Genomic DNA, 115,343 nt, shown 5'->3' on the forward strand with positions numbered 1-115,343 from the left:
ACCTTTACCACGGATATCGCTATACAGATCCAGTTTTGCATCGATGGCTTTTAACGCCGCAACAAACTGCTGACGACGGGTTTCCACGCCACTCAGCACTTCATCGCTATTAATAATATCCAGCGCGGTTTCGGCAATCGCACAAGCTAACGGATTACCGCCATAGGTGGTGCCATGCACGCCGGGCGCCATCACCGAAGCAATCTCATTGGTGGTCAGCATCGCACTGACCGGGAAGCCACCACCCAGCGCTTTGGCGGTAGTGAGAATATCTGGCGCCACGCCATAGTGTTCATAGGCGAACAGCTTGCCGCTGCGCCCCATCCCGCTCTGCACTTCATCAAATACCAGCAGAGCTTTATGCTCGTCACAAAGCGCACGCAGTCCCTGAATAAATTCAGCGGTGGCTGGCATTACGCCGCCTTCACCCTGAATGGGCTCCACGACAATAGCGCAGGTGTGATCATCAATCACCGCTTTCACCGCCGCCAGATCGTTATACGGCACATGCACGATATCTGCCGGTTTCGGGCCAAAGCCGTCAGAATATTTGGGCTGTCCACCGACAGAAACGGTAAACAAAGTACGGCCATGGAAAGCATTATGGAAAGCGATAATCTTGCTTTTATACGGGCTGTGACGGTTGGCGGCATAGTAACGCGCCAGCTTAAATGCGGCTTCATTAGCTTCGGCGCCGGAGTTACCAAAGAACACGCGATCGGCAAAGGTGGCGGCAATCAGCTTACTGGCCAGTCGCAGTGCCGGCTCGTTAGTAAAGACGTTGCTGGTGTGCCACAGCGTTTCACCCTGGGTTTTCAGCGTTTCGACCAGCGCCGGATGGCAGTGACCTAACGCGGTTACCGCGATGCCACCGGAGAAATCGATATACTCTTTACCCTGCTGATCCCATACGCGGCTACCCTTGCCTTTCACCGGCACAAACTGTGCTGGTGCATAAACAGGCAAAATCACCTCATCAAATGTTGCGCGCGTAACCGTCATCTTTTCCGCTGCCATTCACTACCTCGTCTGATTATGCGTTATGGATACGTGAAATAATAATCACAAAATATGCATAAAAAATCACGCAAAGGCAAATCTAAACTGTCTGTTTGAGGAAATTATCCAGTAGCTGATGCCCCTGCTCACTGAGTATGCTTTCCGGGTGGAACTGCACACCTTCCAGCGGCAGGGTCTTATGGCGCAAGCCCATAATCTCATCAGGCTGCTGGTCAAGCTGGCTCCAGGCGGTCACTTCAAAGCAATCCGGCAGTGATGGCTGTTCGACAATCAGTGAATGATAACGCGTCACCGTCAGCGGATGATTTAAGCCGCTAAAGACACCGCGATCATGGTGTTCAATAGCCGACGTTTTGCCATGCATGACCTGACGCGCACGAATTACGCGCGCGCCAAACGCCTGCGCAATAGCCTGATGGCCAAGACAGACGCCGAGAATCGGTAATTTTCCGGCAAAATGGCGGATGGCGGCTAACGAGATGCCAGCTTCATCGGGGGTACAGGGACCCGGGGAGATCACCAGATGCGCGGGCTGCAATGTCGCAATCTCGTTCAGTGTGATCTCGTCATTACGACGAACACAGACTTCACTGCCCAGTTCGCAGAAGTATTGGTAGAGATTCCAGGTGAAGGAATCGTAGTTATCGATCAGCAGCAGCATGGTGATTCCGGGCTAAAAAGCAAAATTAACACGCGGCTATTCTAGCATCTTACGCCGGTGTGCTGACCACTTTGCCGAAGATATCGATTAATCCCCGCAGATCGCCACTTACGCCGTCACGATTGGCTTTCAGCCAGCTATCACGGTCGACATACTGCCACTGAATCAGATAACCCGCATGCAGCGCCAGCTGCTCAAAGAACAGCCGCTGCGCGCGTCCGTTACCATCACGGAATGGATGCAGCATATTGATTTCACAATAGTAGTGCGCCATACGGGCAATAAATTGATCCGGCGGTAAATCCGCCAGCCCCTTTTCCGCCTCCAGCGCTGCCATCAGGGCGTTGCCCTCTTTCTCGATATATTCGAAATGACAGAACGGCGTGTCATCCATATAGATATCGATCTGCCGCAGTTCACCGGCCCAGTCGTAGAGATCCTGAAACAGTGTGCGGTGCAGCGCGCGCAGATGGGGGAAACCGAGACCCGGCACGCCCAGTTCAATCGTCGCCGCACGCAGCGCGCTAAGCTCCAGTTCGGCCTGTTGCAGCCGATGCGCTTCGCGGATCTGCAGGCGATTTTTCAGCACCCGGATATCCTGCCAGAAGTAGGGGTCGCGTTCGGACATGGCATTAGCGCTCATAGTGCCTCCTCAGCGTTTGCAGGCGTTCTGCCGCCACTGCCGGAGAGAGATCGATCGCTTCAGTCTCGTGGCCTTCCAGGCGATTGCTGGCCTGAAAATTGGCATTGTGATACTGCGACCACAATGCCGCTTTCTGTTTATCGGTCAGTTTCTGGTTCATAGAGCCTCCGTTACCGCCAGGGTATCCCCTTAGTATAGAAGGCAGAAAGCAAACCGCCGCGAAGCTGCGGCGGTGAAGTGATTAAGGCATAACTTTGGCGGAGAGGATCACCACCGGTGTCGTCGGCACATTCTGGTATGGACCCACGTTGTCGGTTTTCACCTGAGAAATCTTGTCGGCAACATCCATCCCTTTAACAACTTTACCGAATACCGCGTAACCAAAATCACGCTGACCGTGATCGAGGAAGGCATTATCCGCGATATTAATAAAGAACTGGCTGGTTGCGCTGTCTTTCTCTGCGGTACGCGCCATGGCAATCGAGCCACGCACATTACGTAAGCCATTATCGGCTTCATTTTTAATCGGCGGATTGACCGACTTCTGCTGTAGATCAGCGGTAAAGCCGCCACCCTGCAGCATAAAACCAGGGATTACGCGATGGAAAGTGGTGTTGTTATAGAAACCATTATTGACGTAATCAACAAAGTTTTTCACCGAAATCGGGGCTTTTTGGTTATCAAGTTCGAGTTCAATATTGCCAGCCGAAGTGGTTAACAGCACATGTGTATCGCCTTTTGCGGCAAATGCCGGGACCGAAATAGTGGACAGCGCGAGAACTGTCGCAACCGCTGTCAGAGTACGTTTCAACATGAAAGATTCCTTACTGGGGGCCACAAGCTCAAAAATCGAGATTGATTGTAAAGAGGCTGTTATATAAGAGCCAGCGTTTTACCTATATTTACTTAGCTCACAGAGTCAATAAGACAAGTTGTAACCACAACAATTAGTGACGTGTATCACGTTTTTAGTGCAATCGATTGCGCATATTTCAATATATGTTTAAACGGATCACATATAACTTTACAATTCCGCTGTCTCCCTGGGCTAACGGGCTACAGGATCCATCGACTCACAGGTCTCCATAATGACAAATCGTAATCGACTCTTGCTTACCTGGATCAGCTTTTTCTCCTATGCACTGACCGGTGCACTGGTGATTGTCACCGGGATGGTGATGGGCAATATCGCAGAGTATTTCCAGCTGCCGGTATCGCAAATGAGCAATACCTTTACCTTCCTTAATGCCGGTATTTTGATCGCTATTTTCCTAAATGCCTGGCTGATGGAGATCGTGCCGCTGAAGCGCCAGCTGATCTTCGGTTTTGTGCTGATGATCCTCGCCGTTGCTGGCCTGATGACCAGCCATAGCCTGAGCATCTTCTCGCTGTGCATGTTTGTACTCGGCGTGGTCAGCGGTATCACCATGTCGATCGGCACCTTCCTGATCACCCATCTGTATGAAGGACGCCAGCGTGGCTCACGCCTGCTGTTTACCGACTCCTTCTTCAGCATGGCGGGCACCATCTTCCCGATTATTGCCGGAGTATTGCTGGCGCGTCATTTGCCATGGTACTGGGTATATGCCTGCATCGGTCTGATCTATGTGGCGATTTTTGCCCTGACGCTGATCACTGATTTCCCGGCATTGGGCAAACAGGCGCACAGCGACCAGCCAGTGGTGAAAGAGAAATGGGGCGTCGGCGTGCTGTTCCTGTCGATTGCGGCGCTCTGTTACATCCTTGGTCAGCTGGGCTTTATCTCCTGGGTGCCGGAATACGCGACCAAAACCATGGGCATGGATATTGTCAGCGCCGGTCAGCTGGTCGGTAACTTCTGGACCGCTTATATGGTTGGCATGTGGGTGTTTAGCTTTGTGCTGCGCTTCTTCGACCTGCAACGCATTCTGCTGGTGCTGGCGGGTCTGGCGACCCTGCTGATGTACTGGTTTGTCAGCAGTAACGATGCGTCGATGCTGAAGTGGATTATTATGATTCTGGGCTTCAGCTCCAGCGCGATTTATACCACCATCATTACGCTGGGTTCGCTGCAGACCAAAGTCTCCTCGCCAAAGCTGGTGAACTTTATCCTTACCTGCGGCACCGTCGGCACCATGCTGACCTTTGTAGTTACCGGCCCGATTGTGGCTGAGGGCGGCGCACATGCAGCGCTGGCGACCTCAAATGGCCTGTATGCCGTAGTATTTGTGATGTGTCTGCTGCTGGGCTTTGTTACTAAGCATCGCAGTCACGGGCATGTAACGCATTAATCATCGACACGGGCGGCGAAACGCCGCCCTGGCTGCGGTTAACGCCGGAAGCTAACCTCTTCCGGCTCCTGCAGAAAGATCTCACTCTGCGCCGGTTGAGTCGCTGCAATCACCCGCCCGTGACGGATCGAATAGCGCGTGGCAACCTGACGCCGCACCGCATCAAAACCGCTCTCCGCGGCCAGAATCACCAGATTTGCGCTGTTTCCCACCTCAATGCCGTAATCGTCCAGCTGCAGGGTTTTTGCGCTGTGATGGGTAATCAGATTGATGCCGCTATCGATCTGCTCATATCCCATTAACTGGCAAACGTGCAGCCCCATATGCAGCACCTGCAACATATTGCCGGTGCCAAGCGGATACCAGGGATCAAAGACATCATCATGGCCAAAGCAGACGTTAATCTCTGCCTCCAGCATCTCTTTTACCCGCGTGATGCCGCGTCGTTTCGGATAGCTGTCAAAGCGTCCCTGCAGATGAATATTCACCAGCGGATTGGCGACAAAATTAATCCCGGAAAGCTTTAACAGGCGGAACAGACGCGAGGTGTAAGCGCCATTATAGGAGTGCATGGCAGTGGTATGACTGGCGGTTACGCGCGCGCCCATCTGGTCACGCAGCGCCAGCGCGGCCACCGTTTCCACAAAGCGCGACTGCTCATCATCGATCTCATCGCAATGCACATCCACCAGCCGCTGATATTTGTTGGCCAGCGCAAAGGTCTTGTGCAGCGACTCCACACCATATTCGCGAGTGAATTCAAAGTGCGGGATCGCGCCAGCTACATCAGCGCCGAGGCGTAACGCCTCTTCCAGCAAGGCTTCACCATCGGGATAGGAGAGAATACCCTCCTGCGGAAACGCCACAATCTGCACCTCAATCCACGGCGCCATTTCAGCTTTAACTTCCAGCATCGCTTTCAGGGCGGTCAGCGTCGGATCGGAGACATCAACGTGCGTGCGCACATGCTGAATGCCATTCGCAATCTGCCACTTCAGGGTCTGCTTTGCCCGCTGTTTCACATCGGTATGGGTCAGAGTAGCTTTACGCTCGGCCCAGCGCTCAATGCCTTCAAATAGTGTACCGGACTGATTCCACGCCGGTTCACCTGCTGTTTGCGTGGTATCGAGATGGATATGCGGTTCGACAAACGGCGGATATGCCAGGCCGCCTTCTGCATCCAGCGTATCTTCAGCATTTTCGATGGGTTGTGATTGCGGCGATATACTGACAATCCGGCCGTCGCCGATTTCGATTTGCCACAGCCCGTCGCGCGATGGCAGGCGCAAATTATTAATCCACTTTAGCTGACCTGAAACCATTCCAAACCTCCTGAGGAAAAACGGTGACTGCGTGTAATCCTGGCATGAATTAGCGCAAGTCAGTTAAGTGCATTTTCAGATGACCCGCAGCAAAAGTTGAACATTATCTGCAACTTATCTTAATTCATTTAAAATCAGCCAGATAAACGTCAAAAGCCGTATCTGACTAAGTTGATATACATCAATAAGCGCCCGGACCAGCGCGTTATCGTAACGCTATAAAAAAATCATTCGAGGCCAATATGAGCAAAGTCAAACTCGGCATCATCGGTAATGGCATGGTGGGTCACCGCTTTATCGAAGAGCTGATCGATAAAGCGGAACCCGGTCAGTTTGAGATCACTGTGTTTTGTGAAGAACCACGCGTAGCTTACGACCGTGTCCATCTCTCCGCCTATTTCTCCCACCATACTGCTGAAGAGCTGTCGCTGGTACGTGATGGCTATTATCAAAAACATAATGTGCAACTGCTGCTTAGCGAACGGGCGATTATTATCGACCGTCAGGAGAAGGTGATTCACTCCAACACTGGCCGTATCGTGCACTACGACAAACTGATATTAGCTACCGGCTCTTATCCATGGATTCCGACCATCAAAGGCTCTGAAGGCCAGGACTGCTTTGTCTATCGCACGATTGAAGATCTCAACGCCATTGAAGCCTGCGCACGTCGCAGCAAAAGCGGCGCGGTAATTGGCGGTGGCTTGCTGGGACTGGAAGCCGCTGGCGCGCTGAAAAATCTCGGCGTCCAGACCCATGTGATTGAATTTGCCCCGGTGCTGATGGCCGAGCAGCTTGACCCGATGGGCGGCGAGCAGCTGCGACAGAAGATTGAGCGTATGGGCGTGCAGGTGCATACCGGCAAAAATACCCAGCTGATTGAACATCATGGTAAAGCGGGTAAAACCCTGCATTTCGCCGATGGCAGCCAGCTGCAGGTCGATTTTATCGTGTTCTCTACCGGCATCCGTCCGCAGGATAAGCTGGCTAAACACTGCGATTTAGCGCTGGGCCAACGCGGCGGCTTTCTGATCAACGATCAGTGCCAGACCGCCGACCCGAATATCTATGCCATCGGCGAATGCGCGGCGTGGAATCAGCGAATTTATGGTCTGGTGGCGCCTGGTTATAAAATGGCACAGGTCGCCAGCGATCATCTGCTGGGTAAAGAGAATGCGTTTACCGGCGCGGATATGAGCGCCAAACTGAAACTGCTGGGTGTTGATGTCGGGGGAATTGGTGATGCCCATGGCCGCACCGCAGGCGCACGCAGTTATCTGTGGCTGGATGAGAACAAAGAGACCTATAAACGACTGGTAGTCAGCGCCGATAACAAAACGCTGCTGGGCGCAGTACTGGTCGGCGATACCCGTGATTATGGCAATCTGCTGCAGCTGGCGCTAAATAAAATTGAACTGCCGGAAAACCCGGAAGCCCTGATCCTGCCGACGCTAAGCGGTGATAAACCGCTACCTGGCGTGGAGTCGCTGCCGGATAGCGCGCAGATCTGCTCCTGCTTCGATGTAACCAAAGGCGATATTGTCAGCGCAGTGCTCAAAGGTTGTCATACGGTAGCGGCGATCAAAAGCGAAACCCGCGCGGGTACCGGCTGCGGCGGTTGCGTACCGCTGATTACCCAGGTGCTGAATGCTGAACTGAGCCGTCAGGGCATCGAAGTGAATCACCATCTGTGTGAGCACTTTGCGTATTCGCGTCAGGAGCTATATCACCTGATCCGTGTCGAGGAAATTAAAAGCTTCGACCAGTTGCTAACTAAATATGGTCAGGGTTATGGCTGCGAAGTCTGTAAACCCACCGTCGCTTCGCTGCTGGCCTCCTGCTGGAATGAATATGTGCTGGAACCGCAGCACACACCGTTGCAGGACAGCAACGATATCTTCCTCGGCAATATCCAGAAAGATGGCACTTATTCGGTGATCCCACGCTCCGCTGGCGGCGAAATTACCCCGGCAGGCTTAATGGCGGTCGGCAGAATTGCTGAGCAGTATCAGCTCTACACCAAAATCACCGGTTCACAGCGTATCGGGCTGTTCGGCGCGCAGAAAGACGACCTGCCCGCCATCTGGCAGCAACTGATTGATGCCGGATTTGAAACCGGTCACGCCTACGCCAAGGCACTGCGTATGGCGAAAACCTGTGTTGGCAGCAGCTGGTGTCGTTTTGGCGTCGGCGACAGCCTCGGGTTTGGTATCGAACTGGAGAACCGCTATAAAGGCATCCGCACCCCGCACAAAATGAAGTTTGGCGTCTCCGGCTGTACCCGTGAATGTGCTGAAGCACAGGGTAAAGATGTCGGGATTATCGCCAGCGAAAAAGGCTGGAACCTGTATGTCGGTGGTAATGGCGGCATGAAACCACGTCATGCCGATCTGCTGGCTGCGGATCTCGATCGCGACACCCTGCTGCAATACCTAGACCGCTTTATGATGTTCTATATACGCACCGCCGATAAACTCCAGCGCACTTCGCTGTGGCTGGAAAGTCTCGACGGCGGTATCCGCTATCTGAAAAAAGTGATTATCGACGACAAACTGAATCTCAATCAGCAGCTGGAGGCCGATATTACCCGTCTGCGTGAACGGGTAGTGTGCGAGTGGCGCGAAACGGTTGAGCATCCGCAGCATCAGGCGCGCTTCGCTCACTTTATTAACAGTGCGATGCGCGACCCTAATGTGCAGGTGGTGGCAGAACGCCAGCAGCACCGCCCTGCGCGCCCTGATGAACGCATTGACGTTCGCCAGATTGAGATGGAGGAGAACCTGTGAGCCAGTGGCATAACATCTGCAATTTAAACGATATCCTGCCTGCTACCGGAGTCTGTGCCTGGGTCAATCAGCAGCAGGTGGCGATTTTCCGCCCGCGAAAGGATGAACAGCTGTTCGCCATCAGTAATATCGACCCTTTCGCCGATGCCAGCGTACTGTCACGCGGGATTATCGCCGAGCATCAGCAGGAATTATGGGTCGCCAGTCCGCTGAAAAAACAGCGTTTTCGCCTGAGGGATGGACTGTGTATGGAAGATGAGAGTCATTCGGTGGCGCACTTCCCGGTTCGGATTAACGAGGGTCGCGTTGAGGTTTGTGCTTAGGTTTACGCGGTACGGGCGGCGTTGTCGCCGCCCGTGGTTTTAAGGCTGGGCCACAAAACCGACCGCTTCATACACTTTCTTCAGCGTCTGCTGGGCATGCGCGCGTGCTTTGGCTGCGCCATCACGCATCACCTGCTCAAGCAGCGCTTCATCATTGCGGAAGCTGTAGAAGCGCGCCTGGAGATCGGTCAGCATACCAGATACCGCGTCAGCCACGGCGCCTTTCAGATGACCATACATTTTGCCTTCAAACTCCTGCTCCAGCTCGGCGATAGTTTTGCCGGTCACGCCGGAGAGAATGTCCAGCAAGTTAGATACTCCCGCCTTCTCTTTGATGTCATAACGCACCACTGGCGGCTCTTCGGAGTCGGTCACTGCGCGTTTGATCTTTTTTACCACCGATTTAGGATCTTCCAGCAGGCCGATAACATTATTGCGATTATCGTCAGACTTGGACATCTTTTTGGTCGGCTCCAGCAGTGACATCACGCGCGCGCCGGACTTCGGAATAAACGGCTCAGGCACTTTAAAGATATCGCCATACAGCGCGTTAAAACGGCTGGCAATATCACGGCTTAGTTCTAAATGCTGCTTCTGATCTTCGCCTACCGGCACCTGGTTGGTCTGATACAGCAGGATATCGGCCGCCATCAGCACCGGATAGTCAAACAGACCGGCATTGATATTCTCTTCGTAGCGGGTCGATTTATCCTTAAACTGCGTCATACGGCTTAACTCGCCGAAATAGGCATAGCAGTTCAGGATCCAGCTCAGCTGAGTGTGCTCCGGCACATGGGACTGCACAAAAATAGTGCTTTTGCTCGGGTCGATGCCGCAGGCCAGATACAGCGCCAGCGTATCCAGCGTGGCTTTGCGCAGCGCGACCGGGTCCTGGCGGACGGTAATGGCGTGCAGGTCAACGATACAGTAGATGCAGTGAAAATCATCCTGCAGCTGTACCCACTGACGTAGCGCACCCATGTAGTTACCAATGGTCAGTTCACCTGAAGGCTGTGCGCCGCTAAATACGATGGGTTTGCTCATGCTTTGCTATCCTGATAATTACAGCCCTAATGCGGGCAGAAGATCGTTAAAATCATCCAGAGCGAGCCCCGGATTGCTGGTGGTGATCGATTCACCATAGTTATAACCGAAGGTCATGCCAACACAGGGGCAACCCGCAGCCTGCGCCGCCAGAATATCATTGCGCGAGTCACCGACAAACAGCAACTCCTGCGGCAGCAAGCCAAAGGTTCCCAGCACTAAAAACAGTGGCGCCGGATGCGGCTTCTTCACCACCACATCGTCACCGCCGATAATCAGCGAGAAATGTTGCGCAATGCCCAGCGATTGCAGTAAAGGTTCCACAAAAGGGGTCGGTTTATTGGTCACTACCGCCAGTGGAAGATTGTGCTGCGAAAGTTTTGCCAGTACGTCAGCCACATGCGGAAACAGCGTGCTGCCGCTCTCCACCGTTGCGGCATAGAATTTATCAAACAGCGCACGGGCATCGCGCGACTGGTCTTCATGCGGCGGCTGGCCTGAAGCCCAGCTCAGCGCACGTTCGACCATAATATCGGCGCCGTTACCGATCCAGGTGGAGACGCGCTCAACACCTGGCGCTGGCAGCTGCATCGCCAGCAATGCCTGATCGAGCGCGCTCGCCAGACCCGGCGCGCTGTCAACCAGCGTGCCGTCAAGATCAAACGCCAGCGCGCGAATATCAGTGAAATGAGCCATGGTGCGATTTCTCCAGTTCGTTGCGCATATCGTCGATCACTTTTTTGTAATCAGGATGACCAAAGATCGCCGATCCGGCGACAAACATATCGGCTCCGGCAGCGGCGATCTCCGCGATATTGTCGATTTTCACGCCGCCATCCACTTCCAGACGAATATCGTAACCGCTGTTATCAATCAGCTTGCGTGCCTGCCGCAGTTTATCCAGCGTGGCCGGAATAAATGACTGTCCGCCAAAGCCCGGATTGACCGACATCAGCAGAATGATATCCACCTTATCCATCACATAATCGAGGTAGCTCAGCGGCGTGGCGGGATTAAACACCAGACCGGCTTTACAGCCATGTTCTCTGATCAGCTGCAGCGAACGGTCAATGTGCAGGGAGGCTTCGGGATGGAAAGTGATATAGCTGGCGCCCGCTTTCGCAAACTCGGGGATCAGGCTGTCGACCGGTTTCACCATCAGATGCACATCGATGGGCGCAGTGATGCCGTAGTCGCGTAATGCTTTCAGCACCATCGGCCCCATCGTCAGATTGGGAACGAAGTGATTATCCATCACGTCGAAATGTACTACATCACCGCCCGCAGCCAGTGCTTTCGCGGTATCTTCGCCAAGACGGGCAAAGTCCGCAGCCAGAATTGATGGGGCCAGTAAAAATCGTTTCATCCGTTTCTCCCAATTTGTGCGCCTGTGGCAACCACAAGCAGACAGAGTTAATTCTCAGGTCGCGGACGAAACAAGCTAACTGTAGAGCGCCAGTATTTCGTCCACTTTACTGCGACCACTAATGCTGCGACTGATGGAGCGTCGCGCTTTCACTACATGCAGTTGCGCATCCTGATACCAGGCGCGCGTCAACGCCGTATCATGATTTGAGATAAGCACCGGGATACCGCTCTCCTGCCACAGCTTTGACGCCAGTTCCGCCAGATGCTGCTGCTCACGCATACTGAAGCTGTTGGTGTGATAGGCGGTGAAATTCGCCGTGGCCGACAGCGGTGCATACGGCGGATCACAATAGACTACCGACCCCGCACGCGCGTTAGTCAGGGTAACATCGTAAGATTCACAGACAAAGGTGGCTTTTTGCGCGCGTTCAGCAAACCAGTACAACTCATCTTCCGGGAAGTAGGGTTTGCGGTAGCGGCCAAAGGGTACATTGAATTCGCCCCTGAGGTTGTAGCGGCATAAGCCGTTATAACAGTGGCGATTCAGCCAGGTAAACAGCACCGCGCGGCGATAGGGATCCTGGCTGGCGTTAAACTCGCTGCGCCGCGCATAGAAAAACTCCGCATCGTTCGCTTCCGGCGTAAACAGCTGGCGTGCGTCATTGATAAACTCAACAGTGCGGGTTTTAACGATGTTATAGAGATTAATCAGATCGCTGTTGATATCCGCCAGAATGTAGCGCTCATAATCGGTATTGAGAAACACCGATCCGGCACCAACAAAAGGCTCAATTAAACACTCTCCCTGCGGGAGATGGTGTCGAATATCATCCAGCAGCGGGTATTTACCCCCCGCCCATTTCAAAAAAGCGCGATTTTTTTTCATGCCGTGGTTATTGCTTTTACTCTTCTGGCTGTGGATTTCTACCCGCCTGTTTCAAACTGCATCTTTGTTGGCTGCGCTCACTCACCCGAATCACGTAGATTACTACGCTCATCGGGATTCGTTCACTTGCCGCCTTGATGCAGCTCGAATTAGTTAAGGTACGGCAGCATATCTGCGCTTAAATGTGATTCTGGCGCCGTGCTGTCACGGCGCCGACAGATTAATTAACGGATTCCTTTTTCACCTGGCTGACCGGTTTGACCCATGGACTCTGGGCACGAACCTCAGCAGGCAACGCAGCAACAGCGCGCTTCGCATCTGCAGGTGTGGCGTAAGAGCCGCTTACCAGCACATACCAAGGCTGACCGTTACGCGTAGTTTTATACACGTGATAACCCGACAGATTCTGTTTTTTCGCCCAGGCATTTAACGTATCTGAGCGTGAAGCACTGCTCAGCTGCAGCGTATAGTTACCGCCTGGCGCAGACCCGCTGCTGGCTGCCGGAGCACGGCTGGCCGTCGCTGCCGGTTTGCTCGCTGGCTGCGACGCAGGTTTGCTGGCCGCCGGTTTATGTGTCGCCGCTGGCTTATGCTGCTGTGCAGTCGCCTGATGCTGTGCTGGCTTACTGGCTGGCGGCGTAGCCTGACTCTGCTGACCACCGGCTACCGTTGCCGGTGCAGTGGGCAATGAACTGCCGCTGTTTGACGCGCCCTGTGCCGCCGCATTCACCTGATCCTGCTGTGAAGAGAGCGCACTGTTCAGGTCACCCGGCAGCTCCACACGCTGCTGGCCTGGTGGTGTCTGCACCGGCTCGGCTTGCGTTGGCGTCGGGGAAATCGGTGGCACACTGATCGGCTGGCCATTACCCGCGGAGTTCGCGGTGCTATCCGTTGCCGGCTGCTGCTCAGCTGGCTGGCCGCTGATGGAGGAAGAACCGGACAGGTCGATACTCTTTTCGCCGCCTGATGGCGCATTACCCGCGTTGCCGGTGTTACCGCGGACCGGCTGCTGAGTTTTCTGGCCATCGTCCGGGCCGTTAAGCGCCGAGCCGATACCAATCACTAACAGCAGCAGAACCAGGATACCAATCCCCATCATCATATGCTGACGGGAAACCGCAACCTTCGGTGCAGAAGACGTTTTGCGCGACCGCGTCGGACGGCGGTCACTGGTGTCAGGTTTTAACTCGTCTTCCGGTTTAAACTCGTCCATTACAACCTCCTCCCGTTTAACGGCATCCGCCGCCCGCATCGGGGGCAGCGTTTACATCATTCATTCTTAACATTGCTGACCAGGGCGGCGAGAACGCCGCCCCTACGATTTCTGGCAATCTTCAATTGCTGCCAGCACGATATCATGCGCAACCCCACCACGCACTTCGGCTTTGCCAATTGCGAGAGGTAATACCAGGCGCAGTTCACCGGCCAGCACTTTTTTATCGCGCATCATATGCGGTAAATAGTCATGGGACAGCATGCTCTGCGGGCCCTCTACCGGTAATCCTGCACGTTTCAGTAACCTGATAATGCGATCGGTATCGGCTGCGCTGAACTGACCGAGACGTTCTGCAGTACGTGCAGCCATCACCATGCCAGCGGATACCGCTTCGCCATGCAGCCAGTTGCCGTACCCCATATGCGCTTCAATCGCATGACCGTAGGTATGACCAAGATTCAGCAGGGCGCGCAGGCCGGTTTCACGCTCATCAGCCGCGACCACTTCCGCTTTCAGTTCGCAGCAACGACGAATGCAATACGCCATCGCCACGCCATCCAGCGCCAGCAGAGCGTCAAGGTTCTGCTCCAGCCAGTCAAAGAAGTCAGCGTCGAGAATAATGCCGTATTTGATCACTTCCGCCAGACCCGAAGCCAGTTCGCGCGGCGGTAAACTCTGCAGGCAGTCAAGATCGACAACCACTGAAGCTGGCTGGTAAAAAGCACCGATCATATTTTTGCCAAGGGGATGATTGACAGCAGTTTTGCCGCCAACCGAGGAGTCGACCTGCGATAAAAGCGTGGTCGGCACCTGAATAAAGCGCACGCCGCGTTGATAACTGGCGGCGGCGAAACCGGTCAGGTCGCCAATCACCCCGCCACCGAGGGCGATTAAGGTGGTATCACGACCATGCGGTTTTTCCAGTAGCGCGGTGAACACCTCGTCCATAACGGACAGGGTTTTATATTGCTCGCCATCAGGCAGAATGACCTGATCGACCTTAATACCGGCGCTTTCCAGCAGGTTACGCAGCTTGTCCAGATAGAGAGGAGCCAACGTCTGGTTCGTCACCAGCATAGTCTGATCGCCCGCTTTCAGCGGCCAAAAAGAAGCCGGATCGTTAAACAGTCCGGCAGCGATGGTGATGGGGTAACTTCTCTCCCCGAGAGTGACGGTGATCCTCTCCATGACGCTGTATAACCCTATATGCGTTGCCCATAGCATGGGCAGGTTTTTACAACTGAGTTGAAATCGGCCGCGCGTATCGATCCGGTGTTAAACCAGCGTCAGATGCACACCCATCGGGGATAAATCGCATCCTGTAGCTGGTTCTGACCGTCTCTGAAGCAGCACGTCACCCTTTCAACGCGTTTACGCTAATCAGTTCTTTTCCAACATATTAATGATCTGATTAGCCACTACTTTGGCGCTCTGATCATCAGTGCGAATGGTCACATCCGCAATCTCTTCATACAGAGGATTGCGTTCATTCGCTAAAGCTTCCAGCACTTCACGCGGTGGCGAATCAACCTGCAGCAGCGGACGCTTTTTATCACGTTGCGTACGAGCCAGTTGTTTCTCAATAGTGGTTTCCAGATACACCACTACGCCACGGGCGGACAGACGATTACGGGTTTCACGTGATTTTACAGAGCCGCCGCCTGTTGCCAGCACAATGCCCTGTTTTTCGGTGAGTTCATTGATGATTTTTTCTTCGCGATCACGAAAGCCTTCTTCGCCTTCAACGTCGAACACCCAGCCCACATCCGCTCCGGTACGTCGCTCAATTTCTTGATCGGAGTCGAAAAACTCCATATTGAGTTGCTGAGCTAACTGACGACCAATAGTGCTTTTGCCGGCACCCATAGGCCCAACCAGAAAGATATTGCGTTTCTCTGCCATTTTTTCGGTATTACTAAGACAATTCGTTGATGTTACCCCGCGTTCAACGATGTTGCCGCTGGCGGGACATGAACTGAAACCTCATGAGCGATAGTTCGAGAGTCAGACTGAAAATTATCTCAACACTCAAGGTAGTTTGGCAACCGAATAAATTGCCTGCTCACTGCGCGTACCTCTGCGCGTTTCAGTCCGCTTTATTTATCTGACCGATTTCAGATGCATCGGAACGCTAGTTCAGCGCGATATAAAACGGTTAATACCCTTCATACTTCAGGTTGTCTCTTTGTTGGCTGCCTTCGCTCACCCCAGTCGCATAGTAATTATGCTCCTGCGGATTCGCTAAGTTGCCGCCGCGATGCAACCCGAATTATTTTGGGTATATTGCATTCTCTGCAACAGGCGCGATGGCCTAATATTCAAAATCGCTAAACCTTGTAAGCTAAATCCGCCCTTGCGTCAAACGCATATGTTAGCAATCAACGAAAAAACGTCCAGGTTGGATGCTTTCCTGGCAAAAAAGCATCATTCGTCACGGATCAGTCGTGGCGTGATAAAAATCACCAGCTCACGTCGCTTCTGCTGACGCACATCGTGACGAAACAGCGCACCCAACAGCGGAATATCCCCCAGAAGCGGTACCTTATCGCGACCGGTGGAGTTCTGCTGCTGAAAAATGCCGCCCAGCGCCAGTGTCTGGCCATCCTTCAGGCTGATCTGGGTTTCAATTTCCTGCTTATCAATTGTCAGCACCTCAATTTCACCACTGTGCAGGTTACGTCCCGGCACATTCTGACTGATACGCAATTTCAGCATAATCCGCCCATTCGGTTGTACCGATGGCGTCACTTCCATCCCCAGCACCGCCTCTTTAAATTCAATGGTGGTGGCGCCATTGCTGCCGCTGGAGACTTCATAGGGGATTTCCGTGCCCTGCTTGATGCTGGCAGGCTGTTGATGGGAAGTAAACAGGCGCGGGCTGGCGATAATCTCGATCTGATTCTCCCGCTCCAGCGCGCTAAGCTCCAAATCGAGCAAACGCCCGTCGAGGCGCGCCAGATGAAATCCGGCGGTAAAAGTCGGTTTGCTGACGCCGAGATCGATGCCTAACTGGCTGGTGCGCAGCGCACGGGTGATCTGCTCTTCGCTGCTCATTCCCCAGCTGACGCCCAGTTCACGCAGATTCTCTTCGCTGATGGTGACAATATGCGCCGCCAGTTCAATCTGCTCCAGCGGCACATCCAGCGCCTGCACCCACTGCACGGTCTGCTGCAATGCGGCAGCGGTATCACGTAGCAGCAGGGCGTTGGTGCGCGTGTCGACGGTAGCGCTGCCGCGCGGAGTCATCAATTTTGCCTGTTGCGACAGCAGGCTATTATTGACCGTCGTGGCATCGGCATACTGCAACGTCAGGCTGCGCGTCTCCAGTGGTAAGGTTAACTGCTGCTGTTCGCTGCGTAACGTTACACGCTGCTGCTGCTCCAGTTGCCAGCTCTCAGGGTAGACCAGCATCACGTTGCCCTCGGTTTCAATCGTCAGCTTCGCCATGCGGGTGATTAACTTTAACGCCTGCTGCCAGGAGACCTCTTTCAGCCGCAGCGATAGCGTGCCCTCTACGCCGGGCGCCACCATTAAATTGAGCTGCTGGTAATCCGCCAGCGCCTGTAATACCCGCTCCACCGGGGCTTCGTCAAAAGCCAGCGAAATCGGCGCTTCACTGCTGCGCCCGGACGGGCTCAGCAGTACTAACATCGTGATGATTATCCATTTCATCGTTACGTCCTTTTAGTCGCAGGCTGAACCCACGCGGCTCACAGCTTTGCACCGCCTGCAAGTGAATAGCTGCACCATTAATTTCACTGACTTCCCACGGATAAAGTGGAAAATCTCCGCTGTTCGCTACCGTCACCACCTGACCTTGCGGCGACAGCAGCCAGCCACGGTAGTCGGCTGCACGACCGATAATGCCCTGCAGGCGCCACTGGGTCAGCGCCGGCACCTGTTGCAGGCAGCTGGCGGTTTCAGACGGAGCAAAAGGGTCACGCGCCGCGGCCACGCCGGATAACAGCCAGAGCAGCCACAGAAGACGTGCTGCCCGGCTACTGCGCATTGCTGATACCCAGGCTGATGGTCGCGCGCAGCTGTTCACCATGGCGCTGCAACAACAGAGTGTTAATCACCACCGGCGGCTGGCGTGACGCCAGGTACGCCAGCGTTTGTTGAAAATGCGACCAGCTTAATAACAATGTCAGCTCACCGCCCTGCGCGTCCGGCTGCCATTTCTCCAGCGCCGCACCATCGGCCATCAGGGCAGCTAATGAGAAAGTGGCCGAATCAGCGGCTTGCAGCGATGCCAGCAGTTGCTGATTTTGTTGCTGTTGCATCAGCAACGTGGGCTGAGCGATCAGCTGCGCCAGCCGTGCCTGATAATGCTGATACTGTTGCTGATACTGTTTTGCCAGTAACTGCCGATGGCTGCGCAGCGGTTGCAGCCACCACCAGGCGCTAAATATCAGCAGCAACAAAGGTACGCCCAGCACGGTTAACCACTGCCAGTGGCGTGGTGCATATTGCCAGCGTATTAGCCACTCACTCATACGCCAGCTCCTGTTGCAGGCTGGCCTGCAGGCTAAATTGCATCAAGCCGTTGCTCTGGCGTTCAATGCTGCCGTGATGTATCTGCTGAAACAGCGGCTGCCTGCCCAATTGCTGACGAAAAACCGCCACATCCTCAAGCTGATGGCTGATGCCGCTGATATAAAAACCTGAAGTCGCTTGTTGCAGGCTGGTCAGCCACAGGCTCTGCGGCATCAGCTGCGGCAGAGCCCCGGCGAACTGCAGCCACTGCTGGTTACGCAACTGCTGGCGTTGCTGCTTCTGCTGCCGTGCCAGCAGATCATGCCGCTGCTGCTGCGCTTGCGCCAGTTTTTGCGCCAGGCCGTCAGCCTGCGCCATTGCGACCTGAAGCTGGTTTAGCCGTTGCCGCCAGTGCTGGTTATCCGTCGCCAGCTGCTGACAGAACATCAGCAATACAGTCCCCCCCGGCAGCACCAGCACCAGTAGCACCAGCCACCAGCCACGCCGCTGTTTGATTAACTGCTGCTGACGCCATGGCAGCAGATTGACCCACACCATCACCGATCCTCCGGGCGCAGCGCCAGACCGGTCGCCAGCGCAAAGCTGCCGCTATAGGGCGGCAACGGCGGCTGGATCATTTGCAGCGCCTGCAGCGGCAGCAGATCATGGGTTTCATCCGGCAAGAGATCAGCCACGACAGCGCTGTAATAGATCACGCCACTGTCGGGCAGATAGCGCAGCCGTAACGCCTGAAAATCGCTGGCTTCATCATGGCTGCACCAGCCGCAAGGCTGCTGACTATTCTGCGGTGAAAACCACAGCCAGTGATCGGCGAGGCGGTGAACCAGCGTAGCGGCCGGATCCAGCTTTAGCCCCTGTGACAGCGAACGCAGCGCCGCGGCCGTCAGTTCAAAAACCTGCGGCAACAATCCTGCATGGCTCAAGCACGTCAGCCACTGATCCACCATCTCACGCCGCGCGGCAGTGACGCACAGCTGACCAGCCGGGTGAGGTAACTCACGGTAATCCAGCACCAGCGCATCCAGTTCAATTGGGAAAAATCGTCTCGCCGCCGCCCGTACATAGCTGCTACGCTCCGGTTCGGTAACAAGCTGGCGCGGCAGATCGATATGCCGTTGTAGCACCAGTTGAGGCGGAAATCCGACCCGCAATGAGATTTGGCGTGGAAGTTGTTTGCGCCAGCATTGCAGGATCGCGGTCAATTCGGCGGAACGTTGCAGTGCGCCGTTTCTTAACGTATCTTGCGGCAGCGCATGCTGCCACCAGTGGCGCAGTTGCCAGCCGTTACGACGGCGCTGGATGCCTAAGGCACAGAGCTGTCCGTTCTGAATATCCAGTCCAATTTGCCATGTCTGAAAAGCCATTTTCGCGCGATCTCCATATCGTTTTGAAAAAGGTCTGTAGGGGCGGCGTTATCGCCGCCCGTGCCAATAGTTTGCAGCGGCCGTAATGACAACGTTCGCGCCGTCCGTCAGTACAAAGAAGGTATCAAAGCTACTGGCTAGCCTTTATACTACCGCGCGATTGTTTATAAACTACCCAATCGACATTACATGGGAAATATCAGGTGAAGTTCGTAAAGTATTTTTTGATTCTTGCAGTGTGTTGCATTTTGCTGGGAGCCGGCTCGGTCTACGGCTTGTATAAATATATTGAGCCGCAGCTGCCCGATGTAAACACCCTGAAAGACGTCCGACTGCAGACACCCATGCAGGTCTATAGCGCTGAGGGCGATCTTATTGCCCAGTACGGCGAAAAACGCCGTGTGCCGCTGACACTCCAGCAAATGCCGCCAGAAATGGTGAAAGCGTTTATTGCCACTGAAGACAGCCGTTTCTACGAGCATCATGGCGTTGATCCGATTGGTATCTTCCGTGCCGCCAGTATTGCGCTGATCTCGGGCCACGCTTCGCAGGGTGCCAGCACCATTACCCAGCAGCTGGCGCGTAACTTCTTCCTGAGTCCGGAACGCACACTGATGCGTAAGATTAAGGAAGCGTTCCTGGCGATTCGCATCGAGCAGCTGCTGAGCAAAGACGAAATTCTTGAGCTGTATCTGAATAAAATTTACCTCGGCTACCGCGCTTATGGCGTCGGTGCGGCGGCGCAGGTCTATTTCGGCAAGAATGTCGATCAGCTGACGTTAAGCGAAATGGCGATGATCGCCGGTCTGCCAAAAGCGCCGTCGACTTTTAACCCGCTCTACTCGCACGATCGCGCGCTGTCACGCCGCAACGTGGTGCTGGCGCGTATGCTGGATCAGAACTACATCAGCCAGTCGCGCTACAACGAAGCGCGTAACGAGCCGCTGGTGGCCAGCTATCACGGCCCTGAAATCGCCTTTTCCGCGCCTTACCTGACGGAAATGGTGCGCCAGGAGATGATTAAACGTTACGGCGAAAATGCCTATACCGACGGTTTTAAGGTTTACACCACCGTGACGCGCAAGCTGCAAACCGCAGCACAGGAGTCGGTACGCAATAACGTGCTGGCTTACGATATGCGCCATGGCTACCGTGGCCCGTCTAACGTGCTGTGGAAAGTGGGTGAAACCGCCTGGGGCGAGAGTGAAATCGTGAAGTCTCTGAAAGCGTTGCCGGTCTATGGCCCGCTGTTCCCGGCGGTGGTGACCAGCGCGAATAGCGATGAAGCCACGGCGGTGATGCGTGACGGCAGTCATGTGGCGCTGGGTATGGCCGGTATGCGCTGGGCGCGTCCGTATAAATCGGACACCCTGCAAGGCGCGACGCCACGCAGCGTGACCCAGGTAGTGCAGAGTGGCCAGCAGATTTGGGTCCGCAAAGTGGGCAATGACTGGTGGCTGGCGCAGGTTCCCGATGTTAACTCGGCGCTGGTTTCACTCGATCCCCAGGATGGCGCAGTACGTGCGCTGGTCGGCGGTTTCGACTTTAACCAAAGCAAGTTTAACCGCGCCACCCAGGCGCTGCGTCAGGTCGGTTCCAATATCAAACCGTTCCTGTACACCGCAGCCATGGACCGCGGTTTAACGCTGGCCTCGATTCTGAATGATGTGCCAATCTCCCGCTGGGATGCCGGTGCCGGTTCCGACTGGCGGCCGAAAAACTCCCCGGCGCGCTACGATGGTCCGATTCGTCTGCGTCAGGGACTGGGCGAATCGAAAAACGTGGTGATGGTGCGTGCGATGCGTGCGATGGGCGTCGATTACGCCGCAGAATATCTGCAACGTTTCGGCTTCCCGGCACAAAATATTGTGCATACCGAATCGCTGGCGCTGGGCTCAGCGTCCTTTACGCCAATGCAGCTGGTGCGTGGTTATGCGGTGATGGCTAATGGCGGTTTCCTGGTTGATCCGTACTTTATTCGCAAAATCGAAAATGAGCATGGTGACGCGCTGTTTGAAATGAAACCGAAGATCGCCTGTGCCGAATGTAATCTGCCGGTGATTTATGGCGACACCCAGAAAGCTGTCGCCCTCAGTGAAGACAGTGTGGAAAACGTGGCGGTGTCGCAGGAAGGCCGTAATGTGGCGGTGCCGCAACCAGCACTGGAGCAGGTGCCAGCCGGTCAGCAATCCTCTGGTGAGCAGCAATATGCTCCCCATGTGATCAATACGCCGCTGTCATTCCTGATTAAAAGCGCGCTGAACTCCAATATCTTTGGTGAACCGGGCTGGATGGGGACTGGCTGGCGCGCCGGGCGTGATCTGAAGCGTAATGATATCGGTGGCAAAACCGGTACCACCAACAGCTCGAAAGACGCCTGGTTCTCCGGTTATGGCCCGGGTGTGGTGACTTCGGTGTGGATTGGCTTTGATGACCATCGTCGCGATCTGGGACGCAGTACCGCATCGGGTGCGATTCAGGATCAGATTTCCGGCTATGAAGGCGGTGCGAAGAGCGCTCAGCCTGCCTGGGATGAGTTTATGCAGTCAGCACTTAATGGCGTGCCGCTGCAGCCGCTCACCGCCCCTGCTGGCGTGGTGACGGTGAATATCGATCGCAGCACAGGCAAGCTGGCCAATGGTGGCGGCAACAGTCGTCCCGAGTTCTTTATCGATGGCACCCAGCCAACCGAGTACTCAGTGCATGATGTTGGCACCACCATGATGGATAATGGCGAGAGCAAGGAGTTGTTCTAGCGAGGTTCAATGGGCGGCGTTATCGCCGCCCATGCCGATGTTTTGCACCCTGTCAGCACTCAATAATTCAATCGCCCCTGCTTCACCAACCACTCCCGCACTAAAAACAGCGCACTGACATTGCGCGCCTCACGGAAATCAGGCTCTTCCAGTAGCGTCAGCAGGTTTTCCAGTGGCCAGCGCACGACCGGCATCGGCTCAGGTTCATCCCCTTCCAGCTTTTCCGGATAGAGTCCTTCCGCCACCACGATATTCATTTTGCTGGAGAAGTAGGAAGGTGCCATGGTCAGTTTGCTGAGCGTTTCCAGCGCTGCGGCGCCAAAACCGGCCTCTTCTTTTAACTCACGATTGGCCGCTTCAAACACCGTTTCACCCGGGTCGATTAATCCCTTTGGAAAGCCCAGCTCGTAGCACTCAAGGCCAACGGCATACTCCTGAATCAGAATCAGGTGGTCGTCGATAATCGGTACAATCATCACCGCTTCGCGGCCAGAGGGGCGCATACGTTCATAGACCCGACGCGCGCCATTGCTGAAGCTGAGATCGACAGCTTCAACGGTAAATAACCGTGATTGCGCGACTGTTTCTACATTGAGTATTTCAGGTTTTTGTAATTGTCTGGTCATAGTGGCCCCAGGAAAAAGCCGAATAAGGTGCAGCTCTGTTTCTTCCAACAAAGCGCAACGCGTGACTGGCTGTCATTGTGCGATAGCCGCCTGTGGAATCCAATCATTGCATGCTGTAATTTACTTTCTTATAACAAATCGTTGTTTATGTTAAGGAAAAAATTGTGCAAAAGCGGGTTATCATGGCTAAAAATAGGATAATACCGATATTTTAATGCAAATAACCCCGGTAACATTTGCGCAAGGCTTTTTATGTGATAGATATAAACTTTTGATTTCGTGCGCTATTTTTTATGCATGGCGGGTTGCCAGTTCTGCCCTGTCCCGCCAAAATTAGCATTTAGCATAACGATTCATAGCCAAAGTAATTGAAGTTGCAGCAAGCGAGTGCCTCCCGATGAACGGGAGCCGATAACGGCTCCCCTGCGGGGCATCTACGTAGGGGCGGCGTTTTCGCCGCCCGTCCGCCGCTAACACAGCTGCTACTTCAAATACGGAAAAGATAAAGCAACGTGGAGTTCGTGAGACCGTAATGGGAAGACTTTGGCTGGGATAAGCGAAGCATGAGCACAATAATTATCATATTGGCTGTAATGCTGGCCTGCTCGATCGTAGCAGGTTGTTTCTTTTGGTACGCTATGCGGCATCGTCCGCCGATGGCGAAACCACTGCCGTTTATCAGTCCTCCACACCGCAAGCTGACGGACGAAGAACGCGTGGCCGTTGAGCGTTATGTCGAATCACTGGCCAAACGCAGCAGCAGCAACGTGTTACCCGGCGGAACCAGCACCGCGCCGATCAAGCTGATACTCACCTCGCAAAGCAGTAATGTCTATCCGGTCACCCGGGCGATCACCCGCTATGGTCTCTCTACCGATGAACCGCATAAATGGCGCTATTACCTTGATGCAGTTGAAGTGCATCTGCCGCCATTATGGGAACAGTATATTGCAGACGAAAACTACGTTGAGCTGATTAAAACCCAGTCTATTCCGCTGGTGATTTCGCTGAATGGCCATTCGCTGACCAGCTACGCTTATGAACAACCGACGCTGCCGCCGATGGTGCGTCCGCTGGCGCCAAATGCCTCGATTCGCAAAGAGGAAGGCGAAAATATTGAACTGCTTAGCGTGCGTAAAGAGACGCTTGAAGAGTATTCGCTGTCACGCCCCGACGGGATGCGTGAAGCGCTGGTGATCAGCTGTGCTCTGCTGCTGTTCTTCTTCAGCCTGATCTCCCCTCCCCTGCTGATGCCATGGCTGATTAGCGCCGGCATTGCAATGATTGCCGTCAGTTGCTGGTTCCTGTATCGCCGGCCAACAGAAAAAGATTTGCGTGAAATTCACTGTCTGCGTGGCGCACCGAAGCGCTGGGGACTGTTTGGCGAATCGAATCAGGGACAAATCAGCAATATCTCGTTAGGCATTATCGATCTGATCTACCCGTCGCACTGGCAGCCGTATGTCGCCCACGATTTAGGGCAGACCACCGATGTTGATATCTATCTTAATCGCCAGGTGGTACGACAGGGACGCTTTCTGTCATTGCAGGATGAAGTGCGTAACTTCCCGGTGCAGTTCTGGCGTAAAAATCTGGTGCTGGCCTGCGGTTCGCTGCTGGTGCTGATCTTGCTGGTTAGCTGGATCCCGCTTAGCATGCCGCTGAAACTGAGCATGGCATGGATTAAAGGCACCGAAAGCATCAAGGTGACGGCGGTTAATGAACTGGAAAAAATCCCGCTGCGGGTAGGTGACAGCCTTGAAGTAAGCGGTAACGGCATGTGTTCGGTGCCGGCGAACTATCAAAGTAATCGCGCCTACGCCTTTATGCCGTTCGACTGTTCGGCGATTTACTGGAACAACGCCGCCCCCCTGCCTGAGCCGCAGTCCGATATCATCGATAAAGCCACCGCTTTGCAAACCAGCACCAATCAGCAGCTGCATCCGCAAACCGCTACCGATCCTAAGCTGAACCCGCAACTGGCCACCGCAATTCAAAAATCGGGCATGATCCTGCTGGATGATTTTTCCGATCTGGTGCTGAAAACCCAGGATCTCTGTAGCCAGGAACAGGATTGCGTGCGCCTGAAGAATGCGCTGGTTAATCTCGGCAATGCCAAAGACTGGGAAACGCTGGTGGAACGCGCCAACTCCGGCGCGCTGAACGGCATGAATGTGCTGTTACGACCGGTCAGTGCTGAGGCGCTGGAAAACCTGGTGAATACCGCTACCTCATCCTTCTTTTATCGTGAAACGCGCCGCGCTGCAGAAGCGTTAAACAGCCCACCGCCGGGCGGTTTTTTGATTATCAGTGATGAAGGTCGTCAGCTGGTCAGTCAGCCGCAACCGGTCGTCTCGCTGTTTGATTATAATGCGCCGGAACAGTGGGGCGAGTTACAGCGCCTTGCTTCCATGCTGCTGCATACCCGTTTTAAGGCTACCGGCATTATTACTAATATCACCACTGATGCGAATGGCACCCAGCATGTGGCGCTGCACAGCGAGCCAGACGCCATCAGCCTGTGGCGTTATCTGGCAACCAGCCTGCTGTTGCTGATTGTCAGTTTGAGCCTGGTGGTCAATGCACTGCTGGCGTTAAAACGTAGTCATCGCAACCGTACGCGGATTATTGAAATTCAGCGTTACTACGATCACTGCTTTAATCACTCCCTGACCGCCATTCAGACCGTGCGTCCCCTGTTCTGACCGCTGGATAACTGTGCTACCCTGTCGCCCGGATTTTTACCTCGCGCGGAGCCACAGATGTCTGATGCACTCAACTGGTCTGAAATTGATACCGTCCTGCTGGATATGGATGGCACCCTGCTCGATCTCGCTTTTGACAGCCATTTCTGGTTACAGCACGTGCCGCTAACGCTCAGCGTTAAGCGTGGCATTAGCATTGACGCCGCCAGCCAGATGATTAGCGAAAAGTACCAGGCGGTGCAGCATACGCTAAACTGGTATTGTCTCGACTACTGGAGCCGGGAGCTGGATCTGGATATCCGCGCGATGACGTGGGAGCTGCGCGAACGCGCTGCAATGCGTGAGGATACCCTGCCATTTTTGCAGGCGCTGCGCAGCAGTGGTAAACGCACTATCCTGCTAACTAATGCACATCCCTGGAATCTGGAAGTGAAACTGGCGCAAACCGGACTGGATCAGCACCTTGATTTACATCTTTCCACCCACATATTTGGATATCCGAAAGAGGATCAACGGTTGTGGCAGGCCGTGCAGCAGCACACCGGTTTTGCGAATGCGCGCACGCTGTTTATTGACGATAACGAAGCGATTCTTGATGCGGCGAAACGCTGGGGCATAGGCTACTGCCTGGGCGTCAGCAATCCTGATTCCACACGGCCGGATATCAGCTTCGCCCGCCATCCGACGGTCAGTGACTATCGCAGCCTGGTATCCGCTATCGCCTTATAATGGCGGGAGATAAGCAATGAAAGAGAAAAACGCGGAAGGCGTACGACTCGATAAGTGGCTGTGGGCGGCGCGCTTCTATAAAACCCGCGCGGTGGCGCGTGAGATGGTTGAAGGCGGCAAAGTTCACTACAACGGCCAGCGCAGTAAGCCGGGCAAGCTGGTGGAGCTGAATGCCGAACTGACGTTACGCCAGGGCAACGACCAGCGCACAGTGGTGGTGCTGGCGATTACCGATCAGCGCCGTCCGGCGACCGAGGCGCAGCAGCTGTACAGCGAAAGCGCAGAAAGTATTGAGAAACGAGAAAAAGTGGCGCTGGCGCGCAAAATGAATGCGCTGACCATGCCCCATCCTGACCGTCGCCCTGATAAGAAAGAGCGCCGCGACCTGATGAAATTTAAACATTCTGGCGACGAATAAGAGAAGACTATGGCCCAGCAAGACCAAATGCACCGTTACCTGTTCGAAAATTATGCCGTACGCGGTGAACTGGTCAACGTATCTGACACCTGGCGTGAAATTATTGAAGGTCATGATTACCCGCAACCCGTTCAGCAACTGCTGGGCGAACTGCTGGTCGCGACCAGTCTGCTGACTGCGACACTGAAGTTTGACGGCGATATCACCGTACAGCTGCAGGGCGATGGCCCACTGAGCCTGGCGGTGATCAATGGTAATAACCGTCAGGAGATGCGTGGTGTAGCGCGCACGAAGGGTGAGATTGCCGAAGGCAGCACGCTGAAAGAGATGGTCGGCAACGGCTATCTGGTGATCACCATCGCACCTGAGCAGGGCGAACGTTATCAGGGCGTCGTCGGACTGGAAGGCGACACCATTGCTGCCTGTCTGGAAGATTACTTTATGCGCTCTGAACAACTGCCAACCCGCCTGTTCTTGCGTACCGGTGAAGTTGAAGGCCAGGCCGGCGCGGGCGGTATTCTGTTGCAGGTATTACCGGCACAGAACACCAGCACCGATGACTTCAGTCATCTGGCGACCTTAACCGAAACCATTAAAACCGCAGAGCTGATCACCCTGCCCGCCAACGAAGTATTATGGCGCCTGTATCATCAGGAAGAGGTGACCGTTTATGATCCGCAGGATGTGGTGTTTAAATGTACCTGTTCACGTGAGCGTTGTGGCGAAGTGCTGAAAAGCCTGCCGCAAACTGAAGTGGATGAAATTATTGAGGAAGATGGCGAGATCGATATGCATTGCGACTACTGCGGTAGCCACTATGTGTATGATGCGGTGGATATTGCCGCCATCCGCAATGAGTCAGCCTCTGGCAACGAGCAACTGCATTAATTTATCGCCTGCGGGAGGCGATAACGCCTCCCGTAACAGGTTAATCTGATATTTTCCCCTGTAAAATAAGCCGCTTAGTACACACTTCCTCGTAAGATTATCCTGAATTACATGATTAAATCGTGTTTGCCTCTCATTTCTGCCGTTTCACTCTTCCGCTGACCCGAGACCGGTGTACACTGCGCGCGATTGTGGTTATCGCGACTTTGTTATCCCTTATTTGTCGATGATCACTGTCGTAAAAAGTGAAATACTTCAAACTCTGATGCAGTAAAAGAAACCGAAAGGAGCAGTAATATGCGCACTAACGGCCTGACCCCACAGGACCTCGTCGCTTATGGCATCACTGACACGGTTGAGGTGGTTTATAATCCCGATTACGAAACCCTCTTTCAGGAAGAAACCAAACCCGGTTTACAAGGCTATGAACGCGGTATTCAGACGCAATCCGGCGCGATTGCTGTGGATACCGGCATCTTCACCGGCCGCTCCCCTAAAGATAAATATATTGTGCGCGATGACACCACGCGCGACACGTTGTGGTGGTGTGACCAGGGCAAAGGCAAAAATGATAATCAGCCCCTGTCCCAGGAAAACTGGGAGCAGCTAAAAACGCTGGTGACAACGCAGCTTTCTGGCAAACGCCTGTTTATTGTCGATGCCTGGTGCGGCGCAAACCCCGATACCCGTCTGAGCGTGCGCTTTATTACCGAAGTCGCCTGGCAGGCGCACTTTGTGAAAAACATGTTTATCCAGCCGGATGACGCCGGTCTGGCCAGTTTCAAACCCGACTTTGTCGTGATGAATGGCGCCAAATGCACCAATCCCAACTGGCAACAGCAGGGGCTGCATTCGGAAAACTTCGTGGCGTTTAACCTGACAGAAAATATGCAGCTGATTGGCGGCACCTGGTACGGTGGCGAGATGAAAAAAGGTCTGTTCGCCGTCATGAACTACCTGCTGCCACTGAAAGGCGTCGCGGCGATGCACTGTTCGGCGAATGTCGGTGAACAAGGTGATGTCGCGGTATTCTTTGGTCTGTCGGGCACCGGCAAAACTACCCTGTCAACCGACCCTGACCGCCAGCTGATTGGTGATGATGAGCATGGCTGGGACGATGACGGCGTATTTAACTTCGAGGGTGGCTGCTACGCCAAAACCATTAAGCTGTCGGAAAAAGCTGAACCGGAAATCTACCATGCTATTCGCCGCGATGCGCTGCTGGAAAACGTGGTGGTGCTGAGTGATGGCTCGATTGATTTTGATGACGGCAGCAAAACCGAAAACACCCGCGTTTCCTATCCGATCAATCATATCGATAATATCGTTAAACCGGTGTCAAAAGCGGGCCATGCGCAGAAAGTGATCTTCCTGACTGCTGATGCCTTTGGCGTACTGCCACCGGTTTCGCGTCTTACGCCCGATCAGACGCAATACCACTTCCTCTCAGGCTTTACCGCCAAGCTGGCTGGCACCGAGCGCGGCGTAACCGAACCCACGCCAACCTTCTCCGCCTGTTTCGGTGCCGCCTTCCTGACGTTGCATCCGACGCAATATGCAGAAGTGCTGGTAAAACGCATGCAGGCCGCCAATGCCGAGGCTTATCTGGTCAATACTGGCTGGAATGGCAGCGGCAAACGTATTTCGATTAAAGATACCCGCGCGATCATCAATGCGATTTTGCAGGGTGAACTCAGCACGGCGGAAACGCGCACGTTGCCGATCTTTAACCTGGAAATGCCGCTGGCGCTGGAGGGTGTCGACAGTCATATTCTGGATCCGCGTAATACTTACCAGAATGGCGAAGAGTGGGACGCGAAAGCGCGGGATCTGGCGCAACGCTTTGTTGATAACTTTGATAAATATACCGATACGCCAGCAGGTGCGGCACTGGTGAAAGCCGGTCCGCAACTCTGACAGAAGGGCGGCGATAACGCCGCCCCTACGGAAAACGCTGGTCTTATGTAAGGGCGGCGTTATTGCCTTCCTTACGGGAAACCCTGCTCTTATGTAAGGGCGGCGTTATTGCCATCCTTACGGGAAACCCTGGTCTTATGTAAGGGCGGCGTTATTGCCATCCTTACGGGAAACCCTGCTCTTATGTAGGGGCGGCGTTATCGCCGCCCGCTAAGCGGGTCACTTGCTGCGGTAACGGCAAATAAGCACGAATCCGCAACCCACCACGCTCACTGACGCCAATATCCAGCGATCCCTGATGCGCATCAATAATACGTTGCACTATCGCCAGACCCAGGCCGGTGCCACTGGTGCTGCGCGCGCTGTCACCGCGTACAAACGGCTGGAACAGATGTTTTAGCTGCTCGGGTTTAATGCCCGGGCCATCATCGTCAACCTGGAACCAGGCGCGCTGCAGCTCACTGCCGCTGCTGACCTTAATCCAGCCATTACCATAGCGTGCGGCATTGACTACCATATTCGCCAGCGCCCGTTTAATCGACAGCGGATTAATCTCCACCATCAGCTCGGTCGCCATCACTTCATTCTCAATTTCGCGTTCGTAACCACTTTCCGCGGCAACCACTTCACCGAGCACGCCATTCAGATCGGCAAGCTCCGTCTGCATCTCCTGACCGGTACGCAGATAATCAATAAACTGCTCGATAATCGCGTTGCACTCTTCGATATCTTTATTGATCGACTCGGCCAGATAGCCATCTTCCTGCGCCATCATCTCCGTCGCCAGACGAATACGCGTCAGTGGCGTACGCAAATCATGACTGACGCCCGCCATCAGCAGCGTGCGGTCATCCGCCAGTTGCTTAACGCCCGACGCCATCTGATTAAAGGCGCGGGTAACGGAACGCACTTCGGAAGCGCCATACTCACGCAGCGGCGGCGGGATAACCCCTTTGCCCACCTGCAACGCGGCATGTTCCAGCTCGACCAGTGGTCGGTTCTGGATACGAATAAACAGCCAGGCCCCGCCAATCGCCAGCAGCATAATCGCCAGCGTATAGCGGAACAGCGGCGAGAAATCGCCCTGATGAATTTCGGTCAGGGGTACGCGCACCCAGATATCGGGCGACAACCAGGTTTTCAGCCATACCACCGGCGAGTTTTTATTCACCTCGACCCGGACATCGGTTGGCCCACCCAGTTGCTGCGCCATCTGTTCGCTCAGGAACTGATAGTGTTGCGCCCAGCGTAATCCGCTCTCTTCCGCTGCTGCATTGGTATACAGCGAAATACCCAGTTCGCGATAAATTTCACGACGAAACGCCGGCGGCACCTCAAGCTGCGTACCATCTTCCAGCTGCAGCCGGTCGGTCATCAGCATACGCACTTCGTATGCCAGCACCTTATTAAACTGCTGCAGGCTGGGAAGAATGGCGAAGTTAAGCACCACCAGATAGGTCGTTACCAGGCTGACAAACAGCAGGGTAACGATCAGTAACAGCGTTCGGGCAAACGAACTGCGCGGAGAGAAGCGGAATCGCCTCATGCTTTGCTGCCGTCCGGAACAAAGACGTAACCCAGGCCCCAGACGGTCTGGATATAACGTGGATGAGCCGGATCTTCCTCGACCATACGACGCAGACGTGAAATCTGCACGTCAATCGAGCGCTCCATGGCGCTGTATTCACGGCCGCGCGCCAGGTTCATCAGCTTGTCACGCGACAACGGCTCGCGCGGGTGGCTCACCAGCGCTTTCAGCACTGCAAACTCACCGCTGGTCAGCGGCATTGGCTCATCTTCACGGAACATTTCACGGGTGCCGAGGTTCAGTTTGAATTTACCAAAAGCGATCACCGCCTCTTCCTGCGAAGGCGCACCAGGCAATTCATTAGCCTGACGACGCAACACCGCACGAATACGTGCCAACAGTTCACGCGGGTTAAACGGTTTTGGAATGTAGTCATCAGCGCCGATTTCCAGCCCGACGATACGGTCCACTTCTTCCCCCTTCGCGGTGACCATAATGATCGGCATCGGGTTGCTCTGACTGCGCAGACGACGGCAGATCGAGAGGCCATCCTCGCCAGGCAGCATTAAATCCAGCACCATCAGGTGGAAGGATTCACGGGTTAACAGACGGTCCATCTGTTCGGCGTTGGCCACGCTGCGCACCTGAAAGCCCTGTTCGGTCAGATAACGCTCCAGCAGCGCACGCAAACGCATATCATCATCGACGACCAGAATTTTGTAGTTTTCTTGCATTTTCGATACTCCCAAAGGCGCTATTGCCTGAGATGCTATTTTTAAAAAAGTTGCTCTGATGTGACAGTCATTAATGGTTTATATTGTAGCCGAAATTGTTACAAAGCATATTAAACAGCAGCTTATCCCACATACCTTGCTGTTGCAGCACGTTTTTTCGTCATTTTAACCGCCGTTGTCCGGCCCTGCGGCAGCGACTGCGTCTTATCTTAAATAGTCCGTCACGCTCTGATTATGACTGGCTTAAGTGCAGATAAAAAATACTATAATCGATAAATCAGTCGGTTAGCCATTAAACCTGCTAAAACCGCCCAGGGTAAATCTTAATCAGCAACCGGCCAGTGCAGAATATACATCCTTTTCATAAATTAGCAGCATAAAATAACGTTATTAAATGTTTTACCCTCCGGGTTCATTAGGAATTTATGCAGGCCAATAAATAACAATACCAGAGATAGTAAAGCCGTCAGTAAATAGCTAAAAACAGCGCTTTTCAACAGAAATCAAATAACTCTATATTCATCCTCGCAACGAAGATTATTTTTATTCACCGGGGATTTATCATGAGAAATACACTAATTTTGTCTGTCGCACTGGCGTTCACTGCAATCAGTTCCGTCCATGCCGACACTGAGACACCGGGCGTCGCCGCCGGTAGCGTCGCCTCATCTTCGGCTGAAGGCTCGTCTCAGGCCAAAGGTGTTGGCGCTGTCGCGGCGATTGCGGCGATTGCTTTACTGACCTCTGGCGGAGGTGATGGTTCTAATACCGGAACCACCACCACGACCACCGGGACAACGGCGGCAAAATAGATGAGTAACGTTCACGTTTAATTTTATCAGCGACAATAATTCATTAATAAATATTCAGTTCAGCACTGAAGAATAATGTATGCGTCACCGCCCTTGCCAGCGGGGAATAATAACCACCACAGCTTTATTTCAAAAAGCTATTATTCCCCGTTTCTTTTTTTAATTTTTACCGCACCCGTCTCACTTTCAAGGTTGTACCACTGGCAACGATCACTCTAAAATCGCCGCTACAGCATGTGAACCAGCAGAGCGAAATGTCGATGAGAACCAAACTTGTCACCCGGGAAGGCTACAACAAGCTTAAACAAGAGCTTGATTACCTGTGGCGCGAAGATCGCCCGGAAGTGACCAAAAAAGTCACCTGGGCCGCCAGTCTCGGCGACCGCAGTGAAAACGCCGACTATCAGTACAATAAAAAACGCCTGCGTGAAATCGATCGCCGGGTACGTTATCTCACCAAAAGCCTTGAAGCGCTGCGGGTGGTCGACTACTCGCCACAGCAGGATGGCCGGGTGTTTTTTGGCGCCTGGGTGGAGATCGAAAATGACGACGGCGAAACCAAACGCTTTCGTATTGTTGGCTATGACGAGATCTTTGGCCGCAACGATTACATCTCGATTGATTCGCCGATGGCGCGCGCGCTGCTGAAGAAAGAGCCCGGCGATGCCGTAACCGTTATCACCCCTGGCGGCGAAGCGCTGTGGTATGTGAACACCATCGAATATGTGCCTGGATAATTCGGATTATGCCGCAATCCGCGCCACGCGGCTGGCAATTTTTCCCTGCAATCCGTATAACTGTCAGCTGTTTTAAGCTACCAAGTAACCGATGATGAATGATTCGCTGAGCCGCATTATTGCAAGTGAACTTCATGCCCGGGCTGAACAAGTTGAAGCCGCTGTTCGCCTGCTGGATGAAGGGAATACCGTGCCGTTTATCGCACGCTATCGTAAGGAAGTGACTGGCGGTCTGGATGACACCCAGCTGCGCCAGCTGGAGACGCGCCTTAGCTATCTGCGCGAACTGGAAGAGCGTCGTCAATCCATTCTGAAATCCATTGACGAGCAGGGCAAACTCACCGATGCGCTTTCTGCGGCCATTAACGGCACGCTGAGCAAAGCCGAACTCGAAGATCTCTATCTGCCGTATAAGCAGAAGCGCCGCACCCGTGGACAAATCGCCATCGAAGCGGGCCTTGAGCCGCTGGCCGATACCCTGTGGCAGGATCCCTCGCATGACCCTGAACAGCTGGCCGCGGGCTTTGTTGATGCCGATAAAGGCATCGCCGATAACAAAGCCGCCCTGGATGGCGCGCGCTATATTCTGATGGAGCGTTTTGCCGAAGACGCCAGCCTGCTGGCGAAAGTGCGTAATTATCTGTGGAAAAACGCCCATCTGGTTTCGCGCGTTGTGGAAGGTAAAGAAGAAGCTGGCGCGAAATTCCGCGACTATTTCGACCACCACGAAGCGCTCTCCAGCGTACCTTCACACCGCGCGCTGGCGATGTTCCGTGGCCGCAACGAAGGTGTGTTGCAGCTGGCGCTGAATGCCGATCCGCAATTCGATGAGCCGCCGCGTGAAAGTCAGGGCGAGCAGATCATCAGCGAACACCTGAATCTGCGTCTGAATAACGCCCCGGCCGATGGCTGGCGTAAAGCGGTGGTCAGCTGGACCTGGCGCATCAAGGTGCTGCTGCATCTTGAAACCGAGCTGATGGGCAGCGTACGTGAGCGTGCGGAAGATGAAGCGATTAACGTCTTTGCCCGTAACCTGCACGATCTGCTGATGGCCGCGCCAGCGGGTATGCGCGCCACCATGGGTCTCGATCCGGGTCTGCGTACCGGGGTGAAAGTGGCGGTGGTGGATGCTACCGGCAAACTGGTCGCCTTCGATACGGTCTATCCGCATACCGGCCAGGCTGCCAAAGCCGCGACTGCGGTCGCTCACCTCTGTAGCAAACATAACGTCGAACTGGTTGCTATCGGTAATGGCACCGCCTCACGCGAAACCGAGCGCTTCTTCGTCGAGCTGCAAAAGCAGTTCCCGCAGGTGCAGGCGCAGAAAGTGATTGTCAGTGAAGCTGGCGCCTCGGTTTATTCCGCATCGGAACTGGCGGCGCTGGAGTTCCCGGATCTGGATGTCTCGATCCGTGGCGCGGTGTCTATTGCCCGCCGCTTGCAGGATCCGCTGGCCGAGCTGGTTAAAATCGATCCAAAGTCGATTGGTGTTGGCCAGTATCAGCACGATGTCAGCCAGAGCCAGTTAGCGAAAAAGCTGGATGCGGTGGTAGAAGACTGCGTAAACGGCGTCGGTGTCGATCTGAATACCGCTTCGGTAGCGCTGCTGATGCGCGTCGCCGGTTTAACCAAAATGATGGCGCAGAATATCGTCGGCTGGCGTGATGAAAACGGCCGTTTCCAGAACCGTCAGCAGCTGCTGAAAGTCAGCCGCCTTGGGCCAAAAGCCTTTGAACAGTGTGCCGGCTTCCTGCGTATCAACCACGGCGATAACCCGCTGGATGCTTCCACGGTGCATCCGGAAGCCTACCCGGTGGTCGAGCGTATTCTGGCCGCGACCCGTAAGGCGCTGAACGAACTGGTCGGTGATCCGACCGAGCTGCGCAATCTGAAAGCGGTCGATTTTACCGATGAGCGCTTTGGCGTGCCGACGGTCAGCGACATCATGAAAGAGCTGGAAAAACCAGGCCGCGATCCGCGTCCTGAGTTTAAAACCGCGCAATTCGCTGACGGCATCGAAACCATGAATGATCTGCTGCCAGGCATGGTGCTGGAAGGTTCGGTGACTAACGTCACTAACTTCGGCGCTTTTGTCGATATCGGCGTGCATCAGGATGGTTTAGTGCATATCTCTTCGCTGTCCGATAAGTTTATCGACGATCCGCATAAAGTGGTGAAAGCCGGTGATATCGTCAAAGTGAAGGTGATGGAAGTCGACCTGCAGCGCAAACGCATTGCGCTGACCATGCGTCTTGACGAGCAGCCGGGTGAAAGCAATGCACGGGGCGGTGGTGGCGCAGGTAAAGCGACATCTCGCGATAACAATCGCCCGCCAGCGGGCAAAGCGAAGCCAAAAGCCGCGTCAACGCCAGCAGGCAATAGCGCGATGGGTGACGCCTTAGCCGCCGCGTTTGGTAAAAAGCGCTAGTCTCAGGCATTGGCGGCGAGAACACCGCTCCTACGCTCAGTTGATGTAGGGGCGGCGTTTTCGCCGCCCGTCTTGCGAATTCAGTTCAACGGACTACAGTGAAAAAGAGTACTTTTTCATTCACCCTGCGGTGGCCCGTTGAATAACAATGGATATAATCAATAACTTAATTGACGAAATCTACCAGGCAACCTTTCCGCTGGCGAGCAGAGAGCGGCTGCTATCTCATATCCGCGAGGCGCGGGCGGCAATAAAAGTTCCGCGAAAGCCGAACTGGGACGAAAAAGATGTGGTGCTGATTACCTATGCCGATCAGTTCCGCGAAAGTGAAGCCCCCACCCTTGCCACCTTCTCCCGCTTCTATCAGCAGCATCTGCGTAATACCTTTAATCTGGTGCACCTGCTGCCATTTTTTCCCTACTCTTCCGACGATGGTTTTTCGGTAATAGATTATCACCAGGTCAATCCGATCTGCGGAGACTGGTCAGATATCGCCGAACTGCATCGCCATACCCGACTGATGTTTGATTTTGTCTGCAATCATATGTCGGCGCACAGCGCGTGGTTCAAACACTTTCTGGCGCTCGATGAGGGCTGGGATGACTTCTTTATCAGTATGTCCCCCGCCACCGATCTTAGCGACGTAACGCGACCGCGCACCTCTCCGCTGCTAACGCCGTTTGATTTCGCCAACGGTGAAAAGCGTTTTATCTGGAGCACCTTTAGCGCCGATCAGATCGATCTTAACTTCGGCAATCCGCAGGTGCTGATCCGCATGGTGGATGTGCTGCTCGACTACCTGAAAAAAGGCGCTGATTATGTGCGGCTGGATGCGGTCGGCTATATGTGGAAAACGCCGGGCACCAACTGCATTCATCTGCAAAAAACCCACCAGCTGGTGAAACTGTTTCGCGCCATCGCCGATGTGGTGGCACCGGGCACGGTGATTATCACCGAGACCAATGTGCCGCATAAAGACAATATCAGCTACTTTGGCAACGGCCACGATGAAGCGCAGATGGTGTATCAGTTTTCGCTGCCGCCGCTGGTGCTGCATGCAATTCATAACGGTTCATCGCGCGCGCTGCGTCAGTGGGCTGCCTCGCTGGACCCCGGCGCTGGCGCTACCACCTTCTTTAACTTCCTCGCCTCGCATGATGGTATCGGACTGAATCCGGCACGCGGCATTTTGCCCGAGGTGGAGATTGTCGCGCTGGTACGCGATCTGGCGATGGAAGGCGCGCTGATCTCCTACAAAAACAATCCTGACGGCACCACCAGCCCGTATGAAATCAACGTCACCTATATGGATGCGCTAAATAAGCAGGATGACGATGACGATACGCGTTTGCGTCGCTTTATGCTGGCCCATGCGCTGCTGCTGGCGTTTCCGGGTGTACCGGCGATCTATATCCAGAGTATTTTAGGCTCGCGCAATGATATCGAAGGGGTAAAAGCCGCCGGGCATAATCGGGCGATTAACCGCGAAAAATACAGCGCCGCCGAAATCGAACAACAGCTTACGGCGGCTGAGGGCCTGCGCCAGCAGGTGTTTAATCGCCTGAGCGCGCTAATCCAGCTGCGCACCCGGCAACCCGCTTTTCATCCTGATAATCCGCTGGCTATTCTCGACAGCGATAATGCGCTGCTGATGTTGCACCGCCATAGTGTTGACGCTCAGCACAGCTTGCTGTGCGTCTATAACCTGAGCCATCGCAACATCGACACGCGGTTGCCGGAAGAGAGAAAGTATCGCGATATTATCAGCGGGGAGGTTATCGACGGCAGTGATACGCTGACGCTGCCGCCATGGCACTATTTATGGCTGAAAACCGGCATTACCTGATGCCGTTATGCCTGAGAAAAGTCAATCAGCTGCTGGCAAAACGCTTCCGGGTGCGAGACAAAAGGCGCATGGGCGGCCTTCTCCATCACCACTGAGCGGCTGTGCGGCCACTGCTGATCCAGTAACTCCGCTACCTTACGTGGCACCAGACCGTCGAGATAACCATAAATACGCAGCAATGGCTGCGTCAGCGTACGCATCTCAGCGCGCAGATCGGCAGTACGCAGAATCTCCAGTCCGCCCTCCAGCACCGCCACTGACGGCATCGGCTGCGACAGCACCACCTGTTTCAGCAAGCGCGCATCCTGACGCGCATGCTCGGTTCCCATCGTTTGCAGCGCCAGAAAACGCTCGACGGTACGCTGGAAATCCTCACTCAGCTGCTGCTGAAAACTCAGCAAGGTTTGCGGCTTAATTCCCGGCCACTCATCCTGCGCAGTAAAACAGGGTGAAGAAGCCACGCTGATTAATCCCTGCACCCGTTGCGGATAGCGTAGCGCCAGTCGACTGGCGACTAAACCGCCCAGCGACCAGCCGAGCCAGATGGCGCGTTGCGGCATCTGCGGCAGCAGCGTATCCACCATCTCGTCCAGCGACAGCGCGCCATAATCGCCACTGCGACCAAAGCCCGGCAGATCCACCAGATGCAGACGAAAATGCGGGCTAAGCCGATCGATAATGCAATGCCACACTTCGGCATTCAGCCCCCATCCGTGCAACAGCACAAGATCGATTTTTCCTGTGCCTGTGGTCTGCCAGTAAAGCTGCGCCATCGGTTATTGTCCTGTTCTTTGCTATGGAGGTCGCTATGCTACCAATGCCGGGATGTTGTTGGCTATGCCTGATGCCAACGGCGCTGCATCAACAGGGGATCTGTAGTCTGTGCTATCGCCAGTTGCCCGCCAGTCCATCCAGCTGCCCGCGCTGCGGATTACCCGCCGCCAGTGGTGATGTCGATTGTGGCCGATGTCTGCTACGTCCACCGCCCTGGCAGGCGTTGGTGGCAGTAACGAATTACCAGCCGCCGCTCAGTTTGCTGGTCAGACAGTTCAAATTTCAGCAAATAACAGCACTCTCTGTGATGTTAGCGCGGCTTATTTTGCTAAGCTGGTTACAACAACGACGTACGCGGCAGCTGGTACGCCCGGAAATTGTGCTGGCTGTACCCTTGCATCAGCGGCGTGCCTGGCGGCGCGGCTTTAACCAGGCCGATCTGCTGGCGCGCAAACTGGCGTACTGGATTGGTAGCGATTACTCTGCGCAAGGGTTACGTCGTGTGCGGGCCGCCGATCTACAGCACCAATTAAGCGCCAGAGCGCGACGCAAAAATTTGCGTGGTGCCTTTAAGCTTGAAATCGCGGTGGCCGGACGTCATATCGCGGTAGTCGATGATGTTGTCACTACCGGCAGTACCGTCGCCGAAATTAGTCGCCTGTTACAGGCCGCAGGCGCCGCCAGCGTGCAGATTTGCTGCCTGTGCCGAACCTTGTAGCGCGCCAGTGATGGGCGTATTATAACCAACTGAATGAGTCAACTATTGAGCAATCGCCATGATCCGAATTTCTGATTCTGCGCAAGAACACTTCGCAAAACTGCTGTCAAACCAGGAAGATGGCACCCAAATTCGCGTATTCGTGATTAATCCGGGTACGCCAACCGCCGAGTGCGGCGTTTCTTACTGTCCACCCGATGCAGTAGAAGCGACCGATACCGAACTGAAGTTTGAAAAGCTGTCAGCTTTTGTTGATGAGCTGAGCGCGCCCTATCTGGCTGACGCTGAAATCGACTTTGTCACCGATAACCTGGGTTCGCAGCTGACGCTGAAAGCCCCTAACGCCAAAATGCGTAAAGTCTCTGATGATGCGCCACTGATTGAGCGCGTTGAGTATCAGTTGCAGGCGCAGATTAACCCACAGCTGGCTGGTCACGGCGGTAAAGTATCGCTGATGGAGATCACTGACGAAGGTTACGCCATTCTGCAGTTTGGCGGCGGCTGTAACGGCTGTTCAATGGTCGATGTGACGCTGAAAGAAGGCATCGAGAAAGAGCTGTTGCAGACTTTCCCGGAACTGAAAGGCGTGCGCGATCTGACCGAGCACCAGCGTGGCGAACACTCTTACTATTAAGTACCTTGTCAGATGGGCGGCGATAACGCCGCCCCTATGACACCTTGACTGTAGGGGCGGCGTTATCGCCGCCCGTTCCGATGATTTTCCCGATCATGATGACGGCGTTATCGCCGCCCGTTCCGCTGATTTCCCACTGATCTCCGACGCCTGTCAATATCCTTCAGCAGACGATTAACGTAATCATCGGCAAATATCTCCTCCAGTGTTTTACTCAGCTTGCGTCGCCAGTTGGGGTACTGATCGGTGGTTCCCGGTACATTGACCGGTTTCTCCATATCCAGCCAGTCTTCCGGCTGTAATCCCAGCAAGGCACTGCCGCTGTCGGCAATAAAACGCTGCATGCCGCGATTCAGCTCCGGCGTCATCGCCATCTTTTGCGCCCGTTTAGCGGTGCGTTGCGGCACGCAGCGATACTGGTGCAACGCATTTAGTAACGCCTGACGCTGCTGCTGCCGCTGTTGATGCAGACTACGCAGAATCACCTTATCGGGATACAAGCCCAGGGTTTCACCCAGCGTTAAATCCCCAGCGCTCCAGAAACCACGCAACGTCGGTAAATCATGGGTGGTGGCGCTGGCCATCGACTGGCGTGGCCAGTCGGCAGGTGCGCGGTAGCGATCGGCGGATTCCTGTTCGAAATAGAGCACTTTCCACGAATAGACGCCGCTGTCGCGCAGCTTACCGATAATTTCCACCGGCACAGTACCGAGATCCTCGCCAATCACCATGCACTGGTTACGCTGGCTCTCCAGCGCCAGAATCGCCATCAGATCCTCTACCGGATAGTAAACATAAGCACCGTGATCGGCAGTTTCACCATAGGGGATCCACCATAAGCGCAGCATCGACATCACATGGTCGATACGTAACGCACCACAGCTGGCCATATTCGCGCGTAGCAGGTCGATAAACGGCTGATAGCCGCGCGCCGCCATCACATGCGGGTCCATCGGCGGCAGTCCCCAGTTTTGCCCCAGCGGCCCTAAAATATCCGGCGGCGCGCCGACCGAGGCCTGCAGGCAATAGAGCTCACGATCGCACCAGGTTTCCGCCCCACCCTCGGCAACGCCGACCGCCAGATCGCGATACAACCCAACCGGCATCTTACGCTGCTGGCTCTGCTGCCAGCACTCATCAAACTGACGGTTCGCCAGCCACTGCAACCACAGCCAGAAACGCACTTCCTGCTGATTTTTCTGGCAAAAAGTCTGCACCGCCGCATTATCAGCATGCTGATAAGCCTCCGGCCATACTGGCCAGCCCCAGCGCGTGGCATCTTCTTTGAGCATCGCGCCATGCATCGCATCGTAAGCCGCCTGCGAAAACAGGCTGCCACCGCCCTGAGTAATAAAACGCTCGAAATGGTCACGGGTTTTATCCTGCTTATCACGCCGGCAGAACTGCTGCCATGCCAGACGCAGGGCGGCAATCTTTAAATCACTGACCGTCTGATAATCGACCCACTCACTGTTGCGCGCTTTGCTTAGCGCCTGTTGCGTGGCGCTTTGCTGCCACCAGCGTTGTGCCTCCGGGCTGTCGCGGAAGTCCGGTACGCGCGCCACATCGATATAAATCACATTCAGCCAGCGTCGCGAAGAAGGGCTGTAGGGACTGGCGCTTTCGGGATTCGCCGGATAGAGCGAGTGAACCGGATTGAGGCCAATAAACGCGCCGCCGCGATCGGCAATCTGATCCAGCATCTTATGCAGATCGCCAAAATCACCGATGCCCCAGTTGCGCTCTGAGCGCACGGTGTACAACTGCACGCAGGCGCCCCATAGTTTTTTGCCTTCACGCAGTGCAGCCGGTTCGAAACAGCGCTTTGGCGCGACAATAATGCGGCAGGGCCACTGCTGCTTATTCTGCGTCAGCGTCAGCTGGTGATAGCCGGGCGCCAGACGCGGCGGTAGCGCCAGCACCTCACCGCCATTCACCTCGCCCTGATACTGCCTGCCGCTCTCCGCCTGCAGATGCCAGCGAAACTGTCCTTTACCACCAACCGGCAGGTTCAGCTTACGCGTGCCGCTAAATACCTTCGCAGCGGGCAGCGGCGCAGCGCTGACCGGCTTTGGATTACCCATCGCCGCCAGCAGACGCTGTTTAGTCTCTGGCGCAATCGCTTCTGGCTGACCTTTGGCATTAATATAACTGGCGGCAATACCGGCCGCGGTCGCGGCCTTATCGAGTTGTTTTAAATCCATTATCCCTGCCTTTTCGCCTGCCAGATTCGTGTCTGATAATCCCTGATGGAACGATCAGAGCTAAACATGCCGGTACGCGCCGTATTCAGGATGGCGGTACGTGTCCAGGCTTCCTGATCGCGCCACAGCGCTTCAACCCGCTGCTGCGCTGCGCAGTATTCAGCAAAGTCCGCCAGCACCAGCCAGGGATCGCCGCCTTTGGTCAGACTGTGCATCATCATATCGAAAGCATGCTTGTCGCCATGGCTGAAGAAGCCGTTTTCCAGCTCTTTTAGCAGATTGTTCAGATGCTTATCTTTTTTACGCAGCTTTAGCGGATCGTAGCCTTTCGCTTTCAGCGCTTTTACCTGGTCGACGCTATTGCCGAAGATAAAAATATTCTCTTCACCAACCTGCTCGGCAATTTCGACATTAGCGCCATCCAGCGTGCCGATCGTCAGTGCGCCATTCAGCGCCAGCTTCATATTGCCGGTTCCCGAAGCTTCATAACCAGCGGTAGAGATCTGCTCAGAGAGATCCGCTGCCGGGATCATCAGCTCGGCGGCAGTAATACGGTAATCGGGGATAAACACCACTTTCAGACGATCGCCGACCAGTGGATCGTTATTGATCTTCTCAGCGACCTTATTAATCGCATAAATAATATTTTTCGCCAGATAGTAGCCAGGCGCGGCTTTAGCGCCGAACAGAAAGACGCGCGGCACGCTGTCCAGCTGCGGATTGTCGCGCAGCTGACGGTAACAGTGCAGGATATGCAGCAGGCCAAGGTGCTGACGTTTATATTCATGCAGCCGTTTGATCTGAATATCAAACATCGCCTGCGGATTGACCGTAATGCCGGTTAAGTGATGGATATAGTTTGCCAGCCGCACCTTGTTGTCATGCTTAATCTGGCGATAACGCTGGCGAAACGCGGCATTATCCGCCTGCGGCTCCAGTGCTTTTAATGCATCGAGATTGTTGGCCCACTCAACCTTTAGCGTCTCATCAATCAGCCCCGCCAGCGCCGGGTTACACTGCTTCAGCCAGCGACGTGGCGTAATGCCGTTGGTGACATTATGAAATTTATGCGGCCACAGCTGGTAATACTCCGGGAACAGATCCTTCACCACCAGCGCGGAGTGCAGCGCCGCCACGCCGTTCACCGCAAAGCCGCTAACCACACACAGATTGGCCATGCGCAGCTGTTTATCATGCAGCACCGCCAGCTTTGCCCACACCGCTTTATCGCCCGGCCACTGTTTATCCACCAGCTTTTTAAAGCGTTTATTAATCTCCTGGATAATCAACAGGTGACGCGGCAGCAGGCTGCGCACCAGCTTCTCATCCCAGCGCTCCAGCGCTTCCGGCATTAGCGTGTGGTTGGTATAAGCGAACACTTTACTGGTAATCGCCCAGGCCGCGTCCCACTCCAGCTGATGTTCGTCGAGCAGCACGCGCAGCATTTCGGGAATAGCGATCGTCGGATGGGTATCATTCAGCTGGATCACTTCGTAATCCGCCAGTTCGGCGATTTTACGCCCCGCCAGATGGTGACGACGCAAAATATCGGCCACCGAGCAGGCGCACTGGAAGTATTGCTGCATCAGGCGCAGGCGCTTGCCTTCCTGATGATTATCATTGGGATACAGCACTTTGGTCAGTTTAGCGGCATCAATACCCTGCTGCTCCGCCTGCAAAAACTTGCCGTCATTAAACAACGTCAGGTTAAACGGATGACGATGAGTGGCCTGCCACAGCCGCAGCGGTTGCGCCACGCCGTTGCGATAGCCAATTACCGGCAGATCCCAGGCTTCGCCGCGCATCACAAATGCGGGCGTCCAGAGTGTGTGACCGTTTTCGTCACGCGTCACTTTTCCGCCGAGCGGCACATCCACATCCAGCGCGGTATTATGGCGAAACCATGGATAACAGTGGCGCTGCCAGTCATCCGGCGCTTCCTGCTGCTGGCCATCATCAAACGACTGACGAAACAGACCGTACTGATAATTAAGGCCGTAGCCGGTGGCGGATTGCCCGACGGTCGCCATCGAATCGAGGAAACAGGCCGCCAGACGCCCGAGTCCGCCGTTACCTAATGCCGGATCGACCTCCTCCTCCAGTAGCTCGCTGAGGCTGACCTGCTGCTCTGCCAGCAGCGCCTGTACCTCGTTATACCAGCCGAGGTTAAGCAGATTATTGCCAGTCAGACGGCCAATCAGAAACTCCATCGAAATATAGTTAACGTGACGCTGCTTTTTTGTCGCTGGCGCCAGCGGTTGCGCCGCCAGCAGTTCGGCCAGCGCACCGCTGACCGCGTGCCACCATTGATGTTGATTCATTTCCTGCGCGGCGTGCAGACCTGCCTGTTGCCACTGACGAGTAAGCGCTGCCTCAAAACGTGCCTTATTAAATTTTTGCTGCGACATAAATCTCTTCCGGTAAGTGAATAGTTTCGCCAAAAATTGATGCGCACATGCTGACGGTTGCGGCTTCGCGCAGCATCATCCTGTCAGAGGCTCAGACGGGGATGAGTGGCAGGGCGTAGGCGGAAATGTGATCGCCAGCACTCTTATTTAAGACGGTAATGCGCAAAAAAGCGCCTTGCCTGAGCGATTCGGTAAAAAAAAAATACCTATCGCCAGCGCCGGCATTCGTGATCTCTGCCGCTTGAATTTTTCAGCTTCACGTTAAGGAAGTGTGATGAGGTGCAACATAATGAATTCTCATCAGGATCTGACCTTGCATTAGTGGTGCATCTGACTAAATGTATTTAATTACACGCCCTAAAATAATTCTGTTTATTTCGATCCATGTCATTTTTAGCCGGGTATTTCCTGTTGCAGCAAGGCGGCAATCTTACGCACCTGCAACTGGCAAGATGAAGGCTAAATCACACAGTGAAGTGTAAGCCATGCTAATACCATCGAAACTCAGCCGCCCATCGCGGCTTCAGAACATCATTGTTCGGGAACGTTTGATTGCAAGGCTCACGAACATTAATCTCTATCGGCTGGCGCTGGTAACCAGCCCGGCTGGCTATGGCAAAACTACGCTGGTGGCGCAATGGGCCAGCAGTCAGGATAATCTCGGCTGGTTCTCACTGGACGAAAGTGATAACTATCCTGAGCGCTTTGCCAGCTACTTTATGGCTGCTATTCAGCAGGCCAGCGGTGGCTACTGCCTGCGCAGCGAAGCGATGGTGCAGAAGCGTCAATACGCCAATCTCAGCGCCCTGTTCTCCCAGCTGTTTGTTGAGCTGTCAGAGTGGAACCGTCCGCTGTCGCTGGTGATTGATGACTACCATCTGCTGACCAACAACGCCATTCATCAGGCGATGCGCTTCTTTATCCGCCATCAGCCGGACAATCTGACGCTGGTGATCCTGTCGCGCAACCTGCCTTCGCTGGGCATTGCCAATCTGCGGGTGCGCGATCAGCTGCTGGAAATTAACAGTCAGTCGCTGGCATTTACCCATGACGAAGCAAAACAGTTTTTTGACTGCCGCCTGCAACAGCCGATCGACGCCAGTCACTCGCAGCGCCTGTGCGATGAAGTGGCCGGGTGGGCGACCGCGCTGCAACTGATCGTGTTGTCAGAACGCCAGTCCAATACGCCAACCCATCAGGCGGCACAGCGTCTGGCCGGGATCAATGCCAGCCATCTGGCCGATTATCTGGTCGATGAGGTGCTCGACTGCGTCGATGATGTCACGCGTAATTTCCTGCTGCGCAGCTCGGTGCTGCGTTCAATGAATGACGCGCTGATTTCACGCATCACCGGTGAAGAGAATGGCCAGCAACGTCTGGAAGAGACCGAGCGTCAGGGGCTGTTTCTGCAGCGGATGGATGACAGCGGCCAGTGGTTTAATTTCCATCCGCTGTTTGCCAGCTTCCTGCGTCAACGTTGTCAGTGGGAACTGGGCAGCGATCTGCATCAGCTGCATCACGCCGCAGCGGAAGGCTGGATGGCGCAGGGTTTTGCCGGTGAGGCGATTCACCATGCACTGGCCGCGCAGGATAAGCTGCTGTTGCGCGATATTTTGCTGCGTCACGCCTGGTCGCTGTTTAATCACAGCGAGCTGGCGCTGCTGGAAGAGGGGCTGAAAGCGCTGCCGTGGCAGCTATTGGTGCAAAACCCACGACTGATTCTGTTGCAGGCCTGGCTGGCGCAGAGCCAGCACCGCTATAGCGAAGTCAATCTGCTGCTGGCACGCGCTGAGCAGGAGATGGCGATGCAACAGGTGGCGATTGATGCCGGGCTGAGCGCTGAGTTTGATGCGCTGCGTGCGCAGGTGGCAATCAATGCCGGTAAACCTGATGAGGCGGAGCAGCTGGCCAATCAGGCGCTGAAGATCCTGCCGATAGCCAACTATTACAGCCGTATTGTCGCCACCTCGGTCAAAGGTGAAGTGCTGCACTGCAAGGGGGAACTTAGCCAGGCGCTGGCGATGATGCAGCAAACCGATCAGATGGCGCGCCAGCATGATATCTGCCACTACGTGCTCTGGGCGCTGTTGCAGCAAAGCGAGATCCTGATAGCGCAGGGTTATCTGCAAACCGCGTGGGAAACCCAGCAGAAAGCGTTTGAGCTGATTGCCGCCGAGGGGCTGGAGCAGCTGCCGATGCATGAGTTTTTGCTGCGCATTCGCTCACAGCTGCTCTGGTCGTGGTCACATCTCGATGAAGCGGAAGCGGCGGCGCGTAAGGGGCTGGAGGTACTGGCTAACTTCCAGCCGCAGCAGCAGCTGCAGTGTCTGGCAATGCTGGCGAAATGCGCGCTGGCGCGCGGTGATATGGATAACGCCCGCCGCCATCTCAATCGCTGCGAAAACTTACTGAGTAACGGCCAGTATCACAGCGACTGGGTCACTAACGCGGATAAACCACGGGTGATTTACTGGCAGATGACCGGCGATAAAGTGGCGGCGGCCAACTGGCTGCGTCTGACACCAAAACCGGCGGATGCCGATAACCACTTTCTGCAAGGCCAGTGGCGTAATATCGCGCGCGCGCAAATTCTGCTGGGGCAATATGATGAAGCGGAGGTGGTGCTGGATGAGCTTAATGAAAATGCGCGCCGCCTGCGCTTAATCAGCGATCTTAATCGCAATCTGCTACTCAGCAACGCCCTTTACTGGCAGACCGACCGTAAAAGTGAGGCGCAGAAAGCGCTGATTGAGTCGCTGACGCTGGCGAATCGCACCGGCTTTGTCAGCCATTTTGTTATCGAAGGTGAAGCGATGGCGCAGCAGCTGCGTCAGCTGCTGCAACTGAATTCGCTGCCGGAAATGGAACAGCGTCGTGGTCAGCGTATTCTGCGCGATATCAATCAGCATCACCGGCATAAATTCGCTCATTTCGATGAAACCTTTGTCACCCGTCTGCTGACCCATCCGCAGGTGCCGGAACTGATTCGCACCAGTCCGTTAACCCAGCGCGAATGGCAGGTGCTGGGACTGATTTACTCCGGTTACAGCAACGATCAAATCGCCGGGGAGCTGGATGTGGCGCCAACCACCATTAAAACCCATATCCGTAATCTGTATCAGAAGCTCGGCGTGCTGCACCGTCAGGAAGCGGTACAGCAGGCGCAGCAGCTGCTGCATTTAATGGGGCTGGGTGTCAATATGGCCGGCGAGAACGCCGCACCGACATAAAAGACAACATAACCCGTAGGGGCGGCGTTCTCGCCGCCCGTCACAATGATTTCCACGATACATAATGACGGCGTTCCCGCCGCCCGCTATCAGCACAGTTCCAGATGTACCTCATGCTGCTCAATCACTTTCATCACACCCGGCGGTGGCGGCTCGTCGGTATAGAGCTGATCCACCAGGCTCATATTGCCGAGATTGACCATCGCATTCCGCCCGAACTTCGAGTGGTCCGCCACCAGGATCACACAGCGTGAGTTCTCAATAATCGCGCGCTTGGTACGCACCTCATGATAGTCAAACTCCAGCAGCGAGCCATCCATATCAATACCGCTGATGCCGAGAATGCCGTAATCAAGACGAAACTGGGAGATAAAATCGAGGGTCGCTTCCCCCATAATGCCACCATCGCGGGTGCGCACTTCCCCCCCCGCCAGAATCAGCCGAAAGTCGGGTTTCGACATCAGTAGCATGGCGACATTCAGATTATTGGTCACCACCCGCAGATTACTGTGATTCAGCAGCGCATGCGCCACCGCTTCCGGCGTGGTGCCGATATCAATAAACAGCGTGGCGCCATCGGGGATCTGGCTGGCTACGCGCTGGGCGATACGCGCCTTTTCCGCCGACCACATCATCTTACGGTCCTGCCAGGCAGTATTTTCCGAGCTGGAAGGCAGCGCCGCGCCACCATGATGGCGCTGTATTTTATTCTGATCGGCCAGATCGTTCAGATCACGGCGGATAGTTTGCGGGCTGACATCGAAATGTTCCACCAGCTCTTCGGTACTGACATACCCCTGACGACGGACCAGATCAATAATGGCGTCATGACGTTGCGTTTGCTTCACGAAAGTCTCCGAAGATTATGCATTTATTTGCGTACCTGCCGTGTATCGACCAGCGCCATCGCCAGCCCGACCAGCAGGCCGGTAACGTGTGCCGCATTGGCAATCGCTAAACCAAAGGCGCCAAAGTAACCGATAACCAGCCACAGAATAGCGAAAGCCATCAGGCCGCGCTCAAGGAAAATGCCACTGTCGGGATCGCGCTCGCCACGCAGCCATGCATATCCCATCAGGGCATACACCACGCCCGATAAGCCGCCAAACCACACACCGCTGTACTTCGCCTGCATCCAGCCACTGAGCAGCGCAGAAATCAGCGTTATCACCACCAGCTTGCCGCTGCCAAGACGCTTCTCCACCGCACCGCCGAGATACCACCACCACATCACATTAAACACGATATGCAGCAGCGAGAAGTGCAGCAGCGCATGGCTGAACCAGCGCCACAGCTGGAAATATTGCCCTTCATCCGCTGGCCACGCCAGCCAGGACATCACGGTGCGATCGCCAACCAGCTGCATCAGAATATAAATCGCCACACAGGCAATCATCACCGTCATGGTCAGCGGGCCAGCGCGCTCACGGATATTGGCCAGAATCGAGCTGTGCTGGTAGCGCAGACCGCTGGAGGTATTACCCGATTCCCAGCTGGCGGCAAGATAACGCGGATGCGTTGGATCACGAACAAATTGCTGAAGTTCGTTTTCGACCAGCTCCGCTTTCGCTTCATCATCCAGCAGCAGCGTATAAGTCTCGCCTGACTCAATGCGCAGGGTTACGCCGCGCGTCGCCATATAATCCACAAAGGCCTGAGCCAGACGCGGATTGTTAAAATGAGTAATACGCATCATATCGGGTATCAGTCCCTGAACTTATCTGTATTAAGCGCCTTTCGGCAATTGATCGGCGCGTTTATGCCTCAACCTGCTGCGGGAACGCCGCGTGCCAGGCCTCAAAACCGCCATCGACGCTGTAAACCTGATCGAACCCCTGGGTAAGCAGATACTGCGCCGCGCTTTTACTGCTGATGCCGTGATAGCACATCACCAGTAACGGCGTGGCGGCATCGGTCTGCTGTAGCAGTGTTCCCAGTGAATCATTGGTGAGATGGAAAGCGCCAGTGGTATGCGCGACAGCGAAGCTTTGCGGATCGCGGATATCAACCAGTAATGCGTTGCCTTGTGCCAGACGCTGTTCGGCCTGCTGCACGCTGATACATTCAAATTGTTCCATGAGAGTTTCCAGTCAATAACCTTACTAATGGGCATATTGTAGCCTGAAGCGGGTCAGTAATAACCTGAATAAGACCAAGGTTAATGCCGTTTTATGTCGCAAATTATGTTACCTGCATCACGCATAAATGTTTTTATTCCGTTAACACTGGCATCAATGTTGGTTTCCGATTAATATAATGCTCGAAAACGAACATAATTGAACTATTACGAACATCGCGAACATCGGAGGAGATGACGTGGAAACCAAAGACTTGATCGTAATCGGCGGCGGCATCAACGGTGCCGGTATTGCAGTCGATGCTGCAGGACGCGGACTATCTGTGCTCATGCTGGAAGCGCAAGATTTGGCCTGCGCGACCTCTTCCGCCAGCTCTAAATTAATCCACGGTGGCCTGCGCTACCTGGAACACTACGAATTCCGCCTGGTCAGCGAAGCGCTGGCCGAACGCGAGGTGCTGTTAAAAATGGCGCCGCATATTGCTTTCCCGATGCGCTTTCGTCTGCCGCACCGTCCGCACCTGCGTCCGGCGTGGATGATTCGTGTCGGTCTGTTTATGTACGATCACCTCGGCAAGCGCACCAGCTTACCCGGCAGTAAAGGTTTGCGTTTTGGCGCAGATTCGGTACTTAAACCTGAGATCACGCGCGGTTTCGAATACTCAGACTGCTGGGTCGACGATGCGCGCCTGGTTGTGCTGAATGCGCAGGAAGTGGTGAAACGTGGTGGTGAAGTGCGCACCCGCACCCGCGTAACCCGCGCATGGCGCGAAAACGGCCTGTGGATGGTGGAAGCTGAAGATGTTGATAGCGGCAAAACCTTTACCTGGCGCGCCAAAGGTCTGGTTAATGCCACCGGCCCATGGGTTAAGCAGCTGTTTGATGATGGTCTGAAGCTGAAATCACCGTACGGTATCCGTCTGATCAAAGGCAGCCATATTGTGGTGCCACGCGTTCATACCCAGAAGCAGGCTTACATTCTGCAGAACGAAGATAACCGTATTGTCTTTGTGATTCCGTGGATGGATGAGTTCTCAATCATCGGCACCACCGACGTCGAATACAAAGGCGATCCGAAGAACGTTAAGATTGAAGACAGCGAGATCGATTATCTGCTGAAAGTGTTTAACGCGCACTTTAAGAAAGACCTGGCACGTAATGATATCGTCTGGACTTACTCCGGTGTGCGTCCGCTGTGCGATGATGAATCCGATTCACCGCAGGCTATCACCCGCGATTACACGCTGGATGTCCGCGATGATGAAGGCCAGGCGCCACTGCTGTCAGTATTCGGCGGCAAGCTGACCACCTATCGTAAGCTGGCTGAGCATGCGCTGGAGAAACTGGCGAAGTACTACCCTGACGCCGGTGCGGCCTGGACGCGCGAATGTGTGCTGCCAGGCGGCGATATCGCCGGTGGCCGTGAAGATTACGCCGCCAGCCTGCGTCGTCGTTACAGCTTTATCAGCGAAGGTATGGCGCGTCATTTCGCCCGCACCTACGGCAGCAACACTGAGCTGTTCCTGAAAGAGGCCACCAGCCTGGAAGATTTAGGCGAGAACTTCGGTCACGAATTCTATGAAGCCGAGTTGCGCTACCTGGTACAGCACGAATGGGTACGAGAACTGGATGATGCAATCTGGCGTCGTACCAAGCAGGGTATGTGGCTGGATGAAGAGCAGCAGGCGCGCATAAGCGAATGGCTGGCAACACATCTGAAAAAACCGGCGTTATCGCTGGCGTCATAATCCTCGCAACGGGCGGCGAGAACGCCGCCCCTACGTTCAATTGATGTAGGGGCGGCGTTCTCGCCGCCCATGTTACGGATTTGCACCGAATGTAATGACGGCGTTCTCGCCGCCCTTTTTAGATCTACAACCTTATCGGCGAAATATGCCAAATCTCATCGGCATACTCCTGAATGGTACGGTCCGACGAGAAGTAGCCCATATTAGCGATATTAAATGCCGCACGGCGCTGCCACTCTTCCGGATGACGGTACAACTCATCCACCCGATCCTGGGTATCCACATAGCTACGATAGTCGGCCAGCAGCTGATAGTGATCGCCAAGATTAACCAGTGAATCAAACAGGTTGCGATAGCGACCCGGCTCCTGCGGACTAAACAGCCCGGTGGCAATCTGCGTCAGTGCCTGGCGCAGTTCAGGATCGTCATCATAATACTGGTGCGAGTTATAGCCTTTACGTCTCAGCTCCTCCACCTGCGGCGTGGTGTTGCCGAAGATAAAGATATTCTCCTCGCCCACATGCTCAAGCATCTCAACGTTGGCACCGTCCAGCGTACCTATAGTCAGTGCGCCGTTGAGGGCAAATTTCATATTACTGGTGCCGGAAGCCTCGGTGCCCGCCAGTGAAATCTGCTCGGAGAGATCCGCCGCCGGAATAATAATCTGCGCCAGACTGACGCCGTAGTTGGGAATAAACACCACCTTCAGTTTATTCTTCACCTGCGGATCGGCATTAATCACCTTCGCTACATCATTGATTAAATGAATAATATGCTTCGCCATATAGTAAGCCGAGGCGGCTTTACCAGCGAAAATATTGACGCGCGGCACCCAGTCAGCGGTCGGATCGGCCTTGATGCGGTTATAGCGGGTAATAATATGCAGCACATTGAGTAGCTGACGTTTGTACTCATGAATACGTTTTATCTGCACGTCAAACAGCGCGTGCGGTTCCAGCACGATATCCAGATTTTTCGCTACCCACTCCGCCAGCCGCTTTTTATTCGCCAGCTTGGCGTCGGTGATATCCTGGATAAAAGCCGGATAATCAATATGCGGTTTAATCTCATTCAGTTCGCTGAGATCGGTACGCCAGGTACGACCAATCGCCTCATCCAGCACATTGGACAGCGGCGGATTCGCCAGCGCCAGCCAGCGACGCGGCGTCACACCGTTGGTTTTATTGCAGAAACGTCCAGGGAACAGCCGCGCGAAATCGGCAAACAGCGATTGCACCATCAGATTGGAGTGCAGCTCGGAAACGCCATTAACCTTATGACTGACCACTACCGCCAGCCACGCCATGCGAATCTGCCGTCCATTGTTTTCATCAATAATTGAGATGCGCGACAGCAGCTCCCAGTCATCCGGGTAGTGCTCCTGAATGGTTTTCAGGAAGTAGTCATTGATATCAAAAATAATCTGCAGGTTACGCGGCAAAATTTTGCCAATCATATCCACCGGCCAGGTTTCCAGCGCCTCACTCATCAGCGTGTGGTTGGTGTAGGAGAACACCTGGCAGGTCACTTCAAAGGCATCATCCCAGCTAAACTTATGTTCGTCGATCAGCAGTCGCATCAGCTCGGGGATCGCCAGCACCGGGTGAGTATCATTAAGATGGATGGCGATCTTGTCGGACAAATTGTCAAAGGTATGGTGCATGGTCCAGTGACGATTCAGAATGTCCTGCACCGTGGCCGATACCAGGAAATACTCCTGACGCAGGCGTAGTTCGCGGCCTGAATAGGTTGAGTCATCGGGATAGAGCACGCGCGACACGTTTTCCGAGTGGTTTTTATCTTCCACCGCGGCAAAGTAATCGCCCTGGTTAAATTTACCGAGGTTGATTTCATTACTCGCCTGCGCGCCCCACAGGCGTAAAGTATTGGTGGCATCAGTATCGTAACCGGGAATAATCTGGTCGTAAGCGGTGGCCAGCACCTCTTCAGTTTCGACCCAGCGCGCCCTGCTGCCTTCATGCTGGATACGGCCGCCGAAGCGCACCTTGTAACGGGTGTTAAAGCGCTGAAATTCCCATGGGTTGCCATACTCCAGCCAGTAGTCCGGTGACTCTGCCTGGCGGCCATCAATAATATTCTGTTTAAACATGCCGTAGTCGTAACGGATACCGTAACCGCGGCCCGGCAATCCCAGCGTCGCCAGCGAATCCAGGAAACAGGCGGCAAGACGGCCTAAACCCCCGTTGCCTAAACCAGGATCATTCTCCTCTTCCATCAGCTCAGCAAGGTCAAAGCCCATCTCTTCCAGTGCGCGGTTAATATCATCATAGATACCCATCGCCAGCAGCGCATTGGAGAGCGTACGCCCGACCAGAAACTCCATTGACAGGTAATAGACCTGTCGCACATCCTGTGACAGCTGGGCACGATTGGAGCGCAGCCAGCGCTCCACCATGCGGTCGCGCACCGCCAGCAGCGTGGCGTTCAGCCACTCATGCTTATTTGCCACCGACGGATCTTTACCCAGCGTAAACATCAGCTTATAGGCAATTGAGTTTTTTAATGCTTCCACACTTAGCGTGGGTGAGGCGTAGGAGAATGGTGCGTTCATATCAAGTATCCCATTTTCTGGTTACAGCAAGCGTTGATAAAGATCGCGGTAGGCAAGGGCCGCCACCTGCCAGCTAAAATCCATCCCCATCGCCTGACGCTGAACAAAACGCCAAAGTGAAGGACGGGACCACAACACAAATGCACGCCGGATCGCTCTCAGCAACGACCAGGCATTACTGTCTTCGAAGGTAAAACCACTGGCGATGCCATCCGCCAGGTTCTCCAGGGAACTGTCATTGACCGTATCGGCTAAACCGCCGGTACGGCGTACCAGCGGCAATGTGCCATATTTCAGGCCATATAATTGTGTCAGACCGCAAGGTTCGAAACGGCTTGGCACCAGAATCACATCAGCGCCACCGATAATGCGGTGCGAGAAAGCTTCATGATAGCCAATCTGTACGCCGACCTGGCCCGGATGCTCAGCCGCTGCCGCGAGGAAACCCTGCTGCAACACTGCATCACCGGCGCCCAGCAGCACCAGCTGTCCACCCTGCTCCAGCAGGCCTGGCAACGCTTCCAGCACCAGGTCCAGTCCTTTCTGTTTGGTTAAGCGACTGACCACCGCAAATACCGGCACTTTGTCATCGACTTTTAAGCCCATCGTCACCTGTAGCTGGCGCTTGTTCTCCGCTTTGGCTTCCAGCACATCGCGGTTGTAGCGCGAACCAAGCAACAGGTCTTGCGCCGGATCCCAAATCGCCGGGTCGACACCATTCAGAATGCCGCTCAGCCGTCCTTCGCGCAATCTTTGCTCAAGCAGCGACTCCATACCATAACCAAACTCCGGCTGGGTGATCTCACGGGCATAGGTCGGGCTGACCGCAGTAATATGATCGGCATAAAACAGGCCGGCCTTCAGATAAGAGATCTGCCCATAAAACTCCAGCCCGTGCATATCAAAAAACGCCCGCGGCAGCTCAATCTGATCGATATGATGGGCGGCGAACAGCCCCTGATAGGCCAGGTTGTGCACGGTAAATACCGATTTCGCCGGACGTCCGCGCGCCGCCAGATAAGCGCAGGTAAGGCCGGCATGCCAGTCATGGGCATGGACAATATCCGGACGCCACCAGGTATCGAGTCCGCAGGCCAGCTCACAGCCAATCCAGCCCAGCAGAGCAAAACGTAAGTGATTATCGGTATACGAAAATTGTGACTCATCGTGATAGGGGCTGCCGGGTCGATCGTACAGACCCGGCGCTTCAATCAGATAAATACCGACACCGTTAAAATGACCAAAATGCAGGCGAACAAAACCGGCAAAGGTTTGAAGCTCAGCGACCACTTCCGTGTTGGTGATCCCCTTTCGCAAGTCGGGAAACATCGGTAATAACACCCGGGTATCCGTGCCCTCTGCAATCTGCGCTGCTGGTAATGCCCCTACAACATCCGCTAAACCCCCGGTTTTAAGCAGCGGAAAAAGTTCTGAACAGACATGTAAAACCTGCATTCTGGGCTCCTTAAACTATGCTCTGACGCATTCCTCTGCATCGATAGCAATGATCATTTCGTCCGTCAGCCAGCAGCCTTAGCCAGTTTGGCCAACATTGCTCGCGTAACCAGTACGATCCCCTCTTCTGAACGATAAAACCGGCGGCTGTCTTCATCCGGATTCTCGCCAACCACCATCCCTTCCGGGAGGACGCAGGCGCGATCGATAACACAGCGACGCAGACGGCATGAGCGTCCTATCACCACGTCCGGAAGCAGCACGGAGGAATCAATATTGCAGAATGAATTAATACGCACTCGCGGGAACAGCACCGAGTGCACAACTACCGAACCGGAGATAATACAGCCCCCGGACACCAGCGAGTTCATGGTCATACCGTGACTGCCGGAACGGTCCTGAACAAATTTCGCCGGTGGCAATTGCTCCATCTGGGTACGTATCGGCCATTCGGTGTCATACATATCCAGCTCTGGCGTTACCGAGGCCAAATCCAGATTGGCGCGCCAGTAAGCTTCTAAAGTACCGACATCACGCCAGTACGGCGGTGAATCGTCGTCGCTCTGCACACAGGAGAGATTGAAGGAGTGTGCAAAAGCTTCGCCGCTGGCGACGATTTTCGGCAACAGATCTTTGCCAAAATCGTGGCTGGAATCCGGCACTTGCAGGTCCTCCTCCAGCAGCTGATAGAGGAAATCGGCGTTAAAAACGTAAATTCCCATGCTGGCCAGCGACTGCGTATCATCGCCCGGCATCGCCGGTGGCTGTTTCGGCTTCTCAACAAAATCGATCACTTTGTTTTCGTTATCCACCGCCATTACGCCAAAAGCGCTGGCTTCGGCAATCGGCACCGGAATACAGGCAATGGTGCATCTGGCATCATTGGCCACGTGATCCAGCAGCATGCGCGAGTAATCCATTTTATAAATATGGTCACCGGCAAGGATCACGATGTATTGCGCGTGATAACGACGAATAATATCGAGGTTCTGCGTCACCGCATCGGCGGTGCCGCGGTACCAGCTCTCGGTGGAGAAACGCTGCTGGGCCGGAAGCAGATCGACAAATTCGTTCATCTCCTCATTAAAAAACGACCAGCCACGCTGGATATGCTGCACCAGAGTGTGGGATTGATACTGGGTAATCACACCAATGCGGCGGATACCGGAGTTGATACAGTTGGAGAGGGCAAAGTCGATAATGCGAAATTTACCGCCAAAGTGCACCGCAGGTTTGGCGCGTTTGGCGGTGAGATCCCGCAGGCGCGTACCGCGTCCGCCAGCAAGGATCAGGGCTACAGTTTGCGTCGGCAATTGTCTTGCCAACATAAGATGATCTGCTCTTTCTAATTTGACCATGTCTGACTCCTTATGCTTGCTTTTGGAACACGCTCACGCCATGCGCGGGCCCATGCCAGACAGTTGAGAGGATCGGGTTATCATCCCCGGCAAAAGGAGGAATGGCGACCCATTCCCCAGCTGGTAGTGCGATGTCGCTCACGTCTTCAGTGGCGTTTATTGTTATTAACCAACGGCCGGAGAGCAGGATCTGCAATCTGTGCATCCCCTGCCCCCACTCTTCACTGCTCAGTGGCTGGCCGTTAGCGTTAAGCCACTGCACGTTGCTGTCGCCCTCCTGCCACCATTGATCCTGGTGCAGCGCCGGGATCAGGCGTCGCAGATGGATCAGCGCGGCAGTAAAGTCGAACAGACCGCTATCGTTATGCTGCCAGTCCAGCCAGGTAAGCTGATTGTCCTGACAGTAAGCATTGTTGTTGCCATGCTGGCTGTGACCATGTTCGTCACCGGCCAGCAGCATCGGCGTGCCCTGCGCCAGCAGCAGCGTGGTCAGCAGAGCGTGAACGCTGCGGCGGCGGCGCTCGACAATATTCAGCGAAACTTTCAGCCCTTCACTGCCGTGGTTATGGCTGAAGTTATTGTTGCTGCCGTCGTTGTTATCTTCGCCGTTAGCTTCGTTATGCTTGCGTTCAAAGCTCACCACATCACGCAGCGTAAAGCCGTCATGGGCGGTGATCAGATTGATGCTGGCCGATGGCGGACGGCCTGCATGCTGGAAAACATCACTGGAGGCGGCAAAGCGACGGGCAAAGTCACCGTTGCTGATGCCGCCATGCAGCCAGAAACGGCGCATAGTGTCGCGGAAATGGTCGTTCCATTCGGCAAACGGCGGCGGGAAGTTGCCGACCTGATAGCCGCCGGGGCCGATATCCCAGGGTTCGGCGATCAGCTTGACCTGCGACAGCAGCGGATCGGCGTTGATCGCCGCAAATATTGCCGCCTGCGGGTGGTAGTCCGGCGTGCGGCCCAGCACGGTGGCGAGATCGAAGCGGAAACCATCCACATGACACACTTCAACCCAGTAACGCAGGCAGTCCAGCGTCCACTGCATCACTGCGGGATGGCTGAGATTGAGGGTGTTACCGCAACCGGTCCAGTTGTGGTACTCACCCTGCTCGTTAAGCCAGTAGTAACTTTTGTTATCGATGCCGCGCTGCGACAGCGTTGGCCCGACTTCCGGCTCCAGCTCGGCGGTATGGTTAAACACCACATCGAGGATCACTTCGATACCCGCGCGGTGCAGGGCTTTCACCGCCTGCTGGAACTCATTGAGCGGATGCAGCTGATCGAGACCAGATGCATAACGCCCGTCGAGGGCATAAGGCGCCAGCGGGTTGTAACCCCAGTAGTTGCTCAGCCCGAGGCGCAGCAGGCGCGGTTCGCTGGCGAAGCTGGCGATCGGCAGCAGTTCCAGCGCGGTAATGCCCAGCCGCTGAAAATAGTCGATCATCGCCGGATGGCCGAGCGCCGCATAGGTGCCGCGGATCTCCGGCGGAATCGCGGGATGCAGTTTGGTTAAACCCCGCACATGGGCTTCATAGATCACCGTTGAACCCCAGGGCACGCGCGGCGCAATATCGTCATCCCAGTCAAAATCATCTGCCACCACCACGCTTTTCGGTGCGATGGCGGCGGTATCTTCCCGATTGATCTGCTGCTCGCCGCAAAGAAAACGCGGATCGTCTGTTACTTCGCCGATCACCTCACGGGCGCAGGGATCGACCAGCAGCTTTGCCGGATTAAACCGGTGCCCCTGCTGCGGCTGCCAGGGGCCATGCACCCGGTAACCGTACAGCTGACCAGCCTTAATCGCTGGCAGATAGCCATGCCAGATATCCCCACTGCGCGCAGGCAGGTCATAACGCGTCTCCCTGCCCTGCGCATCAAACAGGCACAGCTCCACCCGTTCCGCATGTTGCGAGAACAGCGCGAAGTTAACCCCTTTACCATCGTAAGAGGCGCCCGTCGGGGTCGGCTGACCCAGCTGCATTAAACTCATGCACCCTCCCTTATCAGCCATAACGTCGACAGCGGCGGGATGGTCAGACTCAGTGAATGCGCGCGCTGGTGGCTGGCAACCGGCTGGCTATGCAGTAAGCCATTTGTCAGGTTACTACCGTGATAATGACCGGCATCGGTATTGAGGATTTCACGCCAGCTGCCTGGCTGATTAATGCCAAAGCGATAGTCGTGACGCGGCACCGGGGTAAAGTTGGCGACCACAATCACCTCATTGCCCTCGAGATCGCGGCGGATAAACGCAAACACCGAGTTTTCGTGATCGTCGACCACCAGCCATTCAAAGCCATTACCGTCGAAATCCAGCTGATGCATCGGCTTATGATGGCGATAGGTCAGATTCAGGTCACGCACCAGACGCTGCACGCCGTTATGCCAGTTGTCCTCGCCTTCCAGCAGATGCCAGTCGAGGCTGGTGTCATGGTTCCACTCCCGGCCCTGGGCAAATTCATTGCCCATAAACAGCAGTTTTTTGCCGGGGAAGCCCCACATCCAGCCATAGTAGGCGCGCAGGTTGGCAAATTTCTGCCACGCATCGCCCGGCATACGGTCGAGAATTGAGCGCTTACCGTGCACCACCTCGTCATGAGACAGCGGCAGCACAAAGTTTTCGGTGTAGTTATACAGCAGGCCGAAGGTCATCAGATTATGGTGATAACGGCGATGCACCGGGTCGAGCTTCATATAGTCGAGGGTGTCGTGCATCCAGCCGAGATTCCATTTAAACCAGAAACCAAGACCGCCACTTTCCGGCGGGCGCGACACGCCCGGATAGTCAGTGGACTCTTCAGCGATGGTAATCGAGCCTGGCGCCGCATGCCCCAGCGTACGATTGGTATAACGCAGAAAAGAGATCGCTTCGAGATTTTCGCGGCCACCATAAGCATTCGGGATCCACTCCCCTGTGCGACGGCTGTAATCGCGATAAATCATCGATGCCACCGCATCGACGCGTAAGCCATCAATGCCAAAGCGTTCCATCCAGTAGAGTGCATTGCCCGCGAGGAAGTTACTCACCTCACGCCGGCCAAAGTTATAGATCAGCGTATTCCAGTCCTGGTGATAGCCCTCACGCGGATCGCCATGCTCATACAGCTGGGTACCGTCGAAGTTTGCCAGCCCGAATTCATCGGACGGGAAATGGCCGGGCACCCAGTCGAGCAGCACATTCAGTCCGGCATCATGAGCGGCGGCAATAAAGTCGCGGAAATCATCGCGGGTGCCGAAACGGCGAGTGGGCGCATACATACCCAACGGCTGATAGCCCCAGCTGCCGTCAAACGGATGCTCGTTAATCGGCATCAGTTCGATATGGGTAAAGCCCATCTCTTTGACATAAGGAACCAGCTGCTCCGCCAGCTCTTTATAGCTCAGCCAGAAGTGGTTATCGGTATGGCGACGCCAGGAACCCAGATGCACTTCATAAATCGAGATCGGCGCATCGAAGGCATTCGCCGCCTTACGCTCCGGTGCCATCTCCACTTTTGGCGGCAGGCTGCAAATCATTGAGGCGGTTTCTGGCCGCATCTGCGCTTCGAAAGCATAAGGGTCGGCTTTCAGTCGTAGCTGTCCGTGCAGATCAATAATTTCAAACTTATACATCTGACCGGGCCGCGCCGCCGGTACAAACAGCTCCCACATACCGCTTTCACGGCGAAAGCGCATTGGATGACGGCGGCCATCCCAGTAGTTAAATTCACCCACTACTGATACCCGCTGCGCATTCGGCGCCCACACCGAGAAACGGGTGCCGGTGACGCCATCAATCACATCCGCATGGGCGCCCAGCGTTTCGTAAGGGCGCAGGTGAGTGCCCTCCGACAACAGCCAGCTATCCAGCTCGGCCAGCAGCGGGCCAAAGCGGTAGGCGTCATCAATCAGGTTCTGTTCGCCATGCCAGATCACCGCCAGCTGATAGCGGAAAGGATTTTTACGCCGTGGAACCACCGCACTGAAAAAGCCGCGGGAATCGAGGCATTTAAGCTGAACACATTGACGTCCGGTGCTGGTTTCAATCACCCAGACTTCGGAGGCATCGGGCAGTAAAGCGCGAACTTCCAGCCCGGCCTCGGTCTGGTGCATACCAAGCAGTGCGAAAGGATCGGCATAATGGCCGGCAATAATTGCATTGATCGCCTGGCGATCGGGTAGCTCTGACATGACTTTCTTCCTGTGACATTTGGCAGGCAAATCGATTAATGCCGGGCATTGCTCGAAAGCTGCTCTTCATTGAGCCATCAGCACGCAGGTATGGAGGGCACATCCATCCGCTGGACAAGAAACCAGTACCACGCGCAAATTCAATTCAGTTGGGAAAGCAAACAGCCAAAAATCAGGACATCTGATACAAGCATAGCTAAGGCCAACCGTTAGCCTTGCAGAATGCATAAATAAATTTTTGTCAGTGCTAAAAAGGGGAAGTGGATCACCAGAAGGGCTATTTTGGTGCAGCATCACAGGTCAGATGCGCTGCAGTAACATTTATTTCCTCACTAACAGCTTAAAAGTATTGGCTTCGGGCCTGGAAACACCAGGCCCGATAACGGTATCAATCCACCAGCAAACGCAGCATGCGACGCAGCGGTTCCGCCGCGCCCCACAACAGCTGATCACCGACGGTGAATGCTGAAAGATAATCTGGTCCCATATTCAGCTTACGCAGACGGCCAACCGGGGTGCTCAGCGTACCGGTTACCGCTGCCGGGGTCAGTTCGCGCATGGTGATCTCACGATCGTTTGGCACCACTTTCACCCAGTCGTTATGCGCTGCCAGCAGCTGTTCGATCTCCGCCAGCGGCACATCTTTTTTCAGTTTCAGGGTAAATGCCTGGCTGTGACAGCGCAGCGCACCGACGCGCACGCACAGGCCGTCAACCGGGATAGTCTGCGCGGGTTGCAGAATTTTGTTGGTTTCCGCCTGGCCTTTCCACTCTTCGCGACTCTGGCCGTTTTCCAGCTGTTTGTCGATCCATGGGATCAGGCTACCCGCCAGCGGCACGCCAAAATTATCCACTGGCAGCGCGCCAGCACGGCTCAGTTCAGTGACTTTACGTTCGATATCCAGAATGGCGGAAGAGGGGTTGTTCAGCTCGCTGGCGACATGACCATGCAGCATACCCATCTGTGACAGCAGTTCACGCATATGACGCGCGCCACCGCCGGAAGCGGCCTGGTAGGTGGCAACCGAGGCCCACTCCACCAAATCGTTGGCAAACAGGCCGCCGAGCGACATCAGCATCAGGCTCACGGTACAGTTACCGCCGACAAAGGTTTTAATCCCTTTATCAAGGCCGTTGCCGATAACATGATGGTTAACCGGGTCGAGAATAATAATCGCATCATCTTTCATGCGCAGCGTAGACGCGGCGTCAATCCAGAAACCCTGCCAGCCGCTGGCACGCAGCTTAGGATAGACTTCACTGGTATAATCGCCGCCCTGGCAGGTAATAATGATATCCAGTGCTTTCAGCGCATCGATATCAAACGCATCCTGCAACTTGCCAGCAGACTTACCGGCAAACTCGGGTGCAGCCTGTCCATGCTGCGAAGTGGAGAAGAACACCGGACGGATCACGTCAAAATCGCGCTCTTCGATCATACGCTGCATCAATACTGACCCGACCATACCGCGCCAGCCTACCAGTCCTACATTTTTCATTATTACACCTGCTTCAGGCTATCTTACTTGCCATTTTACCGCCCGGCAGTGCTCGCAATCCTCACGTACTTTAAGTACGCTCCGGTTGCTGCGCGCTGGCGGGCGGAAAACTGGCTGCGCCGATGACGCCTGATTTGTTAGAGTTAAAAACAAAGTAGATATTGCTACCACCTTACAAAATGCAGCAAAACTGGCAAGTGAATTAATTCGATGGTTAGCTGTTTTTCAGCAATGCGGCTTATAACCGGTACTCATGACGCCGGAAAAGAGAACAATAACGATGACTGAGATGATCTCCGCAACAATATTATTGTTGCTTATTATGGATCCGCTGGGCAATTTACCGATTTTTATGTCGGTTCTGAAGCATCTGGAGCCGAAACGTCGACGAGTGGTGCTGATTCGCGAACTACTGATCGCGCTGGGCATCATGCTGCTGTTTCTGTTTGCTGGCGAAAAAATTCTGACTTTCCTCAACCTGCGTACCGAAACGGTGTCGATTTCAGGCGGCATTATTCTGTTCCTGATTGCCATCAAAATGATTTTCCCCTCACATGAAACCAGCAGTACCGGCTTATCGGCGGGTGAAGAGCCGTTTCTGGTGCCGTTAGCCATTCCTCTGGTCGCCGGGCCATCGCTGCTGGCAACCCTGATGTTGCTGTCGCACCAGTATCCAAACCAGATGGGTTACCTGGTGATTGCGCTGATGATCGCCTGGGGACTGACGGTGGTGATCCTGCTGCTCTCCGGCCTGTTTTTACGCCTGCTGGGCGATAAAGGGGTGAATGCACTGGAGCGTCTGATGGGATTGATTTTGATTATGCTGGCAACGCAGATGTTTTTAGATGGAATACGCGCTTATCTGAAGATCTGACCGCTGGGCGGCGAAGACGCCGCCCCTGTAAAAGATCATCTACTGGCCTGCCATTAGCGCCCTTTTAGCCTTAACGACACAAATTTCACCTGTTCCAGATCCGTTGAGACGCCCGGAAACTTGCCTTCGGCGATATCGGCAAGTGAGCTGAATGTTCCCGGATAAACCATAACATCGATTCCCTCCCTCGCCAGACAGGCAAATATCGCGAACTCCTCCAGAAAATAGTCCGCAGAACGCCTTATTCTTGCTGATAACTCAGATGGATTTAAATCCTGCCAGTTTTTCTCATGGTATTTACGACTAAATAACGCTATTGAAGCTCTGAAATCAGGCGACTTTGCAAAATAATCATCAATTTCCAATCTTATTCTATTATAATCTTTATGTTTTTGGATTTCTGAGCAGGTAATAAATTCGCATTTTACTTTATGTTGAAAGCGATAAATAAGCTGCTCATTTTCTGCGATAAACTTCTGGCCAAGTTTTAGCCCATGCGCCAGAGCCTGATCAGGCGGCATGCCTTTCGTCGCTTCCAGCGTTATTCGGTGAATACTATCACCGACAAGAATTTTACATGATACAAAGCGTTTTGCTATCCACTCAAGCATGGCGGATAAGCGATTATTTTCAAAGTTCTTGTTTTCAAGGCTGACACCAAGAAAACAGATATGACGGGAAGCACCCCCCGAAACAATGCTCTCTCTCAGATGTGCGGGAAATACTTGTGCGGTTGAGGCCCGATAACGAGTCCCGGTTAAACCATTTGCTGTTAATAAACTGGAAGATGCAATTTCCATATCAATCCTCATTATATAAATGAAAATTCCTGCGTTATTCTCCTTACGTCGTTATGCTAATCAATATCGCTGGAAAATACACTCGGTTTTTTAAACCAACGATCATTTGAGCGTTATTTAATTACTGATGTATTCAATAATCAGGGGGGCTATTTTAGCCCCCGCCAGTTAATTAAGATAATAATTCAAAAGCAATCATACCGACTACTGCGCCAACGGTGCCGAGAATAGTTTCCATCAGCGTCCAGGTTTTCAGCGTCTGCGCTTCGCTGGCGCCAGTAAAGCGACCAAACAGCCAAAAACCGGCGTCATTGACGTGGCTTAACACAATCGACCCCCCGGCAATACAGATCGACAGTGCGGCCATCTGCGCGCCAGAGTAGTGCAATACTTCAATCACCGGCATGATCAGCCCGACGGTGGTCAGACAGGCCACGGTGGCCGAACCCTGAATGACACGCACTGCCGCCGACAGAATAAAGCACGCCAGTGCAATCGGCAGACCCGCCCCGGTCAGGGCATTGCCCAGCGCCGGACCTACGCCGGAATCGACCAGCACCTGCTTAAATACGCCACCGGCGCCAATCACCAGCAGAATAATCCCCGCCGGTTGCAGCGCACTGCCGCAGATCTCCATCACCCGCTCTTTATCCATTCCCTGACGATACGCCAGGCCATAAATCGCCACCAGACAGGCCAGCAGAATGGCGGTAAACGGATGGCCGATAAACTCCAGCCACTGATACAGCGTACTGCCTTCGGTGGTAAAGCGCGCGCCGATGGTTTTTAGTCCCACCAGCACCAGCGGAAACAGGATTAGCGACAGGCTGAAGCCAAATGACGGTAATTTGCTGCTGTCATACTCCGGCTGGGAAACATCCGCCGGCACGCGAAACTCCACGTAGCGACTGATAAAGTTACCAAACAGCGGACCGGCAATAATCATGCTGGGGATTGCAGCGCACAGACCAAGCAGGATCATCCAGCCAAAATCAACATGCATCTGCGATGCCAGCAGCATTGGCGCCGGCCCCGGCAGCAGAAACGCCGCCGCCGCCGCGACTCCGGCAAATAGCGGGATCACCAGCTTGACCAGATTGTCATTAGTACGGCGCGCCACCGCAAAGGCGATACTGATTAACAGTACAATCGCCACTTCAAAAAACAGCGGCAGCGCGCAAATCAGACCGGCGATGCCCATCGCATAGTGCGCACGGTTTTCGCCAAAGGCTTTCAGCATGCGAATCGCTATCTGATCGACCGCACCGGTTTCATGCAGAATTTTACCGAACATCGCGCCCAGCGCGACCACTATGGCAAGAAAACCAAGGGTGCCGCCCATGCCTTTTTGCATGGTGTCGGCAATTTTATCGAGTGGCATGCCGGAGAAAATACCGGCACCTATGGAGACTAACATCAGCGCCACAAAGGCGTGCATGCGGGCTTTCATCACAAGAAACAGCAGCAGTAATACCGAACCTGCGGCGGTCAGAACCAGTGTTGCGGTACTCATTAAAGCTAATCCTTTTTGATCGCACCTTCGATCGTAGCGACGGTGGCGGCAACAACCTCTTCCAGCGAATGATTAATATCAACCACTAACACGTCCGGCTCATCGGCGCCCGGCTCTTCCAGCGTGGCAAATTGCGTAACCAGCATTTGCGGCTTAAAGAAGTGGCCTTTACGTGCTTTCAGGCGTGATTCGATGGTTTCGAAGTCACCCTGCAGGTAGATAAATGACAGGTTGTCGTTGTCCTGGCGCAGAATGTCGCGATAGCTTTTTTTCAGGGCTGAGCAGACGATAATTGAGACGTCATTGGTGCGCTGCATGGCAAACGCAGCATCGTTGAGCGATTGCAGCCACGGGCGGCGGTCGTCATCGTTCAGCGCATGGCCTTCAGCCATTTTCTCGATATTGGCGCGCGGATGCAGGAAGTCGCCATCAAGGAAGGCGCTTTTTAGCTGGTAGGAAACCTGGTTGGCAACAGCGGATTTACCGCTACCAGATACGCCCATCAGGATAAATACATGATGCGACGAGGAATTTTTATTCATTGTTTTAACTCCGGCAGATGATGATACGCATGTTACCGATAACAAATACGTATGCCATTCTCAGTACGTGCGGCGGCAATGGCAACCGTTCTGCCGGGAAAAGCTTGTAAATGTGAGCTATCTCAAAAAAACGCAATTATCAGATGCTGCCGCCTTCCGAAATTTCAAAGCCCACATCCTGCGGTTTCACGACACTGTTATCGCCATTGATCCGTGCCAGCAGCATGGATGCCGCTTGCTGACCCATGCGTTCGCGCGGCGTCAATACCGTCGCCAGCTGCGGATTCACCACCTGCGAAATATCATGGCCGTGGAAACCGGCAATCGCCATATCCTCCGGCACCCGTAATCCCTGGCGCTGACACTCAAACATCGCTCCCACCGCCAGGTCATCATTGGTACAGAACAGGCTGTCGGTGGCGGGAAAACGCCGCTGCGCTTCACGCATCAGCTCGGCGCCGGCGGTAAATGAGGAGGCATCCTCCATCATCACGCTGTTGGGCTGCAGCTGCGCTTCGCGCATCGCTATCTCGTAGCCACGCTGTTTCTGCAAGGTACGTTCATCCAGACGCGCGCCGAGATAAACCGTATGACGATGCCCTTTGGCCAGAATCGCCCGCGTCATCTGCCGCGCCGCCTCGACGTTATCAAAACCCACCGCCATATCCAGGCAGGGGGAGATCGAATCCATCATCTCAATCACCGGAATACCGGCGGTCTCAATCATGCGTAAACTGCCCGGCGTGTGACTGCGTTCGGTGAGGATCAGGCCGTCAATATTCCAGCCCAGCAGCGAGCGTAACTGCAGCTCCTCTTTCTCCTGATTGTAGCCAAAGTGGCTGAGTAAGGTCTGATAACCGGCCGCATCGGTCACCGTTTCGATACCGCGCAGCACATCAGCGAAAACCTGGTTAGTAAGGGAAGGCAGCAATACGCCAATGGCGCGACTGGTGGCGTTGGATAACATATCCGGCGCCCGGTTGGGGATATAGCCAAGCTCATCCAGCGCAACGGCAATTTTTTCGCGCAGGGCGACCGACACCTGCTCGGGGTTGCGCAGGTAGCGGCTGACAGTCATTTTGGTGATGCCAATACGATCGGCAACATCTTGTAGTACGGGTCTTTTTTTCTTCATCGTTAGCGACTGTATAGTGAGGTATCAATGAGTCTACCAAAAAATGCGACGCTAACCTCGTTGTCCTGCCGACAATGCGAAGATGGCCAGCAAAAGCTGGCCATCACTTATCGATCACGCCATTAAACCGCTGGCAGATCAAACAGCAGGATTTCGGCATCGCTGTCCGCCTGAATCGACAGCGTGCTTTCGTCCCAGATCGCCAGCGCATCGCTGGTGGTCGCCTGCTGGCCATTTACCTGCACATCGCCTTTTACCACCTGAATCCAGATGCGGCGCGTAGCGTCAACTTCGGTTGTCGCCTGCTCACCCTGTTTCAGCGCCCAGCGCGACAGCGTCATATCCTGGTAAACCTTCAGCGATCCGTCACGGGCATCTGGCGACAGCACCAGCTGGCGGCCCTGCACATCATCAAAACGACGCTGTTCGTAGCGCGGTTCAATGCCGGTTTTTTCCGGGATAATCCAGATCTGATAGAGATGCAGCGGCTGATCTTTGCTGCCGTTGTACTCGGAGTGACGCACGCCGGTACCCGCACTCATAATCTGAAACTCACCCGCCGGGATCTGCTCTTTGTTACCCATGCTGTCCTGATGTTCAACCACCCCGGACAGAACATAGGTCAGAATTTCCATATCTTTGTGCGGATGGGTGCCAAAACCCTGACCCGCATCGATGACGTCTTCATTAATTACCCGCAGTGCGGAGAAGCCCATAAAGTCCGCATCGTAGTAATTAGCAAAGGAGAAAGTGTGCCAGCTATCCAGCCAGCCATGGTTTGCGTGACCGCGATCATTTGCCTTACGTAAATAAATCATATTCAACTCTCCTCAACGTTTTCACGTAGTCTGGACCTGAATCGGTCGCGATGATAGCTGAAAAACTTCACTCCTCTGTTCAAAAAAAATGAATGATTTTACCCTGCATTGTGCAAACCCTTTGCTGGCCCATTTCCTGTGAAACGGCTCGCAATTATCAACCGGGATCTTTAGTGGTATCACAATCTGGCAAACTAAGCGGGAGCAGACAGTTACCGAAAAACCGTCATTTAAACCGCCACCGGTGCCATTAAAAGCAATAAAATCAACATCCAGCCTGTAGATGCGCATGAAATTAATATCACTCTATTCGGTTTTCCCTGTCAGTTAACTCGGTTTTACCCTCTTGGTAACTTTTTACCGCCACGTAAGATGGCTATCCAACAACACCATTGTTGTGCTGAACCACTTGGCTATTTCAGGGAATGAATATGACAGATAATACTGCGCTTAAACCGCCAGGCCCGATCACGCGCCTGTTAAATACCATCGAATGGCTCGGCAACCTGCTGCCGCATCCGATTACCCTTTTCGCCATCCTGTGCCTGGTGATTATCGTCGCCTCCGGCATCGCCGCCGGTTTCAATCTCAGTGTCATCGATCCGCGCCCCGAAGGCGCCAGCGGGCGCGCTGCCGATGGCATCGTGCATGTGGTCAATCTGTTAAGCGCCGAAGGCCTGCAACGGATTGTCAGTAATATGGTGACCAACTTCACCAGTTTCGCACCGCTGGGAACAGTGCTGGTGGCGATGATCGGCGTGGGAATTGCCGAACAATCCGGGCTGCTTTCCGCCGCCATGCGCGCGCTGGTGTTTGGCGCGCCAAAACGGATGCTCACCTTTACCGTGGTATTCGCCGGGATTATGTCGAATACAGCCTCTGAATTGGGCTACGTCGTGCTGATCCCACTCTCCGCAATGCTGTTCCACTCGCTGGGCCGCCATCCGCTGGCCGGACTGGCAGCCGCTTTCGCAGGGGTTTCCGGCGGCTATAGCGCTAACCTGCTGCTGGGAACCGTCGATCCACTGCTATCCGGAATTACGCAAAACGCCGCGCAGATTATCGACCCCAGCTATACCGTCGGCCCGGAGGTAAACTGGTACTTTATGGCGCTCAGCACCTTTGTCATCGCCGGGCTGGGCACCTGGATTACCACCGCGATTATTGAACCAAAACTGGGTAAATATCGTGAAAGCGATGGCGATGCGCCGCAGGGCGATATGGGCACCCTCAATCCCCAGGAGAAGCGTGCGCTGAAAGGCGCCGGAATTGCGCTGCTATTTATCACCCTGCTGCTGTCACTGACGCTGATTCCGGGTTATGGCATCCTGCTTAACCAGACCACCGGCGGTTTTGCTGGTTCGCCGTTTCTGCACGGTATTGTGGTGTTTATTATGCTGTTTTTCGCCATTCCGGGTTATGTCTATGGCCGGATAAACGGCACTCTGCGCAGCGACCGTGATGTGATTGCCGCAATGTCGAAAAGTATCAGTATGCTGAGTTTATATATCGTGCTGGTGTTCTTCGCTTCGCAGTTTGTCGCCTTTTTTAACTGGAGTAATTTCGGCACGGTTATCGCAGTAAAAGGTGCCAGACTGCTGTCAGCGCTGGATCTCAACGCCCCGCTGCTGTTCTGCGGCTTTATTCTGATCTGTGGCTTTATCAATCTGATGATTGGCTCCTCATCCGCGCAGTGGGCGGTAACTGCACCGATTTTTGTACCGATGCTGATGCTGGTCGGCTATGCGCCGGAGGTGATTCAGGCGGCGTATCGTATCGGTGATTCAGTCACCAATCTGATTACGCCAATGATGAGCTATTTTGGTTTGATTATGGCGGTGGCAGCGCGCTATCAGCGCAATATGGGAATCGGCACGCTGGTGGCGCTAATGCTGCCCTACTCGGTAATGTTTTTAATCGGCTGGAGTCTGCTGTTTGTGATGTGGGTGTTTGTTTTTGGTCTGCCGGTCGGACCAGGCGCCGCCACTTTCTACAGCCTGTAGCCGGAAAAAGGCAAAAAAAAAGCCAGCACCCGAGCTGGCTAAGAAACACTGGAAGCAATGTGAGCAATGTCGTGCCTTCACAGCAGGTCCAGGGTGGACTTCCTGAGAACGCATGACAATAATAATCATTATCATTCGCATCTGTAAAGGTTTTTTTTCCAATAATTTTAATTTGACCTGTTAGTTAAAGCCCATGATATTAAAGGGGAATAGTCCAGCCAGAGCAGGAGAAGCAGCATGAGTCAGATTGAGATCCGCCATGTCAGTATTGAAGATGCACCAGCCATTCAGCAGTTATACGGCCAGCCCGATACTCAGGCCGGAACGCTACAGTTGCCATATCCATCACTGAAACTCTGGCAGGATCGTCTGGCAAATCTGCGTCCCGGCGTGCATTCCCTGGTCGCCTGTATTGACGGCGAGGTGGTGGGACAAGTGACCCTTGAAGTCAATCAGTCTCCCCGCCGCCGCCATACCGCCGATTTTGGTCTGGGAGTGGATATCAATCATCGCGGTAAAGGGGTGGCACAGGCGATGCTGGCGGCGATTACCGATATGTGTGACAACTGGCTGGCGGTAGAGCGCATAGAGCTAACGGTGTATTGCGATAATGCCGCGGCTATTGCGGTATATCGTAAGTTTGGTTTTGAGGTGGAAGGCACCGGGCGCAACTATGCGCTGCGTCACGGCGAAAAAGTGGATGTTTACTTTATGGCGCGTCTGAGAGCGTTGTAGGCGTGCCACGGGCGGCGAGAACGCCGCCCCTACAGCTGGGTGGACCCAGCAATGGCATTCTCACCGCCCTGCTTTCACCTCAATACCCCGCAGTTAAATCCCCCACAGAACGCGGATCCGACGCGCCATATAACATGCCATCCGGGCCAATCATAATGCTCTGGGTACTGCCCATCGCTGGCTGCACTTTTACATGTTGCCCTTTGCTTTCCAGCAGTCGCAGGGTATCCGGGCTAAAGCCTTTCTCCACGCGTAACTGATCCGGCAGCCACTGGTGATGGAAACGTGGCGCATTGGTCGCTTCTGCAACGTTCATCCCAAAATCGATGCTGTTAACCACCATCTGCAATACGGTGGTGATAATGCGACTGCCCCCCGGGCTGCCGGTTACCAGCCAGGTTTTGCCATCTTTAGCGACGATGGTCGGCGACATTGATGACAGCGGACGCTTATAAGGCTGCACCGCATTGGCTTCACCGCCCACCAGACCATACACATTTGGCGTGCCCGGTTTGGCCGAGAAATCATCCATTTCATTGTTCATCAGGATGCCGCTATTACCTGCCACAATCCCGCTGCCGAAATAAGTATTCAGGGTATAAGTGACCGCAACCGCATTACCATCTTTATCCACCACCGAGAAATGGGTGGTCTGGTCGCTTTCATAAGGTGCCAGTTTGCCAGGTTTAATCTCTGACGACGGACGCGCTTTGGCGACATCAATCTGCTGCGCCAGCGTTCTGGCATAGGCTTTACTGGTCAGCGCCTGCGATGGCACCTTCACAAAGTCCGGGTCACCGAGGTATTCCGATCGGTCGGCATAGGCATACTTCTCCGCTTCGGCCATCACCTGCATCGCATCAGCGCTGCCGAAGCCCATTTTCGCCAGATCGAAGTTTTCCAGAATATTCAGGATCTGCACGATATGAATACCACCTGATGACGGCGGCGGCATTGAGAACACTTCATAGCCACGATAGGTGCCGCTGACCGGTTTACGCTCAACCGCGCGATAGGCCGCAAGGTCGGCTTTGCTGATCAGGCCGCCATGCTGCGCCATTTCAGCGGCGATATCATCGGCAATCGCCCCTTTATAAAAAGCATCCGGTCCCTGTCTGGCAATCAGCCCCATACTGCGCGCCAGGTTGCGCTGTACCAGACGCTCACCTTTCTGATATGGCGTGCCGTCGGCCTTATAAAAGATCGCTTTGCTGTTTGCATGGTTGATTAACACCTCTTTGCCGTAGGTACTGAGGTCATCAGCCAGCGCATCATTGACCACAAAACCGTTGCGGGCCAGCTCAATCGCAGGTTGCAGCAAACGGCTGAGCGGCATGGTGCCGTACTTTTTCGCTGCCAGGGCAAAACCGGCGACGGTGCCCGGCGTGCCAGAAGCAAGATGGGAGGTGAGTGACAGCTTACTGTCGGCATTACCCTGGGCATCAAGGAACATATCACGGCTGGCTCTGACCGGCGCCATCTCGCGGAAATCAATTGCCGTGGTGCGGCCCGAAGCGGTGCGCAGCATCATAAAGCCGCCGCCGCCAAGGTTACCGGCCTGGGGATGGGTGACCGCCAGCGCAAAACCCACCGCCACAGCCGCATCCACCGCATTACCGCCCTGCTTAAGAATATCAACGCCCACCTGGGTCGCCAGCGCATCCACCGATGCCACCATGCCGTGGCGATCCTTAACCGGATGGAAAGCATCCGCATCCACGCCATAGGATACTGGCGGTGATGCTGGTGTTGCTGCATTCGCGCCCTGCCAAAAACAAACACATACCATCAGCGACAAAGAAACACGTCGCATATTGCCGGTTGTTATCATCCTGCCACACCTTTTTATCGTTGTTTATACTGAGTTGATATCTGTTAAGTCTGTACCAGATAAGCAAAAAGGCGAATATAAAGTCAAATTCGGTCTATTCCTGACGGCAGCTGTTGGCAGAGCAGTTAAACTTAAGCGAGTTGACGGAGATCTGGCGGATTATCTGCCCGATGGAGGAATGAAAATGAAAAGATGGTTAATTATTTTTGCCGCACTGGTACCGCTAAGTGGTATGGCTAACACACTGAACAGCACTAACGATCCGAATAAGCCGGGATACAATCCCAGCCAGCAACGAATGCAGCAGAAGATGCAGACCAATCAGCAACAGCAGATGCTGAAGCTGAAACAGGATCAACAGCGTCAGAGTCAGGATCAGCAGCGTAAAGTGCAGGAACAGCGTGACAGTGCCCAGCAACGCATCATTAAGACGCAGCCGGGCAGTAACAGTTCTTCGCAGCAGCCTTAAGCGAAGTTCGGTCCGATGGTGTCGATGCGATCGGTACAGATGGCATCGACACCCCAGTTCAGCAGCTCGCGCGCTCGCTCGCTCTGATTAACGGTATAAACCAGAATCCGCAACCCCGCCGCTTTCAGCTCAGCAGTACGCTGCGCATCCAGCAACCGGTAATTAAGATGAATTGAGGTGCAGTCGAGCGCGCCGGTCAGTTCCTGCCAGTTATCATGCCACTCATCCAGCAACAGACCGCGCGGTAACTCCGGCACCGCCTGCATTGCTGCCTCTAACGCCTGATATGAGAACGATGACAATAGCGGCGCAGTCTGCCCGCGCCACAGCTCACGCGCCGCCAGCGCAATCGCCGTACCGGTTTGCCGCTCCAGCCCGGGAGTGGGTTTAATCTCGATATTCGCCTTCATGCCATATTGCTGACAGCGCGCCGCGACGTCACTCAGTAACGGCAATGGTTCGTGCTGAAATTCACGGCTAAACCAGCCACCGGCATCCAGCTGCTGCAGTTTTTCCCACGGCTGATCGCCGGCAATCCCCCAGCCATTACTGGTACGATCGAGGGTGTCGTCATGCAGCAGAAAGATCTGCGCATCCTGCGATAATTTGGCATCGAATTCGATCATGGTATGACCATATTTCGCCCCGACATCTATCGCCGCCAGCGTATTTTCCGGCGCCAGCTTGCCGCCACCGCGATGAGCGACAATCGCCGGATAGGGCCAGTCTTTATTTATCATTCCAGACGCATTCCTGTAATTGAATCAAAAAAGTGTAGCGCGTTTGCCGGCAGATGCAGCCATAAGCTGCTGCCAATGGCGGGTCGTTCGACATGCGGCAGACGTACAACGACATTGTTGCTGCCCCATTTGCCATGCGCCAGATTATCGGCGCCCAGCATCTCCAGCGTCTCCACCACCAGCGGAATACCGTCTGCTTCACGCGTTGTCAGCTGAATATGCTCCGGGCGTATACCCAGCGTCAATGGTCGGTTCGCCCATTTGGTTTTGGCCTGCGGCAGCGGCAGCGCAAAGCCCGGCGACAGCGCAAAACGTGTACCGTCGCTGTTAATGCTGCCGTCCAGCAGGTTCATCGACGGCGCGCCAATAAAGCTGGCGACAAAACGCGTGGCCGGACGCTCATACACTTCTACCGGCGTGCCCAGCTGTTCGACAACCCCTTTGTTCATCACCATCACCCGCTGCGCCAGCGTCATCGCTTCAACCTGATCGTGGGTAACATACAGACTGGTGGTATTCAGACGGCGATGCAGCAGTTGCAGTTCCAGACGCATCTGCACGCGCAGTCGCGCATCAAGGTTCGACAGCGGTTCATCAAACAGAAACACCGCCGGTTCACGCACAATCGCCCGACCCATCGCCACACGCTGACGCTGGCCGCCAGAGAGCTCGCGCGGGCGGCGCTGCAACAGCGCATCCAGCTCCAGGCTGCGCGCCGCTTCCAGCACCCGCTGGCGAATCTGCTCTTTGCCCATGCCGCGGATTTTCAGGCCGTAGGCCATATTCTGTTCCACGCTCATATGCGGATAGAGCGCATAGTTCTGAAACACCATCGCGATGCCGCGATCTTTCGGTTCCAGATCGGTCACGCGCTGGCTGTCGATCCAGATATCGCCGGAAGTGACGCGTTCCAGTCCGGCCACCATACGCAACAGTGTCGATTTGCCGCAGCCGGATGGGCCAACCATCACCATAAATTCGCCATCGTTAATCGTGACATTGAGTGGCTGAATGACCGCATTTTTGCCGTCGTAAGATTTGGTCACCGCCTGAAGTTTTACGCCTGCCATCTGTTATTTCTCACTCTCAACCAGCCCACGCACAAAGGCGCGCTGCATTACCATTACCACCACCACTGGTGGAATTAACGTCATTAACATTGCGGCCATCACCAGATTCCACTGGGTGGAACCATCACCGCTGGAGATCATGGTGCGAATTCCCGCCACCGCAGTGCCCATACTGTTGTCACTGGTGATCAGAATCGGCCACAGATACTGGTTCCAGCCGTAGATAAAGGTGATGACAAACAGCGCCGCCAGATTGGTTTTGGACAGCGGCAGCACGATGTCCCAGAAGAAACGCATCGGGCTGGCGCCATCGATACGCGCCGCCTCCAGCAGCTCATCGGGCAGCGACATAAAGAACTGGCGGAACAGGAAAGTTGCGGTAGCGGAGGCCATTAGCGGCAGCGTCAGGCCGGTATAGCTGTCCAGCAGTTGCAGATTAGCGATCACTTCCACCGTCGGGAAAATACGCACTTCAACCGGCAACATCAGGGTGATAAAAATCATCCAGAAAAAGAAGGTGCGCAGCGGAAAGCGGAACCACACCAGCGCAAAGGCCGATAGCATCGAGATGCTGATTTTTCCGGTGGTTATCGCCAGCGACATAATGGTGCTGTTGAGCAACAGTACGCCAATCGGGGCGCTGTTGCTGCTGACGCCGTTATGCCAGATGGTGCTGATATTTTCCCACAGATGGCCGCCGGGAATCAGCGTCATCGGCACCTGATAGATAGCGACGTTATCCAGCGTCGCGGCGACAAACGCCACATACAGCGGAAACAGAATGGTCAGAATGCCAAGGATAAGCAGGGTGTGGCTGAAAAAGGTCAGCCCGGGGCGATTTTCAATCATTGGTAACGCACCTTACGCTCGACATAGCGGAACTGGATTACCGTCAGCACAATCACCAGCAACATCAGTACCACCGATTGCGCGGCCGATGAGGAGAGGTCAAGACCGGTAAAGCCTTCGCGATAAATTTTGTAGATCAGCGTGGTGGTGGACTGTACCGGACCGCCCGCCGTCGCGGCATCGATCACCGGGAAGGTATCAAAGAAGGCGTAAACCAGATTAACCACCAGCAGGAAGAAACTCACCGGCGCAATCAGCGGCAGTGACAGATGCAGGAAGCGGCGCACCGGACCGGCGCCATCAATCGCGGCGGCTTCAACCAGCGAGCGCGGAATTGACTGCAACGCGGCAAAGAAGAACAGGAAGTTATAGCTCACCTGCTGCCAGACCGAAGCCAGCACCACCAGGAACATCGCCTGGCCACTGTTTTGCGCATGGTTCCAGTCATAACCGAGCAGGCCAAGAAAATGGGTAATCAGGCCGAGGCCGGGATTAAACAGAAACATCCACAGCACCGCAGCGATGGCGGGCGCTACCGCATAGGGCAGCAGCAGCATGGTCTGATAGAAACCTTTCAGGCGCACCACATAGTCAACCAGCGCAGCGAAAAACAGCGAAATCAGCAAACCACAACCGGTCACCAGCCCGCTGAAAATTATCGTGGTCCAGAATGAGGCCAGATAATAGTCATCGTTAAACAGCTGGGTGAAGTTTTCCAGACCAACAAACTGGCTGGATAAGCCGAAGGGATCGACGCTCTGCACGGAATACCACAACGCTTCACCGGCAGGCCAGATAAAGAAGATGGCGGTGATCAGCAGTTGCGGCAGAACCAGCAGATAAGGGAGCCAGCTGGTGCGAAAAACGGGACGAACAGAGGACATAGTTTAGCTCGGGGTTGGCAACGTGACGGGCGGCGAGAACGCCGCCCCAACATTAGAACGATCCGTAGGGGCGGCGTTCTCGCCGCCCGTGTCGATGATTTGCAACGGCTGCAATGACGGCGTTCTCGCCGCCCGTTCAGATTATTTCACCTGTTGTTCAAAACGACGCAGCAGCAGATTGCTGCGCTCAACGGCCGTATCCAGCGCCGCCTGTGGGGTTTTCTTACCGGTCCAGACGCTTTCCAGCTCTTCATCGACCACGGTGCGAATCTGCTGCATATTGCCTAAACGCATCCCTTTGGTGAAAGGCAATGGCGGCTTGTTCAGCATCTGACGGGTGGCGATATCGGCGCCCGGGTTTTTGTCATAGAAACCAGATTTGCGCGTCAGCTCATAAGCAGCAGTGGTGATCGGCAGATAACCGGTTTTCTGATGCCATTCCGCGGCGATTTCCGGCTGGGCGAGGAACTGCATAAACTCAGCTACGCCTTTGTAAGTATTGGCATCTTTGCCTTTTATCACCCACAGGCTGGCACCGCCGATAATGGCGTTTTGCGGCGCTTCAGGCACGGTGGCATCGTAAGGCATCATGCCGACACCGTAGTTAAATTTGGCGTAGTGACGGATATCGGCCAGCGAACCGGAAGAGGCGGTGGTGATCGCACAGTCACCGCTGTAGAACTTTTCGGTAGACTCATCTTTGCGGCCAAAGTAGGTGAAATCACCCTTCTTGTTCATATCCTGCAGCAGCTGGATATGACGGACCTGAACCGGCTTATTAAACTCCATTACCGCATCGGTGCCGCCAAAGCCGTTATTCTGTGTGGCGACCGGCAGGGCATGCCAGGCACTGAAGTTTTCGATCTGAATCCAGCCCTGCCAGCCGCTGGCGTAGCCACACTTCATGCCGGCGGCACGCAGTTTGCTGCTGTAGTCGGCCAGATCCTGCCAGGTTTTTGGTGGCTGTTCCGGATCCAGTCCGGCTTTTTTAAACGCATCTTTGTTGTAGTACAGCACCGGTGTGGAGCTGTTAAACGGCTGGGAAATCAGATGGCCGCTTTTAGCGTCGCTGTAATAAGCGGATACCGTCGGCACAAACTGCGATTCATCAAAGCTGATGCCCGCATCCTTAAATACGTCATACACCGGCTTGATGGCTTGTGACGCCATCATCGTCGCGGTGCCCACTTCGTATACCTGCAAAATAGCGGGCGCGTTGCCGGTACGCACGGCAGCGATACCGGCCGCCAGACTCTGGTCATATTTGCCTTTATAAACCGGGACAATTTTGTAATCAGGGTGGGCCTGGTTAAAACGCTGCGCCAGAGAATCAACCTCTTTCCCTAACTCGCCGTCCATGGAGTGCCAGAATGGGATATCGGTTGCAGCCAGAGCCTGGCCGGACAGCGCGAACCCCAGCACGATGCTCAGTGCGGTATGACGAAATGTGGTGGATGACATATCAGTTTCCCATGACATGATTGTTACGCGCGGTTTCACGCATTTTATGTTCGGGAAGTAACATGACATGCAAAAATGACAGTGAGATAAACGTCTTATGACGGGGATGTGACAGGGACGTGACGGGATGATGCTAACACGGGAGCCGATAACGGCTCACCTGGGGCGGTTGCAGATGCTTCACTGTAGGGGCGGCGTTTTCGCCGCCCGCAATACAGATTAACCGCCGAGATAAGCGCTTCTGACCGCCTCATTCGCCAGTAACGCTTCGCCGCTATCTTCCAGCACCACATGGCCGTTTTCCAGCACGTAGCCACGGTCAGCCAGCTTCAGCGCCTGGTTGGCGTTTTGCTCCACCAGGAAGATGGTCATCCCCTCTTTGCGCAGCTGCTCAATGGTGTCGAAAATCTGCTGGATAATAATCGGCGCCAGACCCAGCGACGGCTCATCCAGCAGCAATAAGCGCGGCTGGCTCATCAGCGCACGGCCAATCGCCAGCATCTGCTGTTCGCCGCCGGACATGGTGCCGGCACGCTGCACACGGCGCTCCAGCAGGCGCGGAAACAGCGTATAAACGCGCTGAATACGCTCCTGATACTGTTTCTTCTCCGCAAAGAAACCGCCCATTGCCAGATTCTCTTCCACCGTCATCCGTGAAAACACGCGACGCCCTTCCGGTACGATGGCAATCGCTTCACGCATAATACGCGCCGTCTGCCAGTCGGTAATTTCTTTACCGTCAAAGCTGATACTGCCGGTGGTGGCGCGCGGTTCGCCGCACAGAGTGCCGAGCAGTGTGGTTTTACCGGCGCCGTTGGCGCCAATCAGGGTGACAATCTCGCCCTGATTGATATGCATACTGACATCATGCAACGCCTGGATTTTACCGTAATGGGTACTGACGTTGCTTAAGGTTAAAATCGGGTTCGCCATCTTACGCCTCACCTAAATATGCGCGGATAACATCCGGGTTATTGCGGATCTCTTCCGGTTTGCCATTCGCCAGCGGCGTTCCCTGATTGACCACATAAATGCGGTCGGAAATTCCCATTACCAGCTTCATATCGTGTTCAATTAACAGCACTGACACCCGGTGTTCACCGCGCAGCTCGGCAATCAGCTCATCCAGTTCGTGGGTTTCACGCGGATTAAGACCGGCGGCCGGCTCGTCAAGCATCAGGATCTCCGGCTGCGTCACCATGCAGCGGGCAATTTCCAGCCGGCGTTGCTGACCATATGCCAGGTTCCCCGCCTGACGGTTAGCCATCTCCAGCAAACCGACGCGCTGCAACCAGGTGGCGGCGCGATCCAGCGCTTCGCTTTCGCTTTTACGGAACGCCGGGGTTTTCAGCAGGCCGGAAAACACGCCGCTTTTCAGATGCTGGTGCTGCGCCACTAACAGGTTTTCAATCACCGTCATTTCGCGGAACAGACGCACATGCTGAAAAGTGCGCACAATCCCCATGCGGGCGATCTTCTGTCCTGGCAGTCCGGCCAGATTCTGGTCACGCAGCTTAATAGTGCCGCCGGTCGGACGGTAAAAGCCGGTCAGGCAGTTAAACACCGTGGTTTTACCGGCGCCGTTTGGGCCAATCAGCGAAACGATCTCCTGTGGATGCAGCTCCAGTTTGACATTGTTGACCGCCAGCAGGCCGCCAAAGCGCATCATCAGGCCATCTACTGCTAACAAAGGCTGACTCATGCCTGCTCTCCTTTCGCGTCACGCTTCAACTTCAGCTGCGGGCGCTGCATCGGCAACAGTCCCTGCGGACGCCAGATCATCATCAGCACCATCAGACCGCCCAGCACTAACATGCTGTATTCATTCAGGTCACGCATCATTTCGCGCGACACCACCAGCAAAATCGCGGCGAGGATCACCGCAAACTGCGATCCCATGCCGCCCAGCACCACAATCGCCAGCACAAAGGCGGATTCGGCAAAGGTGAAGGATTCCGGGCTGACAAAACCCTGGCGCGCGGCAAACAGCGTTCCGGCAAAGCCGGCAAAGGCGGCGCTGATGGTAAAGGCGGTGAGTTTGATGCGACGTGGGCTGAGACCCAGCGAGCGACAGGCAATCTCATCTTCTCGCAACGCTTCCCACGCGCGGCCCAGCGGCATACGCAGTAAGCGATTAATTACAAACAGCGTCAGCACCACCAGCAATACCGCCACCATATACAGGAAGATAATGCGGTCGCCCGGGTCGTACTTCATACCAAAGAAATTATGGAAGGTATCCCAGCCGCCATCGCGTACGCTGCGGTTGAATTCCAGGCCGAAGAAGGTCGGTTTTGGGATCTGGCTGATGCCGTTAGGGCCACCGGTAATCTCAGTATTATTCAGCAGCAGAATACGTACGATTTCGCCAAAACCGAGGGTGACAATCGCCAGATAGTCGCCGCGCAGGCGCAATACCGGGAAGCCCAGCAGCAGGCCAAACATCGCAGATACCAGGCCTGCCAGCGGCAGACACTGCCAGAAGCCAAGGCCGTAGTAGTGATTCAGCAGCGCAAAGGTATAAGCGCCAATCGCGTAGAAACCACCGTAGCCCAGCACCAGCAGGCCGGATAAGCCCACCACTACGTTCAGGCCGAGGCCCAGCATCACGTAGATCAGCGTCAGCGTGGCAATATCCACCGTGCCGCGCGATACCACAAATGGCCAGATCACTGCCGCGATAATCAGCGCCAGCGCCAGCAGTTTCTGCTGCGGTGTGGAACCATCAAAACTCGGCAGGACAAAAGCCGGAGCGGAAATTTTCTTCAGGCCGCTTTGCATCAGCGGGCGCATCAGCTGGAAGAAAAACACCACGGCGCAACCGACAGCAATCCAGTTCCAGCGCACGCTACCGGCGTTATTGACCACCAGATGAGTACCATCGAGACCAAGGCGCATCCCCATAAAAAAGGCGGCCAGAATCAGCAGCATCAACGCCGAGACAATGGCGTTGACCAGGTTAAGCTGTTTCATACTTTCTCCACCTCCGGGCGACCGAGGATACCGGTTGGCATCACCAGCAGCACCACAATCAGCAGCGCGAAGGAGACCGCATCTTTATATTCGGTACTCAGGTAAGCGGAAGTCAGGGCTTCAGCGATACCCAGAATCAGACCACCCAGCATCGCGCCAGGAATGCTGCCAATGCCGCCCAGTACCGCTGCGGTGAAAGCTTTCATCCCGGCCATAAAGCCAATATAGGGGTTAATCACACCGTAAAACTGGCCCAGTAACACACCAGCCACTGCCGCCATCGCTGCGCCAATCACAAAGGTCAGCGAGATCACCCGGTCAGTGTTTATGCCCAGCAGGCTGGCCATTTTCAGATCCTCGGCACAGGCGCGACAGGCGCGGCCCATGCGCGAATAGCGGATAAATACCGTCAGGGCCAGCATCGCAAGGAAGGTGACCGACCAGATCACCAGCTGCATGGTGGAGATGGTGGCGGCGAAGCCGTTGCTTTCACCCAGCGTCCACTGGCCGGTGATCAGGCTTGGTAACGCCAGATCGCGCGAGCCTTGCGTCAGGCTGACGTAGTTTTGCAAAAATATCGACATCCCTATGGCCGAGATCAGCGCAATCAGGCGTTTGGAGGAGCGGACCGGCTTATAGGCCACGCGCTCAATACTCCAGCCATAAGCGCTGGCAATCACAATCGCCATAATGAAACCGGCGCCGATCAGGATCCAACCGACATCGATACCCATCATCATCAGCGCGGCGATAACAATAAAAGAGACGTAGCTGCCGATCATATACACTTCGCCGTGAGCAAAGTTGATCATGCCGATAATGCCGTAAACCATGGTGTAGCCAATGGCAATCAGCGCGTAGGTGCTGCCCAACGTCACGCCGTTGAACATTTGCTGCAGGAAGTAGAGAAACTGCTCGGACATACCTTAATTACCTTACAAATCCGCACTGGCGGAAGGTACAAAACGTCACGCGCCGCCATTGCGGCTGGTGCAAATCATCGGCAAGGGCGGCGATAACGCCGCCCCTGGAGTTGCAACGTCAGAGGTTATTTCACCGCCGTTGAGGTGCCGTCGGCATGCCATTTAAATACGCCGAACTCAAAGCCTTTCAGGTCGCCTTTCGCATCCCAGCTCAGGTCGCCCATCACCGTTGGTACCGGCTGGCCTTCCTTCAGGTTTTTCACAATCTCTTCCGGCTCTTCGCTTTTGCTACGTTCCATAGCGGTGGTCAGTGATTGCAGCGCGGCGTAAGTGGTCCAGACAAACGGGCCGGTTGGATCCAGTTTCTTCGCTTTCAGCGCATCAACGATCGGTTTGTTGGCTGGAACCTGGTCATAGCGCTTCGGCAGGGTCACAAGCATGCCTTCTGAAGCCGCACCGGCAATATTAGACAACGAAGAGTTACCCACGCCCTCTGGTCCCATAAAGCCGGTCTTCAGGCCAGCAGCACGTGCCTGGCGCAGAATCTGGCCCATTTCCGGGTAATAACCGCCGAAGTACACAAAGTCGACGTTCTCTTTCTTCAGACGCGCCACCAGCGTGGAGAAGTCTTTATCACCGGCAGTCACACCTTCAAACAGCACCACATTGCCGCCCGCTTTTTTCAGGCTGTCCTGCACGGAACGCGCCAGACCTTCGCCGTACTGCTGCTTATCATGTACCACGGCGATACGCTGTGGTTTGATTTCATCAAGGATATATTTGGCCGCCGTTGGACCCTGATCGGAATCCAGACCGGTGGTACGCATAATCATCTTATAACCACGGGTGGTCAGGTCAGCATTGGTGGCTGCCGGGGTGATCATTACGATACCTTCATCTTCATAGATATCAGAAGCCGGTTGCGTCGATGAGGAGCACAGGTGGCCGATAACATAACGAATGCCGTCGTTAATCACTTTGTTCGCGACCGCCACCGCTTGTTTAGGGTCGCAGGCGTCGTCGTATTCCACGCCGACCAGTTTGTCACCGTTAACGCCGCCTTTGGCATTGATGTCAGCGATGGCTTGTTTGGCGCCGGTAAATTCCATATCGCCATATTGCGCTACCGGGCCGGACATCGCCCCAACGATGGCAATTTTAATCTCTTTCGCCATTGTCGCGTGGCTCATTGCCAACGCAACGCAACCTGCCAGAAACGCGCTACCTTTACTGATTTTCATCCGCACTTCCCCATCTGTTTTGTCTGTTGTGTGATTGCTGGTTATTTTTTGCCTGATTTTGCTTAAAAACGCTTAGCTAATAAAGAGTTAGAAGACAAATCGGCATTTTTTAATGATAAGGTGTTATTTTTCAGGTTATTAAACAGGAATTTTCTTCTGTAAATCAACTGACATATGTAGAAACTCGCGGCGCTGATAGCATAATTACCTGGCATTATTGATGGCATAATAGCCGATATACCAGCGGGTTGTGCTGTAATAATAGTCACAATCTGACATTTTGATCGGGTAATGACGCAGTTCAAAAACAGATCGCGTCGTTTTGGCCGGGGAAAAGTTACACGCCCCGTAACCAACATATTCGCTACAATATGCCTTTGTTACGCATCAGGTGGGATTTATGAAACTGACCATCATACGGCTGCAACAATTCAGCCCGCAGGATCGACAGGATTTAAGCAAAGTGTGGCCGGAAAAAGAGATTGCTGCACTGGAAGCCAGGCTGGATGACCAGCATCGGCTGTATGCCGCACGGTTTAACGATCGGCTGCTGGGTGCATTAATGCTGGAGATCAGCGGTACACAGGGCAGGATTTTTGCTTTGCAGGTACGTGAGGTGACTCGTCGTCGCGGTGTCGGTCAGTATCTGCTGAGCGAGACGCTGGCGCAAAACCCGTCAATCAGTCACTGGTGGATCGCGCAGGATGGCAGTGAACAACCCGCAGTGATTGCGGCTTTTATGCAGGCTGCTGGTTTTCGTACGCAGACGGATGGTTGGGTAAACCAGGGCGGCGAGAACGCCGCCCCTGGATTGTAGGGGAGCCGTTTTCGGCTCCCGTGGAAAGCTAAGCTTCAATCGCCAGTCGTAGTTTCTTCATGGCGTTTTTCTCCAGCTGACGGACACGCTCGGCGGAAACGCCGTACTGATCGGCCAGTTCCTGCAGCGTGGTTTTATTCTCGTCATCCAGCCAGCGCGCGCGGATAATATGCTGACTACGCTCATCCAGGCCTTCCATCGCATTGCTCAGCTTGTCGGCAGCGTGGTTATCCCAGTTATCCTCTTCAATGCCATCGGCAAAGTCAGAGGTTTTATCCTGCAGATAGAGCACTGGCGCCATCGATTTGCCTTCGCTGGATTCATCATCCGATGACAGATCGAAAGTCATATCCTGCGCGGCCATCCGCGATTCCATTTCACGCACGTCTTTACTGGAAACACCCAGCTCACGCGCCACCATTTCCACCTCATCCTGATTAAACCAGCCCAGACGCTGCTTGGTTTTACGCAGGTTAAAGAACAGCTTACGCTGTGCTTTGGTGGTGGCGACCTTAACGATGCGCCAGTTGCGCAGCACGTATTCGTGGATCTCAGCTTTAATCCAGTGTACGGCAAACGACACCAGACGTACGCCCACCTCAGGATTAAAGCGGCGCACCGCTTTCATCAGGCCGATGTTACCTTCCTGAATCAAATCCGCCTGCGGCAGGCCGTAGCCTGAGTAGTTGCGAGCGACATGAACAACAAAGCGCAGGTGGGACAGGATCAGCGTCTTAGCTGCATCCAGATCGCCCTGGTAATGCAGCCGTTCAGCAAGCGCCTTCTCTTCTTCGGCTGACAGCATCGGCCAGACGTTGGCAGCCCGGATATAGGATTCCAGGTTACCTAAAGGTGCGATAGCTAAAGTTTGCATTTCTTTGGTCATTCAAACCCTCTCATATGTGTATGATTGCTACGCGATTCCTTCGCGCCATGATTACTCGCTTACTCCACACTTACCCTACGTGAATTACTCACAAAAATCGAAAGCAATCTGTGCTAGTTCGATGGCAGAGTTATCCACAAGTTCAATCTGACGGTGCATATTTTACACACCCAAAATCGATTAGTGAAGATCGTAATGATGGCGCTTAAGAGGAAGGAACTCTTCCTCTGCGGCATATTTTCTCGCAGCAGAGGAAGATTATAACAAAAAAACGTTGCCGGGGGTTACTGGGGCGTAAAACGACGTAAATGTTGCACCGTCGCCAGCCAGGCGGCAATCCAGCCAATCATCGCTGCAATCAGCAGCAACAGCAGGCTCTCATCCCACGACAAACCGCTCAGGGTAAAGGTGGTGCCAAACACCGAAGCCACCTGCGTGACCACCGATTCCAGCCGCAGCACCAGCACTTCTGACAGCACCAGTGATAACAACGCCCCGCTAAAGCCGAGCAGCGCGCCGCCATACAGGAATGGCCGCAGGATAAAGCCATCGGTCGCGCCAATCAGTTTCTGCACGTTTATGGTATCGCGCCGCGCAAAGATACTGAGCCGCACGCTATTACCAATTACCAGGAATACCGCGACAATCATCAGCACGCCAATCATGGCCGCCACCTGGCCGACCAGTCCGGTAAGCGCCGCCAGACGGGCAAACCAGCTGTCATCCATCCGCACTTCATCGACGCCGTCCACCGCCGCCACCCGATCGCGCAGGCTCTGCATGGTATTCGAACTCTGGAAGTTCAGCTTCGGCGTGATAACCGCCACCGCTGGCAATGGATTCTGCTCCAGCATATCCAGCGAACCGCCAAAGCCGGACCAGTTGCGGAATTCACCCATCGCTTCTTCGCGTGACAGGTAGTTCACCTTATCGACGCCATCCTCTTTCTTCAGCAGCGCGACCACATTTTCGGCGGCCGTATCATCCAGCGTTTTACTGAAATAGACCGTCAGCTGCGGCGCCGGATACCACTGATCCGCCGCCTGACTGACGTTTTTCCATACCATATAGCAGACGCTTGGCAACGTCAGCGAAATGGCGATCACCATCACCGTTAACAGCGTCGCCAGCGGCTGACGCCACATATCGGACAGCGAACCGTGCAGCGCATAGCGCCACTGCTCCTGCCAGCCCCCTTTCAGCGCCCGGCTTTTCGACGGTTGCTTACTCTTCGGCGCCGGTGCGCGTTTATTACGTTTATTCACCATGCTGCTGGCCTCCGTGCAATCGTCCCTGATTTAGCGACATCACGCGGTAATTGCGGCGTGCGATCAGCCCCATATCATGGGTCGCCATCAAAACGGTAACGCCAACACGGTTAAACTCTTCGAACAGACGCAGAATATCTTCGGACAGTGCGTCATCCAGGTTTCCGGTCGGTTCATCTGCCAGCAGCACCGCGGGCTTATTCACCACCGCACGCGCAATGCCGACGCGTTGCTGCTCACCGCCAGAGAGTTGAATCGGATAACTCTTTGCTTTGTCGAGCAGGCCCACTTTATCCAGCGCGGCAGACACGCGACGGCGAATATCTTCACCGCTGGCGCCGGCAATAATCAGCGGGATCGCCACGTTGTCATACACCGAACGATCCATCAGCAGATGGTGATCCTGAAAAATCATCCCAATCTGGCGGCGCAAAAACGGCACTTCACGGCTTTTAAGGCGGCTAATATCATGGCCGCCAAACCAAATCTGACCGGCGCTTGGCCGTTCAATGCCACAAATCAGCTTCAGCAAGGTACTTTTCCCTGCCCCGGAATGCCCGGTCAGAAACGCCATTTCTCCTGGTTGCAGATGGAAATCTACCCCCTGAAGCGCTTGCCGACCGCCGAGATAAGCCTTACTGACCTCTTCAAAGCGAATCATCCTAATTAGTCCTCTCGGGCAAACAGTGCCTCAATAAAATCGTCGGCCTTAAATGACCGTAAATCCTCGATACCTTCGCCCACGCCGATATAACGAATCGGAATGCTAAACTGGTCCGCCACCGAGAAAATCACCCCGCCTTTTGCAGTACCATCCAGTTTAGTCAGTGTAATCCCGGTCAGCCCGACGGCTTCATGGAACAATTTAGTCTGACTGATGGCATTCTGCCCGGTACTGGCGTCGATAGTCAGCATCACTTCATGTGGCGCCGCGTCATCCAGCTTCTTCATCACACGGGTAATCTTTTTCAGCTCTTCCATCAGATGGGCTTTGTTCTGCAGACGCCCGGCGGTGTCGGCAATCAGCACATCCGCGCCGCGCGCTTTTGCCGCCTGAATCGCGTCAAAAATCACCGAGGCGGAGTCCGCGCCGGTCTGCTGGGCGATCACCGGAATATTATTTCGCTGGCCCCACACCTGCAGCTGTTCAACCGCTGCGGCACGGAAAGTATCCCCTGCCGCCAGCATCACCGATTTGCCTTCCGCCTGATACTGACGCGCCAGCTTACCGATAGTGGTGGTTTTGCCCACGCCGTTAACCCCGACCATCAGAATCACAAACGGGGTTTTGCCGCTGACGTCGAGCGGCGCTTCAACTTTCGCCAGAATCTGCGACATTTCGGTTTTCAGCAAACCGTACAGCGCTTCAGCATCGCGCAGCTGCTTACGGTCCGCCTGCTGTGTCAGACTGGCGATAATACGGCGCGTGGTGTCCACCCCGACATCGGCAATCAGCAACTGCTCTTCCAGCTCTTCAAACAGATCGTCGTCGATCTTCTTGCCACGAAACAATCCGATAAATCCTGAACCGAGATTCTGACGCGTTTTAACCAGGCTGCGTTTCAGGCGGGCAAAGAAGCCCTCTTTGGTCGGACGTTCCTGCTCAACCAGCGCCGGGATCGGCGTTATCTCTTCCGCTTCAGCGATCGCTTCTTCGTCAATAACGACCACGGCATCTTTAATCACTACCGGCTCAGGTTCAGTGACCCACTCCGGCTCTACAACGTCAGGCGCGATTTCAGGTTCAATAACCTGCGCCACTGCCTGCTCCGGCTCGGCTTCAGGTTCTGCGACCTGTAGCGGCTCATCTTCCGGCAGCCACTCTTCCGCTTCAGCAATTGCTTCCGGCTGGACTGGCTCTTCTGCTTCAGCAATCACCACCGGTTGGGCGGGTTCTTCTGCTTCAACAATTACCGCCGGTTGGGCGGGTTTTTCTGCTGGCAGCACGGCGCTGCGGGTCTCTTCAGCTACCGTTTCAGTGACGGCGACAATCTCTTCGGCAACTTGCTCCGGTGTGTGTAGCTCCGCCTCTGGCGGCGTAAGCGTTGCGGCATCCGATGCATTTTCAGCAGCAGGCTGTTGTTCCTCTAACGTCTCTTTTTGTTCGTCCTGCGCGGCTGACGTCTCATCACGTCCAAATCCCAGCCAGGAAAAAAAGCCACGTTTTTTATCTTTTGCCATTGTGCAACCACACTCCTCGACAGCTAAAACCCGGCCGACTGCGCGCCCAGGGCTATAAGACTAATGCGAAAATAACCTGATAATGAATCCCTTAGTCTAACACTTTCCACGCAGCGCTACACCAGCACCCTTTTTAACGTTTCCTCAACCCAATTAGCCCGTTAAACTACGCAACAAATTATTACGGACTTGATTAAGATGAATAAAAAACCCCGCAGCGGTGGCGCCGGACAGATCCGCATTATTGGCGGTCAATGGCGTGGCCGTAAATTGCCGGTGCCGGACAGCGCCGGTTTGCGCCCGACCACCGATCGGGTGCGTGAAACCCTGTTTAACTGGCTGGCGGCAGATATCCAGCAGGCGCGCTGCCTTGACTGTTTTGCCGGTAGCGGTGCGCTGGGGCTGGAAGCGCTGTCACGCCATGCCGCTTCGGCTACGCTATTAGAGCTGGAACGCCCGGTGGCTCAGCAGCTGGAGAAAAATCTGGCGACGCTCGGCGCGAAAAATGGTCGGGTGATTAACGCTAATACACTCAGCTGGCTGGCGCAGCAGGGCGAACCGCACGATCTGGTGTTTATTGACCCACCGTTCCGCAAAGGATTGCTGGATCAGACGCTAAATCTGCTGGAAAGCCACCACTGGCTGGCGGAAGGCGCGCTGATTTATGTGGAGAGTGAAGTCGAAAACGGCATGCCGCCGGTGCCGGCAAACTGGCATTTGCACCGCGAGAAAATCGCCGGGCAGGTTGCCTGTCGTTTATATGTGCGCCAGGCCATCAACAAGGAGAATGATGATGTTGCTTAATCTTGGACGTTTACTGATGCTGTGTGTCTGGGCTTTTCTGTTGCTGAATGTGATCCAGCCATTCCCGAAACCCTTAAAATATTTCGTGGATATCGCGCTGTTTTTTATGGTGGTGATGCACGGTTTGCAGCTGGTGCTGTTGCGGGCAACTCAGCCGAAAGACGGGCCGCAGCTAAGCAAGCTCACCCAGACGAAAATCTTTTTCTTTGGCGTGTTTGAATTGCTGGCCTGGCAGAAAAAGCACTATCCGAAACAGTAGCATGGGAGCCGAAAACGGCTCCCCTACGTGTAGGGGCGCCGCCCGTGCCGATAATTTCACCATTGGCATGACGGCGTTCTCGCCGCCCGCTTTATGGCGTTGGCACAAAACTGACAAAGCGCGATCCCTTGACCCGTAATTTACCCTGCACGCCCTTATCAATCTGATGATAATCCTCAGCATTCAGCACCAGCTTAAAATCACCGGCGCCATTTAACGGATGGAACCAGGCTTCGTAGCGCATATCTTCAACCGGGATCACCTCGCGCTGGCGCGAACGGCGATTTGACGCCGGGAATTCGCGTTTAGCCTTTACTTCAACCGGGATAGCACGCAGCGGTGAGGCGTCATTCACCGCCACTTCGCGCCGCTGCTTAATAAACTGGCGGGTGGCAAGAATGGCAATAATCGCCAGTACGATGAAAAAGATTAGCGGTGGCTTGCTCATGTTTCTCCCGTGCTTCAGGGTCTCAGGTGATAAATTTTGGCCGGGCAAAAGCATACAACCAGATTGCTACCATTGTCACATGCAGAGCGCGTAATCTAGACTGGGATCGAAACTACGGGAAAATAATATTCAGGTTTTACGGACATAAGTCCGCAGAAAAAGGAAAAAAATTATGCTTTGGTCCTTTTTAGCCGTGCTCTTTTCGGGCTGGTTGTATGTTGATGCATCTTATCGTGGTCCACAGTGGCAACGCTGGGTATTTAAGCCGGTGACACTGCTGCTGTTACTGGCCTGGGCATGGCAGGCACCGGTACTGAGCACTGCCGAATATCTGATCTTATTCGGTCTGCTGGCGACGCTGACTGGCGATGCGCTGACGCTGCTGCCGCAACAGCGCATGCTGTATGCCATCGGCGCATTTTTCCTTTCGCACCTGCTGTATACCATTAGTTTTGCCGGGCATATGACGCTGGCCTTTTTCTGGCCGATTCCGCTGACGCTGGTGATTGTCGGCGCACTGCTGATCGCCGCCATCTGGACACGGCTTGAAGAGTTGCGCTGGCCGATTTGCACCTTTATCGGCATGACGCTGGTGATGGTATGGCTGACGGCAGAGCAATATTACTTTAGTCCGACCGATTACAGCTTCTCGCTGCTGGCAGGTACGCTGTTTCTGCTGCTGGCGAATATTGTCTGGTTTATCAGCCATTATCGTCGCCGTTTCAATGCCGATCGCGCTATTGTTGCCGCCAGCTACTTCCTTGGCCACTTCCTGATTGTGCGTTCCCTCTATCTTTAAGCGACGATGGAAGCTTGACTCTGGAGTTGACTCCAGAGTGTAGGATATCAGCACAGGCGGACAGTATCGTCCGCCGTCTGATACTCCGGGAGGTTTTATGCATCAACACTCTTCCTGCGGCTGTGGCGAACGCCACGCGGCGAAAAAACCGGCCTGCAACACCCCGGCACGCCCGGTTATCCAGAAAATCACCACGATTTCAGCCGCGCCGGTCGAAGGTGCCTGTTGTCAGGATACCGCCTGCGCCTCAGGTGACGATCCCGACGATGAGGTCGACAGGCCTGCTGGCGGTGAACAATTCAGCTGGCTGATCGGCGGCATGGATTGCCCGAGCTGTGCACGCAAAATCGAAACCGCGGTAAAACGTGTTGAGGGTGTCAGTCACGCCCGGGTGATCTATGCCACCGAGAAACTGGTGGTCAATGCAGGCAGCAATATCACTAAAAGTGTCGAACAGGCGGTAAAAAAGGCCGGCTTTAGCCTGAAAAGCGCCAAAACTGACGCATCAGAAGCCAGCTTCTGGCAGGAAAATCGCGCAATCATTGTGCTTAGCGTGCTGATGCTGACCAGCTGGATCCTCAGCAGCATCGACGAAAGCAGCGGACGGCTGGCGTTTATCGCCACGACTCTCGCCGGTATCTGGCCGGTCGGCAAAAAAGCTGTGCAGCTGATACGCAGCGGAACGCCATTTGCTATTGAAACCCTGATGAGTATTGCTGCCATCGGTGCGCTATTTATCGGCGCAACCGCCGAAGCCGCCATGGTGTTACTGCTGTTTTTACTGGGCGAACGGCTGGAATCCTTTGCCGCCAGCCGTGCCCGACGCGGCGTGACCGCGCTGATGGCGCTGAAGCCGGATGAAGCGGTGCGCCTGCGCGGTGACCAGCGCGAAACTGTCGCGGTCGATAGCCTGCGCCCTGGCGACAGGATTGAAGTGGCGGCGGGCGCACGCTTACCGGCTGATGCTCTCCTGCTCGATGTCTTTGCCAGTTTTGATGAAAGCGCACTGACCGGTGAATCCGTGCCGGTTGAGCGCCAGCAGGGTGAAAAAGTGGCCGCAGGCTGTACCAGTGTTGATCGTCAGGTACAGATGGAAGTGGTGTCACGCAATGGCGAAAGCGCCATTGACCGTATTCTGCATCTGATTGAACAGGCCGAACAGCGTCGCGCGCCGATTGAGCGCTTCCTCGACCGTTTCAGCCGCTACTACACCCCGGTGATTATGGCACTGGCGCTGCTGGTGACGCTGATCCCGCCGCTGCTGTTTGCCGCAGAATGGCAACCCTGGATTTACAAAGGGCTGACGCTGCTGCTGATTGGTTGTCCGTGCGCGCTGGTGATCTCAACGCCGGCGGCGATTACCTCCGCGCTGGCGGCCGCCACCCGCCGCGGTGCGCTGATTAAAGGCGGGGCGGCGCTGGAAAGCCTCGGCGCGGTGCGCACTGTCGCCTTTGATAAAACTGGCACCCTGACGGAAGGCAAACCGGTGATCACCGATGTGCTGGCCCTGAACGGCGAAAATAAACCGGCCCTGCTGCTGAAAGCGGCGGCGGTCGAAACGGGTTCATCGCATCCGCTGGCGCGCGCGATTGTCGCCCATGCCAGTACGCTGAATCAGCCGATCCCGCTCGCCAGCGATCAGCGGGCGCTGGCGGGAAGCGGCGTCGAAGCGACGGTTAACGGACGCCAGCTGTTGATCACGGCGCCGGCAAAACTGACGCAGCTGACGGATGCGCAGCAGGCGCAGATTGCTGAACTGGAGTCCGCCGGAAAAACCACCGTCGTGGTGCTGGAAGATCAGCAGCCAATTGGCCTGATTGCGCTGCGTGACCGCGTGCGTGACGATGCGCAGCAGGCGCTTAGCCAGCTGCAAGAACTGGGTATTACCAGCATCATGCTGACCGGCGATAACCCACGGGCGGCGGCAGCGATTGCCGCTGAGCTGGGTATCGATTATCGCGCCAGTCTGTTACCGGCCGACAAAGTACAGGCGGTAGCGGAGCTGAATCAGCAACAGCCGGTGGCGATGGTGGGTGACGGCATTAACGATGCGCCGGCGATGAAAGCGGCCACCATTGGCATTGCGATGGGTGGCGGCAGCGATGTGGCGCTGGAAACCGCCGACGCCGCGCTGACGCATAATCATCTGACCGGTCTGGCGGCGATGATCCGCCTGTCACGTGCGACCCATGCCAATATCCGGCAGAATATCGCCATCGCGCTGGGGCTGAAGGCGGTATTTCTGCTGACGACGCTGTTGGGGATGACCGGATTGTGGCTGGCGGTGCTGGCGGATTCTGGCGCGACGGCACTGGTTACCGCCAATGCGTTGCGGTTATTGCGGAAGAAATAATTTGGTCACTGGCGGCGCAAACGCCGCCCCTATAGCTGACAGGAAGTAGGGGCGGCGTTTTCGCCGCCCATGATAATGATTGCGTCGGTTCTTGATAACGGCGTTTTCGCCGCCCGCCGGTCACAAGCCTTTCTTCAACAGATACTTATATGGCGTGGTCTCCACCGACTGCGCCAGCAGAGTATGTTCCATAAAACGACAAAAACCGGGGATATCGCGCGTGGTGGCCGGGTCATCGGCAATAATCAGCAGCGTTTCCCCTTCCTGCATTACGCGCACGGCTTTGCGCACCATCATCACAGGTTCCGGGCAGCGCAGGCCCAGCGCATCTAAGGTTTGATCCGGGTTGGCGAAGATATCGCTCATAACACTCTTATTACCGCATATTGACAAGAATACCGCTTATTCTACCCCTGAGTGCCCGCGGTGCAAGTCAGATGCGTGACGTTAACGTTTGCGTTAAAATTAACCATTGCAATAGAAGACGAAATCGGTAAGATTCCGGCCGGTTTATGATTTCCCCATACTAAGGGCGTTATCGTTGCAGCCAGTTTGGTCACGGCCAGCGCACAGCCACCGCAGCGTACTGAAGTACGTGAGGATGGCGAGCACTGCCCGGGGACAAAATGGCAAATAAGATAGCCCGAAAAAAGTTCCCACTGGGTTCCCTCACCCCATATCTAAAAAGGCTACATTGATGATCTCTTTTACTCCGCGTCAGCGCACTTATGCGTTGGTCTGGCTATCACTATTCCATCTGCTGGTGATCACTTCCAGTAACTATCTGGTACAGCTACCGATCTCAATATTCGGCTTGCATACCACCTGGGGTGCGTTTAGTTTTCCGTTTATCTTCCTCGCAACCGATCTGACGGTACGCATTTTTGGTGCGCCGCTGGCACGTCGTATTATTCTGCTGGTGATGGTTCCGGCACTGTTTATCTCTTACGCCCTTTCATCACTCTATTTTCAGGGCGAGTGGCAGGGCTTCGCGGCGCTGCGCGAGGTAAATCTGTTTGTCGCCCGTATCGCCTGCGCCAGCTTTATGGCCTATGCATTAGGGCAAATCCTTGATGTACACGTGTTTAACCGTCTGCGCCGCAACGCCCGCTGGTGGATTGCGCCGGCCGCAGCAATGTTTCTCGGCAATATCAGCGATACCCTCGCCTTCTTCTTTATTGCTTTCTACAAAAGCCCCGATCCGTTTATGGCGCAGAACTGGATGGAGATCGCGCTGGTGGATTACAGCTTCAAAGTACTGATCTGCATGGTCTTCTTCCTGCCTGCCTATGGCGTATTGCTGAACGCCGCGCTGAAACGTCTGGCGGAACGCAGCAATAAAGCTGAACTGAATTTCGGATAACACTGCTGCCGCTGTAGCCATTAACAGCATATTCTGTGACAGTAAGCGGGTTGCTTTTACTGACTGATTTAGTTTGTATGTACCCTAAGCTGAAACTCAGTACGCGAATTAATAAAAGGGATCCTGATGCGTAACGTGGCGAAATATGTAGGAATCGGTTTACTGGTCTTGGGCTTAGCCGCCTGTGACGGTAAAGATGACAAGGCGGCAGCGGATGATAATGGCGTGAGCAGCAGCCAGTCGGCGCAGACGGTTAATCTGATGGATGGCAAACTGAGTTTTGTTCTGCCAGCGGGCATGTCCGACAAAAGCGGCAAGCTGGGCACTCAGGCTAACAATATGCATGTTTATGCCGATGAATCGGGTCAGAAAGCGATTATCGTTATTGACGGTGATGCCACCACTGACGGGCTGGATGTATTGTCAAAACGTCTGGAAGCGCAGCAGCGTAACCGCGATCCGCAGTTGCAGGTGGTGACCAATAAATCCATCACGCTGAAAGGTCAGACGGCGCAGCAGCTGGATAGCGTGATCTCGGCGAACAACCAGTCATCCTGGTCTTCGGTGATCCTGAGTAAAGTCGACGGCAAACTGCTGACGCTGCAAATTACCCTGCCAGCGGATAATCAGCAGCAGGCGCAGAGCGAAGCGGAAAATATTATTAATACGATTTCGCTGAAATAGTTCTGCTAGCGGGCGGCGAGAACGCCGCCCCTGCGTTTTATTGTAGGGGAGCCGATTACAAACCTGCCGTCTCGCGAATATATTTGCGTGCTTTCACAGCATACTCAAACGGGTTAGCCAGCGCCGGATCCTGCTCGGCTTCCACCACCATCCAGCCTTTATAGCCGTAATCGTCGAGGATTTTAAATACCGGTTTAAAATCGATCACCCCGTCACCCGGTACGGTAAAGGTGCCTTTCTTCACCCCGTCGAGGAATGACAGCTTCTCACGACGCACCTGCGCCACAATCTCATCGCGCACATCTTTTAAATGCACATGATTGATGCGTGGCAGATACGTCGTCAGCAGCGCCAGCATCTTCTCCTGCGAGCCTTCGGAGTAATAGGCGTGGCCGGTATCGTACAGCAGGAATACATCGTCATTGGTCAGCGCCATAAAGCGATCCACTTCTTCAGTGGTCTGGATACCGGTGCCCATATGATGATGCAGACAGACCTGCATCCCCTTCGCTGCGGCGATTTTCGCCAGCTCGTTGTAGCCTTCCGCCGTCAGGCGCCACTCTTCATCGCTGAAATAAGGCTTCTCTTCCAGTACCGCCAGCGTGGTGCCCTGGATACTTTTGCTCTGCTCTGAACAGCCAATCACTCTGGCGCCCATCGCATGCAGGAAATTCATATGATTGGTAAATTCATCGATGGTTTTCGCTTTATCGCCCTGGGCGAAGAAAGTACTAAACCAGGCGTTACAAATCTGCAAACCGCGAATATCCAGCATCGGCTTTAGTACCGCCGGATCGCGCGGATATTTGCTGCCCACTTCGCTACCGGTAAAACCGGCCAGCGCCATTTCGCTGACGATTTGCTGGAACGTATTCTCTTTACCTAAATCAGGCATATCGTCGTTGGTCCAGCCAATCGGCGCGATCGCCAGTTTTACATTATCTTTATTCATCGCAATCTCTCCACGGGCGGCACGAACGCCCCCCCTGTGAATAGGGTTATTGGCTCAGCAACTCACGCTCAATCAATTCACGCGTTTCCACAGCCTGATATTTCATTTTTTCCGGATAACCAAACAGTGAAGAGGCAATAATCGATTCACCGCCCACCTTGTAGTTACGGTTGGCAAAATCCATCTCACGCAGCGTCTGGAACAGCGTCGGGAAATCGACTTCCCCTTCGCCTACACCCACATGCTGGTGAATGGTGGCATCGACGCCCGGTGGATTGACGATATAGCGACAATGTTTGGTGTGGTTCATGGTATCGGCGATCAGCACATGCGACAGATCATCACCGGCATACTCCAGCATATTCTTCACATCGCCCTTCCCTTTGTCATAGAAGAAGGTGTGCGGCACGCTGTACAGGTATTTCACATGCTCACTGCGGAATGACTTCACCAGATCGGCGGTTTCGTTGCTCTCTTCGCAGAAATCCCATGGGTGTGACTGAATTTCGACGCGGATACCTTCACGTTCGATAATCGGCAGCAACTCTTCCATCGAGCGATAGAACATCTCTTCACAGATTTCCGGCTCGTTTGGCGTGCCGGACAGCTCGGTGTTAATCACCGGCACACCCATCTCCACGGCGATCTCAATCATCCGTTTCCAGTTTCTCACCGCCGCCTGACGACGCGCTTCATCCGGGCCAGACCAGCGATAGACCACGATAAAAGAGGAGATCTCCACACCCGTTGCCTTTAGCGCGTTTTTGTACTCGGTCACGATCTCGCGGCTGGCTTTCGGATGCTTATAAAACGGGTTTATCTGCGGATGCGGCGACTGTTCAATATATTTGTAACCCCAGTCCGCGACCTGGTGAACCATTTTGGTGATGCCTAAATCTTTAATGACATCAACATCAAAAGCGATTTTCATCGGTCTCTCCGTGGATTATGACTTGTTGTAAAACGCCGGACGCGCGGGCAGTTCAACCGGCTCAATCGCGCCGCTGTTCTGCGCCTTAATACAGGCATCGGCAGCCACTGACGCGGCATAACCATCCCATGCTGACGGGCCCTGTAGCTGACCGGCAGTGGCATCATTAATAAATGCCTGTAACTCAACGTCGTACGCATCGATAAAGCGATCTTTCCAGTCGGTAAGAATGGTTTCCGACAGTTTGGCTTCTTTACGCAGCAGCACTGACTGAGGTTCCGGCAGTCTGGCAATTCCCTCTTCACCCACTACTTCACACTGAATATCGTAGCCGTAGGCACAGTTAACAAAGATCTCCACATCGATGCGAATCCCTTTGTGGGTTTCAAACAGGACAATCTGTGGATCTTTCAGTTTGGCGTGTGACTTAGAGCTGGTGCGTGGGAACACCACCTGCACGGTCTTGTAGTCATCTTCGGTCAGCCAGCGCAACACATCCAGTTCGTGGATCAGCGTATTGGTGATCGCCATATCGGTGACATAGTTTTCCGGTACGGTTGGATTGCGGTGTGCGCAGTGCAGCATCAGCGGCTCGCCAATTTCGCCGTCAGTAATCACCTTTTTCAGCGCCACATAGCCTGCGTCGTACGGGCGCATAAAGCCCACCTGCACCAGACGCTTGCCGAACTTAATTTCGGCGTCAACGATACGGCGGCAGCCTTCAGCGGTCATCGCCAGCGGCTTCTCACAGAACACCGGCTTACCAGCGGCAATCGCGGCGAGGGTGAACTCTTCATGGGTCGGATCCCATGAAGTAACCAGCACCGCATCAACCTCGCTGGATTTCACGACTTCATGGCCATCGGCATAGACTTCAGCCTCAAGGCCGAGACGGTTGAGGGCGGCTTTAGCGCCATCAACATTGATATCCGATACCGCCACCACCCTGGCCCCTTGCAGTACTTTGCTGCAGCGGCGAATGTGTTCCTGGCCGATAGCGCCAGTACCGATAACACCTAAACGTAGCGTCATGATATCTCCAGAATTTTGTAGGGTTGAGAATCAGTAATAATTAGTATTTGCGTGCCTGATCGAGATGTTCATCCAGCATTTTAGCGACCGCATCAACGCGTTCGGAGGTGGAAACCCGCGCGCCGCCGACGTGCCACCAGCTGAAGTATTTGTGCACCATGGTTTTCGGCAGCACTTTGATATCAATCAGCGTCGAAACCGTCTGCTTCTGCGCATCTTCCAGCGCGGCTTTCAGCTGCGGCAGGGTAGTCACACGATAGGTTTTACAGCCGTAACCGGCGGCAATCGCGGCGAAATCGACCGGCACAAAGCCACCATCCAGTTTGCCGCCTTCAGCATTACGGAAGCGGAACTCGGTGGTAAAGCTATCCATCCCGTGTTCCATCTGCAGATTGTTAATACAGCCGTTAGTCATATTGTCGAACAGCACGACATTGATCTTGGCGCCTTCCTGGATCGAGGTCACCAGCTCGGAGTGCAGCATCATAAAGGAGCCGTCGCCCACCAGCGTATAGACCTCACGATGAGGCTCGGCCAGCTTGACGCCCAGCGATGCGCTGACCTCATAACCCATACAGGAGTAGCCATACTCCACGTGGTAGCTGTTGTAATCTTTATTGCGCCAGACGCGCTGTAAATCACCGGGCAGACTACCCGCGGCGGCGACAATCACTGAATTCTTTGGGAGCTGCTCGTTAAGCGTGCCGAGGACGCTGCTCTGTGTCAGGAAGGAGCTGGTCAGACGATTAAATTCGGCAAACAGCGCTTCGCGATCGATATGGTCGGCAATCTCCGGGATAAAATCAGCACCGCTGTATGCCACCTGATAGACACGCTGGGTCTCTTTCAGCAGCTTACTCTGCGCCTGATCAATCTGCTCACCCCAGCCGCTGCTGAAGCCCTGCTCAGCCAGACGGCTGTCGAGTGCGGTCAGCGCCTCACGCGCATCGGCCACCAGTTGCACGCCATCAAGCTTATAGCTGTCGAAGTTGCTGACGTTGATATTCAGAAAACTGACATCCGGGTTCTGGAAAATCCATTTAGAGGCGGTGGTAAAGTCGGTGTAACGGGTGCCGACGCCAATCACCAGATCGGCCTCTTTCGCCAGCAGATTGGCCGCCAGGCAACCGGTCTCACCAACGCCGCCGACATTAAGCGGGTGATCGGAGATAATCGTACCTTTACCGGCCTGGGTTTCGGCAAACGGAATATGGTGACGCTCGGCGAACTGACGCAGCGCTTCACCGGCGTCGGAGTATTTCACCCCGCCACCGCAAACGATCAGCGGTTTACGTTTACGCGCCAGCAGCTTCAGCGCGTCATCCAGCTGGGCAGCGGTCGGCAGACGGCGATCAAGACGATGTACGCGTTTCTGGAAGAAATACTCCGGGAAATCCCAGGCTTCACCCTGCACATCCTGCGGCAGCGACAGCGTCACCGCGCCGGTTTCTGCCGGGTCAGTCAGCACGCGCATCGCATTGATACAGGCGGTCATCAGCTGTTCAGGACGGCTAACACGGTCCCAGTATTTACTGACCGCGCGGAACGCATCGTTGGTACTGATGCTGAGATCGTGACTCTGTTCAATCTGCTGCAACACCGGGTCGGGCTGACGGGTGGCAAAGACATCGCCCGGCAGCAGCAGCAGTGGAATACGGTTGGCCGTGGCAGTAGCGGCGGCGGTGATCATATTGGCCGCGCCTGGTCCGACGGAGGAACTACAGGCGATAATTTCGCGACGCAGCTTCTGTTTGGCATAACCAATCGCCGCATGCGCCATCCCCTGCTCGTTGCGCCCCTGCAGCACCACCAGATCACCGCTATCCTGTTCCAGAGCCTGACCAATGCCAAGCACATTGCCATGGCCGAAGATGGCAAAAATCCCTTTTACAAACTTGGTTTCGGTGCCGTCAACGGACAGATACTGATTATCGAGGAATCTGACCAGCGCCTGTGCCGTGGTTAATCTAATCTTGCCCATGTGCTCATCCTTTACGTAAGGGTCCGCCTGAAACAGACATGCCGCAGTGCGTATTTAAGGCCGCCGCTGACGTTAACGAACAGGCGACAACTGATAAGTGAAACGTGAGGCGATTATAAACAAATATTTTTTCCACTAAACACAATTACAGAAAAAACATTTCATTTTGCGAGAGAGATCAAATTCTGCCGTTTACAGGGGTTTGCCAGACGGTTTTCACACCATGAACTGAAACATTCCGCCACCCTTATGCTGTAAAAGGAAATTTAATTTCACTTCAACAGCTTCACGGCTTTAGCGCACACGAGTTGCGACAGCGCTCACAGCTTTTGCCGTGCCTGGCGTCAGCGATAAAACCATCACCACGGGCTGCAGACCGCCAGAGTTTTATCTACCTCACAATTTTGGGGTGAAGATTTCATTTCATATTGAATTTGGAATTTTTATTCCTCATACTGCCAGACATGTTAAATCGGTTCGATCGGCTTTACCCGGAGAAGCCAGGCAGAGTCTGCTTATCACAGAAGGAAACCACAGGTATGAGTACACAACAGAAGCGGCTTGATGTGATTTGTATCGGACGCATCGCCGTTGACTTTTATGGCCAGCAAATCGGTGCGCGACTGGAAGACACCAACACATTTTCAAAATATCTTGGCGGCTCGTCCGGTAACGTGGCGTATGGCACGGCGATTCAGGGGCTGAAATCCGCCATGCTGGCGCGTGTGGGTGATGAGCATAACGGTCGTTTCCTGCGTGAAGAGCTGCAACGTGTCGGCGTTGATACACAATCACTGATCACTGATGAGTCGCGTCTGACCGGGATGGTGATTCTGGGTATTAAAGATGAAGATACCTTTCCGCTGATCTTCTACCGTGAAAACTGCGCCGATATGGGTCTGATCCCGGAGGATATCCGTGAAGAGTATATTGCCTCCTCGCGAGCGGTGGCGGTCACCGGCACCCACCTGTCGCACCCCGATACCCGTGCGGCAGTGCTGAAAGCGCTGGATATCGCCCGCCGTCATGGCCTGCGCACCGCGCTGGATATCGATTATCGTCCGGTACTCTGGGGTCTGACTTCACTCGGCGATGGCGAAACCCGCTTTATCGAATCTCAGCATGTCACCCAACAGCTGCAGGAAGTGCTGCACTACTTCGATCTGGTGGTCGGTACCGAAGAAGAGTTCCATATTGCCGGCGGCAGCACCGATACGCTGACGGCGCTGAAAAATGTGCGACAGGCAACTAACGCCACCCTGGTGTGTAAGCGCGGTCCGCTGGGTTGCGTGGTATTTGAAGACGCCATCCCGGACAGCTGGGAAGCGACCCGGCTGCAAAGCGGCGTGCGTGTTGAAGTGCTGAATGTCCTGGGCGCGGGCGACGCCTTTATGTCCGGTCTGCTGCGCGGCTGGTTAAATGATGAAGGCTGGGAGCAGGCGTGTCGCTATGCCAATGCCTGTGGCGCGCTGGTGGTATCACGCCACGGTTGCGCACCGGCGATGCCAACCAAAGAGGAGCTGGATGACTTCCTGGCGCGCGATAACGAGGTCAAACGCCCGGATCTGGATGCGCGCCTCAACCATCTGCATCGCGTCACCACGCGTAAGCAGCAGTGGCAGGAACTGAATGTGTTCGCCTTTGACCACCGCAAGCAGCTGGCCGATATGGCGCGCGAAGCCGGGGTCGATGAAGCACGTATTCCGCAGCTGAAAACGCTGCTGTTAAAAGGTGCGCAGGAAGCGGCGGCGGAAGCTGGTCTGGAAAATCGCAGCGGCATCCTTGCCGATACCACTTATGGTCAGAAAGCGCTGAATGCGATTACCGGTAAAGGCTGGTGGATCGGCCGGCCGATTGAACTGCCGGGTTCACGTCCGCTGCGCCTGGAACATGGCAATATCGGCTCGCAGCTGATCGACTGGCCGCAGGAGCATGTGGTGAAATGCCTGGTGTTCTACCATCCGCACGATAGCGCCGAAATCCGTCAGCAGCAGGATGAGCTGATTCTCGATGTCTGGCGCGGCTGTAACAAATCAGGTCATGAGCTGCTGCTGGAGGTGATTCTGCCGGAAAGCAATCCTGACCATCAGGAGTCTTATTATCACGAGATGCTGACGCACTTCTACAGCCTCGGCATTCAGCCGGACTGGTGGAAACTGCCGCCGCTGTCGCTGGCCAGCTGGCAGTCGATTGGCCAGCTTATCGAGAAAAATGACCCGCACTGTCGTGGGATCCTGCTGCTGGGACTGGATGCACCGGAAGAGAAACTGAAAGCCGGTTTTGCCGCCGCCGCCCAGGCGCCGTGGGTAAAAGGCTTTGCCGTCGGTCGCACCATTTTCGGTCAGCCGTCACGTCAGTGGCTGCAGGGCGAACTCGACGATCAGTCGCTAATCAATCAGGTAAAAAGCAATTATCTGAAGCTGATTCGCTACTGGCGCGAAGCGCGTCCGGCGAAATAACTGTTCGGTTTAAGAAGAGGCGACGTCAGGTCGCCTTTTTTTATTGCGGATCCAACCGGCGGCGAGAACATTTATTTGCAGGAGAGCCGTTATCGGCTCCCGTTTCGAAAGCCTGCACCATTCCTGATGAAATTTCGCACCACTTTATGTGAGGTGATTCATATTGCGATGAAATAAAGTCCGCAATATCCGTCATGAAGTGAAATTTTCCATCCATCTGGTAGAATATCGCTCAGCAAAACGCCAATTATTTTTTTAGTGAGCCGAAGTAATGACTAATAATCCGACACAACTTTCCTTGTTACAGGACGACATACGCCGTCGCTACGATACTCTCAGCAAACGCCTGAAACAGGTGGCTCGCTATATCCTGGATAACAGTAACAGTATCGCTTTCGATACCGTCGCTTCCATTGCCCAGCAGGCTGATGTGCCGCCCTCCACCCTGATTCGTTTCTCTAATGCCTTTGGCTTTAGCGGCTTTAACGAAATGAAACAGGTTTTCCGTCAGCATCTGATGGAAGAGACGGTGAACTACACCGAACGTGCGCGCCTGTTTCGTCAGACCGCCACCGATGAAAGCGCCTCTGCCCCGGAGACACCGGCGGAGATCCTCAATGTGTTTACCATGGTGAACTCACAGGCGCTGCAGCAGCTGGCAATGCAGACCAACCCGGAGCAGCTGGAAAAAGCGGTGCAGATGCTGGGGGAAGCGGAAAATATCTACGTTATCGGTCTGCGCCGTTCGTTTAGCGTCGCCTCTTATCTCACCTATGCGCTGCGTCACCTTGAGCGTCGTGCTTTTCTGATTGATGGCCTCGGTGGCATGTTTACCGAGCAGCTGAGCATGGTTAATCCGAAAGACGTGGTAATTGCCATCAGCTACTCACCTTATGCCCGTGAAGCGGTCGAGCTGGTGGAACTGGGCGCCAGGCGTGGTGCGCATCTGATTGCCATCACCGACAGCCAGGTCAGCCCGCTGGCCGCCTTTAGCGATGTCTGTTTTGTGGTGCGTGAAGCGCAGGTTGATGGTTTCCGTTCGCAGGTCGCATCGTTATGTCTGGCGCAGACTCTGGCAGTATCACTGGCGCTGAATAACGCCGATAATACAAAATAACGCAAAGAAACAGTTTCTTTCAGTTGCTATTTTGACTGTCAGTGGCAGGGGCGTACAACAATAAAGTCTGAACCCTGCCCGTTCGTTTCAGGAGGAGACGTAAAATGACACGTTCAATTCAGCAACTCTGTGTGGTGGCTGTTTTAACCACCCTCACCCTGGGTATATGCGCCCCGGCATTTGCCTGCTACCGACAACGCTCCGATTGTTACTATAACTGTATGCGCTTTCATAACTGGCAATGGTGGCAGCGGATGGCTTGTGCGTTAGGTGGTAGCCAGAAGCGCCTCGCCATGGTGCATCACAACGGCACGGGCGGCGAGAACGCCGCCCCTACAATAGATCTGCGTAGGGGCGGCGTTCTCGCCGCCCGTAAAGGTGACCTTATTACTCACAACCGGTTTATTTACGCGGATAGTCGTCGCTATTTACCCAGGCATGATCCTGCTCCCAGCTAAATTTCCATAGACGTACCGGCCCGGCCATCACATTGAGATAGTAGTTATCATACCCGGCGATGGTCGCCACCGGATGATAGCCACGCGGCACGGTAACCACATCACGGTTATAGGCTGCCATACACTCATCCAGCGAGCGGTCGTCAGTGTAAACGCGCTGCATGGCGAAGCCCTGCTCCGGGTTGAACCGATGATAATAGGTCTCTTCCAGATAGGTCTCGGTGTCTGAGTTTTCCTGATCGTGCTTATGGCTTGGATAAGAGCTGGTATCGCCCTCATTGGTATACACTTCCACCACCAGCAGGCTATCGGCCGGTTTGTCATCCGGCAGAATATTATGCACCAGGCGCTTATTGCGCCCCTTGCCGCGCTGCTCAACCCCGACATCAGCGGGTGCAATCAGGCGCGCAGGCAGTTTGCCGCTGCCAGGCGCGTTACAGACTGCCAGCTCCAAATCGGAGTCAGCATAGATTTCTACTTTATCGCTGTGCGGTACATAGACCGAGTAAGGCGGCGTGCGCTCAAATGGCGACATGCGCTTGCCAATGCCCGGAAACTCGGCATGCAACGTTTTAACCGATGCCAGTCCGGCGACCAGCACCAGACACAGCTCTTTATCGCCGCTTTCCAGCGTCAGGGTTTGACCTTTTTTCAACTGATAAGCATCAAAGCCCACATAGCGCCAGCCGGCGCTTTCCGGCGTAACATGCTGGATGCGTCCACTGGCATCCGGTTGTTGATATCTGGCAAGCAAAGACATCCTGCTTCTCCTGTAGTCGATGATTATCCCAGCGTTGGCATGCTGAATTCAGAAACTGTCTTCTGACCGCTCGGCCAGCGTACAGTGGCGGTTTTCATGCGGGTATAGAAACGCACGCCATCCGGTCCATGCACGTTCAGCGCGCCAAACACCGAACGCTTCCAGCCACCAAAGCTATGGAACGCCATTGGTACCGGCACCGGCACATTCACGCCAACCATGCCCGCCTGCACTTCACGCACAAAGTCGCGGCCGGTGTGGCCATTGCTGGTAAAGATGGCGCTGCCGTTACCAAACTCATGGCTGTTCACCAGTTGCAGCGCGCTCTTATAATCCGGCGCACGCATAATGCTCAGCACCGGTCCGAAAATCTCTTCACGCCAGATCACCATATCGGAGGTGACATTATCGAACAGCGTACCGCCGACGTAGTAGCCTTCAGCATAGCCCGGCACGTCGATATTGCGGCCATCAACCACCAGCTTCGCGCCTTCCTGTTCACCTTTATCGATATAACCCAGCACTTTTTTCTGGTGCGCAGCGGAAACCACCGGCCCCATCTCATTTTCATCCTTACCTTTCCGGATGCCCGGGCCAACGCGCAGCGCTTTTACCAGCGGCGTCAGAGCGGCAATCAGTTTGTCGGCAGTATCGTCCCCCACCGCTACCACCACCGGCAGCGCCATACAGCGTTCACCGGCAGAGCCAAACGCGCCGCCCATAATCGCGTTCACCGTGGCATCGAGATCGGCGTCCGGCATCACGATGGCATGGTTCTTCGCCGCGCCGAATGCCTGTACGCGTTTGCCATGGGCACTGGCGGTTTTATAGATATGCTCCGCCACGCCAGAAGAGCCAACAAAACTCACCGCCTGCACACGCGGATCGGTATACAGCTGCTCGGCATCCTGGTTCGAACAGTGAATCACGTTAAATACACCATCCGGCAGACCCGCTTCGGTCAGCAGTTCAGCCATACGTACAGAAGCGGAAGGATCAAGCGCCGGTGGCTTCAGCACAAAGGTGTTGCCGCAGGCCAGTGCGATCGGGAACATCCACAGTGGCACCATCGCCGGGAAGTTAAATGGCGTAATCCCCGCCACCACGCCCAGGGGCTGCATCAGCGAGTAGCTGTCAACGCCGGTGCCGACATCAGCAGAGTTCTCGCCCTTAATCAGGTGAGGAATACCACAGGCAAACTCCACCACTTCCAGACCGCGGGTCAGTTCACCCAGCGCATCAGACCACACTTTGCCGTGTTCACTGACAATCAGCTCGGCCAGCTCTTCGCGATGCTGTTCCATCAGCGCTTTAAAGTTAAACATGATACGTGCGCGGCGCAGCGGTGAAGTGCGGGACCACTCATCAAAGGCGTTATGTGCCACTTCAATGGTTTTTGCCACTTCCGCTGCGGTGCTTTGCGTCAGCTCGCGCACTGGTTTGCCGGTTGCCGGATCGTAGACCGGAATTGTTTCATTGCTGGCGCTGAATGAAGTTTTACCGCCAATAAAGTTACCCGTGATATTCATGTTCTTGCCTCTTTGATGTGGTGGATCCCTGCAGGCAGACTTCGACCTCGCACGCTACCTGACCGGACAAAACCCGAATGCGTGCTAAGAAAGTATTATATTGAAATAAATTTTTCAAATATTTCCCTTTGAAAAATTCGTTTTTAGCGGCGTGGATCGCATTTTTTCTGCAAGGGGAATTTCCCGGCGGCGAACGGGGTTAACAGCGGCGCGGTTCCTCCGTCATTGCAGGATTTTTTGCGAAGCAGATCTAAAAATTTAAATTTCACATTTAACTATTTATGAAATAAATGTTCTTTTATTAGCCATACCTCTGACCCTCTTTCCTGCAGGAGCAACAACATGGCCATCGATCCGACCCGTTTCTGTATTAACCGTAAAATCGCTCCAAATCTTTCTCTCGACGCATTCTTTAAGCTGGTGCAACGGCTCGGCCTGAACAAGGTTGAACTGCGTAACGATATGCGCGGCGGTAAAGTCACGGATAATCTCAGTCACGCTGAAGTCAAAAGTCTGGTGACAAAATATGGCCTGGAGATTGTCACCATTAATGCGGTCTATCCGTTTAATCAGATCAGTGCGGAGTTGCTGGAAAAAGCGGAAGGTTTGCTGAAAGATGCGCAGGGGGTCGGCGCCAAAGCGCTGGTGCTTTGTCCGTTAAACGACGGTACGCCAGTCTCTGATAACGAAACCATGGCCGCGCTGAAGCAGCTGGCGCCACTGTTTGCGCAGTATGGCATTCAGGGACTGGTAGAACCACTGGGCTTCCCGGTCAGTTCATTACGCTCTGCGGTACAGGCGCAGACACTGATCCGTGACAGCCAGCTGCCGTTTAAGATTGTGCTGGATACGTTCCATCATCATCTGTACGAGAAAGCCGAGCAGGAGTTTGAAGCGGGCATCGATATCAATGCCATTGGGCTGGTGCATCTCTCCGGCGTCGAGGACAGCCGTCCAACCGCTGAGCTAACCGATGAAGAGCGCATTATGTTAACCAGTGACGATCTGCTTAACAGCGCCAGCCAGGTGCAGCGTCTGGAGCGGATGGGTTATAAAGGCGTCTACGCCTTTGAGCCGTTCTCTTCCGAGCTGGATCGCTGGAGCGAAGCAGATATTGAACACGAAATCCGCCAGAGTATTGCGCTGTTACAGGGGTGATCTGATAGCGGGCGGCGAAAACGCCGCCCCTACAAAACCCCATCGTACCTGTAGGGGCGGCGTTCTCGCCGCCCGTCCCGATGATTTCCACAATACGTTATGACGGCGTTCTCGCCGCCCGTCCCGATGATTTATGTCGCCCGCAGCTGCATCCGCAACGTTACCACCAGCGCCAGACAGACCAGCAAGCCGCCCAACAGATAAATACTTGGCACCCCGGCATAGCTCATAATCAGGCCAGCAACCGGCCCGGTAATCCCCAGCGATAAATCCATAAATGTGGTATAAGCCGCCAGCGCGCTGCCCTGATTTTGCGGCGGCACCACCTTCACCGCCACCACGCCAATCGCCGGAAACACCAGCGAGAAACCCGCGCCGGTCAGGAATGCGCCGAGATTCGCCATCCACGGCATCACGGAACCCCAGACCAGGAACAGCCCGAGCGCTTCGACCGCAAAACAGCACATCGCCACTTTTAAACCGCCATGGCGGTTGATGCTGTCAGGGAACAGCAAGCGGGCGCCAACAAAAGCGACGCTGAACATTGTCAGGGCAAAGGCGGCACCTTCCCAGCCTTTATCCTGATAAAACAGGGTAATAAAGGTGGCAATCACCCCAAATCCGGCGGATCCCATAGCGAGGATCAGACCATAGCCATAAATCTTGCCCAGCACTGCGCGAAACGGCAGCGGCTTACCTTTACTGGCCTTCACCGCCGGACGGCGCAGGGCAAAACCAATGGCGACAACAATAATCGCCATAATAATTATTGCCAGCAGCAGCAGGCCGCCGAAATGATAGATCAGCACCCCAAGCGGCGCGCCGATCGCCATCGCGCCATAGGTGAAAATACCGTTCCACGAAATCACCCGGCCAATATGCAGCGAGCCCACCATGCCAACGCCCCATAACGTTGAACCGGTACCGGCAAAACTTTGCCCGACACCGAGAATCAGACGTCCGGCGCACAACAGCACCAGGCTGAGCACCGGCAACCCGGCGCTCAGTGCCGCCAGCAGGTAAAACACGCCGCTGAGAAAACAGCCGCACAGGCCGGCGATCACCACTTTCTTCGGTCCCCAGAGATCGGCATAGCGACCGGCATGGGGACGGCTTAACAGCGTCGAGAAATATTGCAGGCTGATTACCAGTCCGGCCCAGAAGGCGCTGTAACCCATCACATCGTGGACATAGCCGGGAAGTACCGCCAGCGGCAGGCCTATAGTGAGATAACTGGCGAAATTAAAAATTACCGTGGAGATAATACGCAGATTCAGGCGAAATCCGCTTTGGGCAGCTTCCGTTGCAGGTTGCTCAGACATGAAATTTAAGGCTCGCGTTCGGGTGACTGATGGTGCTGAAGAATAATTATACGCGTTTTTAAGCGGCTTTGGTCATACAAATGGGCGATGACGTACCCGCGCTACTTCCATTACTCTGAAAATCAGGAAGTTAAGCCTGCAACGACTACACTTGTCATGCTAACCATTCCAGGAGACCCCATGACCGCACCACAGCAGGAAAAAATTGGCCAGAATATGTTGCTGAAAATGGCATTGCTGGTTGTCATCCTTGCCGGCATCCATGCAGCAGCGGAGATTATTGTTCCCTTTTTACTGGCCTGTTTTCTCGCTATCGTCCTTAATCCGCTGGTGACCATGCTGATGCGACGCGGCCTGCGACGTACCCTGGCAATCACGCTGGTGATAGTGGTGATCTTAGTGGTCATTACCCTGCTGGTGGCGATGATTGCCAGTTCCGTAAATGAATTCAGCGATCTCTATCCGCAAATTCGCGCCACGCTGGAGAAAAAACTGGAGGTGGTGCAGCATCTGGCGGCCAGCATCCATATCAATATCTCCACCGAGTCGCTGGCTGAACGGCTGGATCCCAACTCGCTGATGAATGTGGCGACAACCGTGTTAACCCAGTTCTCCGGGGCAATGACTAACTTTGTGCTGCTGATCCTGACAGTGGTATTTATGCTGTTTGAGGTGCGTCATCTGCCCTACAAACTGCGCAACGCGCTGGTAAATCCGCAAATTCGCATTGCCGGGATGCATAAGGCATTAAAAGGTGTCACTCACTATCTGGCGCTGAAAACCCTGATCAGCCTGGTGACCGGCGTCGCAGTCTGGCTCAGCTTATTGCTGCTGGGGGTTAAATTCGCCCTGCTGTGGGGCGTGGTGGCCTTTATTCTGAATTTTATTCCCAATATCGGACCGATTATCGCCGGGATTCCACCACTGATTCAGGCGCTGGTGCTGAACAGCGTTTACGACGCCGCCCTGGTGGCGGGCCTGTTTACCGCTATCCATATGGTGTTTGGCAATATTCTGGAGCCACGCGTCATGGGCCGCGGTCTGGGAATGTCGACGCTGGTGGTGTTTCTCTCGTTGATATTCTGGGGCTGGCTGCTGGGGCCGGTCGGTATGTTGCTGTCGGTGCCGCTGACCAGTGTCTGTAAGATCCTGATGGAAACCACGCCGGGTGGCAGCAAACTGGCGATCCTGCTGGGCGATGGCCGCCCGTGCCGATATCAGTCCACAATAAACAGCTTTGCACCTTCACTGGTCCAGGAGCGATGCGCTTAAGCCTGATCGGCAACCTGATAACTCATTCCCGCCTGCAAAGTAAATACCCGTCCATCTTCCAGCTCGGTATGCAGCTCCCCGGAAAGACACAGCAGAATATGGCCTTTCGAACACCAGTGGTCAGCGAAGTAACCGGCACTGTACTCAACCATTCTGACGCGGATATCGCCGAACTGCTGGGTTCGCCAGATAGCGATGCCTTTCTCACCCTTATGTTCAGTTGGCGCTATCGCCGACCATGCTGTGGTGCCAAAAGGGATATTGCTGAGTTGCATGTTTTTTCTCCCGGAATTACTGCCCGTTGAAAGCGACCGTCTGGTCAAAAAAGTCTGCTTTTGGCGGACTTAAGTCAATTTAAGCAAAAAAGCGCTTAAAAAGACATTTTGTTATCCGTTTATGGCGTCATTAAGGATGATATAAATAATCAGCAGATTAACTGACCATGTTATTCTTGATTATGCAGGCAGCCAGGCATCGTCTGACGCACAAAGGGGTACCGCGTGGTGGCATCAATAAGTAAGAGAGGTGAACACGGCTGGCTGTTAATGCTGGCGGCGGGCCTGTTGCCACTGCTGCTGGGCATCTTGTTTACCTTTGTCGAAGCACAGCAAATGGAGAAGCGCCAGCAGGTCAGCACGGCGATGGCGGTGTTAAACCAGGCGGAAAATATCAGTGACCGCGCCTGGGAGATGGTGGATCAGCTGCAGAAGTATGATCATCAGACCTGTAACGCGGTAGGTAAAGATATTCAGCGCCTCGGCTCAATCGCCGCCTACTTTCGTTCCGTCGGTTTAACTCAGGGCCACGATGTCCTCTGCTCCTCCGCCTATGGCCTCAATCCCGGCACCATAAACACCATGATACGCCTGCCGCCCTCACAACCCATAGCGCCGGAGATAATCCTGTCGGTGTCGGGCACTGCTGGCGTACCGACCCGCCCGGCCGTGCTGTTTTTTCGCCAGCGGCCTGAGGGTGACGGCGCTTTTGCACTGGTAGATGGTCAGTATCTGCTCGACTTTATGCGCGCCCTCGGTGAACCGCGCGATTATCAGGTGACGGTGCAGTTTAATAACGGCTTTCGCATCGCCAGCGGCTATGTCAGACCCGACCATAATCCGCTGTTCGATAATGAGGTGTACTTCGCCAGCTCGCCGCGCTACCCGATCAAAGTCAGTGTCACCTCCCCGGAATCAGAAGCGGTTAAGGCGTGGCGTCAGGTATTCCTGACCTTCCTGCCAATGGCGGCAATCCTCTCGCTGCTCTGTATGGCATTAGCCAGTAACTGGCTGAAACGCAAAATGTCATACCAGGATGAGATGCGCCGGGCAATCGCGAAGCGCGAGTTTTCCGTCAATTACCAACCGGTGTATGACGTTTCACTGGCCACCTATGCTGGCGCCGAGGCGTTAATGCGCTGGCAGCGTGCCGATGGCGAATGGGTGCGTCCCGATGTCTTTATCGCCGCTGCCGAAGCGGAAGGGATGATTATTCCGCTGACGCAGCACCTGCTGGATCTGATTGCCAGCGATGTCGAGAGCTGGAAGGTAGCGCCAGGTATCCATCTTGGGATTAACGTTGCCGCCGAACATCTGCAGGATCCCTGTTTTGTCGATGATATCCGCCGCTTTATCGCCCGCGTCGCGGATAAATCACTGGTGATTATTCTCGAACTGACAGAACGCAGTCTGATCAGTGACGGTGAAGATGTGGTCAGCAAGCTGGCGATGCTGCGCCGCGAAGGGGTCGAAATTGCCATTGATGATTTCGGTACCGGCAACTGCTCACTCTCCTACCTGCAAACCTTTGAGCTGGACTACCTGAAAATCGATCGTGGTTTTATCAACTCTATCGAATCGGTTGACGGTGAAACCCCGGTGCTGGACGCGATTATTAACCTCAGCCATAAACTGGGGCTACAAATTCTCGGTGAAGGGGTGGAAACACCGATGCAATTTACTTATCTGGAAAATCACGGCGTAAGATTTATTCAGGGCTATCTGTACGCCAGGCCGATGAGCAACGAGGCGTTTAGCGTGTGGCTACAAAATGAGGGGCGTCAGCAAGCTGAGTTCCTTGTAAGCCGGCAATAAACCGTACAAAAAAACCGCACCTGGAAAATCCATAGCACAATTTGTTTAACGCTATATCCTGCTGGCAAGGCGCATTTTTCCTCTGCCTGGCCAGCAGCTGACTAAAGTTTTGTCTGGCATGAACCGATATAAACCGACCGAAAATTACATATATGGCTCCACAGACGATATACTGTAAGCCTGCAGAGCGCCGTTTTCTGTTGAAAATGGTGCCTGATAGTCGTTGTCATTTATGGCTCGAAAACAGCCAGTAAAATTTTATCCTGGCCCGGACAAGCTGTTCAGACAGCGCGTACGGCTCAGTGAGAATGATCACTTTTGGGTAAATACAGGGCATTTATATGAAGCTACGTAGGAAGCGTGTAAAACCAATTGAGTTAGATGATGTCACCATCATCGATGACGCAAGATTACGTAAGGCTATCACGGCGGCGTCACTCGGCAATGCCATGGAGTGGTTCGATTTCGGCGTATACGGCTTTGTCGCCTACGCTCTCGGTAAAGTGTTCTTCCCCGGCGCCGATCCTGGCTTACAGATGATCGCCGCCCTGGGTACGTTTTCCGTTCCCTTCCTGATTCGCCCGCTGGGCGGCCTGTTCTTTGGCGCACTGGGCGATAAATACGGTCGCCAGAAAATTCTCTCCATCACCATCATCATTATGTCGATCAGTACCTTTGCTATCGGCCTGATCCCCTCCTATGCCAGCATTGGCATCTGGGCGCCGATACTGCTGCTGCTGGCGAAAATGGCGCAGGGCTTCTCGGTCGGTGGCGAGTACACCGGTGCTTCGATCTTTGTGGCGGAATATTCGCCGGACCGTAAGCGCGGCTTTATGGGCAGCTGGCTGGACTTCGGTTCGATTGCCGGTTTCGTGCTCGGCGCCGGGATTGTGGTGCTGATCTCCGCGATTATTGGTGAAGAGCAGTTCCTTGACTGGGGCTGGCGTATTCCGTTCTTCCTCGCGCTGCCACTCGGCATGATTGGCCTCTACCTGCGCCATGCGCTGGAAGAGACCCCGGCTTTCCAGCAGCATGTGGATAAGCTGGAACAGGGCGATCGTGAAGGTCTGCGTGATGGTCCGAAGGTCTCGTTTAAAGAGATTGCTACTAAGCACTGGAGAGGTTTGCTGGCGTGTATCGGTCTGGTGATTTCCACCAACGTGACCTATTACATGCTGCTGACCTATATGCCAAGCTATCTGTCACACAACCTGCACTACTCTGAAGATCACGGTGTGTTGATTATCATCGCGATTATGATCGGTATGCTGTTTGTGCAGCCCATTATGGGCCTGCTAAGTGACCGCTTTGGCCGCCGGCCGTTTGTGATTATCGGCAGTATCGCGCTGCTGGCCTTCGCCATTCCGTGCTTTATGATGATCAACAGTGATGTGATCGGCCTGATTTTCGCCGGCTTACTGATTCTGGCGGTGATCCTGAATGCCTTTACCGGCGTGATGGCCTCCAGCCTGCCCGCGATGTTCCCGACTCATATTCGCTACAGCGCGCTGGCCAGCGCCTTTAATATCTCGGTACTGGTGGCAGGTCTGACGCCAACGCTGACCGCCTGGTTAGTGGAAACCACCGGCGACCTCTATATGCCGGCTTACTACCTGATGGTGGTGGCGGTGATTGGTCTGATTACCGGTATTATGATGAAAGAGACGGCGAATAAACCGTTACGTGGCGCCACCCCGGCGGCATCGGATCTGGCCGAAGCGAAAGAAATTTTGCAGGAGCATCACGATAATATCGAACAGAAAATCGATGATATCAGCGATGAAATCGCCGAGCTGGAAGCGAAGCGTAAGCATCTGATCAACCAGCATCCTAATATTAACGAGTAATTCCCGCGTCCCCTCAGGCCACTGAGGGGACTTTTTATTAAAATCCCCTTCCGGCACTTTCAACCGTCCTCCTGCAGTGATAACTTTCTATCAAACAGATTGCAACCCTGGCCGCCCATGAAAAACAGTACCATCAAGGATATTGCCCGCGAAGCTGGCGTTGGCGTTGCCACCGTCGACCGCGTACTTAACCGCCGTGCGCCTGTCCGTCAGGAGACGGAAAACAAGGTGCTGGCGACAGCGCAACGCCTTGGTTATCGCTTTCCGCAAGGCAATCCTGCCGCCGCCAGCGTGATTAAAACCGGCGTGAAGATCAAAATGGGCTTTATCCTGCTGCCCGGCGACTACTCCTTTTATGCCCGTTTAGGTGAGCAACTGCGTCAGCATGCTGCGCCCTGGCATGATGATGATTGCCCGCCGGAATTCTGCTTTCATGCGATTAATGCCATTGAAGCGATGGCGGAGACCATCCGCGATCTGGCTACGCGCGTCGAGGTTATCGGCCTGGTCGCGCTGGACAATGCGTTGATCCGCCATGCGGTGGAGGAAGTGACACGCAAAGGGGTAAAAGTCTTCGCCCTGTTGTCGGATTTGTCGCCCTGCGGACATAGCGGTTATATCGGACTGGATAACCGTAAAGCAGGCAGAACCGCCGCCTGGGCAGTGGCGAAGATGGGCAGCAACGCGGGTAAAATTGGTATTATCATCGGCGATAATCAGTTTCTGTGTCAGGAAACCTGCGAAATCAGCTTTCGATCCTGGCTACGTGAACGTGGCACGCCATACCAGGTGCTGGAACCGATCAGAAGCCGGGAAAATATTGAGTGCGGCTATCAGGCTACAAAAAAATTGTTGCAGGAGCATGCCGATCTGACGGTAATTTATGCGCCCTGTGGCGGTATTGAAGGCGTCGTGACCGCGTTAAAGGAGAGCGGCAGACAACAGGCAATCACCATGATTTGCCACGGGCCTTTTGAGAATGACCATCTGGCGCTGATTAACGGCGATATCGATTTACTGCTTAACCACCGGCTGACGGAATTCTCCGCTGCCGTCATCGGGGCTTTTCGCCAGAGTTTATTTGAACCGGCTGGCGGTTTTATCAATCTTACCTGCCCCTTTGAACTGCTGACGCCAGAAAACTGCTAACTGCCTGATGCTGTAAGCCTTACAGCATCCCTTCCCCGCATCCCCTCTTTACTGTGCGCCTGTTATCGCCGCTAAATGATAGTTTTATATCACGCAAATCTATCATAAATAATATGATCACCATCAAAAAACAAACATTCCATCATTGATGGTTTTGGAACATTTATTTAATACTGCTGCGAAA

Annotated in this window: 99 protein-coding genes (2 of these 99 cut by a window edge); 36 read left to right on the top strand and 63 right to left on the bottom strand. The window is 54.5% G+C overall.

The annotated features are described in order from the left end of the window. The 5 genes from argD to ppiA form a co-directional block, all read right to left on the bottom strand. Positions 1-1,017, bottom strand: partial view of a bifunctional acetylornithine/succinyldiaminopimelate transaminase gene (gene argD, locus N5923_RS08205; RefSeq protein ID WP_267141273.1) — the 5' portion only. 204 nt of this gene lie to the left of the window's left edge; only the first 1,017 of its 1,221 coding nucleotides appear in the window; its start codon is at positions 1,015-1,017; its stop codon lies beyond the left edge, outside the window. Between the two features lie 82 nt (positions 1,018-1,099). After that, positions 1,100-1,681 (bottom strand): aminodeoxychorismate synthase component II, encoded by a 582-nt coding sequence (locus N5923_RS08210; protein WP_267145227.1) that lies wholly within the window; start codon positions 1,679-1,681, stop codon positions 1,100-1,102. 49 nt (positions 1,682-1,730) lie between these two features. Beyond that, positions 1,731-2,324, bottom strand: coding sequence for a putative adenosine monophosphate-protein transferase Fic (locus N5923_RS08215; RefSeq protein ID WP_267141275.1), 594 nt, complete (start codon positions 2,322-2,324; stop codon positions 1,731-1,733). Continuing rightward, a complete protein-coding gene (locus N5923_RS08220; RefSeq protein ID WP_267141276.1) occupies positions 2,314-2,484 on the bottom strand; it encodes a YhfG family protein in 171 nt (56 codons plus the stop codon). The genes N5923_RS08215 and N5923_RS08220 overlap by 11 nt, the downstream gene beginning before the upstream one ends. An 81-nt stretch (positions 2,485-2,565) precedes the next feature. Next, positions 2,566-3,138 (bottom strand): peptidylprolyl isomerase A, encoded by a 573-nt coding sequence (gene ppiA, locus N5923_RS08225; protein ID WP_267141277.1) that lies wholly within the window; start codon positions 3,136-3,138, stop codon positions 2,566-2,568. 274 nt (positions 3,139-3,412) lie between these two features. Between ppiA and tsgA the strand changes: the two genes are divergently transcribed. Beyond that, a complete protein-coding gene (gene tsgA / locus N5923_RS08230) occupies positions 3,413-4,594 on the top strand; it encodes an MFS transporter TsgA (protein WP_267141278.1) in 1,182 nt (393 codons plus the stop codon). 38 nt (positions 4,595-4,632) lie between these two features. Here tsgA and N5923_RS08235 read toward each other — a convergent pair whose 3' ends face one another. Then, a complete protein-coding gene (locus N5923_RS08235) occupies positions 4,633-5,916 on the bottom strand; it encodes a cytosine deaminase (protein ID WP_267141279.1) in 1,284 nt (427 codons plus the stop codon). 242 nt (positions 5,917-6,158) lie between these two features. Here N5923_RS08235 and nirB point away from each other — a divergent pair, with 242 nt between their 5' ends. Together nirB and nirD are read left to right on the top strand one after the other, a co-directional pair. Next, entirely contained in the window at positions 6,159-8,702 is a 2,544-nt protein-coding gene (gene nirB / locus N5923_RS08240; protein ID WP_267141280.1) for a nitrite reductase large subunit NirB, read from the top strand. Then, complete coding sequence (gene nirD / locus N5923_RS08245; RefSeq protein ID WP_267141281.1) at positions 8,699-9,025, top strand: nitrite reductase small subunit NirD; 327 nt, start codon at positions 8,699-8,701, stop codon at positions 9,023-9,025. The genes nirB and nirD overlap by 4 nt, the downstream gene beginning before the upstream one ends. A gap of 39 nt (positions 9,026-9,064) precedes the next feature. On the opposite strand, the gene trpS is transcribed toward nirD, so the two are convergent. The 12 genes from trpS to pilM form a co-directional block, all read right to left on the bottom strand. Beyond that, on the bottom strand, positions 9,065-10,069 hold the full coding sequence (gene trpS, locus N5923_RS08250; protein ID WP_267141282.1) for a tryptophan--tRNA ligase: 1,005 nt from the start codon (positions 10,067-10,069) through the stop codon (positions 9,065-9,067). 18 nt (positions 10,070-10,087) lie between these two features. Next, on the bottom strand, positions 10,088-10,765 hold the full coding sequence (locus tag N5923_RS08255; RefSeq protein WP_267141283.1) for a phosphoglycolate phosphatase: 678 nt from the start codon (positions 10,763-10,765) through the stop codon (positions 10,088-10,090). After that, complete coding sequence (gene rpe, locus N5923_RS08260; RefSeq protein ID WP_267141284.1) at positions 10,749-11,435, bottom strand: ribulose-phosphate 3-epimerase; 687 nt, start codon at positions 11,433-11,435, stop codon at positions 10,749-10,751. Before rpe ends, N5923_RS08255 begins: the two co-directional genes overlap by 17 nt. Before the next feature lie 75 nt (positions 11,436-11,510). Next, a complete protein-coding gene (dam, locus tag N5923_RS08265) occupies positions 11,511-12,323 on the bottom strand; it encodes an adenine-specific DNA-methyltransferase (protein ID WP_267141285.1) in 813 nt (270 codons plus the stop codon). Between the two features lie 220 nt (positions 12,324-12,543). After that, positions 12,544-13,536 (bottom strand): SPOR domain-containing protein, encoded by a 993-nt coding sequence (locus N5923_RS08270; RefSeq protein ID WP_267141286.1) that lies wholly within the window; start codon positions 13,534-13,536, stop codon positions 12,544-12,546. Between the two features lie 102 nt (positions 13,537-13,638). Further along, the gene (aroB, locus tag N5923_RS08275) at positions 13,639-14,727 is read right to left on the bottom strand and encodes a 3-dehydroquinate synthase (RefSeq protein WP_267141287.1); all 1,089 of its coding nucleotides are present in this window, start codon (positions 14,725-14,727) and stop codon (positions 13,639-13,641) included. Positions 14,728-14,919: 192 nt separating this feature from the next. Beyond that, a complete protein-coding gene (gene aroK / locus N5923_RS08280; RefSeq protein ID WP_017802997.1) occupies positions 14,920-15,441 on the bottom strand; it encodes a shikimate kinase AroK in 522 nt (173 codons plus the stop codon). A 522-nt stretch (positions 15,442-15,963) separates the two neighbouring features. After that, positions 15,964-17,211, bottom strand: coding sequence for a DNA uptake porin HofQ (hofQ, locus tag N5923_RS08285; RefSeq protein WP_267141288.1), 1,248 nt, complete (start codon positions 17,209-17,211; stop codon positions 15,964-15,966). After that, positions 17,153-17,548 carry a HofP DNA utilization family protein gene (locus N5923_RS08290; RefSeq protein ID WP_267141289.1) on the bottom strand — a complete coding sequence of 132 codons (396 nt, stop codon included), beginning with the start codon at positions 17,546-17,548 and terminating at the stop codon, positions 17,153-17,155. Before N5923_RS08290 ends, hofQ begins: the two co-directional genes overlap by 59 nt. Next, positions 17,538-18,035 (bottom strand): HofO family protein, encoded by a 498-nt coding sequence (locus N5923_RS08295; protein WP_267141290.1) that lies wholly within the window; start codon positions 18,033-18,035, stop codon positions 17,538-17,540. The genes N5923_RS08290 and N5923_RS08295 overlap by 11 nt, the downstream gene beginning before the upstream one ends. Further along, on the bottom strand, positions 18,028-18,573 hold the full coding sequence (locus N5923_RS08300; RefSeq protein ID WP_267141313.1) for a PilN domain-containing protein: 546 nt from the start codon (positions 18,571-18,573) through the stop codon (positions 18,028-18,030). Before N5923_RS08300 ends, N5923_RS08295 begins: the two co-directional genes overlap by 8 nt. Beyond that, positions 18,573-19,400, bottom strand: a complete 828-nt coding sequence (gene pilM, locus N5923_RS08305) for a pilus assembly protein PilM (RefSeq protein WP_267141291.1) — start codon at positions 19,398-19,400, stop codon at positions 18,573-18,575. The genes N5923_RS08300 and pilM overlap by 1 nt, the downstream gene beginning before the upstream one ends. Positions 19,401-19,603: 203 nt before the next feature. Between pilM and mrcA the strand changes: the two genes are divergently transcribed. Beyond that, positions 19,604-22,156 (top strand): peptidoglycan glycosyltransferase/peptidoglycan DD-transpeptidase MrcA, encoded by a 2,553-nt coding sequence (gene mrcA / locus N5923_RS08310; RefSeq protein WP_267141292.1) that lies wholly within the window; start codon positions 19,604-19,606, stop codon positions 22,154-22,156. Between the two features lie 59 nt (positions 22,157-22,215). On the opposite strand, the gene nudE is transcribed toward mrcA, so the two are convergent. After that, positions 22,216-22,782 carry an ADP compounds hydrolase NudE gene (gene nudE / locus N5923_RS08315; RefSeq protein ID WP_267141293.1) on the bottom strand — a complete coding sequence of 189 codons (567 nt, stop codon included), beginning with the start codon at positions 22,780-22,782 and terminating at the stop codon, positions 22,216-22,218. A 563-nt stretch (positions 22,783-23,345) separates the two neighbouring features. Between nudE and N5923_RS08320 the strand changes: the two genes are divergently transcribed. From N5923_RS08320 to pckA, 5 genes are all read left to right on the top strand, one after another. After that, the gene (locus tag N5923_RS08320) at positions 23,346-25,487 is read left to right on the top strand and encodes an intracellular growth attenuator family protein (RefSeq protein ID WP_267141294.1); all 2,142 of its coding nucleotides are present in this window, start codon (positions 23,346-23,348) and stop codon (positions 25,485-25,487) included. A gap of 57 nt (positions 25,488-25,544) precedes the next feature. Continuing rightward, entirely contained in the window at positions 25,545-26,216 is a 672-nt protein-coding gene (gene yrfG, locus N5923_RS08325) for a GMP/IMP nucleotidase (protein ID WP_267141295.1), read from the top strand. A 16-nt stretch (positions 26,217-26,232) separates the two neighbouring features. After that, the gene (hslR, locus tag N5923_RS08330) at positions 26,233-26,634 is read left to right on the top strand and encodes a ribosome-associated heat shock protein Hsp15 (RefSeq protein ID WP_267141296.1); all 402 of its coding nucleotides are present in this window, start codon (positions 26,233-26,235) and stop codon (positions 26,632-26,634) included. A 9-nt stretch (positions 26,635-26,643) separates the two neighbouring features. Further along, entirely contained in the window at positions 26,644-27,522 is an 879-nt protein-coding gene (hslO, locus tag N5923_RS08335) for an Hsp33 family molecular chaperone HslO (protein ID WP_267141297.1), read from the top strand. 297 nt (positions 27,523-27,819) lie between these two features. Beyond that, on the top strand, positions 27,820-29,439 hold the full coding sequence (pckA, locus tag N5923_RS08340; RefSeq protein ID WP_267141298.1) for a phosphoenolpyruvate carboxykinase (ATP): 1,620 nt from the start codon (positions 27,820-27,822) through the stop codon (positions 29,437-29,439). Positions 29,440-29,620: 181 nt separating this feature from the next. Here pckA and envZ read toward each other — a convergent pair whose 3' ends face one another. Together envZ and ompR are read right to left on the bottom strand one after the other, a co-directional pair. Further along, positions 29,621-30,985 carry a two-component system sensor histidine kinase EnvZ gene (gene envZ, locus N5923_RS08345; RefSeq protein ID WP_267141299.1) on the bottom strand — a complete coding sequence of 455 codons (1,365 nt, stop codon included), beginning with the start codon at positions 30,983-30,985 and terminating at the stop codon, positions 29,621-29,623. Further along, the gene (ompR, locus tag N5923_RS08350) at positions 30,982-31,701 is read right to left on the bottom strand and encodes an osmolarity response regulator transcription factor OmpR (RefSeq protein ID WP_001157751.1); all 720 of its coding nucleotides are present in this window, start codon (positions 31,699-31,701) and stop codon (positions 30,982-30,984) included. Before ompR ends, envZ begins: the two co-directional genes overlap by 4 nt. A gap of 563 nt (positions 31,702-32,264) precedes the next feature. On the opposite strand from ompR, the gene yjbE reads away from it, so the two are divergent. The 4 genes from yjbE to N5923_RS08370 all read left to right on the top strand — a co-directional run bounded on the left by yjbE (position 32,265) and on the right by N5923_RS08370 (position 37,524). Further along, positions 32,265-32,513: an exopolysaccharide production protein YjbE gene (gene yjbE, locus N5923_RS08355; protein ID WP_267141300.1), complete on the top strand. Its 249-nt coding sequence runs from the start codon at positions 32,265-32,267 to the stop codon at positions 32,511-32,513. Positions 32,514-32,773: 260 nt separating this feature from the next. Beyond that, positions 32,774-33,250, top strand: coding sequence for a transcription elongation factor GreB (greB, locus tag N5923_RS08360; RefSeq protein WP_267141301.1), 477 nt, complete (start codon positions 32,774-32,776; stop codon positions 33,248-33,250). A gap of 91 nt (positions 33,251-33,341) precedes the next feature. Continuing rightward, the gene (locus N5923_RS08365) at positions 33,342-35,678 is read left to right on the top strand and encodes a Tex family protein (protein WP_267141302.1); all 2,337 of its coding nucleotides are present in this window, start codon (positions 33,342-33,344) and stop codon (positions 35,676-35,678) included. Positions 35,679-35,826: 148 nt separating this feature from the next. Next, positions 35,827-37,524, top strand: coding sequence for an alpha-amylase family glycosyl hydrolase (locus tag N5923_RS08370; RefSeq protein ID WP_267141303.1), 1,698 nt, complete (start codon positions 35,827-35,829; stop codon positions 37,522-37,524). 5 nt (positions 37,525-37,529) lie between these two features. Here N5923_RS08370 and bioH read toward each other — a convergent pair whose 3' ends face one another. After that, positions 37,530-38,297 carry a pimeloyl-ACP methyl ester esterase BioH gene (gene bioH, locus N5923_RS08375; RefSeq protein ID WP_267141304.1) on the bottom strand — a complete coding sequence of 256 codons (768 nt, stop codon included), beginning with the start codon at positions 38,295-38,297 and terminating at the stop codon, positions 37,530-37,532. A 35-nt stretch (positions 38,298-38,332) separates the two neighbouring features. On the opposite strand from bioH, the gene gntX reads away from it, so the two are divergent. Both gntX and nfuA read left to right on the top strand, forming a co-directional pair. Continuing rightward, positions 38,333-39,016, top strand: a complete 684-nt coding sequence (gene gntX / locus N5923_RS08380; protein WP_267141305.1) for a DNA utilization protein GntX — start codon at positions 38,333-38,335, stop codon at positions 39,014-39,016. Between the two features lie 58 nt (positions 39,017-39,074). Then, positions 39,075-39,650, top strand: coding sequence for a Fe-S biogenesis protein NfuA (nfuA, locus tag N5923_RS08385; protein ID WP_267141306.1), 576 nt, complete (start codon positions 39,075-39,077; stop codon positions 39,648-39,650). 107 nt (positions 39,651-39,757) lie between these two features. Here nfuA and malQ read toward each other — a convergent pair whose 3' ends face one another. Both malQ and malP read right to left on the bottom strand, forming a co-directional pair. Further along, positions 39,758-41,854: a 4-alpha-glucanotransferase gene (gene malQ, locus N5923_RS08390; protein ID WP_267141307.1), complete on the bottom strand. Its 2,097-nt coding sequence runs from the start codon at positions 41,852-41,854 to the stop codon at positions 39,758-39,760. Further along, positions 41,854-44,262: a maltodextrin phosphorylase gene (malP, locus tag N5923_RS08395; protein WP_267141308.1), complete on the bottom strand. Its 2,409-nt coding sequence runs from the start codon at positions 44,260-44,262 to the stop codon at positions 41,854-41,856. Before malP ends, malQ begins: the two co-directional genes overlap by 1 nt. Positions 44,263-44,747: 485 nt before the next feature. Here malP and malT point away from each other — a divergent pair, with 485 nt between their 5' ends. Next, a complete protein-coding gene (malT, locus tag N5923_RS08400) occupies positions 44,748-47,492 on the top strand; it encodes an HTH-type transcriptional regulator MalT (RefSeq protein ID WP_267141309.1) in 2,745 nt (914 codons plus the stop codon). Positions 47,493-47,581: 89 nt separating this feature from the next. On the opposite strand, the gene N5923_RS08405 is transcribed toward malT, so the two are convergent. The 3 genes from N5923_RS08405 to glpE form a co-directional block, all read right to left on the bottom strand. Next, positions 47,582-48,340 carry a DeoR/GlpR family transcriptional regulator gene (locus N5923_RS08405; protein ID WP_267141310.1) on the bottom strand — a complete coding sequence of 253 codons (759 nt, stop codon included), beginning with the start codon at positions 48,338-48,340 and terminating at the stop codon, positions 47,582-47,584. Positions 48,341-48,363: 23 nt separating this feature from the next. Beyond that, positions 48,364-49,185 (bottom strand): rhomboid family intramembrane serine protease GlpG, encoded by an 822-nt coding sequence (gene glpG / locus N5923_RS08410; RefSeq protein ID WP_267141314.1) that lies wholly within the window; start codon positions 49,183-49,185, stop codon positions 48,364-48,366. Between the two features lie 64 nt (positions 49,186-49,249). After that, the gene (gene glpE, locus N5923_RS08415) at positions 49,250-49,570 is read right to left on the bottom strand and encodes a thiosulfate sulfurtransferase GlpE (RefSeq protein WP_267141311.1); all 321 of its coding nucleotides are present in this window, start codon (positions 49,568-49,570) and stop codon (positions 49,250-49,252) included. A 238-nt stretch (positions 49,571-49,808) separates the two neighbouring features. Here glpE and glpD point away from each other — a divergent pair, with 238 nt between their 5' ends. After that, positions 49,809-51,317 (top strand): glycerol-3-phosphate dehydrogenase, encoded by a 1,509-nt coding sequence (gene glpD / locus N5923_RS08420; RefSeq protein ID WP_267141312.1) that lies wholly within the window; start codon positions 49,809-49,811, stop codon positions 51,315-51,317. A 124-nt stretch (positions 51,318-51,441) separates the two neighbouring features. Here glpD and glgP read toward each other — a convergent pair whose 3' ends face one another. From glgP to asd, 6 genes are all read right to left on the bottom strand, one after another. Continuing rightward, a complete protein-coding gene (gene glgP / locus N5923_RS08425; protein WP_267140694.1) occupies positions 51,442-53,889 on the bottom strand; it encodes a glycogen phosphorylase in 2,448 nt (815 codons plus the stop codon). Positions 53,890-53,910: 21 nt separating this feature from the next. Next, positions 53,911-55,344 (bottom strand): glycogen synthase GlgA, encoded by a 1,434-nt coding sequence (glgA, locus tag N5923_RS08430; RefSeq protein WP_267140695.1) that lies wholly within the window; start codon positions 55,342-55,344, stop codon positions 53,911-53,913. A gap of 65 nt (positions 55,345-55,409) precedes the next feature. After that, positions 55,410-56,702: a glucose-1-phosphate adenylyltransferase gene (gene glgC / locus N5923_RS08435; protein ID WP_267140696.1), complete on the bottom strand. Its 1,293-nt coding sequence runs from the start codon at positions 56,700-56,702 to the stop codon at positions 55,410-55,412. 10 nt (positions 56,703-56,712) lie between these two features. Then, on the bottom strand, positions 56,713-58,701 hold the full coding sequence (glgX, locus tag N5923_RS08440; RefSeq protein ID WP_267140697.1) for a glycogen debranching protein GlgX: 1,989 nt from the start codon (positions 58,699-58,701) through the stop codon (positions 56,713-56,715). Beyond that, positions 58,698-60,881, bottom strand: coding sequence for a 1,4-alpha-glucan branching enzyme (gene glgB, locus N5923_RS08445; protein ID WP_267140698.1), 2,184 nt, complete (start codon positions 60,879-60,881; stop codon positions 58,698-58,700). The genes glgX and glgB overlap by 4 nt, the downstream gene beginning before the upstream one ends. Positions 60,882-61,269: 388 nt before the next feature. Next, entirely contained in the window at positions 61,270-62,379 is a 1,110-nt protein-coding gene (gene asd, locus N5923_RS08450; protein ID WP_267140699.1) for an aspartate-semialdehyde dehydrogenase, read from the bottom strand. 280 nt (positions 62,380-62,659) lie between these two features. Between asd and N5923_RS08455 the strand changes: the two genes are divergently transcribed. Then, on the top strand, positions 62,660-63,253 hold the full coding sequence (locus N5923_RS08455; protein ID WP_267140700.1) for a YhgN family NAAT transporter: 594 nt from the start codon (positions 62,660-62,662) through the stop codon (positions 63,251-63,253). A 53-nt stretch (positions 63,254-63,306) separates the two neighbouring features. On the opposite strand, the gene N5923_RS08460 is transcribed toward N5923_RS08455, so the two are convergent. The 5 genes from N5923_RS08460 to N5923_RS08480 all read right to left on the bottom strand — a co-directional run bounded on the left by N5923_RS08460 (position 63,307) and on the right by N5923_RS08480 (position 68,061). Next, positions 63,307-64,053, bottom strand: a complete 747-nt coding sequence (locus N5923_RS08460) for a tRNA-dependent cyclodipeptide synthase (RefSeq protein ID WP_267140701.1) — start codon at positions 64,051-64,053, stop codon at positions 63,307-63,309. A 172-nt stretch (positions 64,054-64,225) separates the two neighbouring features. Then, a complete protein-coding gene (gene gntU / locus N5923_RS08465) occupies positions 64,226-65,566 on the bottom strand; it encodes a gluconate transporter (protein ID WP_267140702.1) in 1,341 nt (446 codons plus the stop codon). A gap of 5 nt (positions 65,567-65,571) precedes the next feature. Further along, positions 65,572-66,108, bottom strand: coding sequence for a gluconokinase (gene gntK, locus N5923_RS08470; RefSeq protein WP_267140703.1), 537 nt, complete (start codon positions 66,106-66,108; stop codon positions 65,572-65,574). A gap of 139 nt (positions 66,109-66,247) precedes the next feature. Next, a complete protein-coding gene (gene gntR, locus N5923_RS08475) occupies positions 66,248-67,243 on the bottom strand; it encodes a gluconate operon transcriptional repressor GntR (protein ID WP_267140704.1) in 996 nt (331 codons plus the stop codon). A 122-nt stretch (positions 67,244-67,365) separates the two neighbouring features. Continuing rightward, positions 67,366-68,061, bottom strand: a complete 696-nt coding sequence (locus tag N5923_RS08480) for a pirin family protein (protein WP_267140705.1) — start codon at positions 68,059-68,061, stop codon at positions 67,366-67,368. Positions 68,062-68,492: 431 nt separating this feature from the next. Here N5923_RS08480 and N5923_RS08485 point away from each other — a divergent pair, with 431 nt between their 5' ends. Both N5923_RS08485 and N5923_RS08490 read left to right on the top strand, forming a co-directional pair. Next, complete coding sequence (locus N5923_RS08485; protein ID WP_267140706.1) at positions 68,493-70,064, top strand: AbgT family transporter; 1,572 nt, start codon at positions 68,493-68,495, stop codon at positions 70,062-70,064. 237 nt (positions 70,065-70,301) lie between these two features. Further along, the gene (locus N5923_RS08490) at positions 70,302-70,799 is read left to right on the top strand and encodes a GNAT family N-acetyltransferase (protein WP_267140707.1); all 498 of its coding nucleotides are present in this window, start codon (positions 70,302-70,304) and stop codon (positions 70,797-70,799) included. 79 nt (positions 70,800-70,878) lie between these two features. Here N5923_RS08490 and ggt read toward each other — a convergent pair whose 3' ends face one another. Continuing rightward, positions 70,879-72,630 (bottom strand): gamma-glutamyltransferase, encoded by a 1,752-nt coding sequence (gene ggt / locus N5923_RS08495; protein WP_267140708.1) that lies wholly within the window; start codon positions 72,628-72,630, stop codon positions 70,879-70,881. Positions 72,631-72,814: 184 nt separating this feature from the next. Here ggt and N5923_RS08500 point away from each other — a divergent pair, with 184 nt between their 5' ends. Then, positions 72,815-73,099 carry a DUF2756 domain-containing protein gene (locus N5923_RS08500; RefSeq protein WP_267140709.1) on the top strand — a complete coding sequence of 95 codons (285 nt, stop codon included), beginning with the start codon at positions 72,815-72,817 and terminating at the stop codon, positions 73,097-73,099. On the opposite strand, the gene ugpQ is transcribed toward N5923_RS08500, so the two are convergent. The 10 genes from ugpQ to N5923_RS08550 form a co-directional block, all read right to left on the bottom strand. Beyond that, positions 73,096-73,839, bottom strand: a complete 744-nt coding sequence (ugpQ, locus tag N5923_RS08505) for a glycerophosphodiester phosphodiesterase (RefSeq protein ID WP_267140710.1) — start codon at positions 73,837-73,839, stop codon at positions 73,096-73,098. The two genes, N5923_RS08500 and ugpQ, sit on opposite strands and share 4 nt — an antisense overlap. Next, positions 73,836-74,909 (bottom strand): sn-glycerol-3-phosphate import ATP-binding protein UgpC, encoded by a 1,074-nt coding sequence (locus N5923_RS08510; protein ID WP_267140711.1) that lies wholly within the window; start codon positions 74,907-74,909, stop codon positions 73,836-73,838. The genes ugpQ and N5923_RS08510 overlap by 4 nt, the downstream gene beginning before the upstream one ends. Before the next feature lie 3 nt (positions 74,910-74,912). Next, a complete protein-coding gene (gene ugpE / locus N5923_RS08515) occupies positions 74,913-75,758 on the bottom strand; it encodes a sn-glycerol-3-phosphate ABC transporter permease UgpE (protein ID WP_267140712.1) in 846 nt (281 codons plus the stop codon). Beyond that, complete coding sequence (ugpA, locus tag N5923_RS08520) at positions 75,755-76,642, bottom strand: sn-glycerol-3-phosphate ABC transporter permease UgpA (protein WP_267140713.1); 888 nt, start codon at positions 76,640-76,642, stop codon at positions 75,755-75,757. Before ugpA ends, ugpE begins: the two co-directional genes overlap by 4 nt. A 141-nt stretch (positions 76,643-76,783) precedes the next feature. Then, on the bottom strand, positions 76,784-78,103 hold the full coding sequence (ugpB, locus tag N5923_RS08525) for a sn-glycerol-3-phosphate ABC transporter substrate-binding protein UgpB (RefSeq protein ID WP_267140714.1): 1,320 nt from the start codon (positions 78,101-78,103) through the stop codon (positions 76,784-76,786). Between the two features lie 219 nt (positions 78,104-78,322). After that, on the bottom strand, positions 78,323-79,036 hold the full coding sequence (gene livF, locus N5923_RS08530; RefSeq protein ID WP_267140715.1) for a high-affinity branched-chain amino acid ABC transporter ATP-binding protein LivF: 714 nt from the start codon (positions 79,034-79,036) through the stop codon (positions 78,323-78,325). A gap of 1 nt (position 79,037) precedes the next feature. After that, the gene (livG, locus tag N5923_RS08535; RefSeq protein ID WP_267140716.1) at positions 79,038-79,805 is read right to left on the bottom strand and encodes a high-affinity branched-chain amino acid ABC transporter ATP-binding protein LivG; all 768 of its coding nucleotides are present in this window, start codon (positions 79,803-79,805) and stop codon (positions 79,038-79,040) included. Beyond that, entirely contained in the window at positions 79,802-81,076 is a 1,275-nt protein-coding gene (locus N5923_RS08540) for a high-affinity branched-chain amino acid ABC transporter permease LivM (RefSeq protein ID WP_267140717.1), read from the bottom strand. The genes livG and N5923_RS08540 overlap by 4 nt, the downstream gene beginning before the upstream one ends. After that, positions 81,073-81,999, bottom strand: a complete 927-nt coding sequence (livH, locus tag N5923_RS08545; RefSeq protein ID WP_267140718.1) for a high-affinity branched-chain amino acid ABC transporter permease LivH — start codon at positions 81,997-81,999, stop codon at positions 81,073-81,075. Before livH ends, N5923_RS08540 begins: the two co-directional genes overlap by 4 nt. 125 nt (positions 82,000-82,124) lie before the next feature. Continuing rightward, on the bottom strand, positions 82,125-83,240 hold the full coding sequence (locus tag N5923_RS08550; protein WP_267140719.1) for a branched-chain amino acid ABC transporter substrate-binding protein: 1,116 nt from the start codon (positions 83,238-83,240) through the stop codon (positions 82,125-82,127). Positions 83,241-83,640: 400 nt separating this feature from the next. Here N5923_RS08550 and panM point away from each other — a divergent pair, with 400 nt between their 5' ends. Continuing rightward, the gene (gene panM / locus N5923_RS08555; RefSeq protein ID WP_267140720.1) at positions 83,641-84,057 is read left to right on the top strand and encodes an aspartate 1-decarboxylase autocleavage activator PanM; all 417 of its coding nucleotides are present in this window, start codon (positions 83,641-83,643) and stop codon (positions 84,055-84,057) included. A gap of 28 nt (positions 84,058-84,085) precedes the next feature. On the opposite strand, the gene rpoH is transcribed toward panM, so the two are convergent. The 4 genes from rpoH to ftsY form a co-directional block, all read right to left on the bottom strand. Next, positions 84,086-84,943, bottom strand: coding sequence for an RNA polymerase sigma factor RpoH (rpoH, locus tag N5923_RS08560; protein WP_267140721.1), 858 nt, complete (start codon positions 84,941-84,943; stop codon positions 84,086-84,088). Positions 84,944-85,227: 284 nt separating this feature from the next. After that, the gene (ftsX, locus tag N5923_RS08565) at positions 85,228-86,211 is read right to left on the bottom strand and encodes a permease-like cell division protein FtsX (RefSeq protein ID WP_267140722.1); all 984 of its coding nucleotides are present in this window, start codon (positions 86,209-86,211) and stop codon (positions 85,228-85,230) included. Next, positions 86,201-86,872, bottom strand: a complete 672-nt coding sequence (gene ftsE, locus N5923_RS08570; protein WP_267140723.1) for a cell division ATP-binding protein FtsE — start codon at positions 86,870-86,872, stop codon at positions 86,201-86,203. The genes ftsX and ftsE overlap by 11 nt, the downstream gene beginning before the upstream one ends. Before the next feature lie 5 nt (positions 86,873-86,877). After that, positions 86,878-88,392, bottom strand: coding sequence for a signal recognition particle-docking protein FtsY (gene ftsY, locus N5923_RS08575; protein ID WP_267140724.1), 1,515 nt, complete (start codon positions 88,390-88,392; stop codon positions 86,878-86,880). A gap of 198 nt (positions 88,393-88,590) precedes the next feature. Here ftsY and rsmD point away from each other — a divergent pair, with 198 nt between their 5' ends. Continuing rightward, positions 88,591-89,196, top strand: a complete 606-nt coding sequence (gene rsmD / locus N5923_RS08580; protein ID WP_267140725.1) for a 16S rRNA (guanine(966)-N(2))-methyltransferase — start codon at positions 88,591-88,593, stop codon at positions 89,194-89,196. Next, positions 89,186-89,455 carry a DUF1145 family protein gene (locus N5923_RS08585; protein ID WP_267140726.1) on the top strand — a complete coding sequence of 90 codons (270 nt, stop codon included), beginning with the start codon at positions 89,186-89,188 and terminating at the stop codon, positions 89,453-89,455. Before rsmD ends, N5923_RS08585 begins: the two co-directional genes overlap by 11 nt. A 91-nt stretch (positions 89,456-89,546) precedes the next feature. Here the strand turns inward: N5923_RS08585 and N5923_RS08590 are convergent, their stop codons facing one another. Further along, entirely contained in the window at positions 89,547-89,903 is a 357-nt protein-coding gene (locus N5923_RS08590) for a DUF2500 domain-containing protein (protein ID WP_267140727.1), read from the bottom strand. Between the two features lie 172 nt (positions 89,904-90,075). Here N5923_RS08590 and N5923_RS08595 point away from each other — a divergent pair, with 172 nt between their 5' ends. Further along, a complete protein-coding gene (locus N5923_RS08595; RefSeq protein WP_267140728.1) occupies positions 90,076-90,702 on the top strand; it encodes a lysoplasmalogenase in 627 nt (208 codons plus the stop codon). Between the two features lie 97 nt (positions 90,703-90,799). Continuing rightward, positions 90,800-93,055 carry a zinc/cadmium/mercury/lead-transporting ATPase gene (locus N5923_RS08600; RefSeq protein ID WP_267140729.1) on the top strand — a complete coding sequence of 752 codons (2,256 nt, stop codon included), beginning with the start codon at positions 90,800-90,802 and terminating at the stop codon, positions 93,053-93,055. A gap of 120 nt (positions 93,056-93,175) precedes the next feature. Here N5923_RS08600 and tusA read toward each other — a convergent pair whose 3' ends face one another. After that, on the bottom strand, positions 93,176-93,421 hold the full coding sequence (gene tusA / locus N5923_RS08605) for a sulfurtransferase TusA (RefSeq protein WP_017799504.1): 246 nt from the start codon (positions 93,419-93,421) through the stop codon (positions 93,176-93,178). Positions 93,422-93,752: 331 nt separating this feature from the next. Here tusA and N5923_RS08610 point away from each other — a divergent pair, with 331 nt between their 5' ends. Continuing rightward, the gene (locus N5923_RS08610) at positions 93,753-94,418 is read left to right on the top strand and encodes a 7-cyano-7-deazaguanine/7-aminomethyl-7-deazaguanine transporter (protein ID WP_267140730.1); all 666 of its coding nucleotides are present in this window, start codon (positions 93,753-93,755) and stop codon (positions 94,416-94,418) included. Positions 94,419-94,544: 126 nt separating this feature from the next. Beyond that, the gene (locus N5923_RS08615) at positions 94,545-95,102 is read left to right on the top strand and encodes a DcrB family lipoprotein (RefSeq protein ID WP_267140731.1); all 558 of its coding nucleotides are present in this window, start codon (positions 94,545-94,547) and stop codon (positions 95,100-95,102) included. 55 nt (positions 95,103-95,157) lie between these two features. On the opposite strand, the gene iolE is transcribed toward N5923_RS08615, so the two are convergent. From iolE to iolD, 4 genes are read right to left on the bottom strand one after another with little or no spacing between them, the layout of a single operon-like run. After that, entirely contained in the window at positions 95,158-96,054 is an 897-nt protein-coding gene (gene iolE / locus N5923_RS08620; RefSeq protein WP_267140732.1) for a myo-inosose-2 dehydratase, read from the bottom strand. A 46-nt stretch (positions 96,055-96,100) separates the two neighbouring features. Next, positions 96,101-96,985 carry a sugar phosphate isomerase/epimerase family protein gene (locus tag N5923_RS08625; protein WP_267140733.1) on the bottom strand — a complete coding sequence of 295 codons (885 nt, stop codon included), beginning with the start codon at positions 96,983-96,985 and terminating at the stop codon, positions 96,101-96,103. 15 nt (positions 96,986-97,000) lie between these two features. Beyond that, on the bottom strand, positions 97,001-98,017 hold the full coding sequence (locus N5923_RS08630; RefSeq protein WP_267140734.1) for a Gfo/Idh/MocA family protein: 1,017 nt from the start codon (positions 98,015-98,017) through the stop codon (positions 97,001-97,003). 40 nt (positions 98,018-98,057) lie between these two features. After that, positions 98,058-99,998: a 3D-(3,5/4)-trihydroxycyclohexane-1,2-dione acylhydrolase (decyclizing) gene (gene iolD / locus N5923_RS08635; RefSeq protein ID WP_267140735.1), complete on the bottom strand. Its 1,941-nt coding sequence runs from the start codon at positions 99,996-99,998 to the stop codon at positions 98,058-98,060. 539 nt (positions 99,999-100,537) lie between these two features. Between iolD and N5923_RS08640 the strand changes: the two genes are divergently transcribed. Both N5923_RS08640 and N5923_RS08645 read left to right on the top strand, forming a co-directional pair. Continuing rightward, the gene (locus N5923_RS08640; RefSeq protein ID WP_267140736.1) at positions 100,538-102,457 is read left to right on the top strand and encodes a bifunctional 5-dehydro-2-deoxygluconokinase/5-dehydro-2-deoxyphosphogluconate aldolase; all 1,920 of its coding nucleotides are present in this window, start codon (positions 100,538-100,540) and stop codon (positions 102,455-102,457) included. Between the two features lie 271 nt (positions 102,458-102,728). After that, complete coding sequence (locus N5923_RS08645; protein WP_267140737.1) at positions 102,729-103,574, top strand: MurR/RpiR family transcriptional regulator; 846 nt, start codon at positions 102,729-102,731, stop codon at positions 103,572-103,574. A gap of 402 nt (positions 103,575-103,976) precedes the next feature. On the opposite strand, the gene iolB is transcribed toward N5923_RS08645, so the two are convergent. Both iolB and N5923_RS08655 read right to left on the bottom strand, forming a co-directional pair. Continuing rightward, positions 103,977-104,792, bottom strand: coding sequence for a 5-deoxy-glucuronate isomerase (iolB, locus tag N5923_RS08650; protein ID WP_267141197.1), 816 nt, complete (start codon positions 104,790-104,792; stop codon positions 103,977-103,979). A gap of 23 nt (positions 104,793-104,815) precedes the next feature. Beyond that, positions 104,816-106,321 (bottom strand): CoA-acylating methylmalonate-semialdehyde dehydrogenase, encoded by a 1,506-nt coding sequence (locus N5923_RS08655; protein ID WP_267141196.1) that lies wholly within the window; start codon positions 106,319-106,321, stop codon positions 104,816-104,818. 342 nt (positions 106,322-106,663) lie between these two features. On the opposite strand from N5923_RS08655, the gene N5923_RS08660 reads away from it, so the two are divergent. Continuing rightward, a complete protein-coding gene (locus N5923_RS08660; protein WP_267141195.1) occupies positions 106,664-107,479 on the top strand; it encodes a TIM barrel protein in 816 nt (271 codons plus the stop codon). A 131-nt stretch (positions 107,480-107,610) separates the two neighbouring features. Here the strand turns inward: N5923_RS08660 and N5923_RS08665 are convergent, their stop codons facing one another. After that, positions 107,611-108,801, bottom strand: coding sequence for an MFS transporter (locus tag N5923_RS08665; protein WP_267141194.1), 1,191 nt, complete (start codon positions 108,799-108,801; stop codon positions 107,611-107,613). Between the two features lie 180 nt (positions 108,802-108,981). Here N5923_RS08665 and N5923_RS08670 point away from each other — a divergent pair, with 180 nt between their 5' ends. Continuing rightward, the gene (locus tag N5923_RS08670; protein WP_267145228.1) at positions 108,982-110,073 is read left to right on the top strand and encodes an AI-2E family transporter; all 1,092 of its coding nucleotides are present in this window, start codon (positions 108,982-108,984) and stop codon (positions 110,071-110,073) included. Here N5923_RS08670 and N5923_RS08675 read toward each other — a convergent pair. Further along, the gene (locus N5923_RS08675; RefSeq protein ID WP_267141192.1) at positions 110,070-110,348 is read right to left on the bottom strand and encodes a DHCW motif cupin fold protein; all 279 of its coding nucleotides are present in this window, start codon (positions 110,346-110,348) and stop codon (positions 110,070-110,072) included. The two genes, N5923_RS08670 and N5923_RS08675, sit on opposite strands and share 4 nt — an antisense overlap. A gap of 225 nt (positions 110,349-110,573) precedes the next feature. Between N5923_RS08675 and N5923_RS08680 the strand changes: the two genes are divergently transcribed. The 4 genes from N5923_RS08680 to N5923_RS08695 all read left to right on the top strand — a co-directional run. After that, positions 110,574-112,163 carry an EAL domain-containing protein gene (locus N5923_RS08680; RefSeq protein ID WP_267141191.1) on the top strand — a complete coding sequence of 530 codons (1,590 nt, stop codon included), beginning with the start codon at positions 110,574-110,576 and terminating at the stop codon, positions 112,161-112,163. Positions 112,164-112,504: 341 nt separating this feature from the next. After that, entirely contained in the window at positions 112,505-114,010 is a 1,506-nt protein-coding gene (proP, locus tag N5923_RS08685) for a glycine betaine/L-proline transporter ProP (RefSeq protein WP_267141190.1), read from the top strand. A gap of 117 nt (positions 114,011-114,127) precedes the next feature. Continuing rightward, positions 114,128-115,159, top strand: a complete 1,032-nt coding sequence (locus N5923_RS08690; RefSeq protein WP_267141189.1) for a LacI family DNA-binding transcriptional regulator — start codon at positions 114,128-114,130, stop codon at positions 115,157-115,159. 145 nt (positions 115,160-115,304) lie between these two features. Further along, positions 115,305-115,343 carry the 5' end (the start) of a sugar porter family MFS transporter gene (locus N5923_RS08695; RefSeq protein ID WP_267141188.1) on the top strand. It continues 1,458 nt past the right edge of the window, so the window shows 39 of its 1,497 coding nt (coding positions 1-39); its start codon is at positions 115,305-115,307; its stop codon lies off the right edge, out of view.

This window comes from Winslowiella arboricola (assembly GCF_025527015.1).
In the GTDB taxonomy this organism is placed as follows: domain Bacteria; phylum Pseudomonadota; class Gammaproteobacteria; order Enterobacterales; family Enterobacteriaceae; genus Erwinia; species Erwinia arboricola.

Excerpts from the sequence above, each read along its gene's own strand:
- greB (WP_267141301.1), top strand. The coding sequence starts at position 32,774 with ATGAGAACCAAACTTGTCACCCGGGAAGGCTACAACAAGCTTAAACAA.
- livF (WP_267140715.1), bottom strand. The coding sequence starts at position 79,036 with ATGGCGAACCCGATTTTAACCTTAAGCAACGTCAGTACCCATTACGGT.
- yjbE (WP_267141300.1), top strand. The coding sequence starts at position 32,265 with ATGAGAAATACACTAATTTTGTCTGTCGCACTGGCGTTCACTGCAATC.
- gntK (WP_267140703.1), bottom strand. The coding sequence starts at position 66,108 with ATGAATAAAAATTCCTCGTCGCATCATGTATTTATCCTGATGGGCGTA.
- glgB (WP_267140698.1), bottom strand. The coding sequence starts at position 60,881 with ATGTCAGAGCTACCCGATCGCCAGGCGATCAATGCAATTATTGCCGGC.
- tusA (WP_017799504.1), bottom strand. The coding sequence starts at position 93,421 with ATGAGCGATATCTTCGCCAACCCGGATCAAACCTTAGATGCGCTGGGC.
- N5923_RS08220 (WP_267141276.1), bottom strand. The coding sequence starts at position 2,484 with ATGAACCAGAAACTGACCGATAAACAGAAAGCGGCATTGTGGTCGCAG.
- envZ (WP_267141299.1), bottom strand. The coding sequence starts at position 30,985 with ATGAGGCGATTCCGCTTCTCTCCGCGCAGTTCGTTTGCCCGAACGCTG.
- bioH (WP_267141304.1), bottom strand. The coding sequence starts at position 38,297 with ATGGCGCAGCTTTACTGGCAGACCACAGGCACAGGAAAAATCGATCTT.
- N5923_RS08320 (WP_267141294.1), top strand. The coding sequence starts at position 23,346 with ATGAGCACAATAATTATCATATTGGCTGTAATGCTGGCCTGCTCGATC.
- N5923_RS08615 (WP_267140731.1), top strand. The coding sequence starts at position 94,545 with ATGCGTAACGTGGCGAAATATGTAGGAATCGGTTTACTGGTCTTGGGC.
- N5923_RS08665 (WP_267141194.1), bottom strand. The coding sequence starts at position 108,801 with ATGTCTGAGCAACCTGCAACGGAAGCTGCCCAAAGCGGATTTCGCCTG.
- N5923_RS08590 (WP_267140727.1), bottom strand. The coding sequence starts at position 89,903 with ATGAGCAAGCCACCGCTAATCTTTTTCATCGTACTGGCGATTATTGCC.
- livG (WP_267140716.1), bottom strand. The coding sequence starts at position 79,805 with ATGAGTCAGCCTTTGTTAGCAGTAGATGGCCTGATGATGCGCTTTGGC.
- N5923_RS08655 (WP_267141196.1), bottom strand. The coding sequence starts at position 106,321 with ATGAATATCACGGGTAACTTTATTGGCGGTAAAACTTCATTCAGCGCC.
- trpS (WP_267141282.1), bottom strand. The coding sequence starts at position 10,069 with ATGAGCAAACCCATCGTATTTAGCGGCGCACAGCCTTCAGGTGAACTG.
- N5923_RS08215 (WP_267141275.1), bottom strand. The coding sequence starts at position 2,324 with ATGAGCGCTAATGCCATGTCCGAACGCGACCCCTACTTCTGGCAGGAT.
- ftsX (WP_267140722.1), bottom strand. The coding sequence starts at position 86,211 with ATGGTGAATAAACGTAATAAACGCGCACCGGCGCCGAAGAGTAAGCAA.
- N5923_RS08365 (WP_267141302.1), top strand. The coding sequence starts at position 33,342 with ATGATGAATGATTCGCTGAGCCGCATTATTGCAAGTGAACTTCATGCC.
- ppiA (WP_267141277.1), bottom strand. The coding sequence starts at position 3,138 with ATGTTGAAACGTACTCTGACAGCGGTTGCGACAGTTCTCGCGCTGTCC.
- N5923_RS08550 (WP_267140719.1), bottom strand. The coding sequence starts at position 83,240 with ATGAAAATCAGTAAAGGTAGCGCGTTTCTGGCAGGTTGCGTTGCGTTG.
- rsmD (WP_267140725.1), top strand. The coding sequence starts at position 88,591 with ATGAATAAAAAACCCCGCAGCGGTGGCGCCGGACAGATCCGCATTATT.
- ugpA (WP_267140713.1), bottom strand. The coding sequence starts at position 76,642 with ATGTCCTCTGTTCGTCCCGTTTTTCGCACCAGCTGGCTCCCTTATCTG.
- N5923_RS08455 (WP_267140700.1), top strand. The coding sequence starts at position 62,660 with ATGACTGAGATGATCTCCGCAACAATATTATTGTTGCTTATTATGGAT.
- N5923_RS08640 (WP_267140736.1), top strand. The coding sequence starts at position 100,538 with ATGAGTACACAACAGAAGCGGCTTGATGTGATTTGTATCGGACGCATC.
- N5923_RS08485 (WP_267140706.1), top strand. The coding sequence starts at position 68,493 with ATGACAGATAATACTGCGCTTAAACCGCCAGGCCCGATCACGCGCCTG.
- N5923_RS08510 (WP_267140711.1), bottom strand. The coding sequence starts at position 74,909 with ATGGCAGGCGTAAAACTTCAGGCGGTGACCAAATCTTACGACGGCAAA.
- N5923_RS08270 (WP_267141286.1), bottom strand. The coding sequence starts at position 13,536 with ATGGACGAGTTTAAACCGGAAGACGAGTTAAAACCTGACACCAGTGAC.
- ugpE (WP_267140712.1), bottom strand. The coding sequence starts at position 75,758 with ATGATTGAAAATCGCCCCGGGCTGACCTTTTTCAGCCACACCCTGCTT.
- N5923_RS08210 (WP_267145227.1), bottom strand. The coding sequence starts at position 1,681 with ATGCTGCTGCTGATCGATAACTACGATTCCTTCACCTGGAATCTCTAC.
- panM (WP_267140720.1), top strand. The coding sequence starts at position 83,641 with ATGAAACTGACCATCATACGGCTGCAACAATTCAGCCCGCAGGATCGA.
- hslR (WP_267141296.1), top strand. The coding sequence starts at position 26,233 with ATGAAAGAGAAAAACGCGGAAGGCGTACGACTCGATAAGTGGCTGTGG.
- N5923_RS08585 (WP_267140726.1), top strand. The coding sequence starts at position 89,186 with ATGTTGCTTAATCTTGGACGTTTACTGATGCTGTGTGTCTGGGCTTTT.
- iolE (WP_267140732.1), bottom strand. The coding sequence starts at position 96,054 with ATGAATAAAGATAATGTAAAACTGGCGATCGCGCCGATTGGCTGGACC.
- glgX (WP_267140697.1), bottom strand. The coding sequence starts at position 58,701 with ATGAGTTTAATGCAGCTGGGTCAGCCGACCCCGACGGGCGCCTCTTAC.
- ugpB (WP_267140714.1), bottom strand. The coding sequence starts at position 78,103 with ATGTCATCCACCACATTTCGTCATACCGCACTGAGCATCGTGCTGGGG.
- N5923_RS08480 (WP_267140705.1), bottom strand. The coding sequence starts at position 68,061 with ATGATTTATTTACGTAAGGCAAATGATCGCGGTCACGCAAACCATGGC.
- N5923_RS08290 (WP_267141289.1), bottom strand. The coding sequence starts at position 17,548 with ATGCGCAGTAGCCGGGCAGCACGTCTTCTGTGGCTGCTCTGGCTGTTA.
- tsgA (WP_267141278.1), top strand. The coding sequence starts at position 3,413 with ATGACAAATCGTAATCGACTCTTGCTTACCTGGATCAGCTTTTTCTCC.
- N5923_RS08675 (WP_267141192.1), bottom strand. The coding sequence starts at position 110,348 with ATGCAACTCAGCAATATCCCTTTTGGCACCACAGCATGGTCGGCGATA.
- N5923_RS08235 (WP_267141279.1), bottom strand. The coding sequence starts at position 5,916 with ATGGTTTCAGGTCAGCTAAAGTGGATTAATAATTTGCGCCTGCCATCG.
- N5923_RS08540 (WP_267140717.1), bottom strand. The coding sequence starts at position 81,076 with ATGAAACAGCTTAACCTGGTCAACGCCATTGTCTCGGCGTTGATGCTG.
- ugpQ (WP_267140710.1), bottom strand. The coding sequence starts at position 73,839 with ATGATAAATAAAGACTGGCCCTATCCGGCGATTGTCGCTCATCGCGGT.
- malT (WP_267141309.1), top strand. The coding sequence starts at position 44,748 with ATGCTAATACCATCGAAACTCAGCCGCCCATCGCGGCTTCAGAACATC.
- N5923_RS08630 (WP_267140734.1), bottom strand. The coding sequence starts at position 98,017 with ATGACGCTACGTTTAGGTGTTATCGGTACTGGCGCTATCGGCCAGGAA.
- glgC (WP_267140696.1), bottom strand. The coding sequence starts at position 56,702 with ATGGTCAAATTAGAAAGAGCAGATCATCTTATGTTGGCAAGACAATTG.
- iolD (WP_267140735.1), bottom strand. The coding sequence starts at position 99,998 with ATGGGCAAGATTAGATTAACCACGGCACAGGCGCTGGTCAGATTCCTC.
- aroK (WP_017802997.1), bottom strand. The coding sequence starts at position 15,441 with ATGGCAGAGAAACGCAATATCTTTCTGGTTGGGCCTATGGGTGCCGGC.
- N5923_RS08690 (WP_267141189.1), top strand. The coding sequence starts at position 114,128 with ATGAAAAACAGTACCATCAAGGATATTGCCCGCGAAGCTGGCGTTGGC.
- N5923_RS08610 (WP_267140730.1), top strand. The coding sequence starts at position 93,753 with ATGATCTCTTTTACTCCGCGTCAGCGCACTTATGCGTTGGTCTGGCTA.
- gntR (WP_267140704.1), bottom strand. The coding sequence starts at position 67,243 with ATGAAGAAAAAAAGACCCGTACTACAAGATGTTGCCGATCGTATTGGC.
- N5923_RS08490 (WP_267140707.1), top strand. The coding sequence starts at position 70,302 with ATGAGTCAGATTGAGATCCGCCATGTCAGTATTGAAGATGCACCAGCC.
- N5923_RS08295 (WP_267141290.1), bottom strand. The coding sequence starts at position 18,035 with ATGAGTGAGTGGCTAATACGCTGGCAATATGCACCACGCCACTGGCAG.
- ftsE (WP_267140723.1), bottom strand. The coding sequence starts at position 86,872 with ATGATTCGCTTTGAAGAGGTCAGTAAGGCTTATCTCGGCGGTCGGCAA.
- rpoH (WP_267140721.1), bottom strand. The coding sequence starts at position 84,943 with ATGACCAAAGAAATGCAAACTTTAGCTATCGCACCTTTAGGTAACCTG.
- glpE (WP_267141311.1), bottom strand. The coding sequence starts at position 49,570 with ATGGAACAATTTGAATGTATCAGCGTGCAGCAGGCCGAACAGCGTCTG.
- malQ (WP_267141307.1), bottom strand. The coding sequence starts at position 41,854 with ATGGATTTAAAACAACTCGATAAGGCCGCGACCGCGGCCGGTATTGCC.
- ftsY (WP_267140724.1), bottom strand. The coding sequence starts at position 88,392 with ATGGCAAAAGATAAAAAACGTGGCTTTTTTTCCTGGCTGGGATTTGGA.
- N5923_RS08460 (WP_267140701.1), bottom strand. The coding sequence starts at position 64,053 with ATGGAAATTGCATCTTCCAGTTTATTAACAGCAAATGGTTTAACCGGG.
- pckA (WP_267141298.1), top strand. The coding sequence starts at position 27,820 with ATGCGCACTAACGGCCTGACCCCACAGGACCTCGTCGCTTATGGCATC.
- hofQ (WP_267141288.1), bottom strand. The coding sequence starts at position 17,211 with ATGAAATGGATAATCATCACGATGTTAGTACTGCTGAGCCCGTCCGGG.
- glgA (WP_267140695.1), bottom strand. The coding sequence starts at position 55,344 with ATGCAGGTTTTACATGTCTGTTCAGAACTTTTTCCGCTGCTTAAAACC.
- proP (WP_267141190.1), top strand. The coding sequence starts at position 112,505 with ATGAAGCTACGTAGGAAGCGTGTAAAACCAATTGAGTTAGATGATGTC.
- N5923_RS08660 (WP_267141195.1), top strand. The coding sequence starts at position 106,664 with ATGGCCATCGATCCGACCCGTTTCTGTATTAACCGTAAAATCGCTCCA.
- N5923_RS08600 (WP_267140729.1), top strand. The coding sequence starts at position 90,800 with ATGCATCAACACTCTTCCTGCGGCTGTGGCGAACGCCACGCGGCGAAA.
- asd (WP_267140699.1), bottom strand. The coding sequence starts at position 62,379 with ATGAAAAATGTAGGACTGGTAGGCTGGCGCGGTATGGTCGGGTCAGTA.
- gntU (WP_267140702.1), bottom strand. The coding sequence starts at position 65,566 with ATGAGTACCGCAACACTGGTTCTGACCGCCGCAGGTTCGGTATTACTG.
- malP (WP_267141308.1), bottom strand. The coding sequence starts at position 44,262 with ATGTCGCAGCAAAAATTTAATAAGGCACGTTTTGAGGCAGCGCTTACT.
- N5923_RS08255 (WP_267141283.1), bottom strand. The coding sequence starts at position 10,765 with ATGGCTCATTTCACTGATATTCGCGCGCTGGCGTTTGATCTTGACGGC.
- N5923_RS08645 (WP_267140737.1), top strand. The coding sequence starts at position 102,729 with ATGACTAATAATCCGACACAACTTTCCTTGTTACAGGACGACATACGC.
- N5923_RS08670 (WP_267145228.1), top strand. The coding sequence starts at position 108,982 with ATGACCGCACCACAGCAGGAAAAAATTGGCCAGAATATGTTGCTGAAA.
- N5923_RS08595 (WP_267140728.1), top strand. The coding sequence starts at position 90,076 with ATGCTTTGGTCCTTTTTAGCCGTGCTCTTTTCGGGCTGGTTGTATGTT.
- glgP (WP_267140694.1), bottom strand. The coding sequence starts at position 53,889 with ATGAACGCACCATTCTCCTACGCCTCACCCACGCTAAGTGTGGAAGCA.
- N5923_RS08300 (WP_267141313.1), bottom strand. The coding sequence starts at position 18,573 with ATGGTGTGGGTCAATCTGCTGCCATGGCGTCAGCAGCAGTTAATCAAA.
- rpe (WP_267141284.1), bottom strand. The coding sequence starts at position 11,435 with ATGAAACGATTTTTACTGGCCCCATCAATTCTGGCTGCGGACTTTGCC.
- nudE (WP_267141293.1), bottom strand. The coding sequence starts at position 22,782 with ATGACCAGACAATTACAAAAACCTGAAATACTCAATGTAGAAACAGTC.
- glpG (WP_267141314.1), bottom strand. The coding sequence starts at position 49,185 with ATGCGTATTACTCATTTTAACAATCCGCGTCTGGCTCAGGCCTTTGTG.
- N5923_RS08625 (WP_267140733.1), bottom strand. The coding sequence starts at position 96,985 with ATGAAAATCGCTTTTGATGTTGATGTCATTAAAGATTTAGGCATCACC.
- hslO (WP_267141297.1), top strand. The coding sequence starts at position 26,644 with ATGGCCCAGCAAGACCAAATGCACCGTTACCTGTTCGAAAATTATGCC.
- N5923_RS08500 (WP_267140709.1), top strand. The coding sequence starts at position 72,815 with ATGAAAAGATGGTTAATTATTTTTGCCGCACTGGTACCGCTAAGTGGT.
- nirB (WP_267141280.1), top strand. The coding sequence starts at position 6,159 with ATGAGCAAAGTCAAACTCGGCATCATCGGTAATGGCATGGTGGGTCAC.
- N5923_RS08370 (WP_267141303.1), top strand. The coding sequence starts at position 35,827 with ATGGATATAATCAATAACTTAATTGACGAAATCTACCAGGCAACCTTT.
- gntX (WP_267141305.1), top strand. The coding sequence starts at position 38,333 with ATGCTACCAATGCCGGGATGTTGTTGGCTATGCCTGATGCCAACGGCG.
- nfuA (WP_267141306.1), top strand. The coding sequence starts at position 39,075 with ATGATCCGAATTTCTGATTCTGCGCAAGAACACTTCGCAAAACTGCTG.
- dam (WP_267141285.1), bottom strand. The coding sequence starts at position 12,323 with ATGAAAAAAAATCGCGCTTTTTTGAAATGGGCGGGGGGTAAATACCCG.
- aroB (WP_267141287.1), bottom strand. The coding sequence starts at position 14,727 with ATGGAGAGGATCACCGTCACTCTCGGGGAGAGAAGTTACCCCATCACC.
- ompR (WP_001157751.1), bottom strand. The coding sequence starts at position 31,701 with ATGCAAGAAAACTACAAAATTCTGGTCGTCGATGATGATATGCGTTTG.
- iolB (WP_267141197.1), bottom strand. The coding sequence starts at position 104,792 with ATGTCTTTGCTTGCCAGATATCAACAACCGGATGCCAGTGGACGCATC.
- livH (WP_267140718.1), bottom strand. The coding sequence starts at position 81,999 with ATGTCCGAGCAGTTTCTCTACTTCCTGCAGCAAATGTTCAACGGCGTG.
- pilM (WP_267141291.1), bottom strand. The coding sequence starts at position 19,400 with ATGGCTTTTCAGACATGGCAAATTGGACTGGATATTCAGAACGGACAG.
- yrfG (WP_267141295.1), top strand. The coding sequence starts at position 25,545 with ATGTCTGATGCACTCAACTGGTCTGAAATTGATACCGTCCTGCTGGAT.
- ggt (WP_267140708.1), bottom strand. The coding sequence starts at position 72,630 with ATGATAACAACCGGCAATATGCGACGTGTTTCTTTGTCGCTGATGGTA.